The organism is Nitritalea sp., assembly GCF_054166705.1.
Map to the genome: position 1 here is coordinate 57,099 of NZ_JBSZCV010000009.1, position 114,070 is coordinate 171,168.

Consider the following 114,070-nt stretch of genomic DNA (forward strand, 5'->3'; position numbering starts at 1 on the left):
CTTTAGACCAAAAGCTGCAAGCTAATGGCGAAGTGATTACTTTTGAGGGCTTTTTAAAGGTGTATTTAGAGAGTACCGATGATGAGCCAGAAGACGATGAGCAGGGCCAGAAAGGATTACTGCCCCCGCTGAGTATCGGGCAAGCGCTGCTGCCCATTCAGCTAAAGGGGCGACAGACCTTCAGCAGACCACCAGCACGTTACACGGAAGCCTCTCTGGTGAAAAAATTAGAGGAAATGGGCATCGGCCGACCTTCTACCTACGCTCCTACGATATCTACGATCCAAAAGCGGAACTACGTGGTAAAAGAAGCGCGTGAAGGAACGGTGCGGGAATACGTGGAAATGCTGGTTCAGGACGATACTTTTGTAGAGCAGAAGAAAACTGAAATTACAGGCGCAGATAAAAATAAACTCTTCCCTACGAATATCGCCATGGTCGTGAATGATTTCTTAGTGGCACACTTCCCGACGGTGATCGACTATTCTTTCACGGCTAAAGTAGAGAAGGAGTTTGATGACATCGCCCACGGCGGTCAGCAGTGGGAGGATATGCTAGAAAAGTTCTACGGGGCATTTCACTCTAAAGTAGAGGATGCCGCGCATGTGGAGCGTGCAGATGTAAATTCCGCTCGGGAACTTGGCGTGGATCCGAAATCGGGGAAAGTCGTGATTGTTCGTTTAGGTAAATTTGGGCCGCTGGCCCAAATAGGAGACCAAGAGGATGAAAACAAGCAGTTCGCGAGTCTGCAGAAAGGCCAGTTTATCGAAAGTATTACCCTGGAAGAGGCATTAGAGCTATTTAAACTACCACGCGACGTGGGCATGTTTGAAGACAAAAAGATCGTGGCGGCTATCGGGCGTTTTGGGCCATATATACGCCATGACGGGAAATTCGTTTCTTTAGGTCGGGAGTATGATCCGCTGAGTATTACGGAAGCAGAGGCGATAGGTCTGATTCAAGCCAAGCGCGAGGCAGATGCGAAAAAATACATCAAAACCTTCGAGGAGAACCCTGAAATCCAACTGTTAAACGGTAGATGGGGGCCTTATATCAAATTTGGGAAAAACAATTTCAAAATCCCTAAAGATGTAGAAGCAGAAAACCTGACCTATGCTGAGGTAATCGAAATCATAGAAACGCAGCCTGAGAAAAAAGGAGGTAAACGATCTACGGCAGTGAAAAAGACTGCTGAAGGAGATGCTTCCGGGACAGCGGCGAAAAAAGCCCCCGCAAAAAAACGTGCAGCACCCAGAAAGAAGAAGTAAGAATATTTCCGAATAAAAGGGGGAGTTACACCATGGTGTTCTCCCCCTTTTTTTTCTCTTAACCTTTCTAAAGCGGCTTACTTCAGATGAAACAGGTCGTCTACACCGATCATCCTTTCTACGGTGAATCCCTCTCCGTAGGTCACCTGAATTTTATGGCCCATTTCACGAGCTCGAGCTTCGATAAAGTGGAAGAAGTTTTCGGAAGAAATAAAGCTTTCGGGCTCTGTGGACGCAGGATCATAAAACTGAGATTTGAAGGCCTTAATGCTGGCTAGTTTCGTCTTCCAGAAGGGTGTAATGTCAAAGACAAAATCGGGCTGAATAAAGTTGTTCTGGATATAGTGATAGAGGAATTTAGGTCTCCAAGGCTGCTGAGGATCCCCAGCCGCGTCCAAGGTCTCGATTTTCCTCAGGCCACTCATAAAAGCGGCTTGGGAAGCGAGAGCTCCTCCTTTTCCATGATCCGGATGGCGATCCGTTATGGCGTTAGCCAATACGATTTCTGGTTGGTATTTACGTATAACGTGTATGAGCGCATGCTGGTGCGCGGCGTCATTTTGGAAGAAAACATCCTGAAACCCTAAGTTTTCCCGAGCACTGAGTTGAAGCAGCTCACCTGCCTTATTCGCTTCTACTAAGCGAAGTTCCGGTGTTCCCCGTGTGCCCATTTCTCCAGCCGTAAAATCTACTATACCTACACGGTATCCTTTTGCTACGTGCGCGGCGATCGTTCCAGAGCAAGACAATTCTGCATCATCGGGATGTGCGGCGAGCACGAGTATATCTAATTTCATCATGTAACTTATCGAATGCGCAGGCGCTGACCTACGCGTAAAACTGAATTGGTACTTATTCCATTTAGACGGGTAATGGTACTCACCCGTACGCCGTAGCGTCTAGCGATAACGCTGAGGTTCTCTCCACTTCGCACACGGTGATAGACTGCTTCTTGCGCCTGTACGACATGCTGAAAGCTAGAGGCTGTGAGTGGATAGACATCCATTTTAATTCTTCGAAAACCGAAATCGAAAATCTCGGTCGGGTTGATAGACAAACCTTGATAGCGGATTTCATAGTGTAAATGCGGCCCTGTAGACCTTCCTGTACTTCCTCCCCTGCCTAAAATATCCCCTGCTTTAACTTCCTGACCCACTTCCACTTCTATTTTAGAAAGGTGGCCATATAGTGTTTCAAGTCCATTTTTATGGCGAACAAGGACAAAATATCCATAGCCGTTTCTATCGTAAGAGCGCATGCGTACGATCCCATCGAAGGTGCTGTATACTGGATCTCCTGTGCGAAGTCTTAGATCTGTCCCATGGTGCCAGCGATACCTTCGAAAACCGAATTCAGAGGTTATCTGTGTTTCATCGAGAGGCATGGCCCAGTTACTTCCGAAAAAAGGATCAAAGAGCTTGACGTACAGCGTGTCTGTGAAATTTTTCGGATCGAAGTCGTAAATATTGATTTTTCGCGAGTCCCATGAAGAAAAATACTCGTAAGCCGTCACCCAAATGCTATCGATAAGCACCTGCTCAGACACCTGTACAAGTTGATTTGTGGGTGCCCAGATAAGAGAAAGAGTATCTTCAGCGACGATAGAAAGTCGCTTTTTTAATCCCTCATGTCCTCTGAATAAAATACTATCTGTTACGCGTGTTACCTCTTCCAGGTATTTTTCCGGATCATATAAGCGCATGTCTTTAAGCAAAGGGTTCGCGGGAGTCGCTCCTTTTATACTATCGGGAGACGTATTTTTGGTGGCCCTACGCGAAGTTTGAGCCTGCGCATCGAAGATACACAGGCTCAAAATAAGGATACTCCATAAGACAATGAACCTCAACTGCATGCAGATAACTTAAACGAGTTCTTTTTCTGCCAGATGACGTTCTGCGTCCAGTGCGGCCATACATCCCGTGCCCGCTGCTGTAACTGCCTGTCTATAAATATGATCTTGTGCATCCCCGCAAGCAAAAACACCTTCTACATTAGTCCGCGTGCTTCCAGGAACTGTTTTGATATAGCCATTTTCGTCCATATCGATAATATCTTTAAAAATACCTGTGTTGGGCTCATGGCCGATGGCCACGAAAAATCCCTTCACATCGATCGTTTGCTTTTCTCCTGTAAGTCTGTTTAGGACACGAACACCTTCAACCTCCTCTTCACCGAGGATTTCTTCGGTCTCTGTATTCCAAAGAATTTCGATTTTTGGGTTATTCATGACACGTTTCTGCATGATCTGGGAAGCGCGCATTTCATCTCTTCTCACCAACATGTACACCTTGCTGCAGATATTGGCTAGATAACTTGCTTCCTCGCAGGCAGTATCGCCTGCACCTACGATCGCCACTTCTTGGCCTCGGAAAAAGAAGCCATCACAAACTGCACAGGCACTGACCCCTTTCCCATTTAGTCGCTCTTCGCTTTCAAGTCCAAGCCATTTAGCAGAGGCTCCTGTAGAAATTATAACCGTTTCGGCTTCTACTACATGTTGCTCATCTACCGTCACTCTATGGGGATGACCAGAAAAATCCACCCCTGTAATTTGACCATAGCGCACCTGCGTGCCAAAACGCTCCGCTTGCTTTCTGAAGTCTTCCATCATGGCTGGCCCCTGCACACCTTCCGGATAGCCCGGATAGTTTTCTACGTCAGTGGTGATGGTTAGTTGACCTCCTGGCTGTGCTCCAGTATAAAGAACGGGTTCTAAACCTGCACGGGATGCATAAATAGCCGCCGTATAACCGGCAGGACCTGAACCTATAATGAGCACTTTTACTTTTTCAGTAGCCATAACTTTATAATTTAATTCGCAAAATTGATTAATCCTTCTATCAGAACAAAGCTTCCTACTGTTAAAATTCCCTAAAGTAACAGCGCGTTCTCCTATGTATATACATGCGAATATACGGGTTTCCTGATAGGGATTACGCAATTTTTATCACAAAAGCACCTAGCTGCTAAATCCGAGGGTTTCTACTACCTATAGAATAGCCAAAAAGGAGCGCTTCGTTTACTACGTACAACCGGGTGATGTTAAAATTTAAAAATTCTGCGCAAAACATAGGCCAAAAAGGCATAATTCGCTCTTATCAAGCAGAAAATGATTGCTTTCCGGACACGAAATTATTTCAAAAAAAAAGCCATCCTCATGGATGGCTTTTTTAGAAGGAATTTTTAAGACTTCTTATCCAAGATAAGGCTTTAACGTCTTGCTTCTTGAGTTATGACGTAAACGACGAATCGCTTTTTCCTTGATTTGGCGGACACGCTCTCGGGTAAGATTGTATTTCTCACCGATTTCCTCTAAGGTCATCGATTGTTCACCATTCAGGCCGAAATAGTAGACGATAACATCCGCTTCCCGCTGAGTAAGCGTCGCTAGAGCGCGCTGTACTTCTTTTCGAAGCGAGTCATTCATCAAGCCATCATCAGGCGTATTTTCTCCGTCATTCTCCAGTACATCGAGTAAGCTATTTTCCTCGCCTTGTACGAAAGGAGCGTCCATAGAAACGTGACGACCTGAAATTTTCATGGTATCTACCACCTCACCAGCCGAAACTTCGAGCACCTCAGCCAGCTCCTCGGGAGAGGGCTCACGCTCAAATTTCTGTTCCAATTCAGAGAATGTTTTAGAAATTTTATTCAATGAACCCACTCGGTTAAGGGGAAGCCGTACAATACGAGACTGCTCTGCTAAGGCTTGTAAGATAGACTGCCGAATCCACCATACCGCATAAGAGATAAACTTAAAGCCTCTCGTCTCATCAAAGCGCTGTGCAGCTTTGATCAAGCCTAAATTGCCTTCATTAATTAAATCTCCCAGGGATAGTCCTTGATTCTGATATTGTTTGGCCACAGATACCACGAAGCGCAAATTCGCTTTCGTTAATTTCTCGAGAGCCAACTGATCCCCTTCGCGAATACGCTTCGCCAACAACACCTCTTCATCGGCGGTAAGTAGATCCACTTTACCGATTTCTTGTAGGTATTTGTCTAGGGATTGACTCTCCCGATTGGTAATCTGTTTGCTAATTTTTAGCTGCCTCATTCACAATAGGTTTAATAGTACGACGCTTTATAAACGGGTTACAAGGGGAATAAAGTTCAATTACCGAAAATTGTTTAATTTTTATGATTTTTTTCCTTGCCCTTCCGGCTTTGGAAGTAAAACCTTACGGGACAACTTGAACTTTCCAGTTTTCTTATCTACATCGATAAGTTTCACCACAATTTCCTCGCCAGCTTCTAGCACACCATCCATGGTTTCTAGTCTCTCCCATTTAATCTCCGAAATATGAAGAAGACCATCTTTACCTGGCATAAATTCTACGAAGGCACCGAAAGGCATGATGTTTTTCACCTTACCTGTGTACGTTTCACCTATTTCCGGCTGCGCTACAATCGCCTTAATGCGTGCAATAGCGCCATCCATCGAAACCTGATTGTTGGAGAAGATGTTAATCTTGCCCTGATTATCTACCTCTTCGATGACGATCGTCGCTCCAGTATCTTTTTGAATCTCCTGAATAACTTTACCACCAGGACCGATAACGGCTCCGATAAGCTCTTTCGGAATATGCATGTTGAAGCTTCGCGGTGCATGCGGCTTCAATTCTGGTCTAGGTGCATCCAAGGTCTTATTGATTTCATCTAAGATGTGTAGTCTACCAGCACGCGCTTGATAAAGCGCTTCTTTTAATACGCTATAGTCTAAACCTTCTACTTTTAAATCCATCTGACAGGCAGTAATTCCTTTAGAAGTTCCAGTCACCTTAAAATCCATATCGCCTAAGTGATCCTCATCTCCTAAAATATCAGAAAGAATAGAATAATTACCTGTTTTAGCATCTGAAATCATTCCCATGGCAATACCCGTAACAGGAGCCTTAATCGGCACACCCGCATCCATTAAGGCCAAAGAACCCGCACAGACTGTGGCCATAGAAGAAGAGCCATTCGACTCTAAGATATCGGATACTACGCGAATCGTATAGGGGTTTTCCGCATCGGGAGGCAATACCTTTTTCAAGGCACGCATGGCTAAATTACCATGTCCCACCTCTCTCCTTCCGGGACCTCTGTTGGGCTTTACCTCTCCGGTAGAAAATCCTGGGAAGTTATAATGCAAGAAAAACTTATTGTAACCCGAGATCATGGCGCCATCTACCATTTGCTCATCCAGCTTAGTGCCTAAGGTAGCGGTAGTAACCGACTGTGTCTCCCCTCTTGTGAAGACAGCAGAACCATGTGCAGAAGGCAGATAATCCACCACCGACCAGATCGGACGCACCTCATCCAGCTTACGTCCGTCAAGTCGTTTCTTTTCGTTCAGAGTCAAATTACGCGCAGCTTCTTTATGGATCTTTCCAAAATACTGGTTGATCAAAAAGCTATCGTATTCATGCTCTTCCCCTAAGGAAGCAACAAATGCCTCTTTAATTTCTTTAATCAGTCGCGAACGCTCACTTTTATTCGCGATCTGTTGGGCTACGACAGCATAACACTGGTCATAAAGCGCGGCATGCATTTTTTCAAACAAAGCCTCATCGTGCGTCTCATGCTCGTAAGCTCTTTTTTGTTCCGCACCTACTGCCTTGGCTAGTTCCAACTGTACCTCACAGTGACGGATAATTTCTTGATGTGCAAACTCCAGCGCTTCCACCATTTCATCTTCAGAAATCTCATCTGCCTCTCCTTCTACCATCAGGATATACTCCTTAGATCCAGCGACGATGAACTCCATATTGGCTTCCGCTAACTGCGTAGGCGTAGGGTTGATCACCAGCTCGCCCGCTACTTTCGCCACCCGAACTTCGGAGATAGGCCCATTAAACGGTATGTCTGAAACAGCTAGAGCTGCGGAGGCTGCTAAACCTGCTAAGGCATCTGGTAAAACGTCTGCATCTGCAGACATTAAAGTAATAGCGATCTGAGTATCAGCATGATAATCATCTGGGAAAATCGGACGTATAGCTCGGTCTACCAAACGGCTGATCAAAATCTCATAATCAGATAATCTTCCTTCACGCTTTAAAAATCCCCCAGGAATTTTACCGGAGGCAGCGAACTTCTCTTGGTAATCGACAGAAAGAGGAAGAAAATCCACTCCGTCTTGGGCTTCTTTTTTAGAAACAACAGTGGCAAGTAACATCGCATTGCCCATGCGTACCACCACCGAGCCATCAGCTTGCTTCGCTAAGGCTCCAGTTTCAATGGTAATTTTTCTACCATCCGCTAGGGTGATAGCTTTCGAAATGACATTTGGTAACATAAATGACTTTTAGTAAGAAATAACAAGAAAAGTAAGGTTTAACAAATAAGTAGACGAAAAAATAGGGTTCTTCTTGGTGTAGAAGAACCCTACGATAGTACTATTACTTACGCAATCCTAGGTCAGCTAAAACAGCTCTGTAACGCTCAATATCGTTTTTGTATAAGTAATCTAGTAAGCTTCTTCGCTTACCCACAAGTTTTAGGAGGCCTAAACGTGAGCCGTGATCCTTCTTGTTCTGTTTTAAATGCTCGGTCAGGTGCTTGATTCTGTACGTGAATAAAGCGATCTGAGACTCCGGTGAACCCGTATCCGTTTCAGACTTTAACCTGCCATGATTTTTAAACAACTCTTCTTTTTTCTCTGATGTTAAATACATGTTAAGCTAAATTTTAAAATAATAAATGCAAATGTAGTGTTTATCTAGCGGATTAACAAATACAGTGTTTCACGATGAGGTCTTTTCTTTCTTAAATCTTTTCTTCTGCCTCTCAAACCAGCTTACATATACATCCGCCTCGAAAAGACGTGCATCTTTTCGCGCCTGGCGCAAAAAGAAAATCCCAAAGGGCAGCAGCGCCAAATTCGAAAACCAAGTACCAAATAAGGGGGAAACGATGCCTTCCTTCGCCCATTTCTCTCCTGTGATGGTCAGCATATAGAATAAAATAAAAAAGATCATCGACAGTAAGACCGGCATCCCTAATCCTCCCTTTTTGATGATAGCACCAAGGGGGGCTCCTATTAAAAACATGACCACACAAGCGAAGGCTGTCGTATATTTTTGATAAATAGCAATCTGGAAACGTCGATATTCCCGCTCAAAATTATCTATTTTCGTTAGCCTAGTGCTAAAGTTATTTTTCAACGAACGAGCATTATTCATAGCAGCAGTGGCCGCTCGTGCTTCATAATTCCCCTTCTCTATGATACTATCCATCCTACTGCGCTGCGCATCAGTGAATTCGTATCGCTGCGAAGCCAGCTGCGCACTATAGGCCTCTACACGGCGCTTCCCTTCCGCAGCCGCTTCTGATAGCGGTGCCGAGCCCTGCTGCAGCGAAGCCACATTTCGCTGCTGCTGCACAGCCTTTAGACTACTAGACTCCTGGCTTTGCACCTGCCGCGCCCCCTCCAGTGGCGCAGCATCAGGCTCCAATACCCGAGTTACCTCTTCCCTGCCTGTTTCCACAGGAGGTACTTGTAGCAGATCGTCAGAAACCTCTGCTAACGTTCTATCTGCATTCGGATTCACCGCCACCGATACCTGCTGAAGCGCTGAGTCCCGGGCAGCACGCTGTGCTAGACGCATTTCACGACGTACCTCGCTGATGGAGTCTGCACGCTCCTTCATGGCAGCGACATGCTCAGGAGGCGTAAATTCCCTGTTACGCCCATAATAAGGAAAGGAACTTTTACTGGCCGAGAAGTTGAAAAAAACTTCTTTATTCATCTCCAGAGCCATGGAGTCTAGTCCCTCCTTCAGGCCTACTATCGTTTTAATGGAACGGTTCGTGGACCAAAGCTCATCGGGCGTTCGATTCATCTGGAAAGACTCCAGGTTAAAAATCATCTCATTTTCTGTAAAACGAGAACGGGTAAACTCTACCGGCTTCTCCCGAATACCACGTGGAGCACGTGCCTCCTTGTAACTCACCCCTTGATAAAGTGTCATCATCAGGTAGCGCTCATCCTCAAAAGGCTCCATCCGACCACTATCCGCTAAAATCACATTAATATTTCCCTGCCCCTCAGTATGATCATAGATAATGATGTCCTTTAAGCGTACATCGTCCACTTTTTTATTCACCTTTATATTATAGCCCGGAATACCACTATAAAAAACGCCCTCCTTAATATCCAGCGCCGGCGATTTCGTCCGTATATCATACAGCAGACTGAAGGTCTTTAAATTAATCTTGGGGACTAAGTAATTATTCGATAAATAAGCTAAAAAAGTCAATACCACTACGAAAACCGCTATGGGCCGGAGAGCCCGTAGCAGCGATATCCCGCTCCCTTTTATGGCCGTAAGCTCAAAATGCTCCCCTAAATTACCAAAAGTCATGAGCGAGGAAAGCAGCACCGCCAGCGGTAGGGCCATGGGTGAAATGCTGATCATAAAATAGGAAATCAGCTCCAAATAAATCGTAAACTCCAGGCCTTTACCGAATATCTCATCGAAATATTTCAGCATGTTTACTGTTAACAGGATAAAGTCCACCACTAAAAAAGTGAGGATAAAAGGGCCTATAAAAGATCCTAAAATTAATTTATCGAGTTTTTTCATGCTGCTCTATTCACCAATCGCTTAAGAAAGGCAAATTTCCGCATTTTTCAGCACATTCACCCCTTAAGCTCCTAAGATTTCTTTTAAATTCCCGACTAAACCCTCCCAAATGGAACGCAACTCCTCGTCAGAATAGTGTTCGTTCTGATCGACAATCTTTAAAAAGAGGGTTTGGGTCAACTCATTCTCCTCTAATTTAAACTCTATGTTAGCTGAATCCGTCACCTCACCGCCCTCGGGATGAAAAAACTCAAACTTTACATGAGCCAGCTGCCGGAGTGCGACGATCCGCGCATAATGCTCCTCCTTATCATAGGTAAAAATAAAGGTCTTATCGGGACTCAACTTAACCTCGTCTGCAAACCATGAAGCTAAACCACTCGCCGTACTTAAATAAGGGAACAAAACTTTCTTAGAAGTATTCACCTGGTAATCAGCAATAAATTTGTTTTTACCCATCCTGTGCTGCTTTTTCGTGCTTAAAATTTTATTTTTTTTCTGGTGACAGCTTGTTTTTTATACAGCAAGCCACCATATTTGCATTCCCATACGGAACGCGAAAGGGTTAAAACAAAGGGCTGTCTGAAAGCTTATTTGTTTTTTGGTAAGATATAGAGAATATTTCTTATCTCAAATAGGGGAAAGATTTATTTTCATCATGGCGAGGTAGCTCAGTTGGTTAGAGCGCAGGATTCATAACCCTGAGGTCACGGGTTCAACTCCCGTCCTCGCTACTTCTTAAGGAATGGTGTTTAGCCATTCCTTTTTTTTGGCCTCAGTCCACCTGAAAAGCTCACGCGCACCCACTCCTAGCAGCTCGAAAACTAAAAAAGACCCTCCCCCTTAGAGAGCGCCTTTTCTTTTTCATGCCACGAATTACATGCGTTTTTTTCCCTTTGGCGCGCGCGCCAAAGGCCATGCTTAAGCCTTTTTTCCATGTCGGGCTATCAGCACCTCCATCACCTCATCGAGGGTATACTCCTTCGCCTCCAGCAGCACCAGGTAATGAAAGAGAAGATCGGCCGCCTCCCCTAAAAAGAGGTCTTTATTATCGTCCTTCGCCTCGATCACAATCTCCACAGCCTCCTCCCCTACCTTCTGGGCGATTTTATTGATGCCCTTATGGAAAAGTGAGCTGGTGTAGCTGCTCTCCGGCGAAGCCATTTTTCGCTCGGCGATCACCGTACGCAAGGTGTCAATAAAAAAGGTTTTGCTCGTATTCTCCTGCGCGAAGCAGGTGTCGTCCCCCTTATGACAGACCGGCCCCACCGGATTTACTTGTATCAAAAGCGTATCTTGATCACAATCTAGACGCATATTGTCTACCAATAGAAAGTTGCCCGAGGTCTCTCCCTTGGTCCACAGCCTATTCTTGGTGCGGCTAAAAAAGGTCACTTGGCCCGTGGCCAAAGTCTTCTCCAAGGCCTCGGCATTCATGTAGCCTAGCATCAGTACCTTGGCCGTCTGCACATCCTGAATGATGACCGGTAAAAGGCCATTCACTTTTTCAAAATTAATTTCCTCTATCTTCATGCTTCTTGGATTCGTATCGAGATACCGCTGTCCTTCAGATAACGTTTTAGGCCCGGTATCGGAATTTCTTTAAAATGGAAAATACTTGCCGCTAGGGCAGCGTCAGCCTTGCCAAAAGTAAAGGCATCTCGGAAATGCTCCATAGTGCCTGCACCTCCACTAGCGATCACAGGAATGGCGAGCAGCTCGGCCAGCTCAGCATTCAGCCGATTCGCAAAGCCCGCTTTCGTGCCATCGTGATCCATAGAGGTAAGTAAAATTTCTCCTGCACCACGTGCTGCCACCTCTGCGGCCCACTGCTGGGTAATTAATTCGGTAGGACGCCGCCCCCCATGGGTATGCACGATGTCCTGACCGTCTACCGACCTGCTGTCGATGGCCACTACGACACACTGAGACCCGAATGCGGCTGCCATTTCATCGATTACCTCTGGGCGCTTCACTGCTGCCGAATTAATGGATATCTTGTCCGCACCAGCCTGCAAAAGCACGCGCACATCCTCCACCGAGCTGATGCCCCCTCCTACCGTAAAGGGAATATTGATCGCCTTCGCGATCCGTGTTACTAGCTCAGCTAGCGTCTTGCGCTTATCTACCGTGGCCGTGATATCTAAAAACACCAGCTCATCCGCACCCTCATCCGAGTACAGCTTGGCCAGCTCCACCGGGTCGCCCGCATCGCGCAGCTGCACGAAGTTGACCCCCTTCACCGTGCGGCCATCCTTTATATCTAAACAGGGAATGATTCTTTTTGTCAACATACGCTTTTCTACTCCACGAAAGAGGCTAATGTAGCTAAATCTATTCTGCCCTCATAGAAGGCCTTACCCACGATCACACCGTAAACGCCGATGCGCTGCAGGGCCTCCAGGTCTTCTACACCCGAAACTCCGCCACTAGCGATCAGTTGTATCCCTGGAATTTCAGCTAAAATCTCCTCGTATAGCGCTATGGAGGGACCTTGTAACAGTCCGTCTTTAGCTACATCCGTACAGATCACATACTGCGCACCTGCAGCCTGATAGCCGCGAATAAAATCGATCACATCGAGCTGAGTGGTTTCTTCCCAGCCGCCCACGGCTATTTTTCGGTCTTTAGCATCCGCTCCGAGGATAATTTTCTCCCCACCTTGTGTCGCTAACCAGCTTTTCATTAGGCTTGGATTTTTTACTGCGATGCTTCCCCCCGTAATTTGCTTTGCGCCCAGCGCAAAGGCCTCCTCTAAGCTCTCCTGCGCCTGAATGCCGCCTCCGAAGTCCACGTGCAAACTCGTCTCGGCACAAATCGCCCGAAGGACAGCACCGTTAACGATCTTTTTCGCTTTCGCACCATCTAAATCCACTAGGTGAAGGCGACGGATGCCAGCCTCCTCGAAGCGTTTGGCCACCTCCACCGGTTGATCAAAGTAGGCTTTTTTACTTGCATAATCGCCTTGCGTCAAGCGCACACACTTGCCGCCGATAAGGTCGATCGCTGGAATGATTTCCATGAATTTCTATTTATAAACGAAGAAAGTTTTCTAAAATTTGCTGGCCTACCAAGCCTGACTTCTCAGGGTGTGCCTGCATGGCATAAAAATTATCCCGGTGCATCAAGGCTGAGAAAGGCAGCGTGTAGGTGCTCTCCGCGATGGTATAAGGACTCAGTTCTGCATAAAAACTGTGCACATAATAGACATAGGCAGCCGCAGGAAGACCCTCTAAAAGTGGACTATTGGGTTTTTCTAATTCGTTCCAGCCCACCTGAGGCACCTTATCCATTTTGGGATTATCAGGACGAAATCGCTTGACCTGTACAGGAAATATACCTAAGCAGGGCGTATCTTTTTCCTCAGAATGGGCACAGAGCAGTTGAAGACCAAGACAGATACCGAAAAAAGGTTGTTTCAACTCCGGGATGACTTTATCGATACCTGATTGTTTTAATACTCGCATGGCGGAACTAGCCTCCCCTTGTCCGGGAAAAATGACCCGATCCGCAGCTCGGATTTTTTCGCTATCCGCGGTGAGCTCTGCTTCGGCTCCTAACCGCTCCAGCGCATACAAAACCGAGGTAACATTTCCGGCTTTGTAATCGATGACTGCTACTTTCATGCACAAATATAACCAAAAAATCCCGCCAGAAGTAGCGGGATTTATGTTTTGCTTACTGATTAGCCGTTTCAGCGAGCATCTCTTCCAGCACACGCTCGATTTCAGGAATCGAGTGGTACAGCTGCTCATAACTTTCGATGATAAAATACTTATCTTGGAACTTATCCTTCCAGTAAGGGGTATTAAAAATTTTCTTCACCTCATACGGATGATGCGCCGGCTCATCAGAAAGACAGAACTTGGTCTCACCCGCAGAGCTCAAGATACCTGCGCCATAAATGCGCAGCTCTCCATTTTCGCGGATAAGGCCGAACTCAATCGTAAACCAATAAATACGCGAAAGCAATTCGATCGCCCATGGATCATCGATATGTTTCAGCGCGATCCCCGCCAGCTGCTCGAGAAAATCTACATAATGCTGATTCGTCAGCATGGGCATATGTGCAAAAGCATCATGGAACATATCGGGCTCCTCGAGGTAATCTAACTGCTCCATTTTGCGCAGCCAGGTAGATGAGCAAAAGCGCTTGTTGTGCATGAGCCCAAAAAACAAGTCGTCATCTATGAGTCCTGGTACCACTTGGATTTCCCAACCGGTCGTTTCTGCGAGTTTTTTATTCACCTCCCGAAAATCTGCAATACGGTCAGCGGTAAAATTCACCTGCTTGATGCCATCTAAATAGGCCTGAGATGCAGCCTTCGGTAAGTTCACGATCTGACGCTCGAAAAGAATTTTCCACACCTGAAAGTCCTCTTCTGTGTAGGCCTCGTAATCCTGTTGTAAATCTTTTAGTCGGGGGTCGCTAAACACCCATTCTTTCGGTCTCTCTGTCATGCGTACGCTTTGGGTTTATATCTTATAGAACGAAATCTAGCGCAAGACGTTCCGTCCGGCCTTAAAACAGTCTGCAGACTAGTGCGCTTGGCTAAATTTCTTAAAATCTACTGCAGTTCCCGCTATTTTCCAACGCTTTTTTTACAAAAGGGGAAATGTCTTTCTTAGCGCGAATGTCTGCCGGATCTGTCCGATGAGCAGGGCACTTTGTGCAAAATCCAAGGTCTGCTGCCCATCTGAATAGGCCTTTTCTGGGATTCTGTGTGTTTCAAAAATAATGCCATCGGCACCCGACATAACCCCCGCCAGCGCCATCTGCGGCACATAGGCACGAATCCCGATACCATGGCTCGGATCCACCACTACAGGCAGGTGCGACTTGGCCTTTAAAATCGGTACAGCATTTAAATCTAGCGTGTTACGAGAGGCCTTTTCATAGGTTCGAATTCCACGTTCGCACAGAATCAGCTTTTCATTACCGCCAGAAAAAACATACTCCGCCGACTGCAGAAGCTCCTCGATCGTGCCGGAAATCCCACGCTTAATCATCACCGCCTTATCGACTTTACCCAGCTCATCGAGCAAGTTGAAATTCTGGGTGTTCCGCGCCCCCACCTGGTATACATCCACATACGGATACATCTCCTCGATCTGCGAGACCTGCATCACCTCCGTAACGATTTTGATTCCAGCCTCACGCGCCAGCTGATGCCATAACTTGAGCCCCTCGATGCCTAAGCCCCGGAAAGCATAGGGACTGGTCCTGGGTTTAAACACGCCCCCGCGCATCATGGTCACCCCACTATCCACCAGGTGGTCGATTACTTCTTTTATCTGCTCCTCCGATTCGATCGAACAGGGGCCGGCGATGATGGCCATCTCCCCGTCAGCGATATGGACGCCATCGCCTATTTGAATTTTTGTTGGCTTGGCTTTCCATTTTTTAGAGACCAGCTTATACTCATCCGAGACGATATGGATATCCTTTATTCCCGGCATGTGGCCTAAAAGTCGGATATCGAAAGGCTTTTTACCGATACCGATCAGGTAGTGTCCGAGCTGTGTCTTCACCTCGGTAATCTTGTATCCGAGATTTTGCGCCGTGGCGCAAATGGCCTCCAGCTGCTGCGTAGAAATCCCGGTTTCAACTTGTATAATCATGCTTCTTGAATTACGTTTTGTATGTACTGGTATATGTCCGCTTCCAGGTTTTGGCTCCCCGCTAGCACTTTTATAAAAGCACTACCGATGATGGCTCCATGACTATAGCGGGAGGCCGTGGAAAAGGTGTGCGCATCGGAAATACCAAAACCGATGAGCCGTGGATTTTTAAGCTGCATGGCTGCCACACGCTCGAAATAGGCGATCTGCTCCTCCGAAATAGAAGCCTTTGCCCCCGTAATCGCATGGGAGCTGACCATGTAAATAAAGCCATCGGAATGCTGATCTATCTCCCGAATTCGGGCCTCGGAGGTCTGCGGAGAAATTAGAAAGGTATTGCTCAAGCCATATCGCGTAAACAAGGCCTGATACTGCTCCAAATACAGCGCAATCGGCAGATCCGGGATGATCAAGCCGTCAATACCTAAGGCCTGACAGCGCGCACAGAAGCGCTCCTCTCCGTACTGCATGATCGGATTCAGGTAGCCCATCAGCACGACAGGAAGGGAAACCGTTTTCCGCATCTCTTCCAGCTGCTCGAAGAGGGTTTCCATGTCCATGCCATTCGCTAAAGCCTGTAAGTTGCTTTCCTGGATGGTGGGACCATCCGCAATGGGGTCCGAATATGGCATACCGATTTCGATGATGTCCGCTCCGGCCTGTTCCAGAGCCCGCATCACCGTCAAAGTATCGTCTTTGGCCGGGAAACCGGCCGTAAAGTAGATCGAAAGCACCCGCTCCTGCTTGTGCTCAAATAAACGTTTCAGTCGATTCATTTTTTTCTGCTTAGTACTTGCCCCATTTGATGTAGGTATCCAGATCTTTATCTCCGCGGCCGGAAAGATTGATAACGAGCACGTCGCTAGGTTTGTATGCCATCAGCGACAGCGCATGCAGCGCGTGAGAAGTCTCGATCGCAGGGATGATGCCTTCCGTACGGCTCAGCGCAATTCCTGCCCGCATGGCGTCGTCATCTTCCACAGCGATAAATTCCCCTCTGCCACTCTCGAAGAGGTGCGCGTGCACCGGCCCGATGCCCGGATAATCCAAGCCCGCAGAAATGGAGTGAGGCTCGACCACCTGCCCGTCTTTGGTCTGCATGAGCAGGGTCTTGCTGCCATGTAAAACGCCCGGCGTCCCTAATGCTGTGGTAGCCGCTGACTTGCCAGAGCTGATGCCCAGCCCCGCAGCCTCCACGGCGATCAAGCGCACACGCGGATCATTATAGTAGTGGTAAAATGCACCTGCCGCATTCGATCCACCCCCCACACAGGCGATGACAGCATCCGGATAATCGCGCCCCTCTTTTTCCAACAGCTGAGCCTTCATTTCTTCACTGATCACCGACTGGAAGCGTGCCACCATCTCCGGGTACGGGTGCGGCCCTACCACTGACCCGATGATATAATGCGTATCTACGGGATTATTAATCCACTGACGCATCGCCTCATTCGTGGCGTCCTTTAAGGTTTTACTTCCAGAGGTAGCCGGCACCACCTTAGCGCCTAAAATTTTCATGCGCTCCACATTCGGCCGCTGCCTTTCGATATCCAGAGCCCCCATGTAAACGGTGCACTCCATGCCCATCAAAGCACAAACCGTAGCCGTAGCTACACCATGCTGGCCAGCGCCGGTTTCCGCGATGATGCGCTTTTTCCCAAGTTTTTTTGCTAGGATTATCTGTCCGATAGTATTATTTACCTTGTGCGCTCCTGTATGACAGAGGTCCTCCCGCTTCAGGTAAATGGTAGCACCGAACTTCTCCGACAGTCTTTCTGCCAGATAAAGCGGCGTCGGCCGGCCGACAAAATCCTTTAGCAGGCCATGAAAGGTTTTCTGAAAGTCAGGCTCGGCGATGATGGCCTCATAATTTAGGCGCAGCTCCTCAATGTTAGGGTGCAGCATTTCAGGGATATAGGCACCGCCGAAGTTACCGTAAAATCCTTTTTCGTCAACTTTTATTTCGATCATGATACTCCTTATTTAATGCCTTCGAAAACCGCTCCAGAGCGGCAATGTTTTTTAGGCCAGGTACTAACTCAAACTTCGAATTGATGTCCACCCCGACAAGCTGGGGTAGGCCTTCGGCCAAATCTAATAGTTTAGCCGCACTGTTTTCGGTGATGCCTCCACTTACGATAAAGGGTAGGTCGAAAGGATAGTCGTATAACAGCTCCCAATTAAACTGCTTCCCGGACCCCCCATAGCCTTTCACCTGCGTATCGAAAAGCAGATGACTACAGAAGGGCACGTAGGCCGCTAGCTGTTGCCAGTCCACCGCATTTCCTACTGAAGCTACCTTCCAGATCTCTACGTCCTTCGGTAAGTTTTGGCGCAAAGCCTCCACCTGCTGCGCTGACTCCTTACCGTGCAGCTGCACCGCCTGTAGCGCTAGAGCATGGACCTTTCGCTCTACGACCTCATTTGGCTCATTGACGAATACGCCTACCTTCGGAAGCGTCAGCCGGGCATAATAATCTGTCAGCTCATCACGGAGATAGCGCGGCGAAGGGGGATACAAGATAAGCCCCATGTAGGCCGGGCGGATCCGCTCGAGCAGCACCTTGATGTTCGCAGGCTCGCGCATACCACATACTTTAATCCAAGGTTTACGCGACATCGTCAGGCAGGATTTTTATATAATTTACGATAGGCCTGCATAAAATTATAGGCAGCCTGATGCGGGCGGCTGCTCTGCATAAAACGCTCACCGATCAAGAAGCCCTGATAACCCACTTCACGGAGTTCGACGAGGTCTTCCGGGCGGTGCAAGCCGCTCTCGGAAATTTTTACGAAGCTGTCCGGAATCTGGCTAATTAAGGCATGGCTGGTCTGCAGGCTTACCTCAAAGGTCTTCAGCGAGCGATTATTCACGCCGACTACATCCAACTCAGGACATAACGAGCGCTCTAGCTCCTCAGCATCATGCACTTCCATGAGCACCTCTAGCCCGAGGGACTTGGCAAAGCGCGCCAGCTCCCGCAGGGTCTTCGGATCTAAAGCGGCCGCGATCAGCAGGATCACGTCGGCCCCCATACTTTTCGCTTCGATAATCTGATAGGGATCGATGATAAAATCTTTCCGTAAAATCGGACAAAAGTTAAATCTTCTGGCTTCCTTCAAGTCGTCAGCATGTCCACCAAAATACTTTTCATCTGTCAGTATCGAAAGCGCTGAGGCCCCCGCCTGCATGTACCCAATGCTGGTTTTTTCCACGCTGGCACTCCCGTTTATCAGCCCTTTAGAGGGGGACTGCCGCTTAAACTCGGCGATGATGCCGGTCTTTTCGGGGTCTTGGAGGTATTTTTTTAAAGAAACTACCTGATTGTCGAAAAAGACACTCTTTTCGAGCAGCTTCTCTGGAATCAAAGACTGCCGCTCCGCTACTTCTTCCCGCTTATGGGCTATTATTTGATCTAAAATCGTCATACGTTTTTTTATTTGCTTACCGCAAAGGAAACGGTAGGATTCACTAATTTTTTAAACACTTCATAGGCGCGTCCGCTCTTCAGGGCTTCGCGTGCTTGCTCCACAGCAGTCGGAAAATCGATGTCCGGACGTGCTACCTTTAACGCGGTGCCTGCATTGGCCAGCACCACCGCTTCCTGTGCCGCAGTCCCCTCTCCTTTTAGCACAGAAAGGAAAATTTTGGCGGAAGCCTCCACCGTATCCCCCCCTTTTATGGCAGCAGCCTCCAGTCGCGGCAGGCCTAAGTCGGCAGGGTAATAAATGCCTTCCCCGGAATTCTCCACGAGCTTAAAAGCTCCTGTGAGAGAAACCTCATCGTACCCATCTAATGCGTGCAAGATGCCGAAGCGGGCGTCTTGCTGCTGATAAAGATAACCGTAAAGACGGGCAAGTTCCAGGCTGAAAACGCCGACCAGCTGAATCTTCGGGCTGCTGGGATTCACCATAGGACCGAGCATGTTAAAAAAGGTTTTTACTCCTAGTTCGCGGCGGATAGGCGCTACCTGCTTCATGGCAGGGTGGAACAGGGGCGCGTGTAAAAAGCAAATATTCGCCTGCTCCATATTGCGCTGAATTTCACCTGCATCTGCTGTAAAGGCGTAGCCGAAGGAGGCCAGTAAATTGGAAGAGCCGCAGATGGAACTTACGCCTGTATTGCCGTGCTTGGCCACAGGCTGACCTGCCGCCGCCACCACGAAAGAGGAAAGCGTCGAGATGTTAAAGGTATCCTTCCCATCCCCTCCCGTGCCACAGAGGTCCATGGCAGTATAGGCACTTAAGTCTACTGGTACACAAAGCGCTAACATGGCTTCTCGAAACCCGCCTAGCTCCTCCACCGTAATACTGCGCATGAGATAGACAGTTAGAAATGCAGCGATCTGCGCCTGGTTCACCTCCCCGTTTGCGATGCGTACAAGCACCTCTCGAGCTTGTTCACGGCTGAGTGTTTTATGGGCAGTTAAGTGGTTTAGGATGTCTTTCATGTATACACTAATAACAGATTGATTCTAAATTTATTAAAATGACTGGGTTCATTAAGATGCTAACCAGTTTTTTACCATCTGGGCACCATTAGGAGTTAGGATGCTTTCCGGGTGAAACTGCAAGCCTGCCACACGGTATTCTCTGTGGCGCAGGCCCATAATTTGCCCATCAGGCGTCTTTGCGATGACCTGCAGCGCTTCAGGAAGGGCCTCTGCCTGCACCACCCAAGAGTGGTAGCGACCCACCGTTTGAACAGGGTCCAAACCAGCAAATAAGGGATCTTGCCCACACCGGATGTCTGTTCCTAGTCCGTGGACAACTTCTTTTAAATTATGAAGCTTGGCGCCGAACGCCTCACCGATAGCCTGATGGCCCAGGCAGATACCGAGGATATTTTTACTTGGCGCATAGCGCAAAATCAATTCCGGCATGATGCCTGCCTCCTGTGGAATTCCTGGCCCAGGAGAGAGCAGTATTTTGTCATAGTCCGCTACCTCCTCTACGGAAATGGCATCATTTCTCCGAATGGTCAGTGCCGCTCCATAGCCAAGGGTCCGGACGAGATACACCAAATTATAGGTGAAGGAATCGTAATTATCGACAACTAAAATCTTCTCCATTTCTTATAATTGTTCTGCAGCCTGAAGCGCTACGCGCAAAGCTTCTAATTTATTACTAACCTCCTGCAGTTCAGAAGGGATATGGCTTTTGGCCACCACTCCAGCGCCGGCTTGAAAGCGCAGCGCATTACCCTGCGAAATAAAGGAGCGAATCAGGATAGCATGGTTAAAGTCGCCATTAAAACCTAAAAAGCCAATGGCGCCGCCATAGAAGTTTCTGGAGGTATTTTCCAGTCCATCGATAAGCTCCATGGCTCGATACTTAGGCGCTCCGGAGAGGGTCCCAGCGGGAAAGGTATCTGCCACTAGCTGAAGCGGATTTGCCCCTTTAGGCAGCTGCCCGGTTACCTTAGACACCAAGTGGATCACGTGGGAGTAATATTGAATTTCCTTAAACACTTCCACTTCTACTTTTTCTGAGCTACGGCTGAGGTCATTTCGAGCCAGATCTACCAGCATGACATGCTCGGAGTTTTCCTTAGGATCATCGTAAAGTTTGCGCGCCAGCGCAGCGTCTGCCTCATCGCTACCCGTTCGTTTAAAGGTACCGGCTATAGGAAAAATGGTAGCTTGACCGCTCTTTACCACGATTTGTGCCTCTGGAGAACTGCCAAAAATTTTATACTGACCGTAATCAAAATAAAAGAGGTAGGGCGAAGGATTCACGGAGCGAAGTGCACGGTAAACATTAAATTCATCTCCTTCAAAGGCAGTCGTAAAAGTCCGCGAAAGCACGATTTGGAATACATCCCCACGAAAGCAGTGCTCTTGTCCTTTCTTTAGGATTTCTAAAAATTCCGTGTCGGTATAGTTACTCTTCTCCTGCCCTGTTCGGGCAAAGCGGTAGGCGGGGACATTTCGACTGCGGATAAGGGTTTTTAGCTCGGGGAGCAGGCTCTCCTGCGCTTGATCCTGGAGGTCGTGTTCGAGCAGGTGGAGTTCATTTTTAAAATGGTCGATGACGATAATGTGTCGATAGACCGCATAATGCATCAGGGGGTGTAGCGGGTCGGCAGCATGTCGCAGCTGGAGGGTCTCGAAATGCTGGACAGCATCGTACTTGGTAAATCCAAAAAGCCCATTCGTGATAAACTTATCTGAAATACTGCTGACCTGGCTGAAGCGTGCGCTAAACTGCTGGAGGGCGTCGACAAGGGACTGTCCCGCCTCGAGAGGCCTCCGTTCGGGTTGAGTTTCTCCGGGAAGCTGCTGGCTAACGTGCTGCCCATCGAAGGAAAAGTGAGCGATCGGGTTGAAACAGATATAAGAATAACTATTTTCCTGACCATGATAATCCGAGCTTTCGAGCAGGATAGGGTTCGTAAATCGGTCCCTGACTTGCAGGTAGATGCCCACAGGAGTTACGATATCTGCAAGCAGCTTTTCGTGTCGTGTGGTGAGATGAATCTGTTGGGGCATAGGGTTACATGCTTTCTTGAGGTAATAAAAAAAGGCCTATTGGGATGACCAATAAGCCTGTTCTATACGGTATACGATACGAAATAGACAATAGCAGATCAGTTTTCCCAGTGAGAAAATTTATGCTGCCACCACCAATATGTATTCGCGAGATTTTTCATAGATTTAACGCAAATATAAGCGTTCACATAAAACAACAAAAATAAAATGGGACAAAAATTAGCGCGATATTTTAAACGTAGCTTTGAAGACTATGAAGTGTGGGTAAAGGTAGAAGAAGCGCAGTGGGCAGGCACCGAGCTGATCGTGCATCCGGACGGCCTAGTGGAACGTACGGTCCTGACTTTTGACGAAGAAATCTACGAAGACTTGGCGGAAGATGCCTTTGAGGAGGCTTCAGCATTGGCTTTCCAGCTATTAGAAGCGAAAAGTATTCCTGCACGGGAAGAATAGAAGGCCCAGGGGTATACCGAAGACCTTCTTTCTATCGATACGTTTTGTGATTTTGCCCTTCGGGCAAAGGTTAATTTTCGCGAGGTGCTCCCCAAATGGGTACGATTTCCCTTTCTTCTACCCGGATGAGTACGCCCTCCTCGAAAGTGGCTAAAACGTAGAAGCGCTCATCCCGATTCACGCGATAGGTGATTTTACCGTTTTCCATGCTACTGATGAGAGCAGTACGATTTTGGCGTAAAAAGCGATTTTCCGTCATGCCCTGCTCAAACTGTGGCCTAGGGGTAAAAACGGCACAGGCGCTAAAGGCGAAAAATAGAAGTAAGTAAAGTGCTATTTTTTTCATGGAATGTTTTTCCAAAACCCATGCTCAAAAACTTTGCCACAAAATTTCTCTCTCATGTCTAGCGACTTAGTGTCAGCGGAGGTCTTTTTTTCTGGCTGGCTTTTGCCAATATCAAGAATTCACCTACCTTTGTATTCAAGCGGCACGACCAGCTCCTGTTGAATCCCCCAGGTCCGGAAGGAAGCAAGGGTAGATAGTTGTAGCGGTGCGATGCCGCTTACTTTTTTTTAGCCTTTTATCACATTTTTTCAGCTAATGTTTGCTAAATCCGGCATAGGTCCAGAAAAAGAGTAACTTTGTTTCACATAAAACTCTCAAACATGAAATTCTTTATTGACACCGCGAATTTAGCGGAAATCAAGGAAGCCTATGACTTAGGCATCCTGGATGGTGTGACCACCAATCCTTCCTTAATGGCCAAAGAAGGCATCTCAGGAGATGCTGCTGTCCGTGCACATTATAAGGCTATCTGCGACATTGTAGACGACAAAGTTTCAGCGGAAGTAATCGCTACCGATTACGAAGGCATGATCAAAGAAGGCATGGAGCTGGCCAAAATTGATGATAAAATCGTAGTCAAAATCCCGATGATAAAAGAGGGTGTGAAAGCGATCAAGTATTTCCATAATCAAGGCATCCGTACAAACTGCACCTTGGTTTTTTCGGCCGGTCAAGCGCTATTAGCAGCTAAGGCAGGGGCTACCTATGTATCTCCTTTCGTCGGTCGCCTCGATGACATTTCCTTCGATGGGCTGGAACTTATCGAGCAGATCGTACACATCTATCAGGCCTATGGCTTTGCTACTGAGGTATTAGCTGCCTCCGTACGCCATACGATGCATTTAGTGAAGTGTGCTGAGCTGGGGGCAGATGTAGTGACCTGCCCGCTGAAGGTAATTACGCAACTTTTAAACCATCCGCTGACGGATGCAGGCTTGGCCCAGTTTTTAGCAGACCATGCGAAAGCAGCCAAACAATAAGTAACTGAAAACGTTAAAGACCTTGTACAAAAAGACAAGGTCTTTCGTTTTATTTCGTAAATTCGCCCATACATGTATATTATAAAAGTTAAAGGCAAGGCTAAAATTCCCGATTATATCCAGATTCGAGATGAGAATTTCGTTCTAGTCGCCTACTTCCGAGCGGATAGACCCTTGAAAAATGTTGAGAAATTCGGTCTGGAAGGTAAGGAAGAAGCTTTAGAGACCCTAATTCGCTCACTCCCCTTCGGAAAACTACAAAAATTAGAGTTGGAATAAGCCCCAAATACCTATGGATTTCGAATCTAAAATTGTTTTACAGCTTCAAAATGCATGTATTCAGCAGGGCTTAAATGTCGTGCTCAAGCAGGTGGATTTTTCACTAGAAGCGAATGAGTTTGTCTTTTTAATCGGCAGAACAGGGAGTGGAAAAAGCTCCCTACTCAAGACACTCTATGCCGACCTGCCCTTAGAAATCGGAGAGGGAAAGCTAGCAGGATTCGAACTTCATAAACTAAAGCAAAAAGATGTTCCCTATCTGCGCCGAAAGTTAGGGATTGTTTTCCAAGATTTTCAACTGTTTCAGGACCGTTCCGTGGCGGAAAATCTTTTCTTCGTCATGCGCGCCACAGGCTGGAAAGACACCCAAAAAATGAAAGGGCGTATGGCTGAGGTGCTGCTGAAGGTAGGGCTGGCAGATGCTGCCACGAAGATGCCACACCAGCTCTCCGGAGGAGAACAGCAGCGGGTGGTGATCGCTCGCGCCCTGCTCAATAACCCGGAAATTCTACTCGCCGATGAACCCACCGGGAACCTAGACCCCGACGTAGCTGATGGCATCTTTAAATTATTCCAAGAAATAAATAAACAAGGCACAGCCATCTTGATGGCTACCCATAATTTTGATTTGCTGCGCAAGTATCCCTATCGCGTTCTGAAATGCGAAAATGGGACACTGATGGACAGTAAACACCATGACATCACGCTAAACACCTCCTATTAAATATTTTTTTAATCCAAAAAGAACATTTGGCCGCATAATTCATTATATTTAAAGCCTAATAAAATGGATTATGGATTATCTGAAACTTAAAATCAAATGGGTATTTTGCTTCCTACTCGTCAGCAGCGTATTTTTCGCTTGTAACGATGAGGTAGAAGAAGGCCCTTTACAAGAAGAGACTGAAGAAAATACCGACAATTTAAATCGTACGGTCAATAACTGGACCTTCGCGGTCATGAACGAAGTGTATTACTGGCTCGATGAAATGGGTGCTGGCGGCAGTAGAACAAGCGAGCCCCCGCTTTTTTTACGATCATTAATGGTACCCCAAGACCGATACACCCTCATGCGCCCCAGCGCTTCCGAACTGGAGGCTAGTTTGGAAGGAAGAAATCTAGAGGCTGGCTATGAATTTAACCTCATTTTAGGCGCTAACGGAAGGGATGTCCTCGGCGCGGTTACCTATATTAAATCCAACAGCCCCGCAGCGAGCACAGCCTTACGAAGGGGGGATTTTATTACAGCCATAAACGGTGTGGCTATGGATACGAGTAACTTTAGAGCTGCACTCGCCAATATACGACAGCCGCACACCATCACCTATGCGCAGCTTACCCCAGGAGCAGGCCTATCCACCATAGGGGATATCGAAATGCAAGTGACAGAAGTTGCCGAAAACCCTAACTTCTTAGACACCGTCCTCGTCGCTGAAAATGAAAAAATCGGTTATTTTGTCTATAACTTTTTTGCGCCAGGGCCTGACGGTAGCTTTGATACTGAATTAGCCGAAATTTTCGGTAAATTTAAACAGGAGGGTGTGCAGCACCTGGTAGTAGACCTGCGGTATAATGGAGGGGGCTTCACCTCCAGTGCAGTCGAATTAGCAAGCCATATCGGGAGTAATGTAAATAGTAACACCGTATTCTTCAGAAATAGATACAACAGCTTCTTAGAACGATTCGATCAGTTTCAAAACGTGGTCGCTAATTTCACAGATGCTGCTAACAATATCGGCAATCAGCTTGCTAACAACCGAGTCTATATCATTACCTCTAACCGAACGGCTTCTTCCAGTGAACTCGTCATTAATGGTCTTAAGCCCTTTATGGATGTGTATTTAGTGGGGGATGTTACAGAGGGTAAAAATGTAGGTTCTGCTCTACTGCGAGATAATCAAAACGAAGACAATGACTGGGGCCTGCTACCCATTATCTTCAAAAGTTTTAATGCAGATGACCGCTCCGATTACGGTGAAGGATTTATTCCCAATCGTGGACCTATAAATGAATTTATGGAACTCCCCTTCCAGGCTTTAGGCGATCCGGAGGAGTTTTTACTGCGAAACACCATCGATGTTATCCTCGGCCGTAACTCCGTGACTGGCAGAAGAAATGTCCAAGAAGGGCGTGCACTCCCCTACTCCTCACTCGAACGCCACCTTCGACATGGGCAAGCAGTAGATAATAGCAAAAACGAGGACCTACTGCAAGTAATCCCTTTCTAAGTAAGCAGCTGCAAGACTTTTCTCTCGGGCGGTATTTTCGGTAAAATATCGCCCGAAAACTTAACATAAGAAATGTGCCCTTCTCCTTAATTTAATAAATAAAAATGGCGACCTTTGGGCTAAACCACTAGTTGTCTTCTATGGAGTTAGGATTTAGCATCGCGATACTCTTATTAATCTATTTTTTGACTTCCTTATCTGTACTGTCAAAAGACAGTGATAGGTACCGCTTCTTTGATCGTGATCTCTACCGTAGAAAAGCGCTCCTGAAAAGTTATTTCCGCCTCATTCTTTTGAGCCTTATCGCCAGTGGCATCGTCACCGCTTTTATGGTATTCAAATTCATGTAAAAAGTGCAGGTGCCGAGCAGATACTTTGGCCCTAGGGCCAAAAAAAAAGCTGATAGCAGGTCTTCCCCACCATCAGCTCTCCCTAAGTTACTGCGCACGAGACCCTCTTAAGAGTTTTCCTTTAAATTTTCTTGTGCGAGACGAAATTCAGGCTCCAGCGCTAAAGCCTCCTGAAAAGCAGCTAAAGCTTCGGATTTACTTCCCTGCGCTACATAGACTAAACCTTTCAAATTTAATGCGGCGGCACGAAGCACAATCTCTTGTGACTGATTATCGCCCAAGTTAAACCCTATTTTTTCTTCCGCAGACTTTCTATCCCGAACGATCATCGCGATAGAGTTCAAAGCCTCCTCATGCTTTTCGAGCTGTAGCTGTAGCGTAGCCGTGCGGTAAAGGGTAAAAATGTCATTGCTGAGCAGGTACAGTCGCTCGAACTGAGGAAGGGCGCGGTCTAAAGCTCCCAGCTGCTCTAAAGAGTAAGCTGCTACCTCTAAAGCCACTAAATTCCGGTCATCGCGCTCTAATAAATCCAGTGCCGACACTGCTGCTGCGCCAAATTGATTGTTTTCAAAATAAAGCGATACCAAAAGCTCTGCGTAACGTGTGTTGTTCGGATTCCGCTCGATCAGCTCTAGGAGCTTCACACGTGCCGCAGACACATCATTATAGCGTAGCGCCAACTGGTACACCCTTTGGTCTGCTTCATTTCTTCTACGTAAGGTTTCGGAAATCTCCTGTCCCTCTGCCTGTTGTGCCTGCTGTTCCTGTGCCTCAGCGATACCGAATGTACCTAAAACCAGAAAAGCGATCAAGCTTACTTGTTTACAATTCATTTTTTTTCGTTTGTGTAATTCCTTTTGATACAGCTAATTTAGATAAAAAGGTGAGAGCCTCTTCTCTATTGTTTTGAATTTCGCCCTCAAGTATAGCTTCTTTTATTTCGTTTTTCAACTCCCCCACGATTTTTGAAGGTTTTAATTGAAAAAGATCCATGATTTCCTCCCCGCTAACAGGCGGCTGGAAGTTGCGCACTTGATCCTTCTCCTCGACCTCAAGCATCTTCTGCTCCACCTTGTCGAAGTTGGTCAAGTAACGCTTCACACGGGCATTATTTTTCGAGGTAACATCTGCTCGGCACAGTGTCATCAAATCTTCGATCTCATCGCCTGCATCAAAGAGCAAGCGCCGTACGGCAGAGTCAGTCACCTTATCGGATACCAGCGCGATCGGGCGTAAATGTAGGCGAACGAGTTTTTGGACGTATTTCATTCGCTCATCCATCGGCAGTTTAAGGCGCTTAAAGATCCCCGGCGTCATGCGTGCACCTTTGTCCTCATGCCCATGAAAGGTCCAGCCTACCTTTGGCGAATACCGCTTCGTAGCCGGCTTGGCGATGTCATGCATGATGGCCGCCCAGCGCAACCACAGATTATCTGTATGCTTCGAAATGTTATCGAGCACCTGCAAGGTGTGATAGAAATTGTCCTTGTGCGAGCGATCTCCCACGGAGTCTACCCCCTGCAGCTCCACCATCTCAGGGAAAAACTCCTTAAGCAAACCACTTACAAACAGCAGCTTAAAGCCATAAGAGGGCTGTGGACACAGGATAATTTTATTCAGCTCATCGATGATACGTTCCTGCGAGATGATCGAAAGGCGGCCCGCATTTCTACAGATACCATCAAAGGTTTCCGCTTCGATATCAAATTGCAGCTGCGCTGCAAAGCGGATCGCACGCATCATCCGTAAAGGATCATCCGAAAAAGTGGTGTCCGGAGCTGCGGGCGTACGTATGATCTTGCGCTTTAAATCTTTTAACCCATCAAATGGGTCAACCAACTCCCCGAAACGTGTGGCATTCACACAAATCGCCAGCGCATTAATGGTGAAATCTCGTCGCTGCTGGTCCTCCTCTAGGGTGCCATCCTCTACGATCGGCTTTCTACTATCCCGGTGGTAGGACTCCCTCCGCGCACCTACGAACTCAATGTCATAGTCTGCCAGTTTGAGCATGGCAGTGCCGAAATTCTTAAACACACTGAGGGGAACATGCGTGTCGTAGCTTTTGGCCACAGCTGTCGCCAACTCGATGCCACTGCCGACACAGACGAAGTCAATGTCCTTTTTCACCCCCCTGCCTAGCAGATAGTCACGTACAAAGCCCCCTACGACATAGGCTTCCACGCCCATACTATCGGCGATACGTCCTACTCGCGTAAAAATCTCATGTCCTGCTAAGGCCTCCAGATGCTTCATGCTTTTAAAATCTTTATACCACCCTCTGGATCTAAATAGAGCGCTTTATGTCCTTTGGCTTGCAGTAAAAAAGGGGCATCAACCACGAAAACCTCCGCTCCCTCCGGCACCTGCACCGGATACTTGGCAAACACCAGCTGGCTGATCGAAAAGAGCAAGCCATTCCAAGCAGGATGCTTAAGCACAGAAAAACGAATGATGCCCTCCCGAATGGGGCCGGCCTTAAGCACTGCATTCACCGGGCTGTGATACACCGTAGGCTTGGATGCAAACTGCACGATATCCAGCGACACTTCCGAAAATGGCGGACAGATGCTGCGAATTTGAAACAAATCAAACAGCAGCGCGGTGCCTTCCTGCCCGTCTTCTGCCGACCAGCTAGACGCCAAGACCCACTCCATGGGCTGCCCTAAGGCATCTTTTATCCAGACGCGCCCCTGCTGACGGATAGCCTCCAAAAGGCCTGCCGTACCTTGAATTTCTTTACTCATCCTGCAAATTTACTATTCTTTATGATTCAGTCCCTCATCTTGCCCCTAAATTAGCGCGGATACCTTCAGGAGCCGCCCTTAAAAGCGATGTGCGATCGGTCTGCCGCTAACAGTTTGGAAAAAGACGTGTTGTACTTAGGTATGCAGCATGTAAATTTCCTCCCCCTGATGACCCTGGCGCACCCTCAGCAGATTTTATATTCGCTACTAGTCAGCTTCCTACTGCTTTTGGGCTCCGCCCAAAGGTCCTTTACGCAGCAGACCTACTCCTTAGCTACTGATAAAAGTACTTTTCAAGTTGCGGGCACCTCTACCATACACGACTGGTCCCTGACAGGGAAAAAAGGAAGCGGAACCCTCGAACTAGAAGTTGAAAAGGGAGACCTGAAAAAAATCGCCCCCTTTACCTTGCGCTTAGAAACGAAATCCCTAAAAAGCGATCAAGAGAAAAATGCTATGACTGAAAAGGCGCATAAAAGCCTACAAGCAGAAAAGCATCGTTACATCCAATTTGAAGCAAAAAAGGTAGAAATCCTCTCTTCTGAGCGTCTCCGCGTGGAAGGTACCTGGACCATCGCCGGAGCTAAAAGCAACCAAGCGCATGAATTAGACTACACACTTGACGAAAGTTTCCAGGTATCAGGGACAGCCAAGCTGAAGTTCTCCGACTTCAACTTAGACCCGCCTACCGCGCTGCTCGGAAGCATTCGGGTACGGGATGAAACAGAAATCAAGCTCGAGCTTACCTTTAATAAAAAAGACTAGAGCACGCCAAGTTGCAGAAATTTTGCCTACCTTTGAATCCCATAAGAACACCAATTAAATCCCATCCATTCTTATGGCTTCTTCCAGCACTAAGTACATCTTCATCACCGGAGGTGTGACCTCTTCTTTAGGTAAAGGAATCATCGCCGCATCCTTAGCGAAACTTTTACAGGCACGCGGCCTGACGGTCACCATCCAAAAATTCGACCCCTATCTAAACATAGATCCTGGCACATTAAATCCCTACGAGCACGGAGAATGTTACGTGACCGAGGATGGTGCTGAAACGGACCTGGACCTGGGCCACTATGAGCGTTTCCTGGACACTCCGACCTCCCAGTCGAATAACGTTACCACAGGTAGGATCTACAATAATGTCATCACGAAGGAGCGAAAGGGTGAGTACCTGGGCAAAACCGTGCAGGTAATCCCTCATATCACAGATGAGATAAAAAGAAATTTCCTCAAATTAGGCGAAGACGGTAAGTTCGATATCGTCATCACCGAGATCGGTGGCTGCGTGGGAGACATCGAATCTCTTCCCTTTATAGAGGCCGTGCGCCAGGTGAAATGGGATATCGGCGTCAATAATTTTTTAGTGATCCACCTCACGCTGATTCCGTATCTGGCTGCCGCCAAAGAACTAAAAACCAAGCCGACACAGCATTCTGTGAAGCAACTTTTAGAGGCGGGTATTCAGCCGGACATACTCGTCTGCCGCACGGAGCATCACCTGCCTACTGAGGTAAAGAAAAAACTGGCGCTCTTCTGTAATGTGCAGCTCAACTGTGTGATCGAGGCCATGGATGCGGAGACGATCTACGACGTTCCCCTGCTCATGAAGAAAGAGAAGCTGGACGAGCGTGTGATGACCAAGCTGAAACTCAGCTCACGGGTAAACACGGACCTAGAACAGTGGAAGGAGTTTTTAGGGCGCCTAAAAAACCCTACCCAAGAGGTCACGATCGGCCTTATCGGCAAATATGTATCCCTTCCGGATGCGTACAAATCCATCATCGAGGCGTTCATACATGCTGGTGCCGCTACGGAATGTAAGGTCAATTTGCGTTTAATTTCCTCCGAGGAGCTGAATGCAGACAATATCGCGAAAAAGTTAGAAGAGTTAGATGGTATTTTGGTCGCGCCCGGTTTCGGCGAAAGAGGTTTCGAAGGAAAAATCCAGACGGTAAAATACGCGCGGGAGCAGCAGATACCCTTTTTCGGCATTTGTCTCGGCATGCAGGTGGCCGTAATCGAAGTGGCACGCCATTTAGCTCACCTAGAGGGAGCCAGCAGCACAGAAATGCATCCAGACACTCCCCACCCGGTTATCGGCCTGATGGAAGACCAGAAGCAGGTAGTTAATTTAGGCGGCACCATGCGTCTAGGGTCCTACATTTGTGAATTGAAAAAAGGCTCTAAAGCCTATACTGCCTACGGCAAAGGGAAGGTGAGCGAGCGCCATCGCCATCGGTACGAGTTGAACAATGCCTACCTAGACGCCTTAGAACAGGCAGGACTGCATGCCAGTGGCGTAAATCCAGACACTGGCCTGGTAGAAGTCATTGAATTAAAGGAGCACCCTTGGTTTGTAGGTACCCAGTTCCACCCAGAATATAAATCTACCGTCTTAACACCCCATCCTTTGTTCATTCGCTTTATTCGGGCAGCCATAGAGTACAAGGTAGCTCATTAAATGTGCTTTGCCCCGGCAGGGGCTTAGCTAATCCGTAGGAAATAGCCAAAAATCCGCTATTATTCCTTACTTTTGCATTTCAGAATACCAAGAACATATTTATGGATAAGAATCAAGCGACAGGATTAATCCTTTTCGCAGCCGTTTTGCTCGGCTATTCCATCTTTTTCGCGAAAACACCTGAGCCTATCGACGTAGAGGAGAGCAAGGGGGCGACCGAAAAAGTAGAGGCGGCGAAAGAAGCGGATGTAGCCGAAGACATTACGACGTTCCAACTTCCAGACTCTTTACTTGACCTGCAGGCACAACAGAAATTTGGTGCCTTCGCAGCATTCACGAAGGGAGAAGCGAGTACGCATACGATAGAAAACGAACTCCTCGAAGTAGAATTTTCCTCTCAAGGGGGAGAAATTCAGCGAGTTCGATTAAAAGAGTTTACCACCTGGAACAAGCAGCCGCTCTACTTATTGGATGAAACTTCTTCTACCATTTCCTATACGATTCCGACGCGCCAGGGAGATTTTAATTTGAATGACTTCTTCTTTCAGGTGAAAACCAGCACAGAGGAGCGCGAGGGAGAAACACTTCAGGTGCTCACCTTTACGGCGCAGGCAGAGCAGGGAAGTATAACCCGTACCTACCGTTTAGCGCCCAACAGCTATGTTTTAGAAAAAAACATCGCTGTAGACGGTTTCCGGCAGCAGCTTATGGACGGTCCGATCGCCATCAGTTGGGAAGACCGACTGAAAAAGCTGGAGGCCGACATCGAGGAGTCCCGCAGAAAAACGAATGCCAACTGGTTTTTTGCCAGTGACAGCTACGACTACTTCGGTGTGAACGCGAATAAGTCCGAGACCCTGTCTGAGCCGGTTCGCTGGGCTAGCTTCAGCCAGCGATTCTTCACCTCGGCCATTTTAGCGGATGGAACACCTTTTACGAATGGGCGCATCGCGCAGGACACGCCTGCTGACACCCTTTCGGTGAAAAACATGAGTTTGGCCTTGGCTCTTCCTTTGGCCGAAGGCCAAAATGAACTGCGTTATTATTTCGGGCCGAACAACTATAAAATCCTGAAGACCATCGCCCCGAGCTTCGAAAAGAATGTGGACATGGGCTACTTCTTTGTGAGCTGGGTGAACAAGTATATTATCGTTAATCTTTTCCAGTTCTTAGAGCGCTACGTAAGTAATTACGGGGTAATCATTATCTTGATCGTACTGATCATCAAGCTCTTCCTATTCCCACTGACGTATAAATCCTACATGGGAATGGCTAAAATGCGGGTGATTAAGCCGGAGATAGATGAGCTGAAGGAAAAATACGGCGATGATCCCACTAAGATGCAGACAGAGCAGATGAAGCTGTTCAGCCAGCTGGGCGTAAGTCCTATAAGTGGTTGTCTTCCGCTGCTGCTGCAGATGCCTTTCCTATTTGCGATGTTCTTTTTCTTCCCGAATAGTATCGAGCTGAGAGGAGAATCTTTTTTATGGGCACATGATTTGTCGACGTATGACTCGATTATCAACTTGCCTTTCACGATACCTTTCTATGGGTCGCATGTGAGTTTATTTACTTTGCTGATGACGGTTTCACAGATCGCCTACACCAAGTTCAACAACCAGCTTTCTACGCAGACCGGCCCACTGAAAAACTTAGGTTATATCATGCCGATCGGCTTCATGTTTATCTTAAATTCTTTCCCTGCGGCACTTTCTTTCTATTATTTTGTGTCCAACATGGTGACATTCGGTCAGCAGGCATTGATTAAGCTGTTTGTTGATGATGCGAAGGTCCGTCAGAAGGTAGAGGAAAACAAGAAGAAAAACGTGAACAAGAAGAAGTCTAAATTTCAGCAGCGTTTAGAAGATGCGATGCGTGCTGCCGAAGAGCAAAAGCAAGCCAATAAGAAGAAGAAGTAAGTTTTTCTCCTTCTTAAGCACATAAAAGCGAGTCCTTCGGCTCGCTTTTTTATTGCTTCTTTCTGGGGCTGAAATTCAGGAATCTGGAGCGGTGCAGGAGAGCTTTCGGTAAAGTCCCTTTCATTAGCGTTTAGAAATAGCCATATAAATGGTATATTTGTCCTTGTGCTAAAAACTAATCCAAACCGCGATGATAACAATCACCTTCTTAGGTCATTCCAGCTTCCAGATGGAGGTAGGGGGCAAGCATTTGCTTTTTGATCCTTTTATCAGCCCAAATGAAAAAGCGGCAGCTATCGATGTAGACAGCCTGGCTGCGGATTACCTCTTACTTTCACATGGCCATCAAGATCATGTAGCCGATGTGGAGCGGATTGGAAAGAGAACGCAAGCGACGCTTGTGGCGAATTTTGAAATCGCGAGCTACTACGGCGGTAAAGGAATCGAAAATTACCATCCATTAAACCATGGCGGCAGTAAGGTTTTTGATTTTGGGCGTGTAAAATATGTGAATGCGGTTCACTCCAGTGTGCTTCCAGATGGGACCTATGGCGGTAATCCAGGAGGCTTCGTGATTCAGCATGAGCGTGGAGCCTTTTACTATGCTGGAGATACGGCGCTTACCTATGACATGAAATTAATCGGCGAGGAATTCAAGATTGACTTTGCATTCCTTCCGATAGGAGATAATTTTACGATGGGCATTGACGATGCGCTTAAGGCAGCAGATTTTGTCGGTACAGACAAGATCATCGCGATGCATTTTGATACATTCCCCTATATTGAAATTGATCTAGAGGAAGCCAAACGAAAGGCCGCAGCAGCGCAGAAAGAATTGATTGTTTTAGAAATAGGACAGTCCATTACCTTATAAATGACTATGGGAAAAGTGATAGCGATAGCCAATCAGAAAGGCGGCGTGGGCAAGACCACGACGGCGATGAATTTGGCTGCGAGTTTAGCGGTCTTGGAATACAAGACCCTGGTGATCGACGCCGACCCTCAGGCGAACACGACTTCCGGCTTGGGTATCGATCCGAAGGCGATTGACAAAAGTATCTACGAGTGTATGGTAGACGGTGTGGAGGTAGCACAAATCGCCATTCCTACGGAAATCACGCACCTCACCCTGATCCCCTCGCATATCGACCTGGTCGGTGCTGAGGTGGAGATGATCAACTTGGAAAATAGAGAGGAAAAGATGCGTGAGGTCATCGCCCCGATCAAAGGGGACTACGACTTTATCATCATCGACTGCTCCCCTTCCCTCGGGTTGATCACGATCAATGCGCTCACGGCTGCGGACAGTGTCATCATCCCGGTGCAGTGCGAGTACTTTGCCCTAGAAGGGCTGGGTAAGCTCTTGAATACCATTAAAATTATTCAAACCCGCTTAAATCCGGCCTTAGAAATCGAGGGTATCTTACTGACGATGTATGATGTACGTCTGCGTCTATCCAATCAAGTGGTGGAAGAAGTCAAAATGCATTTTGCAGATTTAGTTTTCGAAACGATAATCCCGCGAAATGTCAAATTAAGCGAGTCGCCTAGCTTCGGGCTTCCTGCCATCGCTTTCGATGCCGATGGAAAAGGGGCGGTAGCATACCTCAACTTGGCGAATGAAATCGCAGCGAAAAATGGAATCGCAAATCTAAATGCTTAAACGAATCAACGACGATGGCGGATAAAAAACAATTTCAGAAAAAGGCGGCGCTAGGCCGGGGACTGGGTGCATTACTACAAGACTCTCCTGCTAAACAGCAGGAGGAAAGGCCCCTTACCCCTGCTCCACCAGCAGCCGGGATTCATGAAGTCCGTCTGAGTGATATTCAGGTCAACCCTTATCAGCCGCGGACGCATTTCGATAAAATCGCGCTGGAAGAGCTGGCAGAGTCCATCAAAGTGCAAGGCATCATCCAGCCCATTACGGTGCGGCGCCTGGAAGAAAACACGTATCAGTTGATTTCTGGTGAACGTCGTTTTCAGGCCTCCAAACTAGCAGGCTTAGAGCGTGTCCCCGCCTATGTGCGTACTGCGAACGATCAGCAGATGTTAGAAATGGCGCTGATCGAAAACATACAGCGGGAAAATTTAAATGCGCTGGAGATCGCCCACTCCTATCAGCGCCTGCTTTCCGAATGCGCGCTTAAGCAGGAAGAACTGGGAGACCGTGTAGGCAAAAAGCGGACGACGGTCAACAATTACTTGCGTCTATTGCGCCTGCCGCCCGACATTCAGGCAGGGCTGCGCGACAACCAAATTTCGATGGGGCATGCCCGTGCGCTGGTCAATATCGAGGATATCGACGTGCAGCTTTCGCTGTATAAGAAGATTTTAGCCGAAGATTTAAGTGTACGTAAGGTGGAGGCGCTCGTAAAGGCCCTTCACGAACCGAAGGAGCCGGAAGAGGGGCTAAAAAAAGAGCCCATCGACCCGTACAAGCAGTATGAGTTGAATAAGCTACAGCAGCGCCTGGCCAGCCACTTTGGCACGAAGGTACACGTGAAGGCGGATGCTAAGGACAAGGGGGAGATCAAAATCCCTTTTACTTCTACGGACGATTTAAACCGCATTTTAGAACTTTTAGCTGTTATTTAGTGCGCCCGAATAGGTCTATTGCCTGCGGCAAAGCTGCCCGTATGAATCGATTCATGCCATTTACGCGACACTTTCTGGGGATGCTGCTGCTACTTGTAGGGGCAGCTTTTCCTGTTTATGGACAGGACACCCTGCAGCGTTTAGATCCACGTTTGGAGCAACAAGCCGTAAAGGCTTTAAACGAGGCTTTCCGTACGCCGAAAAATCCGCGTCTAGCGACTATCCTCTCTGCTGTGTTACCTGGCGCTGGCCAAGTCTATAACGAGAAGCCCTGGAAAGTACCCATCCTGTATGGTGGTATCCTGACGAACACCTACTTTGTAGACTTTAATGGAAGACGCTTTGCGCTCTTTCGAGATGCACTTATCGCTTTCGATGCAGAAGAGCCGAATCAGTTTCCCAATTTAAACCGCGATGGGCTCGTGCGCAACGTTAATTTTTGGCGGAGGAATCGGGACACCACCTTTTTGATCTATCTAGTCATATACGTATTAAACATTGCTGATGCTAACGTGGATGCGCATCTATCGGGCTTCGATGTGTCGGAGGACCTCAGTTTTCGCTGGGAGCCCTACCAAGAAATCAGCCCGCTGGGATTGCCTCATGTTGGCTTACGCTTTAAAATAAACATCAATTAACATGCATATTCTTTTACTTGGCTACGGCAAAATGGGGAAAATAATCGAGGAAATCGCCCTTTCCCGTGGCCATCAGATTATTGCCCGCATTTCAGAGGAAAATAGAGCAGATCGGGACACCCTAACGGCAGCCGATATCGATGTGGCGATCGAGTTTAGCGCCCCGGAAGCGGCAGTAGATAATATCACCTGGGCTTTAGAGCGTGGCATCCGCGTAGTATCGGGCACCACCGGCTGGCTATCCGAAAAACCACGCTTAGATGCATTGGCTTTAGCCCAAAATAGTGCCTTCTTTTATGCCTCTAACTTCAGTATTGGCGTCAATATATTCTTTAAGGTAAATGCTTTCCTGGCCAAGCTCATGCAGGAGCAGTCCGCTTACCAGGTCGCCATAGAAGAAATCCATCATACGGAAAAAAAAGACGCCCCCTCAGGCACGGCTCTAACCTTAGCCGAAGGCGTTATGGCCGCACTCCCTGCCTATAGCGGATGGACACTAGCAGAAAACATGTCCGAAAACGATACACGTTTACCGATAACCGCCAAACGCATCGATCCGGCACCTGGCACGCATACAGTCACCTATTCCTCTGAAATAGACACACTTAGCATAAATCATACGGCACACAGCCGCCAAGGATTTGCGCTTGGCGCGGTATTAGTGGCAGAATGGATAAAAGATAAAAAAGGTATCTTATCCATGGATGATTTCTTATCTTTCTAAAAATTTTTCCTTCATGAGTGAACCTAAAAAGAAAAAGTCCGCCCTGAGAGAGTGGCTGGACGCACTGCTCTTTGCGGTGGTAGCCGCCAGCATCATACGTTGGCTTCTATTAGAACCCTTTACGATCCCTACGGGCTCCATGGAGAAATCCCTGTTGGTGGGAGACTTCCTTTTTGTCAGTAAAATGCATTATGGCGCTCGATTCCCCATGACGCCACTCCAGGTGCCTCTTACACATCAGAAAATTTGGGGAACCGAAACAGATTCGTATGTGGAGTGGATAAAACTCCCCTACTGGAGGCTACCAGGATTTAGCAGCATTAAGCGAAACGATGTGGTCGTCTTTAACTATCCTGAAGAGCTCGAGCATCCGGCAGACCTGCGGACGAATTACATCAAGCGGGCGGTAGGAGTGCCTGGGGACATCCTCGAAATTGAGCGCACCCAAGTGCAGATAAATGGTAAGCCGGCAGACGACCCGGAGCTGATGCAGTTTTCGTACGATGTGATGACGAATAAAAGTCTCTCCGCGGCCTTTTTTGACCAGTTTGGTATCGCCCCTGACGCTTTCTTTGGGTTTCGGGACAACAGTGGCTACATGGTGTCGGCGACTCCAGAAGTGGCCCGCCGCTTGCAAGAAAGCCCCGAGGTGGATCGGGTAAATCTCCGCTTAGACCGGCAGGGATATGGGGACCCGCGCATTTTTCCGGACGGGGATTATTTCGGCTGGAATAAAGATTATATGGGACCCATCGAAATCCCTGCTAAAGGCTGGACGATCACCATCAACGAGGAGACGATGGCCAAGTATGCCCGCACCATCCAGCATTATGAGCGCTTAAAAGATGTGCGCGTGGAGGGCAACAAGCTCTTTATCGATGGGCAGGAAGTGCAAACCTACACCTTCCGCCAAAATTACTATTTCATGATGGGCGATAACCGCCATGACAGCCTCGATTCGCGTTACTGGGGCTTCGTACCGGAAGACCATGTCGTCGGCAAAGCTTGGTTTTTATGGCTTTCCCTAGACAAGCACAAGAGCATGTTTTCGAAGATCCGTTGGAATCGAATCTTTAAGGGCATCGAATAAACTGAATGAAAAACCCATTAGCAGCATGACCTGCCTGTGCTTTTGTTGGCACAAAGTAAATGGCCCCATTCTATCTAAAAAAGAGACTGCTAATTCGGTCTCTTTTTTTTTACGACGAAAACCGAAAGCCTACCATCATTGACGAGTAAGCATTCAGCCTTCTCGTATCGTGCTCTCCTGCCAAAAGGCATGTCCGCACCTAGCTATTCCTTAGGCTCAAGCCAGCCTTTCCCCTTTTTCTCCGCTTGGCAGGAGAAAGTGCCTTGGCACGCGTGAGCGCTTTTACGCCTTTCACCACTGAATCGGCGATAAGCCCTGCTCCTGCAGGAAGGCATTTGCCTGAGAGAAATGGCCGCAGCCATGAAAGCCTCGGTGTGCCGAGAGAGGGCTCGGATGTGGGGCGTGCAGCTTGAGATGTTCGGGACGGTGCAGGATCGTCGCTTTTTTTTGGGCGAAAGCCCCCCATAACAGGAAGACCATCGGAGCCTCCCGCTCGGCAAGTACTCGGATAACTGCGTCGGTAAACTGCTCCCAACCTTTTTTTTGGTGCGAGCCGGCCTGATGGGCCTGCACCGTAAGTGTGGCATTCAGGAGCAGCACCCCCTGTTCCGCCCATCGGGTCAAGTCGCCATGCTCGGGGAAAGGGATCCCCAGGTCGCGGCGGATTTCCTTAAAAATATTTTGTAAACTAGGTGGGAAGGAGACGCCCTGCGGCACAGAAAAAGAGAGGCCATGGGCTTGCTGGGGACCATGGTAAGGATCCTGCCCTAAAATGACCACCTTCACCTGATGGAGCGGGCAAGCCTCAAAGGCCTTGAAAATAGCATTCCCCTTCGGAAATACCTGCGTCTGCTGATAGGCCTCCCGGACGAAGGCAGACAGCGCCTGGAAGTAAGGCTGGCTAAACTCTTTCGCTAGTGCGGCCTTCCAGGAGGCTTCAATTTTTACATCCATTTTGTGGACTTTTCGTTAAATAGTGAAACGCTTTACGTAATTTTGATCGATCTTCACACAAAATTAAAGGTTTCATGGTAAGTGCCATTACAGAGGGAATAAAAGTTAGCGTGCACGTGCAGTATCAGCGGGCCCATTCGAGCCCTTGGCAGCAGCACTATGTCTTCACCTATCACATCGAAATCGAAAATAATTCACCCCACACCGTGCAGCTGCTGCGCCGCAAATGGGAAATATTCGATGCAGCGGATAGTAAAAAAATCGTGGAAGGCGAAGGTGTCGTTGGGCAGCAGCCCATACTGGAACCGGGAGAAAAACACGCATATGTTTCTGGCTGCAACTTAAAATCGGGACTTGGCAAGATGCTAGGTACCTATACCATGGAACGTATCGTAGACGGTCAGCACTTCGATGTGAGCATCCCTGAGTTCCAGCTTTTGGCCGAAGACCTTCAAAACTAAGCGTAAATGCCCCCCATAGGTTTCGGTTTCCGCATGCACTGGCGGCGCTGGTGGCGAGCAGAGGGCCGTCATTCCTTGCAGTCTCCTTTGTTGCTGCAGCTCTACGATGCATTAGAGCAGGCGCCTCAGCTCTCGCTAGAGCAGGTATGTGAAACTTTGCTTCCCGCCTATCCGCTCCACATCCTTTCCGAACAGAAGGACATCCCCCCCCAGCTACCCCCATCGGTCACCGGCAGCCTCTGGCTTGTCAAGGGCTTATACCGGCAGCCCAGGCGTTTTCAGCAGTGGCAACACCTAAGCAAGCAGCCCCTGCTGGCACTCGAGATTCGTGGGGAAGGCTTGCTCCTCGTCGGCAGCGCCTTTAGTGCGGGGCATTACATTTTTGACTTATAAGCGCGGAAAAACAGTTCATTTCCGGCCCGTGGGCCAATGGAATTGTGGCAAGGCTCCTGCACGAAACGCTCAAAATGCGGTGCAAATAGCCCTTCATATGCTTGCGCCTCTCCTCCGAAAGGCGGTCCTTCCTTTTCGAAGTATCGGTTAAAGAGTACGCCAACTAATTTGCCCCCCGGGGCTAACAACGTTGCCATCTGCCGCACATATGCTGGCCGCAATGCTGGCTGCAAGGCACAGAAAAAGGTCTGTTCTAATATCAAGTCATACTGGCCCTGATGGGCAAAAAAATCCTGCTGATGCAGCTGCTCACTAGGAAAGTGTGGATTGCGCGCCTGAAAATCAGCAAGAGGCGCATCGGAAAGATCTAAGACGTGGATGTTTTGGAAGCCCACCTGAAAGGCATATGCTGCTTCATAGGCATTACCAGCACCAGGAATTAAGATTTTTAGCGACCTGTCTGTTATTTGGTCTAAATATTGCTTAAGCGGTGGAGAGACTTGACCCAGGTCCCAGCCCGTATTTTTAGTCAAATAGCGGGAAGTCCAGTAATTTTCATTTAATTTTGTTTCCATAGAAAAACGAGCGATTAACGTAACAGTACAGAGCTTATGCAGACAAATCCTACACCGCCGCCGGCCCGATCCGATCGGAATAAGAACATCTTGATCATCGCCTTGGCTATCTTAGTGCTGATTAGTGGTATAAAACTTTTTCTCGACCACCAAGACAAAAATAAGAAAACACAGGAGATCCTCGTGCTTTCGGAAGAAAATAACGAGATCAATCAGCGCTTGGACTCTGTCACCTATCAGCTCGATCTCCGGATCCAGGAAATCGAGCGACTGGGGGGTGATGTGGCTGCCCTAGAGGAGATTCGTACGCAGCTAATTAATGAGCGTAATTCAGAGAAACGTCGTTCGGCACAGGAAATAGAGCGCTTAAATCAGCGTCTGAAGTCCTATATAGCTCTTTTAGATGAAAAAGATGATGAGATCATCGCTTTGCGCAATGAAAACCAGCAACTCTTCGCAGAAAACCAAGACCTGAAAACCAACCAAGCGCGCATCGAGGAGCGCGTCGTGGAGCTGGATCAGCGGCGAGAAGAGTTGGAAAAGAAAGTAGACATGGCAGCACGTCTGAAAGCAGAGAATATCGAGATCGCTGCTGTTAATAGAAGAGGGCGTGAACGCACGGATGGCTTCCGCAATCGGCAGCTGGAAACCCTAAAAATTAGCTTTAATCTGGCCGATAATCCTGTGGCGCCCCATGGACCACGTGATATTTTTATCCAGATTTTAGCCCCGAATAGCCAGCCCATCTTTGATATCGCGAAAGGGTCTGGCACTTTTATGATCGATGGCCGTGAGGAATTTTATACCATGAGTCAGGCGATTATGTTCGATAACACACAGCAGGCCTTGGAAAACTTTTACGATAAGGAGACCAAATACGATACAGGAGAGCATACGGTACGCATTTATGCAAATGGTTACTTGATCGGAACAGGAAAATTTGAAGTCAAATAAACATTTCCATTCGAAATGAAGGCATAGGAAAGCGTCAGGTCTTGGACTTGACGCTTTTTTTAACTACTTTTGCGGACTGTTTAAAAAACAATTTATTATTATGTTCCAAAGAAACTACGAGACGGTATTCATTTTAACTCCCGTTTTGTCTGATGTTCAGATGAAGGATACCGTAGACAAGTTCGTGAACTTGTTAAAAGAAGAGGGGGCAGAAATTGTCAATGTGGAGAACTGGGGGCTGAAGAAATTAGCCTATCCGATTCAGAAGAAAACCACAGGATTCTATGTAATGGTAGAATTTAAGGCACTTCCTGATTTAATCAAGAGGTTCGAAGTTGAGCTGAGACGTGATGAAACGGTGATGCGCTTCCTAACAACTGTTCTCGACAAGCATGCATTAGCGTATGCGGAGAGAAGAAGAAAAGGCGAATTTAACAAAAAAGAAGCTAAGGAGGAGCAAGCATCATGACATTAAGAAACGAACCAATCAACCGTGTAGAGAATAGAAAAAAATACTGCCGCTTCAAGCGTCACGGTATTAAGTATATCGATTATAAAGATCCTAACTTCTTATTGAAGTTTGTTAACGAGCAGGGTAAAATTCTTCCGAGAAGATTAACCGGAAACTCAGCTAAATATCAGAGAAAAGTAGCTAATGCGATCAAGAAGGCTAGAATTTTAGCGCTCCTACCGTTCGTAACCGATGGTTTAAAATAGGCCAAGGATTCTCTTTAATAGTTAAAAATTAACACAACAATGGAAGTAATCTTAAGAACAGATATTAAGGGGTTGGGTTACAAAAATGACTTGGTAAACGTTAAACCAGGTTATGGAAGAAACTACCTGATTCCTCAGGGCTTCGCGGTATTAGCGACGGCATCTAACAAGAAGGCGCTTGCTGAAAACATCAAGCAGGCAGCGCATAAAGCAGAGAAAATCAAAACAGAAGCTGCTAACCTAGCTGAGAAATTACAGGGCATCACCCTAGAAATCAAAGCGAAAATCGGTGATTCTGGTAAAATTTTCGGTAAAGTAACGACACTTCAGATTTCTGATGCTTTAGCCGCTCAGGGAATCGAGATCGACAGAAAGAAAATCGAAATCACCACTCCAGTAGGCACTGCAGGTGAGTTCGAAGCGGATGTAGATCTTCACAGAGAAGTGAAAACGAAAGTGAAATTCGTTGTAGTAGCTGAATAAGCATCACTACCACACACATAAAAAGGGGCTTTCGCCCCTTTTTTTGCTTTTACCTTATGGCATGCTGCTTTACCTACTAGCTGCTTAAGCTCCTCTCCTTCTTTGCTAGTCATTGTGCTATTAGCACACTTATCCGCGTGCAGAGCAGTTGCTTAGCCACATCTCCATTTCTAGAAAGCTTGCGTTACCTTCTCTAAATCATCGAGTAATTTCTGTGACACCGTCCGCGGCTGTGCAGCCTTCTTTTCGCAAAGCAAGGCATAGGCCTGCTGACTCTTTTCCAGTAGACCCACAGGATTTTTATCCGCTATAAAACTGTTCCAGCACCAAGCTAGCTCTGCCGGTAAGGTTTCACCTAAACCAAGCTTTTCCAGCTTTTCTAACGTTTGCAAGACCGTTTTTTCCATTTTTTCTTCTTTCATAGCTTTCATGATTTTAATCAAAACATCAATTTTTTAAACAAACCCATGACTAATGTGCGCTATTTTTTCATAAATCGCAAATAAATCACCTATTTTTTAAACCCTAAATAACAACGAACCAGTTCACCTACGCCCTTTCTGCCCTTAGCATAAGCCCCAGATCAGAAAAAAAGGAATCATCCTTATAGCTATACCTGATAGCTAGCGCTAATGCGCTGACGCCTGTTGAAATCAAAAAATGAACCCTTCCTCCTACATCCGTTTTTTTTTAACTGAATATAAAGCGCTTAAGCAAAAACACTCTTTTTTTTAGACCCCACTCTTGGATATTTAAAGCCATAACCCTACTTTTGTACCACAATTACGGAAAGTAAAAGCGCTTTCTATCCTATATTGACCCATGGTGTAACTGGCAACACGTCTGATTTTGGTTCAGAAGAGTCTAGGTTCGAGCCCTAGTGGGTCAACATTTTCGGTTTTATCATGACCCATGGTGTAACTGGCAACACGTCTGATTTTGGTTCAGAAGAGTCTAGGTTCGAGCCCTAGTGGGTCAACAGTCAACCTCCCTTCGGAGGTTTTTTTTATATCTAAATTTCTGCCGCTATTTTTTCGTTCAGAATTCTACTACATTCGTAAAATTTCTTCTCCATGCTGCTGCATCTTTTGCTTTTACTTGTTGGCTTCGCTCTCCTGCTTTTTGGCGCAGATAAATTAGTAGCCTCCGCCTCCTCTATAGCAGGTAAACTAGGTGTCTCCCCCTTAATCATCGGCCTAACCATCGTCGCTTTCGGAACTTCCGCTCCTGAGCTGGTCATCAATATCCTTTCTTCCTATCAAGGTTCCTCCGAGATGGTGATGGGAAATGTTCTGGGAAGTAACATTTTCAACATACTCGTTATCGGCGGCACCTGCGCACTCATTTACCCCTTAAGCGTGCAGCGCACCACCACTTGGATCGAAGTGCCTCTCGGGCTGCTCGCCGCCCTTGCCATCTTCTTTGCGAGCCATGATCGGTTTTTCGATCAGGCGAACACTGATACCATTCAGGCCAGTGAAGGCTGGATGCTACTCCTTTTTTTCCTTGTCTTTTTCGCTTATAGCATCGCTGTAGCGCTGAAAAGTAAGGACAGCGCTACAGACCCTAGCGCAGCACTCCTCCCTTATGCCTGGCTATGGCTTCCTGCCGGACTGACCTTGCTCCTGTATGGAGGACATCTGTTGGTTGAAAATGCCACCGCCATCGCCAGCCTTTTAGGCATGTCCGAGCGCCTAATTGGCCTAACCATCGTCTCGGTAGGCACCTCCCTGCCTGAACTTGTCACCGGCATCGTGGCTGTACGTAAAAAACAAGCCGATATCGCCATCGGAAATATCGTGGGCTCGAATATTTTTAATGGCTTTCTCGTCCTCGGCGTTTCCGCCACCATCCGCCCTATCCCTGTCACCGCGCTTACCGACATCTATGTGCACCTGTCGGCTGCAGCCCTCCTTTTTGTCCTGATTTTCCGCGGCGCTGGGCGCCAAATCGATCGCGTAGAAGGAGGCTTTCTCCTGTTCCTATACCTCCTGTATATGGCCAGTCTTCTGCTCGGAATCGGATAGACAAAATAACCCTTTCGGCGACTCGAACGTTAGTACCTGCATACACACTTTCCACTATGCTTAAAACGCTTGTATTCGACGTAAACGAAACGCTGATTGACCTCAGCCCTGTACGCCTTTCCCTGAATTTGGCCTTCGGCCGGGAGGGAGCCTACAGCCAGTGGTTCACCTCTCTGCTGCACCAGAGCCTGGTCCAAAGCGCCCTAGGGCACGGCCATGACTTTTCTTCTCTGGGCTTAGCCGCCCTGCGCGCCATGAACACACAGGAAGACCGCGGACTGGGGGAACTGGAGCTGCTGGAAATTATGGACAGCTTCCGCATCTGCCGCGCCCACGCTGACGTCACAGACAGCCTGGAAAGCTTAAAAGCGGCCAACTACACCTTAATAGCACTCAGTAATAGCGAAGAGACAGGACTAGTGAAACTGCTCCAACAGGCAGATATCGCCTCTTTTTTCGACCATATCATCAGTGCTGAACGCTTTAGACGCTATAAACCGCATGCAGAGGTGTATACAGGGGCGCTGCGAGCAGCAAAAAAATTGCCCGAAGAGAGTGTCCTCATCTCTACCCATAGCTGGGACCTGGAAGGCGCTCGCTCCGTCGGTTGGAAAACCGCCTACCTTCTCCGCGAAGGAGTCGCCTTCTTTCCCCTACACCACAGTCCTGACTTCCTACTGGAAAACCTCGGGGAGCTCGCTGCCGCCTTGGAAGCAGAAAAAGCGCCCTAAACAAGACGCTTTTTCTGAAGACCAACCTACAAAGAAAGGACTACATGCTATTCTACCAATTGTGGCCGCGCCATTCGAAAAGGTGGCGCTGATATACTCTTTAAGAAGGCTTCTAGCGCCTGTTTCTCGGCTGCCGTTAAAGATAGCTTGACCAGCAGCTCGGATGTTTCCGGGAACAAAGGATCCTCTGCAAACTCAGGCCGAGGCTTTGGCCGCGCCATCCCAGCATCATACATGTTAATCACCCCCTCCAAGTGTGGAAACAAGCCATTATGCATGTAGGGTGCCGTAAAAGCCACATCTCGCAGCGAAGGGGTCTTGAAAGCCCCCACATCGGCAGGATTTCCTGTAATCTCGTAGCGTCCTAAATCCTGATGCGTTCGCCCATAAAAATGCAATCCCAAGTTATGAAATTTTTGATCCGTGAAAAAAGGACCATTATGGCAGTTGATGCAGTGAGCCTTGGTTCGAAAAAGATGTAAGCCCCACAGCGCCTCATCCGACATGCGCTCCTGCCTGCCGGCCATAAAATAATCAAAATCACTACGGCGCCCTGTGATGCTGCGCTGAAACATGGCCAGCGCCTCCCCGATACGCTCGGGAGTTATCCTATCCGAACCGAAAGCAGCCGAAAACAAAGGCGCATAGCCTGCGATGTTTCCTAATTTTTCCGGAAGTAGCTCCAACTCTTGGTTCATCTCCGTGTGATCCGCTATCGGCATGAGACTTTGGGCCTCCAGGCCCTCCACCCGACCATCCCAAAAGAAAATCTCCTGCTCCCATATGTTTTGAATACTCGGGGTGTTTCGCTGCCCCTGCTGATGATCATGTCCAATCCCTAAAGAACGCCCATTACTCCAACTGAGCTCCGGATCATGACAGGAGGCACAGGAAATCTGATTCGAAGCCGACAATCGAGGATCAAAAAAAAGATGCTTGCCCAGCGTAATCAGTGCCTCATTCCCAGCATCCTGCCGAAAGGGATTTTCGGGCAGTGCCTCTAACTCCCGAAAAGTACCCCCCTCTAAAAGGTGGGGGGCAGGCCAAGCACTACTCGGCTGGCTGTACCAAGCCCGTAATTGGGCAAAATCCACAGGGTCTTGTTGAAGACTAAAACCTAACAGCAGCAGCGTCCCCCATAGGGCCACATAACGTAAAATGGACTGTTGCATAGTACTTAATGAATGAAATGAATACCTAGTTGAGCCTGAACGATCCGCAGCGAAGCCGCTTCTTGAAAACCACTCACCGCACCGAGTCTAGCCCCCTCCCGCTCCAGCGATAGGAAGGGCGCTAGTGCGAACTTCTCGTATGCCTTTTTCGCCTGAAGGCGCAAAGACACCCGTGTAAACGTACGACTTTCCCAAGCTAACATCGGAGCGACGACCTCTCGGGTCACGATATTACGCTGAAACTCGGGAACTGCCAAATTTCCACGCGCATGGAACACCCGGTGGACAGCAGCATCCGGAAGAAGTACCCAGCCTCCGACAATGGGCACGCGGTAGGCCATGGAAATGCCGGCTACTACTTGCTGAAATTCCTGCGCATGGCTGGCATTAAAATCCTCCCGCTCCTGCCGGCGTGCCGACATATGCAAGCCCATCAGCCAAGCACCACGCCGGTGGAAAAGTTGAAAATCAAGCAGCTCCTCGGAAAATAGGTAGTTGAAGCCCGCAAATAAATGATTAAAATCTCTCCCATCCTCCTGTCGAAGAACCAGAAGCCCGGACCAGGAGGTCTGTTCCGCACCCTGATAGGTGAAGGCCAGCCGATTTTCCTTACTGATCAAATTAAAATCGCCTATAACTTGTTCATCTACCTGCCCCGAAGCAGAACCCCTACGCAGAAAACGCTCGTCAGAAATGCGATAGGTAAATTCGTTTTGGAATGACCAGCGGGCTCCCCGATGGTAGAGCGCTCCACCATACTGATGACCAGCACCGCTCAACTCATACCTCGGACGACGCAGCAGGTTAAACGAACCCAGCCCCATCATGGTGTACAAATTATAGTCGAGACGCCCGAAACTATCGTTCGAAGCATTATAGTTCGTCACCTGCCCTATTTCAGTGGAAGAAAAGCTGCCACCATGAGCGGCCAACAACCAATTTTCATGCAGCTGCCAGCCGAGCTGGGCTTTTAGCTGCAGGTAATAGTGAGAAATCCGTGGGCGAGGGTCGTTGCTTCTGTTATGCTGCGCCAAAGCATAGTCTGCCCCCACCCCCAGACGGATTTTGTCCTTCCAGAGCGATCGGTTCACATTTAAATCTGCGGAGAAACGATCATTGTTCCAGTTGCCCCGACGAATATTCGCGAAATAATAGGGGTTAGGGCCGAGCTCCCGTACCTGCTGCCAGCCTAAGGAATCAAATTGCTGCTTTTCATAACGAAACTGACCTTCCATACGCAGCCCTCCCACCTGGCGGTTGCCATAAGAAAAGAAGCCATACCCATGACTGCGCTCAGGTACCTGTGAAGGACTAAGGGGGGCGCGCTTTTCACCCGCCCAGGCACCGGAAAAGCCTATCTCTTGCTCCATAGCCTGTGCCCGTAAGGGCTGCTTGATGGCCTCGAACCAGCGTAATCGCTGCTCCTCGTCTAAAAAATCCAAAACAGGTGTGGTCTGCGCGAAAAGGACAGAATGCTCCATTTGGGAAATTAAGACGATGCTAAAGAGTAAGGTAAGGATGCGAAAAGACATAGGCGGTGCGCTTAATTTCCAGCAAATGTTCGCGGTGAAGCGATCGGGAAAAAGGTGAAATCCTCTTCGGAATTATTGGTATCCTGAAGGATCACCCGATCTCCGAAGGTTCTGGCCGTCTTGCGTACTACAGACTGGGAGGAGAAGCTTCCCGCCGGAACGAAGGTGTAGCCTGCATCCAAAAGGTTCGGTAGTTTCATCGGCACCTGATTCGTCGGGCTGGGCTGACATTCTACGGCATCCACAATCAAGGAAACCGGGATCTGGTAATATAGATTGGTGTTATCACGAATTTCAGAAACATTCGGCGTAGGATACTGCGGGAAATCACGCACGGGCGTATCACTTTTAAAAATCGCCACAGCCTCTCTGCCGGGGTTATCTAAAATAAAATCACGCCCGAAAATAAAGATATTTTTCATGTTCGGCACAGCAGGGTTATCGATGTCCGAAGCCAAAGGATTGGGAAACTCTTCCCCTAAAAACACCTCAAAATCGGCTCCGCTCAGATCTACCGTCAGCTCAGGACGAATGACCGTAACCGCCTCGCCATCATTGCCGACGAAAGGAGACTGATGGTTGATGGCCGTTTGTGCGAGCACGATGGACTTCCCCGGTGCTACAGGGTACTGCTGGCCCGTGCCTGGAAACTGATAAATCCACTTGCCATACAGAAAGTCTTCATTCGCACGCACATTACCGGGCATACCGATGGACTGCTGCCAGTCCCACTGCCCATCCGGCTGCGTAAAAGACTGCACTGTCGTCGCTGCCCTTCCTAATGCCCCCATGATGTACCAGCCATCCATAAAAATGGTGTCGTTCGAATTATTATACAGCTCCACGAACTGATCACGGAAAAGAGCACCCTCTACACGATCAGAACCAGCAAAATAAATTTGCTTGATTAGAAGATCGCCCACTGGCCCGGAGCGCAGCATCAGCTCCACCTGCGCATTTAGGGAACTGATCGCCACTGCCGAACGGGAGGCATTAAAGGCCACTTCCTCTTCATTTACTTGGAGGCCACTGAACGTGGCAAAACTCTCACGCGTAAACACCCGACGAGCGGCTATGTCGTATGTCCCACTCGGAATATTTTCCAAGACAAGCGCTCCACTTGCATCAGTGGTGCCCTCGAAAGTCTGCTGAGAGGTTACATTGCGTAGAGTAACCTCGGTGTTCGCTGCCCCTGCTCGATCAAACTGATCATCAAAAATCACCTGGACCGAAACATCCACCGGTGCTACCCGAGGTCCATCTTCTCTATTTTCGCACGCCACCATGGCGAGCACTACGACCATAAAAAAGGCCCACTTTCTAAACATCTGCATCGTATTAATATTTAAAATTTAACTCTAGACCGAAATAGGGCTCCTCATTTAGAACACCCACGACGTCGCCTTGAGGGTTCACATCCTCGGGACGTATATTCAAGAAATTATTCGCAAAGAAGCTGAAGCGTACATGCTTCCCGAGGTTCTTCGACAGGTTCAAATGAAAATTCATATACACAAAATCAGGCCGACGGACGAAGTTGCCTTCCACAGCAGTCTGATCCAGGATTCGGAAACGCGGATCATTTAAAAACTCCTCCTCGGTCAGCGAAAAGCGCTCTAAATTGTTATCCAAAAAGCCGATAGGCCTATTCGAACGATCAAAGGAGCGTGTGTAATTGGTAATAAAAAGCTGATGGCGAAGCGTCAGTACCAGTCCGAGTCGCGGCACATGATGCGACGCCGTCAGCAAGGCCAGCGAGCGCCCTGCCTCCGAAGCCTGGCTCCCATAGATGCCATACCAAATCTCCTGAGCAGGCTGAAAGTTACGCACCTGCTGCACCCGCTCGCGCGTATCTAAAAAGCTGGAGCGGTAATACGACAGGTTCAGGCTAAAGCTGGTATTGATCGCTGGAATGCGTTTCGTACTTAGCGTAGCCTCTAACCCTGTATTCGTATTCGAGGAGGTATTTAGAATAGAACGCTCCGTCACCACCACGGGCATTGTCTCCCCCGTCTGTCGGAAAATCGGCTGCTGCCCCTCCGGACGTGCGATCACCTCAAAGCGGGGCAGATCCAGCCGAACAGGGTCACTGTTGATGCTAAATCCATTACGCGTACTGTTGTAAAAGCCCGTTAGCCCTACCGTCACCCAGTCTCCCTTTATATGGAGGCCAAGCTCCCGGGTGCTGGTGCGCATGCTGCGCAAACCAGACGGATCATTCGGAATTACATGGGTAAAAGCTAAAAATAAACTCTCAGTCTCCCTGCCGGTAAAGAAGTTGAGCAAGGTAAAATCTTCAAACTGCGGCCCTGGAAACAGATGAATCAAACCCGGTGCCTTGACCGCCTCCCCAAAAGCCCCCGTCACGCGAACCTTATCGCTAAGTGCGTAGGAGGCATTGATGCGAGGAGAAAAACTCGTGAGCCCGAATTGTCTGTCCGCGCGCAAACCTGTCGATAAATTCGCCGCCTTCCCAAAGAGTGTTCCCCTCATACGGTTTTCCACATAAGCACCCCACTGATGCACCACGGGATTAATCTCCCGGAAACTGAGCGGTCGCTCATTCGTAGCAGCTCCCGCAAAACGAATCGGGCGCAGTGGATCAAATTGTCTGCCCTCTCCAAAATTACCGTTAAACCGATAACTGGCACCGTAGGCCAACTCATGACTGATCTTACCCGTACTAAAGTTCTTGTAAAAGTTGGCCTGCATACCACTAGATACAGGTAAACCATGGATTTCACGCCGTGCACGGTAGGAGCTGGGATGGAAAGTGCCGACATGAATGCCCGGCTCCATCGCCACCGTTACCGGTAACACACCGGGATTCACAAATTGATCCAGCACCGACAGGCTGCGCGATCGGTTATAAGAAACGACGAACTTAAACGAGTCAAAAACAGCCGTGGCCTTATTTACCTGCAGACGATTGCTTAAAGAAAGACCTTGGTTCTGATAAAAAACGATACGCTCAGTACCAAAATCCGGATCAATCCGAAAATCATCCAAATTGGTATGCATACTGAGACTGAGGTTATTTTTAATCGACTTAGATGCCCCAAAGAAGCTAGTCAAAATAGCATTTCCTGTAAGTCGATTAAAGGACTTGACATTATCGCGCAAGTCCGGATTCGAGTTCAGGTAATCAAAAGATACGTGTAAGGCATGCCGCTCCTGAAGTTGAAACCCTTTGTCCAACTGAAAATTACGATCTCCCCCCGCCTGCCGATAGGTGAAGCGCAGGGGCGACTGTCCCGCAGAGGTTTCGATGATGATGGCACCCGCTCCGATATCCCCATACTCAGCAGAGGCCACCCCTTGAATAATTTCTACCTTTTCGATGTTGCCCACCGGAATTTGACGCAAGTCAAACCCTCCTGCCGGCGCATCTCCCGATGCAAAACTTCGTCCACCAAAATTGGTCGCTCCCATGGAACGAAAAGTCCCCGCCGTCCTCGGGTTAAGGCCCTGCATGTTACTGTTGTTATCAAGCTGATTATCATTAATAAAAATCCCGATTCCAAACGCATTATTTAAGGACTGCTGACCCGCTAAAGCCGAGCGGAAATTAATCGCCTGCGCCCCCTGCAGCTGTGGATTCCGGATCTCCTGACCAGGGATCAGTTGCAAAAGCTCATTTAAACTGTTCGCCTGCGACTGCTCGATAGTGGAGCGATCGATTTTAAAAGCCGAAACGGACACATTTTCATCATCCCTTTCGGCCGCTACGACCACTTCCTGCATAAAAAGATCATTGTCCTCCATCCGGATGAGCACCTCCAGCACCTCTTGATCAGCTTGTAAGACATAGCGCTCCTCCACGGGCTTTTTACCTACCAGGCGCGCCACTAGGCGCAATTCTGCCGGGCGCTGCTGCAGGCGTATGCGAAACCTTCCTTCTTCATCCGCTAGTGTGTAAGCACCCGATCCCACCGAAAGGGTGACATAGGGCAAAGGGCTCCCGCTATGCTTATCCACTACCCTTCCCCTCACTTCCCATGAAAAAGCAGCGAGATCCAGCGTAAACCCGAAAAAAAGACAGCAAAAACACGTAAATAATAGACGCATACGGTAAGATTTACGACAAATATATGCGTATTTAGATTAATTCTAATTAATGAGAAGATTGATTTTTTAAATAGAATCTATATTATTAATAGATTTTAAAAATAACTACCTCATAATTATCTATAATGTAATATTAACGAAAAAATGCAACCTTCTAAAAGCAAGACAAAACGGCAATATCCGTCGAATAGCGGTCCATAGTAGTCCAATTCCCCTGAAATACATCATTTAAATAAGAATCCTTTTGATTTGAAAAAAAATGAGGAATATTCGCCTTTTCAACACCCCTTTCTGTGAATCGTTTCATCGCCCTACTCGTCTTTTCTCAGTTCGCATGCACCTCGGTGTGGTTTGCGGCCAATGCAGTTCTGCCCACCTTAATCGCCTCGGGCCTTTTGCCTGAAAATGCCTTGCCCCACCTCACTGGCGCCGTGCAGCTGGGCTTTATCCTCGGTACATTTACCTTTGCACTTTTCAATGTCGCTGACCGTTTCAGTCCCCGCTATGTCTTCCTCTCCGCTGCCCTGGTAGCCGCCGGCAGCACGGCCGCGCTCTTACTTCCTCCTATACAGTATGGGGGCATGCTGGGGCTACGGCTGCTCACAGGCTTTGCGCTAGCAGGCATCTACCCTGTAGGCATGAAAATCGCTGCTGACCATCATCCCGAAGGACTGGGTAAAGCCCTGGGCTTCCTCGTAGGGGCCTTAGTCCTAGGCACCGCCTTTCCCCATTTCAGCCAAGCCTTCCTCGGCCAAACGGACTGGCGCCTGGTCATCCTAAGCACCTCACTCCTTGCACTGGTCGGGGGCATTACTCTGGGCCTAGGCACACAAGATGGCCCCCACCGAAAAGCCGGACAAAAAATCGCTCCCTGGGCCTTCTTGCACGTCTTTCGTGTCCCTAAATTTCGAAGCGCCGCCATCGGTTATTTCGGCCACATGTGGGAGCTGTATACCTTCTGGGCTTTTGTGCCCTTTCTGCTCAGCGCCTATAGCCTGCAGCATCAACTCACCACACTACCCCTCTCCCTTCTGGCCTTCAGCTGCATCGCCATCGGCATGGCAGGCTGCATCCTTTTCGGACTCATCAGCCTAAAAAAAGGCCCCGCAGCACCTGCCGCCTGGGCCCTAAGTCTCTCACTGCTTTGCTGCCTCAGCAGCCCTTTCTTCTTTCTACAAGGAAACAGCTGGCTTTTCATCGCCTTTTTACACTGCTGGGGCTTCTTTGTCATCGCCGACTCCCCGCTTTTTTCCACCCTCGTGGCTGGCACCGCGCCCGCAGCACAAAAAGCCACCGCCCTGACCATCGTCAACTGCCTCGGCTTCGCGCTCACCATCGGCAGCATACAGGTCATGGAATTCTTGATCTCACGCATCGGCATGCCCTATGCCTTCACCTGGCTGAGCATAGGCCCACTCCTCGGCCTCGCCGTATTTTTGCGCGGACAGTTTCCTTTCCTTTGGCCAGGGGCCAAAAAACACGACTAAAGCAATTTCTTAATCAAACCAAAAAAGCGATAGGGAGGATATTTAGCTGGCAAATCAAAGCCCGCCGGGGTGCTGACCACTGCCCGCTGATGCGAAAAGGCATCGAAGGAGCTTTTGCCATGATAATGGCCCATCCCGCTCGCGCCCACCCCACCGAAAGGCAAGTGATGATTGCCTACATGCATGATCGTGTCGTTTATACAGGCCCCTCCAGAAATACACTGGTTTAAAAGCTGCTCGCCTGCCTCCGCCTTGCCAAAATAATAGAGCGCCAGCGGCCGCGGACGGGAATTTATCAACTCCCGAGCTTCCTCGATAGCATCAAACGTCAGCACAGGCAAAAGCGGGCCGAAAAGTTCTGCCTCCATCAATTTTCCCTCCACAGGCACCTGATCGATGATCGTGGGGGCGATGTACCGATCCTCCCGATCCACTTGGCCCCCATAGTAAATGTGGCCTTCGTCCAGCAGCGCATGTAGGCGGTCAAAGGCCGCTTCACTCACCAGACGGCCATAATAGGGGCTCTGCTGAGGGTCTTTTCCGTAAAATTTCTTAAACGCAGCCGCTAACTTGGCTAAAAAAGCTTCTTTTACCTGGCTTTGTACCAGTAGATAATCCGGCGCTATGCAGGTTTGACCTGCGTTCAGGCTTTTGCCCCAGGCGATCCGCTTGGCGGCAATGTCCAGGTTCGCCTCCGCATCCACGATGCAGGGACTTTTCCCGCCGAGCTCTAAAATAACGGGCGTCAAATGCTCAGCGGCCGCACGCATCACTATTTTTCCCACCTTCGTACTTCCCGTAAAGAAAATGAGGTCGAATTTATGTTGCAAAACATGTGCGCCTACCTCCTGATCTCCTGTGACCACAGCCACATGGGCAGAAATAAAATATTCTTTTACCAGGCGCTGCAGAAGAGCGGCGGTGTTTGGGGTGAACTCAGAGGGCTTCAGTAGCGCACAGTTGCCTGCTGAAATAGCCCCCACGAGCGGGTTTAGCGTCAGCTGAAAGGGGTAGTTCCAAGGTGCAATAATCAGGGTGCAGCCCAGGGGCTCCTTGCGGATTTTCGAGCTGGAGGGCTTCATGTACAGCGGGGTAGCCACTTTTTCGGGCGCTGCCCAGCTGCGGATATGCTTCAAGTGATAATCGATTTCCTGAAGGACGATGGCGATTTCGGTGAGGTAGGCCTCTTCATGGGACTTGCCCAGGTCAGCCTTCAGCGCCCCCACGATGTCGGCCTCATGGCTGGTGATGGCGTCTTTTAAGCGCGTCAGTGCCTCGATGCGGAAATCCAAGGGCCGCGTAGCACCGGAGTTAAAAAAGGTACGTTGTTTCTCGATCAGCCCATCGATCGCCTCGAGCGGGGTTTGCCGTATTTCAGTTTGCATGTTGTTCTGGTTTTTTTGATTCCGCTCTACCGACAAAATGGTCCATAGAGCTATAGATTCCGAGCACGCTATCCATCAGCCAGTCGTAAAGGGCCAGCGGCAAAAGCCCCTGACTGATTCGAATGAGCCGCATGGGGAGCGGCATGCTGAGGTAGCGCTTGCGCCCCGCCACTGCTTTAAGGATACGCTCTGCCACACGTTCCGGTTTCAAAATCGGCAAGATCGGGGAGCGAACGCCTGCGAACATGCCCGTGCTGATGTAGTAGGGCATGACCGTGGTGACGGAGATGGAGCTTCCGGTACGCTTCAGCTCGAGGTGCAAGCTATCCGCCCAGCCCACAGCGGCCCACTTGCTGGCGGCATAGACGGCCATACCGGGATTGGCCACCAGACCGGCCGCGCTGGCGATGATGGCGATGGCTCCCTCCTGGCGGGCCTGCAGCACAGGGAGTAGATGGCGTGTCAGCAGGATGGGCGCCAGGGCATTCACCTGCAAGACCTTTTCCATACCTGCCGCCTCCTGCTCATGAAACTGGCCTTTCGCCACGATGCCCGCATTATGCAGGAGGATCGTGGGGGCATGCCCTTCCGCACGCAGGGTGTCCGCATAGCTACGGATCGCTTCGGCATCGCTGAGGTCTACGACAGCTTTATGCACGGGAGTGCCTGGGGGTAGCCTGCGGCAAAGCGCCTGTAGCCCTTCTCCATCCCGGTCGAGTAAGAAGAGATGTGCGCCGCGTAGGGCTACTTTTTCTGCCATCAGCGCCCCGATACCAGAGGCGGCACCGGTGATGAGGACGGATTTACCGCTGTAGAAGTCTTTTTTCATGGGCCTAGGGGCTTTATGGGTTCTGGTCAGTCTAAGATACAGGAAAATTTATGGGCAAGCTGTCTTTTTCCGAAAAACTATAGTCACAAATACTGCACCTAAATCGCTTTCGCAGCTACGCTGCCTGTCCCTTAAACTTCTTTTTATGCCGCTAATAATCCCCAAATTCCGCAGCCCACGGGCTGGCCTTCTCCCCTGCCTCTTCCCTCAGAAAGGCCGCCACGGGAGCCCAAACCTGCCCTTTGCGCAGCAAATCCAATGACTGCTCCAAAAAGCCGTGCAAGACCTGATCCGACTGAATCCCGGGCACCTGCTCGCGGAAGGCTTGATGCGCCAAACCGATGGGCATACCGGCCCGAAGCGGCTGATGAAAATCCAGGGCCTGCGCTGCACAAAACAGCTCGATCGCCAATACTTTTTCCACATTTTCAATAACCTGCAGGGCCTTTCGCGCACTGATGCTGCCCATGCTTACATGGTCTTCCTGCCCTAAAGAGGTCGGAATGCTGTCCGCCGATGCAGGAAAACAAAGCCCCTTATTTTCGCTCACCAGCGCGGCGCTCGTGTACTGCACGATCATAAAGCCGGAATTCAAGCCGGTTTCTTTCAGGAGCAATTTGGGAACACCGGGCGTGTCCCCACTAAGCGCCAAATAAATCCTGCGGTCGGAAATACTCCCCAGCTCGGCCGCAGCCAGACAGGCATAGTCCAGGGCCATGGCTAGCGGCTGCCCGTGAAAATTGCCTCCACTAAGCGCTTCTTCAGCGGATAGCACGATGGGATTATCCGTCACCCCATTCAGCTCCACCGCTACAAGCTCCTTTAGATGCAACCACGCATTTCGCGAGGCTCCATGCACCTGCGGCATGCAGCGCAGCGAATAGGGATCTTGCACCCTGGCGCAGTCCCGATGCGAAGCCACGATTTCAGAGTCGGCCAGAAACTGGGAAAGCTGATGCGCCACATGCTGGCACCCCTTAAAAGGCCGGAGGGCATGCAGCTCGGGTCGGAAGGGCGTCACCGCCCCCATGAGTCCCTCCAACATCATGGCTCCTATTAGGTCGGCATAGTCCAACAGCTTTTGCATGCGCTCCAGGACCTGAACGGCGTAGGCAGCGATAAACTGGGTGCCATTAATCAGCGCCAGCCCCTCCTTGGGTCCGAGCACCAGCGGCGCCACTCCCCTTTCCTGCAGCACCTCGGCAGCTGGCCGAATTCGCCCGTTCACCAACAGCTGCCCTTCCCCGATGAGGGGCAAAAAAAGGTGCGCTAGCGGCGCCAGATCCCCGGAGGCCCCCACAGACCCCTGCTGCGGTACCACCGGAATAAGCCCTTGCTCCAGGTGCCAAAGCATCCGGTCCAGCGTGCTTTCCTGAATACCCGAGTAGCCCTTTGCCAGTGCTTGAAGCTTTAAAATCAACATCAGGCGGGCCGTTTCCTCTGCGATGGCGGGCCCCATCCCCACCGCGTGGCTCTTCAAGAGGTTTTCTTGCAACTTGCGCGCTTGGTCGGCGGAAATATGCTGGGTACAGAGCGGGCCAAAGCCTGTATTGATACCGTATACAGGTGCGGCGCGATCCACGATTTTGGCAACCTCCTGCGCGCTGGCACGGATTTTTTCCCTGCTTTGGGCAGAAATTTCTCCGCGGATGGTTTTGCGGCTCAGCCGCAAAGCCAAAGAGGCGGTCAAGGGCGTCTCGCCATAATAAAAAGTAGGCATATCGGACATGATATTTTGGGTTTAGCGTTAGGTCTTACTGGAGAAAAGAAGTAACTTATAGTTTCATGTAAGCTACAAGGAATAATGGATATTAACGAATTGAAAACGAAAGACGGGTACGTCTTGATGCGCTCGGAAGTTTTTGGTTTTCCACTTTTGTGGTTAAAACCACACGTAGAGGAGCTGACTAGGGATGAATTTATTCATTTTATAGCTGACATCAAGTTAAATGGCTTGAGCGATGCATTAAAAGCTTCTTTACATAAGCGCAGAAAAGAGTTTCCGAATATGGTTCCTCTTGATTTCGGAATGCTTTTGAATACAACTTTCGACACCATAATCTCCAACTATTATGCCGATTTCAAGCGTTTAGGATACGCGCATCTCACGCATGATGAAGTAAAAATCGATTAAAGGCAAGGGGTCGCCTGTTTCAGCTGGGCTCAGCGGACCCTTTTCCGGAGGAGGAGGTGCAGGCAGGAAGTGGTAGTAGTTGAGCGATTTCCAAAGAAAATTTCTCTGCCCCCTGCCGGTTCAAGTGGCCCCGATCGTAAAAATACTCTTGCCGCGCTAAAAACTCCTCGCTCGCTAACAAGTCCAGGATGGGCACCTGCCTGCGCTCAGCGAGGGCATAAACAGGAGCGAACACCTCCTCGGGGAAGGTGGCATAAAACGGAGAAATCACCAAAAACAGCGGCACATCCCGCTGCTGACAGAGCGTAACGATCGCTTCCAGCTTGGCCATTTTCTTGGCATCCAGCGTTTCCGGAACCTTATAAGGAGCTAAAGTGAGCGGCCTGCTCCCTTCCAGGGGTCGAAAACCATGCAGCTCCTCCCGAACCGAGGTCACATTTCCCGAGAGAATGCGGATAAACTTTTTATTGAAGCGAAAGGCGCGACTTTGCAGCAGGAACTTGTCGTACCAGTTATAGGCGATCTGCCGATCGAAGTTGGCAGACACCTTATTATAAAAGGGCCGCAATTCATGCAGATCCTGCTCATTAAACCTTACCTTACTGACATATATGTCGCTATAATTTACCTCTAAGACAACTGCCTGTGGCTGATGCCGCTCCAGGACACTGCCCAGCACCGCATGATGATAGTGGATCCCTGTCCCCTCTCTTCCGGCGTTATAGGTCGTCAGCCCCGTCACTTCTTCGATCAGTTGGGGATGGTAATGGTTCGCGGCTCTGGACGAGCCAAAGATCAGGAGCTCCTCCCTGGACTTCATCACCGTATAGTATTCGGTGGCACTGACGCCAAAAGTGGCCTGTTGGTAAAGTGCATAGAGCCCTTCTCCGATACTGAAATCGAGTGCCAGGAGTGTAAGCAGAAAGAAAGCGCCGGGGCGCAAAAGGGTTTTGAGCTTGGAACGAAAAGAATGCATAAATGGAAGAAGTATTAAAACTGGAAATAAATAAATTGGCTATTGTCGAAGGTGCCTATAAGTAAAAGCAGCAGAAAGACGAGGGCCAGGCTCGTATAGCGCACCAGCACATGCGGGCTTTCGAAGAGCGCAAACTTTTCTGGAAAAAACTCCTCCCCGATTTCTTTTATCAGCAGCACGGTGAGAGCGATAAAGCCGATCACAAAGAGCTCTGCTTGGATAAAGAGGCTGTAGTCGCGCTCGGTAAAGAGTTTTTTATAGATAATGAGCGCGTCTGTTAGGCTTGCGGCGCGAAAAAATATCCAGGCGAAGGTTACCAGAAAGAAAGTTGCGATTACCTGGAGCAGGTACTGCAGGGAAAAGGCATGCTTCCCCTCTTTGGGCGCACGCCCTATTTTTTCCATTACCACGAAGAGGCCATGTAGGGCACCCCAGACGATGAAGGTGAAATTCGCACCATGCCAGATACCACTCACAAAGAAGGTGAGGAACAAGTTCCTATAAGTGCGCCAGTGCCCATTTCGATTCCCTCCTAGCGGGATATACAGATAATCCTTAAACCAAGTGCTGAGGGAGATGTGCCAGCGACTCCAGAAGGCCGTCACAGAGGAGGCGAAATAAGGGCGGCGGAAATTCATCATCAGCTCAAACCCGAGGCATCTCGCGACGCCAATGGCGATGAGGGAGTAGCCGGCAAAGTCGCCATAGATCTGAAAGGAAAAAAATACCGAAGCCAGGGCGAGGGTGCCACTGGAATGGCTCTCTACATGCGCAAAAACTGCATCCACATACTCGGAGAGGTTATCGGCCATGGCCAGCTTGAGAAAAAAACCCCAGAGCATCATGCGCAGCCCCTCACCCACCCTTTGGCTGGAAAAAGTCATGCGCTGCCGAAACTGTGGGAGCAAGTTACTGGCCCGCTCGATAGGTCCTGCCACTAACTGGGGAAAAAAAGAGACGAAGAGCGCATAGCGCCCGAAGTGCTTTTCATGGGCCACCTGCCCCCTGTACACATCCACCGTGTAGCCGATGGCTTGGAACGTATAGAAAGAGATGCCCACAGGAAGCAGCAGGTCTAAGTTGGGCACCTCCCAGCGCAGCCCGAGCAGCTCAAAAAATGTGGAAACGGTGCTGTTTATAAAATTATAATACTTATATAACCATAAGATCAGGAGGTTGGCAGTGATAGACGCAACCAGGATGGTCTTTTTTCTGCCGGGCTTACGTTCTCGGTTGATAAAAGAGGCCGCTGTCCACGTCACTGCTGTAGAAAAAAATAAAAGCAAGGCATAGATCGGCTTCCAGTTCATGTAAAAGTAGTAGCTGGCACCTAAGAGAAAGGCCCAGCGGTATTTATGCGGCAGCAGGTAAAATCCAGCTACAACGAGCGGAAAGAAAACTAGAAACAGGAGTGAATTGAAAAGCATAAATCCGTTACACACGTGAAAGAGTGAAAAAAGAGGGGCTAAAACGAATAAAAACTCGTGAAAGCCTTGACAAAAACCTTTGTGTGTATCAAAATTTCGGCTGGAGCGCCATGCAAAACAAAAATATAGGTTTTTTACGATGTAGCGATAAATTCTAAAAAATATTTTTGCTGTTTTTTTTCATGAGATACGTTTTATAAGATATGAAATACGTTTTCATGTATCCAAATACATCCGCCACAGACCTACCCCCCGAAGGAAAAGTGAACCAGGAGTGAGGTGCGAAAGCAAGAGAGATGGAGTGTAGCCCGTTGCGACAGACCTATGGTCCTGTGGCGCAAGCTCCTGAAGCCTACATGGAGCGCTCACTTTTGGCATTTACTTCCGGGCATTAAAGCCCTATACTTTTTATACAGGGCTTGAATGACAGTCCGATACAGATGCGTTCTTGGCCGATTTTTGAAGCGCGCATGCGTTCTTGCGCGGATTGCGCGGCGGTGCAGTTCATGATTTTGCCCGGATTGGGCCACATCGCGCTTTTCGAAAGCAGTACAGCCCGAGCCGCCTTTAACGCCTTTCTGCGGTAAGGACCAGGGGAAAAGGAAGCGGATCAAGAAAACTAAAAAAATGGGTTCAGGATGCTTGTAAATGGGAAAGAACATTCAGCACATCTTGAATGGGATTTTCCAACTAAACACTTATCTTGGCCTTAAGAATATCTAAAATTAGAAGCAAAACGCAACCTATTAAAAGAGGGACAGGCCTAAAAATATTCAACATATAATTTTATGTCAGAAGACCAAAAACAACTGCTGGAAACCCAGCTCTGGAATATAGCCAATGTCCTTAGGGGCAAAATCAGTGCAGACGATTACCGCGACTACATCCTGGGCTTTATTTTCTACAAATACCTGTCGGAGAGGCAGCAGATTTATGCCAACACACTTCTGGAAACAGAAGAAGAAAAGGACTATCTCAAGCTCACTGACCCCGAACTGCTGGAAGCCATCAAAGAAGAATCCCTGCAGCACTTGGGGTACTTTCTCAAACCTGAGGAACTCTTCGAATCCATGACCGCAAAAGGCAATGCCTCCACCGAGACAGACAGCAATTACATCCTCGAAGACCTCAAAGCCGTGCTCAACCACATCGAGCAGAGCACCATGGGCACGGATTCCGAAGAAGACTTCAACGACCTGTTCTCCGACATTGATCTCAGTTCCAACAAAATCGGTCGTACCCCAAAAGCCCGAAACGAGGTGGTGGTGCAAATCCTAAATTACCTCAGTAAAATCGATTTCCGCTTGGAAGACGTAGAATCGGACGTTCTGGGAGATGCCTACGAGTACCTGATCGGCAAGTTTGCGGCTGGGGCAGGAAAGACAGCAGGGGAATTTTACACCCCGCAACAAGTATCCAAAATCCTCGCCAAGATCGTGACCACAGGCAAGGACAAATTGAAGTCCGTCTATGACCCGACCTGTGGCTCTGGCTCCCTCCTTCTACGGGTAGCCAAGGAAGCCGATGTCAGTGAGTACTTCGGGCAGGAAATGACACGTACCACCTACAATCTCGCCCGTATGAACATGATCCTGCACGGTGTCCACTACCGCAGGTTCAACATCGCTTAGGAAGATACGCTCATGCATCCCCAACACCTGGGCTATCGCTTCGAAGCAGTGGTAGCCAATCCACCTTTTTCCGCTCACTGGAAAGGAGATGGACACCCTTTGTTCCATACTGATGAGCGCTTTTCACAGTACGGCAGACTGGCACCCAAGACGAAGGCAGACTTTGCCTTTATGCAGCACATGCTATATCAACTGGCGGACAATGGCGTCATGGCCAGTGTATTCCCCCATGGCGTACTTTTCCGTAGCGCAGCAGAAGGGCAGATCCGTAAGTACCTGATTAAAGAAATGAACGTGCTCGATGCCGTGATCGGACTTCCTGCCAATATCTTCTACGGCACCAGCATCCCAACCTGTATCGTGGTACTGAAGAAATGCCGTGAGCAGGATGACAATGTGGTCTTTATCGACGCCAGTGGAGAAGGAAACTTCATCAAAGTCGGCAATCAAAACGAGCTACGGGAAGAAGATGTGGAAAAGATCGTTCAGACCTACCGTGAGCGCAAGACCATAGACAAGTACAGTTATGTGGCCACCCTAGAGGAGATTGCTGAAAACGACTACAACCTCAACATTCCACGCTATGTGGACACCTTTGAGGAAGAAGAGCCAGTGGACCTGAATGCCACAGCGGAAGAAATACAGCAGCTCGATGCAGCACTAAAAAATAATGAAGCGGTACTGAAAGGCTTTTGTGAGGAGTTGGGAATTAAAACGCCGTTTTAGCCTTGGCAAGTTCTGAAAACCTGCCAAGGCTTTCATTCACTTGCTGCAAATATAAAAAATCATATTCGCAGGAAATTGATTATCTGCAAATATAAAATCATATATTTGCAGAAAAATGAGTAAATGCAATTATAGAAACTCATAATTGCAGCAAAGCGTGAACAAAACTTTTCATCGATGAGGGACATCAGAGATTTCAGGGCAGGTACTTGGCTGAAGCAGCTGGAATATAAGAGTTTCAGCCCCAATCCTATTCATGAATCATGGATAGTGCATGATCCTGTTATTCTGTCCTTGCTAAGTCAGGCGGACCGAAACTTAGGTAAACTCGATGCTTTTTCTGACTTGGTACCTGATATCGATTTCTTTATCAAGATGCACGTCACCAAAGAAGCCACGGTCTCCAGTAAAATTGAAGGTACGCAGACTTCCTTTCAAGAGGCTTTGGCAAAAGAAGAAGACTTGGACCCGGTGCGTAGAGATGACTGGCAGGAGGTACATGCTTATATAGAGGCCATGAATCAGGCAATTGCGGCCATGGAAAAACTTCCGATTTCTACCCGACTGATACGAAAAACCCATGCGACTTTACTCCAAGGTGTAAGGGGACAGGAAAAACTCCCAGGAGAATTCCGCAGCAGTCAAAACTGGATCGGGCCAAGCCTACGGCATGCCATATTTGTTCCTCCTGTGCATACAGAAGTTCATGGACTGATGAGTGATCTGGAGGAATTTATCCATGACGATGCCCTATTGGTTCCTCACTTGATCAAGATAGCCTTGGTACACTATCAATTTGAAACCATACATCCCTTTCTCGATGGTAATGGCAGGATTGGGCGGTTGCTGATTACCTTGTATCTATTGGACAAAGGTTTATTAAAATATCCCACTCTCTATCTTTCCGATTTCTTTGAGCGCAACAGGAGGGATTATTATGACAACCTGATGCGGGTAAGGGAAAAGGACGCTTTGGGGGAATGGATTGCTTTTTTCCTGAAAGGAGTGATCGAGACCACCGAATCCGGCATCCGGACCTTTCAGGAAATCATCCGATTACGGGAAAAATATGAGTTTCAGGAACTGATCAAGCTGGGTAAAAAACAAGCAGATGCCAAGCGACTGATTACAGAACTGTACAAACAGCCGATTGTAGATGTAGCCCAAGTGGAAAAGATGCTAGGCGTCCACAATTCCACCGCCAACCGGATGATCCGTGATTTTCAGGAATTGGGTATCTTGGAGGAACTTACCGGCTTCAAGCGCAATCGGATATTTGCATTTCGGGAGTATATCGATTTATTTTAGACTAAGGATGAAATCGAGCATGACACAAGCGAAACACTATGGAATGACTATCCTCCACGCGAGATTCCATGTGACCTTTGAAAAATCAATTATTGACACATGAAAAATAAAACTAAGAATAGTATAGGCATCAGTCCTGTCAGGTTTTTAAAACCTGACAGGACTTTCGTGCTGAAAGGATTTTGTGAGGAATTGGTGATTAAAGCGCCGTTTTGAAAATGGAAACAAAAACACCAAATATGAGATTCAAGGATTTTTCTGAGCCTTGGGTACCAAAAAAACTTGGCAACATCTGCTCAAAAATTGGGAGCGGAAAAACACCTAGGGGTGGTGATACTGTCTACGCAGATGAAGGTGTACCTTTTATTCGAAGTCAAAATGTATTGGACTCAACTCTTCATTTAGACGGTGTATGCATCACCGTTGAAACGCATGAGGAAATGTCAGGAAGCAAAGTTTGTCCAGGCGATGTGCTGCTAAATATAACGGGGGGTTCTATAGGCAGAAGTTGCGTCGTACCTGCTGACTTCGTGGTCGGAAATGTCAATCAACACGTTTGTATCATAAGACCCGAAAAAGATAACTCAAATTTCTTACAAGCACACCTTGCTTCTCATAGAGGCCAAAAACTGATTTTTCAAGGTCAAACAGGTAGCGGGAGAGAGGGGCTAAATTTTGAAACAATCAGAGGATTCAAAATCAGTTTCCCCTCCCTCCCCGAACAACAAAAAATCGCCTCCTTCCTTTCATCGGTGGACGAGCGTATCGAGTTGATGGAGCGAAAGAAGGAAAAGCTGGAAGCCTACAAAAAGGGGGTGATGCAGCAGATCTTCCCTTCGTCGGGCTCAGGACAGGCTCCACAGATCCGCTTCAAGCAGGATGATGGCAGTGCGTTTCCTGATTGGGAGGAGAAGCGGCTGGGGGAGGTGGCTATTTTTTCAAAAGGAAAAGGGATATCCAAAAACGATATTGATCCAAACGGAAATGTGGAATGCGTACGCTATGGCGAACTTTACACCGATTACAAAGAAGTGATTGATTTCGTAAAGTCCAGAACTTCTCTTAATCCAGTAGGTCTAGTTTTAAGCAAGTCAAACGATGTACTCATTCCATCCTCTGGTGAAACCCAGATTGACATCGCAAGGGTGACTTGTATTATCAAGTCTGGAGTGGCATTAGGCGGAGACTTAAATATCATTCGGTCAAAATTAAATGGGGTTTTCCTTTCCTTTTATCTTAATCACCGACGAAAGCATTAAATCGCAAAAATGGCACAAGGTATTCCTGTTGTCCACCTTTACAACAGTCAGTTGAAAAATCTTGAAATTGAAATTCCTTGCAAAGAGGAGCAAGAAAAAGTCGTCACTTTCCTTCGCACCTTGGACCAAAACCTTGAAACACTCAACAACCAGATCCAGAGTTTACGTACCTAGAAGAAGGGGTTATTGCAGCAGATGTTTGTATGAACCGGTTAAAAAATTGATCAATTCATTTAGGTGATTCCCTACCCCTAAAACCCCTTCAGGGGTTCAATCCCACAGGGCATTAGCCCCGAGTCGCCACTCGGGAAAAAACCATTCCATATACCTCACAACCCCTTCAGAAGTTCAATCCCACAGGTTATTAGCCCCGAGTCACCACTCGGGGTAAAAAAGACCCTATATTCCCCCAGTCGGCCAACTCCGATAGGAGTTGAATTAAAGGGCCCGCATCTCCTCCGTGAAAAATTCAACTCCTCCGGAGTTGGGATAACCAACGGACAACCCATTCCAATCCCCGAGTTCCCACTCGGGGCTAATAACCTGCGGTAGTCAACTCCTATCGGAGTTTTTTACAGATAATCCTCAAACCCAAAAGGAATTCAAACTTTATTAAGGTTAAAGTCTAACCTATTATTTCTTGTAATCCACAAACCCAGAAGGAGTCCAAATCCGACAGGTATTAACCCCAAGTCGCCTTTCGGGAAAAAACCATTCCATATACCTCACAACCCCTTCAGGGGTTCAATCCCACAGGGCATTAGCCCCGAGTCGCCACTCGGGGAAATGACGAATCCGCATTCCCCATCCCCACAACCCCAGCAGGGGTTGAATTACAAAAGGTAACGAGGATCAAATTTTACCCCAAATTCATTCAAAACCATCAAATATTCTTCCAAAAAACTGATCTTCTTGTGATGCTCTTCCTGATTTTTGATGTAACCTACAATATAACCAAGAGAGGAATACTCAAAGGTAAAAGCCCCATATCCTTCCTGCCATCCTTCAAAGCCATCAAAAAGATCTTGGGCCTTTATCATTTGATTGGATGCCAATTTCATGTCTTTTATGAGATTGGCTAAGGAAATAGATGGGTGCAGGGAAATGGCCATATGTAAATGGTCTTCCACTCCATTGATGCGGTGAACGTGACAATTTTTATTTTTTAAAATTCCGTACAGGTAGTTGAAAAAGTCTTTTCGGCCTTCCTTTTTTAAAACAGGTTTTCTCTGGTAAGTAGTCCAGATGATGTGATAATGGATAGAAGTGTATGTACTGGCCATATGAATAAATTTTACAGCCAAATCTAAAAAACATCAACCATTCTGACTGATAATTAAACGGTTATAATCGGATAAATCATACCATGAAAAATTCAACTCCTCCGGAGTTGGGATAACCAACGGACAACCCATTCCAACCCCCGAGTTTTCACTCGGGGCTAATAACCTACGGTAGTCAACTCCTATCGGAGTTTTTTACAGGTAATCCCCAAACCCAGAAGGAATTCAAACTTTGTTAAGGTTAAAGTCTAACCTATTATTTCTTGTAATCCCCAAACCCAGAAGGAGTGCAAACCCGACAGGTATTAACCCCAAGTCACCTTTCGGGAAAGAACCATTCCATATGCCTCATAACCCAAGCAGGGATTTAATCCCATCAGCGCATTAACCCAGAGAGACCATTTGGGGAACAAAACGATTCCGCACACCGCAAAACCCCTTCAGGGGTTCAATCCCTTTAGGGCATTAGCCCCGAGTTGCCACTCGGGGAAATGACGAATCCGCATTCCCCATCCCCACAACCCCAGCAGGGGTTGAATTACAGAAACACAGGTCCCCTACGTGAAAAATTCAACTCCTCCGGAGTTAGGATAACCAACGGACATCATATTCATTTCCCCGAGTTTTCACTCGGGGCTAATAACCTGCGGTAGTCAACTCCTATCGGAGTTTTTAATAATCCTTTATCAAAACCAGAGTGTTTGATTAGGGAGTTATTGGTGTAAAAAGCAGAAAAAAACAAAAAATCAAAGCCTTTGCATTTTCCGATTTCCTTCCTCCGAACGGTAGGATGAACTCAAGTAAGAAATAAACCCCGATCCTAGCTAATTACACACCTGCACAGCACGCAGGCCTTCGCTAGGATCAAAGTGTTTTACAAAAATGTAAAAATATATTTACTTTTTCGCAACTATTTACGTACCTTTACAATAACAGTACACGCCACGCTACCCACTTGAACAGCGTCCCAGGGCGTGTCTTTTGCTTTTTAAGGGTTTGTGTTATATTTTGCAAAGTATGTTTGAAAAGAAACCCACTACAATAAAAGAGCAAATTTCGCTGCTGAAGTCCAGGGGGCTTGAAATTTCTTCAGAAACAGAAGCGGAACATTTTCTGTCACATATCAGCTACTATAGGCTTGGCGAATACTGGCACGCCATGCATTCTGACAAGGTCAACCATATTTTCAAACCAAACAGTAAATTCGAAGATGTCATCGCTCTTTATTGCTTCGACAGAGAACTGAGGATTTTGATCTTTGATTGCATTGAAAAAATTGAAATCAGCCTGAGAACAAAACTGGTTTACCACCTTTCTCATGAATTTGGACCGTGGTGGTTCCAAAACTTTGACATTTTCTCCGATAGCAGAGCATTGGTCAAAACCCTGGCAAGCATTGAAGATGAATTGAGTCGAAGCAAAGATCCAATTATAAAAAATCATTTTTCCAAGCATAAAGACGACAATAGATTTCCTCCAGCATGGAAAACCCTTGAGCATACGAGTTTCGGATCACTTTCGAAACTTTATGGCAATCTCAAGCATACTGTGAAATCCAAAGATAACATCGCAGAAGAATATGGTACAATAAACCACACATACCTCCCAAGTTGGCTCCAATCAGTCGCACAAATAAGAAATTACTGCGCCCATCATGTAAGACTTTGGAACAGAAATCTACCTGGAACATTCAAAAGCATCACAAAAGCCCCTACGCCTTATAAATGGATTTCAGAGGCACCCAAGCAACATGAATTCCAAAAACTTTACGTTCACCTATGTGTTATCAAATATTTGCTCAACATTGTTGCACCAGAAAATCACATGACCCAAAAGCTTGTCGGGTTATTTGAAAAATATCCAAATGTGGATCCAAATGCACTTGGGATGCGAGTATCCTGGGAACTAGAGGAATTATGGACTTTCAACCAAACATAGAATTCATTTTCAAAAAGCAAAAGTAGCTTTGCAATGTTCATTAGTTTTCCACATCTTGCTTCAACATCAATTTTGAAACTGGCAAAAGCTTACATTTTTCCTACATGACCACACAACCCGAACAGGCGTTAGAAAACAATCTGGTGCAGCAGTTGCGGCAGCTGGGCTACCAAAAGGTACTGATCCCAGATGAAGCAGCTTTGCTCAAAAACTTGAAATCCCAGCTGGAAAAACACAACAAAACCCAGCTGAGCGAAAAGGAGTTTGCTCAGATTCTAAACGCCCTCAATAAGTGATCGGTCTTCGAGCGGGCCAAAATCTTGCGGGACCGTGTGGCTTATACCGACGACAAAGGAGAATCCCGCACCATCGAGCTGATCAACCTGATCCATTGGTGCCAGAACGAATTCCAAGTGGCCCAGCAGGTGACCATGGAAGGCAAATACAAAAACCGCTACGACGTCACCATCCTGATCAATGGACTTCCACTGGCACAGATCGAACTCAAAAGACGCGGCCTGGAACTTAAAGAAGCTTTCAAACAAACCAAACGATACGGCATACACTCGTATGATGCCGGGCAAGGGCTGTACCAATACATACAACTTTTCGTTATAAGCAATGGGGTCAACACGAAGTACTACGCCAACAGCTCTTTCAACCAGCGCGCATTCAAGCAGACCTTTTACTGGACTGACATCAAAAACAAGCTGATTACCCAGCTTTCAGAGTTTGCCGACGTCTTCCTGGAGAAATGCCACCTCTCCAAGATGATTACCAAATACATTGTCCTGAACGAGACCGCCAAATCGCTGATGGTGCTACGACCCTACCAATACTACGCCACAGAAGCCATCGTGGAGCGTGTGAAGAGTTCACCCAAATACGGCTATATCTGGCACACCACTGGTTCAGGCAAAACACTGACCTCATTCAAGACCGCCCAGATACTTACCAATCTGCCACAGGTGTACAAGGTGGTCTTTGTAGTAGACAGAAAAGACCTGGACACCCAGACTTCACAGGAATTCAACAGCTTTTCGAAGGGAAGTATTGACGCCACCAGCAACACGAAAAAGCTGGTGGATCAGCTCACTGGTGATGACAAGCTGATCGTGACCACCATTCAAAAGCTGGCCAAGGCAGTGAATAAAAACGTCTTCAAGAGCAAAATGGGACAGCTGCAGGATAAACGCATCGTATTCATCTTTGACGAATGCCACCGCAGCCAATTTGGAAAAACTCATGCCGATATCAAAGACTTTTTCGGGAATTGCCAAATGTTTGGTTTTACAGGAACACCCATCTTTGAGGAAAATGCAGGATCCAACAAATTTGGGAGGCGTACCACCACCATGCTCTTTGGTGACTGACTCCACAAATATGTGATCACCGATGCCATCCGGGACGAAAACGTTTTGAAGTTCTCCGTCGAGTACATCAGCACTTTCAAAAAGAAAGACCACATCTTCGACATCAATGTGGAGGCCATTGACGAGGAAGAAGTCATGAATGCCCCTATTCGGTTGAACAATGTGGTGGACTACATCATCACCAACCATTCGCGAAAAACCCACAGCAGAACCTTTACCTCCATTTTCTGTGTATCCAGCGTCCCTACATTGATCGAGTACTACAAGTTGTTCCAATCCAAAAAACTGTCTGGAGAACATAATCTGCGTGTGGCCACCATCTTCTCCTATGGAGCAAACGTCGATCTGGTAGATGACGACATAGATGAACTCGGAGCAGTGGGCGATGATGAACAGTCTCTGCCCCTGGCCGCAGACGAAAAATATCTTGCCGCTTACGGCAGCAACGAGAAGAAGCATCCCAGAGAGTTTCTCGACGATTTCATCAAAGACTACAACAAGGAATTTGGTACCAACTTCTCCACTAAGGACAGCCAGACTTTTTACAACTACTACAACGATGTAGCCAAGAAGGTGAAAAACAAACAGGTTGACGTTCTCTTGGTAGTGAACATGTTTCTGACTGGCTTTGACAGCAAGACACTGAACACCCTGTATGTGGACAAAAACCTGAAATACCATGGACTGATACAGGCTTATTCCCGTACCAACCGTATTCTGGATGAACTCAAGTCACAGGGCAATATCGTTTGTTTCCGAAACCTGAAATCTGCCACAGACCAGGCCATTGCCCTTTTCTCCAATCTGGAAGCCAAGGACGAGATTATCATGGCGCCTTATGAAGAGTATGTGCAGAAATTCAACGAAGCGTACATCGAACTTCTCAGTATCGCTCCCACCGTAAATGCAGTGAACGATCTACCAGACGAGGAAGCACAGCTGACATTTATTAAGGCGTTTCGTGAGTTGATGCGGGTGAAGAATGTTCTGGGAACTTTCACAGAGTTTACTTTCGAAGATCTGTCCATGCAGGAACAAGCTTTTGAAGATTACAAAAGCAAGTACCTTGACATGTACGACCGCAGCAAGGGTTCACAGCAGAAAGAAAAAGTTTCGATACTCAACGACATTGATTTCGAACTGGAATTGATTCATAGGGACGAGATCAATGTGACGTATATCCTCAAGCTTTTGGCAAACTTGAAAGATGCCAAACCAGAAGACCAGGAAAAACAGAAGAAAGCCATCATAGACCTGATGGTGGGAGAAGCGCAGCTAAGAAGCAAGCGGGAATTGATCGAGAAGTTTATCCGCGAACAGTTGCCATAGATTGCAGATGCCGAAAACATCCCCGAGAAATTTGCTGTTTATTGGACTAAGGAGCGCATGGATGCACTAAAAAACCTTGCCGAGAGCGAAGGTCTGAAATCCGATGGATTGGAAAAGGTAATCGGAGACTTTATTTACACAGAGAAGGAGCCTCTAAGAGACGAAATTATAGCGCTTTTAAAAGAAAAACCTCCTCTAAGAGAGCGCAAGAGCATCGCAGAACGAATCAAAGAGAAGATCATGGATTTTGTAGAGACCTTTATCAACGGAATAGCGGAAGCGGCGTAAGGTCAAGAAGTCCTGATCGCCAGAATAGAGTGTAAACTCCCCCTATAATCGGGCCATATAGAAAGTTTTCAAAGCACCTTAGACCGAACGCTGAAGAATCAGCTATTCTGGTCTTTGGATGAGTTAGAGGACAGACTTAACAGCTTCGACGGAACTTACAACAATAGGCGCATAGACGCTTCTATCTCTTATTTTTGGCCCACGAAGTTTGAGGAGCTTTGGGAAAAAAGAAAAATCGAAATGATAGAAAAAGGGAAAAATAAGATTTAATTTAAACTCAAAATCCCATACCAAAGTATATCGGGTGATGGGAGCCTGAGGAAAGTCTCCTACTGATATCAAACATCGTATAGGGTGAATCTATAAAGCAATATCATAAATAAAAAAGTCCGATTATAGGGGGCTAGACCAATAGAAGAAAAAAAACTAAGCCCAGATCACAAGCCAACTGGAGGCAATATCTTCCAAAATACCAGCATTACTTTGGTTGTATAGTGTTTGCTTTCGTCTACTTTCCTTCCCTTCCCCTTTTGCTTTCGTTTACTTTCGTCTACTTTCCTTCCCCTCCCCTTTTGCTTTCGTTTACTTTCGTTTACTTTCCTTCCCCTCCCCTTTTGCTTTCGTTTACTTTCGTTTACTTTCTTTTCCTTTCCTTTTAGGTTTCTTTTGCTTTCGCTTTAGGTTTCGTTTCCTTTCTTTTCCTTTCGTTTTCTTTCTTTTGCTTTCGTTTTCTTTCTTTTTCTAAAAATTCCCGGAAACTGTGGGAGACTATTTAGGGATAGTTCGGGTAAATGCTCGGTAAGTATCAAGGATAATTTTTACCCTCGTCACTTGAACGAGGGTAAAAAATTGATAAATTTACCCTCGTTGATTTCTCAAGTGTAATCTTTACCCTCGTTCCTGAACATGTTCAATAGAAAAATTCCATATAATAATCTCCCCGCCTTACCACCAAAAATTGAATTGGAGACCAAAAGCATACTTTTGAAAACAATTTCCGCAAGTAGGGCTTTGGCTCAACTGAATGGAGCTATTGGAAATTTACCTAATCCTACCTTGTTTTTGGACACTATCCATCTACAGGAAGCAAAGGCAAGTTCTGCCATAGAAAATATCATTACAACCAATGATGACCTTTACCAATCACTAATTGCAGATAAAAAATTTGAAAATCCTGAGACTAAAGAGGTACTTAGGTATAAGCAAGCACTTTGGCTAGGTTTGGAGCGCTTGGAATCACGACCATTTATTACGACCAATCTTTGCATAGAATTGGTTCAAACCATAAAAGGGAATACAGCTGGTATCAGAAACACTCCTGGTACTACACTATCAAATGCAAATGGTGAAGTAATATATACTCCGCCAGATGGGGAAGATATTATCAGGCAAAAATTAGCGGATTGGGAAAAATTCATCAATGATAATGAATCAATTGATCCCTTGATCAAAATGGCGCTGATGCATTATCAGTTTGAAGCGATTCACCCTTTTGCTGATGGTAATGGTCGAACAGGAAGAATTTTATTGCTCTTATTCCTTAAACAATCAGGGCTTCTTGATATTCCTGCTATTTATTTGAGTGAATATATCATACAACATAAAAATGATTACTATAGACTTTTGATGGAAGTAACTGAAGAACAAAATTGGGAAAAGTTTATCCTCTACATGCTTGAAATGGTTGAGAAAACTGCCAATCATGGGTTAAAAAGATTGGAGAATGTAACCCAACTGATGGAATCTACCGCTGAAAGTATTCGAGTAAAATTGCCCAAAATATATTCTAAAGATCTTGTAGAAATTATTTTTCGATTGCCTTACACTAAAAGACAATCTTTGATAGATGCAGGATTGGGAACTCCCAAAACTGTAGGGAATTATCTCAGCATCTTAGAAGAAAAAGGGTTTTTGGTTTCAAAAAAAGTAGGGAAAGAAAAACTTTATCTCAACACGCCTTTAATGAATATACTCGAAAACAGTAATCTTGAATAGTTTAGCAATAAGCTACTAGCTTCGAGCTACAAGCTTGAAGCTAGTAGCTCGAAGCTCGGAGACCGTTCATTCAAGTGTGTCTGCTCACTTTACAAGTATGAAAACGATAAACCTAGACAGCCCTTAATCAACTATCCCGAACTATCCCTCCCGCCCTTAATAAACTATCCCGACTGTTCGAGACTGTTCACTTAACTATGTCTGCTAACTTGGGACTTTTCACCCATATTACCCCTTGTTAACTTACCACTACGGTTCGCACCCACCCCTAGTTGCCGATCCCCCCGAGCATACTGCCCCCACAGCCACGAACACTAAAAAACCCGCCCCAGCCTACTACGGCCAGGGCGGGTCTAACAAACCCTTTCGGGTACCTAATAAAGCATGACCGCCTACTGAATGTCCTTCAGCAACTCCTCCACCGCTTTTTCCAACTGCTGATCCACACCGCGATCAATCTTGCCCGGCATATTCTTCACCTCGAACATCGGAGCCGTCTCATTATTCTCCATCCACTCCCCTGCCTTATTCTTGGCAGATATCGGCACGATACCCCAGCGGGTGCCATCCGACAGCCCTTCCCAGCCCGCAAAGGAACAGGTGCCCGGCGTCGGCATCCCCACCGTCTTACCAATCTTCAAATCCGTATACCCACAAGCAAAACAATGCCCATCCGAATAATTCGCCTCATTAAACAGCGCTAAAGTAGGCTTCGTCCAGCGGAACGTCGGCTCATAACCCACCACACGATCCTCCGTCGCATACGTAATGAACTTCTCACCCGTAAAGAACATGGCCAAATCCGCCACCAAGTCACCACCACCATTAAAACGCGTATCCACGATGACGCCCTCCTTGTCATGGTACTTGCCCATCATCTCCTCGTAAATCGTCCGGTAAGGACCATCTGACATGCCCGGAATATGGACGTAGCCCAACTTACCCGCACTCAAACGCTCCACCTCTTCCTGGTTTTTCTTCACCCAGCGGCGGTATAAAAGCGCATTCTCCTGACCTAAAGTGATCGGCTTCACCGTATGCTGGCTCCGCTTGCCCGTCGCCGGATCGAGCACGTCGATCAACACAAACTTGCCCGCCTTACGGTTTAAAAACTTGGCCCAGTCCGCATCTGCAGCTAACAGCTCCCCATCGATACGCTCCAGCACATGGCCCGCCGCGATGTTCAGCCCCGCACGATCCAGCGGACCCCGTGGCAGCACCTCCGTAATCTTCACACCGTCACCCTGATGCGCATAATCGATTAAAATCCCCAAGGCTGCAGTCGCATCGGCATTAGGAATCGAACGACTGTAGCGCGCTCCCGCATGGGAAACATTTAACTCCCCGATCAACTCGGACAGCATCTCCGCAAACTCGTAACTGTTGCCAATATGCGGTAAGTACTTCTCGTAACTTTGCGCCAGCGCCTCCCAGTCCACGCCATGCATGTCCGAGGTATAAAAAGCCCCCTTCGTGCGGTTGACCACATGCTCGTACAGGTAGGCCCGCTCCGCATCGGCATCCACCGACATCTCGCCCGCTATCCGGATCGACTCCTTCTTAGAAGCATCCGCCGACAGCTTCGAAATACTGCCCCCACTGAGCAAATACAGGTTTTTCATGTCCTTATCCCACACCAAAGAGCCCGAGCCGGCATCCAGCTTCTGCACCATCTTCGTCTCCTTCGTCTTCAGGTCCGTGGACCACAGGTTCAGCCCCTTCTCGAATCGCGCCAGGTAAAACAGCATCGTCCCCTCTTTGTTCAGCACCGCATCACCCAAGCTTGAAGAGTGAATGGTCAGACGGGCTTTGCGCTCGCGCAAATCATCAAAGTCGATCTGCAGCTCCTTCGTGCCCTTTTTATCCTCGTCCTTCTTGTCGTCCTTCTTCTCGTCTTTCTTGTCCTTCTTCTGCGCCTCCTCGATGGCCTTCAGCAGGTCCTCCTCCTCTTTCGTGCGGTTAAACTTCTCAAATGCCTCCTGCGTGAAGAAAAGCGTATACACATCGCGCTGACTGCCGCCACTCGTCGCAAAGCCTTTCAAGCCATCGCGATTCGTAAACCAAAGCATCTGCTCGCCGCCATTCACCCACTTGGGGCGGCCATCGCTGTAGCCACTCTCGGTGATGTTAATGGGCGCCTTCTCGCCAGCCACATCCACCAACACGATCTCCCCATTCGCCAGCGTGGTGTTGTACTCCGCCAGCAGCCACTTGCTGTCCGGACTCCAGGTAAAATACTGGTCGCCATCGCGCATGTGCAGTAAAAACTCAGGGCCTAGGAGCTCCTTCGAAGCACCACCGCTCATTGGCCTAACGCGCAGGCTGCGGCGCCCACTCACATACGCCAGCCACTTGCCATCCGGAGAAGGAAGCGGCTGATAGACATCTTGCTCCTCTTCTACCACTACAGATTCTTTTAACAGCGTGCTGGCATAGAAGAAAGGCTCCTCCGCCGCACGTACCTTCTCAGTCTTGTAAATGCGCCACTTGCCCTCACGCTCGCTGGCATACAGCACCGACTTGCCATCCTCACTGAAGGTCACAAAGCGCTCCTGCTCAGGCGTCTGTGTCAGCCGCTTGGTCATACTGCCGTCCACCGCCGTGACGAAAACCTCCCCACGGGCGATAAAAGCGATCTCTTTGCCGTCAGGCGAAACAGCCATCTCACTCACCCCACCCGACACATTTATGAAACTGTCCGCATTTTTCGTGGCCTGATGGCGAATGCTCACCTCCACACGCTTCGGCTCCTCTCCCTCGCGGAGGGTGTACAGCTCTCCATCATAGCTAAAGCAAAGCAAGCCATCTGCAGAGCTACTCAAAAAGCGCACAGGAAAATCGGTAAAGCGGGTCAGCGGCCGCGCCTCTTGCTCCTGGGCGATCGGCGCCTTAAACACATTAAAACTGCCCGAGCGCTCACTTAGGAAATAGTAAAAATCAGGGTTCTTAGGATCGAAAACAGGATTGCGATCCTCACCAGCAAAGCGGGTCAGCTGCTGATGCTGGCCACTGCTCTTCTCATACATCCAAATGTCCCGCGTGATGGCCGAGGTATGCTTCTTGCGCCACTCATTCTCACCGCCTTTTTTATCCTGATACAGCATGCGCTGCCCGTCCGCACTGAACACCACCGCCTCAGCGGGGAGCGTCCACACCTGATCCACACGGCCACCCCCAGCAGCTACCTGATACAGTTCAGGCTGCGATCCGGTCGGGTACTGCCGATGGGCAGCATCATCCAGGCGGCTGGTACTGAAAAGCACCTGCTTGCCATCCGGGGTAAAGGTGTACGGGAATTCGTCATTTGAGTGAAAGGTTAGCCGGCGCTCATCCCCTGCCTCCAGGTTGAGGACGAAGACGTCAAAATTACCATAGCGATCCGAGGCGAAAGCCAGCTGCTTGCCATCGGGAGACCACACCGGCATAAAGTCATGCCCTTCATGGCTGGTCCACTGCTGGGCAGCCCCTCCGGCACTGGGGACGATAAAAATATCTCCTTTATAGGTAAAGGCGATATGTTGGCCATCGGGAGAGATCGCTGGGTAGCGGAGCCACTGGGGACTCGCCGCCATACTCAGGCCTCCGGCCAAAAAAAGCGTGGCGGCCAAGCCACACCGCTTAAATAGTCGTATGATGCGCTGCATAAAGTTAAAATTGTTGCGGCCGAAAATACATAAAAAATCACAGCATAACAGGGATTATTTGATTACCTGCGGAAGGGACGCTGGTAACGGACGCGGAGATCGAGGTTTTGGGCCACCTGCGCATGGGCTTTCAGGGAGGCGCCCACCGCAAAGCCCGGAAAGAGCTCGTAGAACAAGAGGTAGCGCTGATAGAAGGCCTCCGGCTGATAGCCCTCCGGCTTAAGGGCATACCAGGCGAGCCGCTGCTCAAACTGCACCCGCCCCACCCATAAGGTATGGGACAGGAAAGGAGCGATGATACTGCCGCTTTGCGCCTCAGGGCGCGCCCGAAACGCCTCATCCTGAATAAATTCTACCCCTACGCCCAGGGACTGCAAGTTGTTTACCCGCCGCTTGGCACCCAGAGCCAGCCCCGCAGTGAGGCCCCGTCGGTCCTGATCGGGCACGCTACGGTTGGTCAGGCCACTCTCCACCTCCCAGAGCCAGCTCCGCGGAGCTGCTGCCGCTTGATGCCGCTCCCACTGGGGATGGCCGGAAGGAAAGTAGCGCAGCCCCAAGCCCCACATCGGATAGTTCATGCCCCGATTCGGCTGCCGCTGCCCGCCATTCGAAATATGATGGTAGTTAAATGCCGCAGAAAGCCCCCAGTGGGTACTGAACTGATAGCTGAGTGTCGGGCTGGTGTACAACAAAAAACTGATAGGCGCCGAAAAAAAGGTATTGTCCGGATTCGTTTCCGGGTCGAACAGGCGGTTCAGGTAGGCGGGGCCGATGCCACTGCGCAAGCTAAACTGCCAGCGACGGTCTGGGCTTTGCCAAAGGATGGGCTCGAAGTCTGCCGTCAAGCTAAGTGCCGCGCCCAAAACCTGCGGATTGTTAAAATTATGATAGTGCAGGCGAAGCCCTAGGTAATGGTGACACTGGCAGCGCTCCCACTGCCGCAGGCTCGTCTGCGCCCAGTCCAGGGAAATCGCCCCACCGAAAGGCTGGGTCTGGGAGACCTCCACCAGATCGCGTGCATGAGCGATAATAAAGCCCGTACTGCCCTCCGCACTGATGCGCTTCGGGTGACGTACCTGCGCCTGTAGCGGGCTGTGAACGCTGTATAGGCTGAGAGCAAAAAAGAAAACAAGCAGCTGTTTCATCCTCTTAATAGACTAATTTTTTTAGGGAAAGTTACAGGCCCGAGGGCCAAAAAAGAGGGTTTGAAAAAAAAATTAGAGAAAACCTTGGATAAATCGGCGCGATGCGAGACCTTTGAAGCATCCTAACGCATTTTTTATGTGGTGGGATTTATATAGAAGAGGCGAGAGACAGGCTCTATGACCCTCTGGCAACCTGGAAAATCCAAGGTGCCAATTCCTGCCATCGGTTGATACAGCCGAAGGAACTATAAATTCTTCGACCATGAGATTTATACCTGACGTTTTCTTTACCTCTATTTCCCAAGCGAAAGCTTCTTGTACCCTACCAGCTTTGCAGGAAGGTTTGTCACGCCTCCTTTCCCCTGTTTTTGCGCTCCGCGCAAAGCAGCCTTTTCTCCTGAGCCCATTACTTCCTTCAGCTAACCGGCCATCGCATGGTCCGCAGGGAAGCCCCATCGGCTCTTTTCGAATTTCTTTCCTTTTACCTATTGGTAGCAGCCAAGGCTGTTGCTGTATGCGTATGCTTTAAGCGATTTGGCTAAGGCAAAGCTTTCTTTTGTCTTTATCCTTCTGGCGATTTCGTTTAAAGCACCTCCGCTCCTACGGGCCCTTTCTGTGGCCCCTCACCTTTCTTTACATTCCTAATCCTATAAACCACTACTTATGTCAACGTACAGATTCGAAACCCTTCAGTTACATGCCGGCCAGCAGCCGGACCCGAGCACGAATAGCCGTGCGGTACCCTTGTATCAAACGACCTCTTACACCTTTAATTCGGCCGCGCATGGCGCGAATTTATTTGCGCTGAAAGAGTTTGGAAATATTTACACACGCATCATGAATCCCACTACAGCCGTGTTCGAAGAGCGCGTCGCGGCGCTGGAAGGGGGCGTCGCGGCGGTGGCTACGGCCTCCGGGCAGGCAGCTCAGTTTCTGGCGCTGCACACGCTTCTAGAAAGTGGGCAAAACTTCGTGGCAGCGCCGCACCTTTACGGAGGCACCTACAATCAGTTTAAAGTGTCCTTCAAGCGGCTGGGAATCGAGGCGCGCTTCGCTTCCAGCCTGAATGCTGCCGACTTTGAAGTCCATATCGATGCGAACACACGTGCGATTTACTTGGAAACGATCGGTAACCCCTCTTTCAGTGTGCCCGATTTCGACGCGATCCGAGAGGTAGCCGAGCGCCATGGCTTGCCCATCGTCGTGGATAATACCTTCGGGGCGGGGGGCTACCTCGCACAGCCGCTCAAGCTGGGCGCCCACATCGTGACCGCTTCTGCCACCAAGTGGATCGGCGGCCATGGCACTTCCATCGGCGGTATCATCGTAGATGGGGGGAATTTCAACTGGGCGAATGGCAAGTTCCCGCAGTTTACCGAGCCCTCTGAGGGCTATCATGGCCTGAAATTTTGGGATACTTTCGGAGAGGGTAATCCGCTGGGGCTTCCCAATGTGGCCTTTTCCATCAAAACACGCGTGGAAGGGCTGCGCGACATGGGGCCGGCACTCAGCCCATTTAACTCCTTCCTTTTATTACAAGGACTCGAGACCTTATCTTTGCGCGTGCAGCGCACCGTGGACAATGCCCTCGAGCTGGCGCAATGGCTGGAGGCACATCCGCTGGTCCGGAAGGTTCACTACCCGGGGCTGGCCAGCTCCCCCTACCATGAAAATGCCAAGAAATATTTGCGGCACGGCTTTGGAGGAGTGTTGAGTTTCGAGCTAGAGGCAGATGCCTCCGCTACTTCGGCCTGCATCGATGCCCTTCAGCTGGTTTCACATGTGGCGAATGTCGGGGACGCGAAAACCCTAATTATTCAGCCCGCCGCCACGACGCATCAGCAGCTCAGCGCAGAGGCCCGTGCAGCGGCAGGTGTGAGCGACAGTTTGCTGCGCGTGTCCCTGGGCATCGAGCATATAGAAGATATAAAAGCAGATTTCGAGCAGGCCTTTCAGGTGGTGGCACAGCGCCAGGTACCTGAGCAAGCCTAAGTGAAGAACTATGAATCTACAAGCGCCTTATCTCATCGTGGATATGACTGAAGACTATTTTCACCACACGGCCCCTTTTCCGCTGGAATCGGGGGAAGTGCTGGCTGGGTTTACCCTGAAATATACCTGTAGTGGACACCTAAAACCGGAGAAGGATAATGTCATCTGGGTGGTGCATGCACTCACGGGGGATGCGAAACCGCATGAATGGTGGAATGGCCTAATCGGAGAGGATAAGTTTTATGATCCGGATAGGCATTACATCGTATGCGCAAACCTGCTGGGCTCCTGCTATGGCTCCAGCCATCCCCTCAGCGTGGATCCTGACAGTGGGCAGCCCTATTACTATGATTTTCCTCAACTTACCACACGGGATATGGCGCGTGCCTTAGATTTACTGCGTGAGCATCTGGGCATACGGCGGATTCATACGCTTATCGGGGGCTCCCTCGGAGGTCAGGTAGGACTGGAGTGGGCACATCACCTGGGGGAATCCCTGGAACATGCCATCATCCTGGCATCAAATGCCAAGTCCCGGCCTTGGTTGATCGCCTTTAATGAGGCGCAGCGCATGGCTATAGCTGCCGACCAAAGCTGGGGAACGCGTAGCCCGGAGGCGGGCAAAAAGGGCTTGGAAGCCGCCCGTGCTATGGCTATGATTTCCTACCGACATCCCGATAATCTGGCCGCGAAGCAAAACGACGCGGAGGAGAAGCTAGACCACTTTCGGGTGAGTGCCTACCTGCGCTATCAGGGTCAAAAGCTCAGCGAGCGCTTCGATGCGCTCAGCTACTGGACGTTAACTAAAGCCATGGACAGCCATGACCTGGGCCGCGGACGTGGCGGGCTGCAGCAGGCACTCGCCGAGATTCGCGCCAAGGTGCTGGCCGTGGGTGTGGACCGCGACCTCTTGTTTAGCGCGGAGGAGTCTCGGGAGATCGCCTCCGGAGTGCCCTACGGCAGCTATGGAGAGCTGCACTCCCACTATGGACACGATGCGTTTTTAATTGAATACGAACAGCTTAGCTACCTCCTGCGCTCTTTCTATTTGAGCAGTGGAGTTCCTGTTTAGGCATGGCCTTAGGCCAAATTCCTATTGCCTCGATGCGGCCTTTTGGCTGTTATCGGGGCTTTTTTTGCTTTTAGCCTGTTTGTCCGCGAAAAAATACCATCTATCTATGTGATTACGCTGTTTAAACGATTTTTTGGCTACACATCACTTTACCCATAAAAAAAATAGGCATTTCGCGTACTTTACAATATGAAATACGCACAAATAAAAGAAACCTGTCTTTATGTTTCGGATATCGAACTCGCGGTTCAGTTTTATCATGAGATTCTGGATTTTCCGTTGATTCACGTTAGCCCAAACAGACACGCGTTTTTTCGCTGCGGAAGCTCTGTATTATTGTGTTTTTTACCCGAAGCCACGAAAAATGAGGAAGAACTACCGCCTCACTTTGCCTTCGGCAAGCAGCACGTCGCCTTCGAAGTCTCTAAACGTGACTATCTGAAGACGAAAATGGATTTTATGAAAAAAGGAATCCAGCTCACGCATGAGCAGCACTGGCACAGCGGACTGGAAAGTTTTTACTTTGAAGATCCCTTTGGGAATGTGTTGGAGGTAGTCCCTCCGGGTATTTGGGAGTATAGCCCCAAGTGATTTTTGCGCCCTGGCGCATCGCGTACCAGCGTAGCGTACCTGTTAGATTAGCGTACTGGTTTGGGCCGGGGAAGGTGGATCCCCGGCTCATTTTTTTTACTCTCTCCCGGAGGCAAGATTAAGGAATACGCTCAGTGGCTTTCCGATGCGCGTGTCCAGGTCACCGAGCGCCCGACGAAAGAGACGCCCACATAGCCGCGTAGCTCGAGGGTCTGCTGGTTTTTCAGCGTCATATGACTGGAATATTTCTTGCCATTCGTCGGATCATAAATTGTTCCTCCCTCATAGCGCTCCCCGTTGAAGTGAAAATCCTCCAGCAGGCGAATACCCAGCAGGGGGCGACTTCTCTGGCTTTTATCTGGATTATTTTCATCTAAAACAGGCTCCTTCACCTCTGGATCGGGCTTGATCCAGACGAGCTTGCCATAGAATTTACCCTTTTCCTGAAAAAGCTCCACCTTAGCATCCTTATCTTGTGTCCACCAGACGCCCAGGATATCCCCCGCGCTTTGGGCCTCGGCCCGCTGTCCAGCGAGTAGCTGGAGACCCACCACAGATAGAAATAGGATAAAAATTTTTAATTGCTTCATTTTTGCAGTAATCTTGTTGTTAGAAAGAGTACCCGATTTCCAAGGCTTTTGTTTCACGTGTCCCCATCCACCACTTCATATTCTTTACATCTCTTCGGTGAAGCGCTTTCGCTGTTGCCGGAAAAGGCCATTTGGTCTGCTACCCACCGTGCGCTGTTCCTGGCAGACACCCACTTCGGTAAGGCCACGCATTTTCGCAAGGCCGGCATTCCCATTCCCGAGCAGGTGCATGCCGGCGATTTTCAGCGGCTGGCGGCGCTGCTGGCGCGCTACCCGGTGGAGCACGTGTATTTTCTGGGAGACCTCTTTCATAGTGATTGGAACAGCGCTTGGGAGGATTTTATGGACTTTATCGCCCATTTTCCGGCCCTAAACTGGCACCTTATCAGAGGCAATCACGATATTTTACCGCCGCAGCTGTATGCAGGCAGCCCCCTGAAGGTTCATGCGGAAGGTTTGGCCCTGGGCCAACTGATACTGCGGCATACACCCCTAGAAAAGGGGGAGGCTACAGCAGCTGCTGGAGAGCGTCTCATCCTCTGCGGGCATGTGCATCCCGGCTTCCGGGTACAGGGGCGCGGGCGGCAGCAGCTGCGAATGGCTTGCTTTTTGCGCCAGGGGAATCAGCTGATCGTGCCGGCCTTTGGGAGCTTCACGGGCCTGCATGTACCGGAAATATCCTTAGCGGATAGCGTGTACGTGATCTCTGGAAGTGCAGTACTGCCCTGGCCGCTGGAAAAGACCCTCCGCCGCTAAGGTTCTTTAACAGAAAGGAATTGGCAATATTCAAGAAAGAAACGTACTTTTGGAATTCTAATGGATCGGTAACGCATGCGCACAAAAGCCAGAAAAAAGACCCGCTTAGGGCGCTTTAAATTTTTATCCGTGCTTTTCAGTACGACCCTTTCCCTGTTTATCGTGGGACTTTTCGGCCTGATTATCATCCAGGCCAAAGTGCTCAGCTCGCTCATCCGCGAAAATGTGGAGGTGCAGGTTTTCCTGAAAAAGGGCCTAAGTGAGCAGCAGTATGCCCAAGTGCAGCAGCGCATCGCTAGCCAGCCTTACGTTTTAAAAAGGGAAGGAGAAGCGCTCATCCACTTTACTACTGAAGAAGAGGCGGCAGAAAAATTTCTGGCTGATACCGGAGAAGACTTCATGCAGTTTCTCGACGATAATCCCCTGCGTGCCAGCATCTCCTTTAGTGTGGCGGAAGAGTTTCAAACGGCCGATCAGCTGGCAGAAATCAGCGCCAGCCTCGAAAAGATGGAAGAAGTTTTCGAAACGAGCTATATGAATGATTTATTGGAAGCCATCAACCAAAACATGGTCAAGGTTTCCTTAGTGATGGCTGGCTTTGTACTGATTTTAGTGCTTACCGTGATCATGCTCATCCATAACACGATTAAACTCGCCTTATTTTCTCAGCGTTTCTTGATCCGCAGCATGCAGCTGGTGGGCGCCACCCGGGGCTTTATCCGGAAACCCTTCTTGGCCCGTTCTTTCGTGTATGGTGCCATCGCGGGCGGGATCTCTTCCCTGCTGCTGTATGGCCTGATTCTGTACACCCAGCAGCAGATCGATGGCTTTAGCCTGCTGAGTGAGCTCAACTTGCTTCTCGGGCTTTTTGGTGGCTTGGTGCTGGCCGGGGCCCTACTGTCCTTTTTCAGCACCCTTTCGGCCGTAAATAAATATTTAAATATGTCCTTAGACGAACTGTATTAAACCATGGATAAAAAACACTTTGCGTTTACGCGTGACAACTACCGCCTGATGCTCATCGGCCTAGCGATCATCCTTTTAGGCTTCACCTTGACGGCACTGGATGGAGAGCCGCATGGATTTGGCTTTTTAGGACTGACCTTAGGGCCTGTGCTGACGCTTGGGGGCTTTTTATTTCAGTTTTACGCTATTTTTTACACCAAGAAAACGGATGCCTAAGGCGTTCTGAATACATTTATGGATCTTATAGATGCTGTCATCCTGGGAATCATCCAGGGCTTGACCGAGTTTTTGCCTGTTTCCTCCAGCGGGCATCTGGAAATCGCGACTTACTTGCTTGGCGATGAGGCTGTACCTGAAGAAAGCATGCTTTTCACGGTGGTGCTGCATTTTGCCACGGCGCTGGCCACGCTGCTTGTCTTCCGAAAAGATTTGGCTGAGGTAGCGGGCGGGCTGTTTCAGTTTAAGTGGAATGATGAGTTCAAGTTTTCTTTAAAAATCGTGCTTTCCATGATTCCCGCCGTGATCGTGGGTTTGTTCTTCGATGAGCAGCTGGAGCAGTTTTTCGGGGGCAAAATCGCCTTTGTAGGTGGCATGCTCTTGGTGACGGCCACCTTACTGCTGCTGGCCGATCGGGCGAAGCACACGGAAAAGGAAGTCTCCTTCGGCGCTGCAGCGATCATCGGGCTGGCACAGGCAGTGGCCATGTTACCGGGGATTTCCCGTTCAGGTGCCACGATTTCCACCTCTGTACTGCTGGGCATCGATAAAAATCGGGCGGCGCGCTTTTCCTTTTTGATGGTGGTGCCGCTGATATTCGGAAAAATCGCCAAAGATATTTTGGATGGTGCACTCAGCTACACCACGGAAGGCTTTCCCCCTTTGGCCGTAGGCTTCCTTTTTGCCTTTATTTCCGGCTACTTCGCCTGCACGTGGATGATTGCGCTGGTGCGCAAAAGTAAACTCACCTATTTTGCGATCTACTGCGCGATCGTCGGAACCATCGCCCTAGTGGTCGGGTTAAATGCCTAATGATGTCAGAAACCAGTCCTACACCCACTCCATATGGAGAGGTGTTTTTAGTCAATAAACCGCATACCTGGACCTCATTCGATGTGGTCAAGAAAATTCGCCATGCCTTACAGGTAAAAAAAGTGGGGCATGCGGGCACACTAGATCCTTTGGCCACCGGCCTGCTGATCATCTGTGCCGGTAAAATGACCAAGCAGATCGATTCCTATATGGCGCAGGAGAAGGCCTATGAGGCTACCTTCGTGCTGGGGGCCACCACCGAAAGCTTCGACCTGGAGAAAGAAGTAGTGCCCGTCGCTGATCCTAGTGGCATCACTGCCGCCCAAGTGGAAGAGGTGCTCAGTCGCTTTCGGGGTGCGATCGAGCAAGTTCCTCCGCAGCATTCGGCGATAAAGGTGGATGGCAAACGGGTCTATGCCTCCGCGCGGAAAGGGGTGGAAGTGGAGCTGCAGCCGCGGCCGGTGGAGATTTTTGAGCTGGAACTGCTCGCCTGCGCCCTGCCTGAAATTACGCTCCGCATTCGCTGCTCGAAAGGCACCTATATCCGGTCTTTAGCGCGCGACATCGGGGAAGCCCTCGGCGTGGGTGCGTACATGTCTCGCCTGGTGCGGACAGCCATCGGTGCCTATACGCTGGCGGATGCGGAGGAACTACCTGCCCTGATTACGCGACTTAAAGCAAGAAGAGCACATGCAGATTTATGAGGGAATAAGTAGTTTCCGCCCACTACAAAAACCCATCGTCACCTCGGGAACCTTCGATGGCGTGCATAAAGGGCATCAAAAAATTTTACGTAGCATCCGCGAGCAGGCCGATGCAGTGGGGGGAGAAACGGTGCTGATCACGTACTGGCCACACCCTAGGCTCGTGCTCTATCCGGATGACCACCAGCTGCGCCTGCTGAGTACCTTTGAGGAGAAAGCGGCCCTGCTGGCCAAAAATGGGATAGATCACCTGCTGACCATCCCCTTTACCCGGGAATTTGCGCAGCTCAGCCCAGAAGACTATGTGCAGCGTATTTTAATCGACACCATCGGCACGCACAAGTTAGTCATCGGCTACGACCATCGATTTGGTAAGGATCGGGCAGGTTCTTTTGCGTACTTGCGGGAGAATGAAGCTCGTTTTGGCTTCGCGCTGGAAGAGATCACGCGCGAGGACATCGAGGACATCGGGATCTCGAGCACCAAAATCCGGCAGGCACTTTTACGCGGCGATGTGCAGACGGCCCATGATTATCTGGGCGCTCCCTATGAGTTAAACGGCATTATTATTAAAGGCCAGCAGGTCGGGCGCTCCATCGGTTTTCCGACAGCGAATGTACATCTCCCCCATGATTATAAGTTGGTCCCTGGAGAAGGTGCCTACGCGGTTCGCATCCAAGTAGAAGGGGATGCTTACGACGGCATGCTAAACATCGGCAGGAGACCCACCGTTAATGGAATTAATCGCAGCATAGAGGTAAATCTTTTTAACTTTACAGGTGACTTATACGATCGTCGTGTGCGGGTGCACCTGGTGGCTTTTTTGCGCGAGGAGCGCAAATTTGATGGTCTCGAAGCCCTAAAAGAGCAGCTCGAAAAAGACCGCATGCAGGCGAAACGATTACTTGAACGCAAATAACCTAATACACGCTACTATGATTACGAAAACCGTTAAAAATGCAGAGGAGGCGGTGGCGGATGTCCACAGCGGCGCCGTGCTGATGCTGGGAGGCTTCGGGCTTTCAGGCATTCCTGAAAACAGCATTCAGGCCCTCCTGGCCAGGGATATCACGAACCTAACGTGCATTTCAAATAATGCGGGGGTAGATGATTTCGGCATCGGCTTGATGTTAAAAAAGCGCATGGTGCGCAAAATGATCTCCAGCTACGTGGGCGAGAATGCGGAATTTGAGCGGCAGCTCCTGAGCGGAGAGCTGGAGGTAGAGCTTATTCCTCAGGGGACATTAGCCGAGCGCGTTCGTGCAGGGGGTGCCGGCATACCGGCTTTTTTTACTCCCGCCGGTGTGGGCACGGAGGTAGCCGAGGGCAAGGAGGTGCGCGAATTTGATGGTAAGTTATACCTGATGGAGCGCTGGCTGAAGGCGGACTTTTCCTTTGTAAAAGCGTGGAAAGGAGATACGGCGGGCAACTTAATCTTTAAAGGTACCGCACGGAATTTTAACCCCATGATGGCGGCTGCGGGAGCGATCACCATCGCAGAGGTAGAAGAATTAGTGCCAGCAGGTACGCTCGATCCCAATGCCATCCATACGCCGGGCATTTACGTGCAGCGTATATTCGAAGGCGTAAATTATGAGAAGCGCATCGAGCAGAGAACTACGCGTAAGTAATGTAGCCACCTAAAAACCCGAACCAAGCATGTTAACAAAAGATCAAATCGCGCAGCGTATCGCCAGAGAGGTACAAAACGGTCAGTATATCAACCTGGGCATCGGCATTCCGACCTTGGTGGCCAATTATATTCCAGATGAGCTGGAGGTAGTGCTCCAGTCCGAGAATGGACTTTTAGGCATCGGCCCCTTCCCTACTGAAGAGCATGTAGATCCGGATTTAATAAATGCGGGCAAGCAAACGATTACCATGACAAAAGGATCTGCGCTGTTTAGCTCTGCAGAGTCCTTCGCCATGATTCGCGGGGGCCATGTGCACCTGACCATCTTGGGGGCGATGGAGGTATCCGAAAATGGAGATATCGCGAACTGGAAGATCCCGGGCAAGATGGTGAAAGGCATGGGAGGAGCGATGGATTTAGTGGCCTCTGCAGAAAATATTATCGTGGCCATGCAGCACTGCAGCCGCAGCGGTGAGTCCAAACTCCTCAAGCAGTGTTCCCTACCGATTACCGGCATTCGCTGTGTCAAAAAGATCGTGACCGACCTGGCCGTATTGGAAGTGATGCCCGAAGGTGGGTTTCGACTGCTGGAGCGCGCCCCAGGCGTGTCGGTAGAGGAAATACAGGCAAAAACCGAGGGCAAACTGCTCGTGGACGGCGACATTCCTGAGATGACATTTTAAAGACTACGCTGAACTTATTTACTACACCCACCGTTTTTTCGGTTGACCAAGAATTTATTTACTACCGATGAAAAAGTCTACGATTAATTTCGAAGTTGAATTAGATGAAAAAAACATGCCCAAGCAGATCCTTTGGGATGCCTCTGATAAAGAGGGTGCTGGCATGGAGAGCACACGCAGCGTAAGCTTAAATGTATGGGACAACTTAAATCACTCAACCCTGCGTATCGACTTGTGGACAGATGACATGTCGGTAGCCGAGATGAAGCGTTTTTATATCGATGTGATCGGGGGCATGGCCCAAACCATCCTGAATGCTACCGGTGACGAGTACATGTCAGAAGAGATGAAAGACCTCTGCGATCGTTTGGTGAAACATGTGAACGAAGAAAATAAGCGTAACAGTCAGCAGTAAAACCAAAGATTTCGCTAACGAAAAGCCGAACTACAGAGTATGTAGTTCGGCTTTTTTTTTGCACCCGCAAATTAGTATGCATGCATAATGTATTGAAAAACAAGGATTTAATTTGAATAATCAAGTAGCGTAAAAAAATATTACTCTTTCTACGCTGAATTTAACAAAAGAGCATTGCAGATATCAGGTATTTTAACAAAATTGTAATGGGATAAGTGGGCTTTTTCCTAAGGAAATAAGGAAAGCACTGACTCCCGACCAACGTTAAACCCAAAATACCTATGCAAACATTTACCAATTACATGGGGAGATGGAGCTTGCTTGTTAGCGTATTTATGCTGATGAGTTTTCAAGTAGCCACTGCTCAAACCACCACAATTTCTGGAACGGTTCTGGAAACAGGTACAAATGAAACCTTGATCGGGGTAAATATCTTGGTGAAGGGTAAAGTGATCGGTACGGTGACCGATGCGCGGGGGAATTTCAACTTGCGGGTCAATCAGGCACCTCCGCTTACACTTGTCGTGAGCATGGTGGGCTACACCTCGAAGGAAATCGAAATTACCCAGCCTGAGGTGAGTGGTCTACGAATAGACCTGGCCGAACAGACGCTACTTGGCCAAGAAGTGGTGGTTTCTGCCTCCCGTGTGGAGGAGAGCATCCTACAGTCTCCAGTTTCCATCGAGAAAATGGATATTCTCGCCATCCGCGATACGCCTTCGGACAACTACTACAAGGCCATCGCGAATTTAAAGGGCGTGGATGTGACCTCTTCTTCTATCAATTTTCAAATCGTAAACGCTCGAGGTTTCAATTCGACCGGAAATACGCGCTTCGTGCAGTTAACGGATGGCATGGACACTCAGGCACCGGCGCTGAATTTCCCCATCGGCAACCTAAACGGTCCTTCTGAGCTGGATGTGGAGTCTTTAGAATTTATTCCTGGAGCAGCTTCGGCCCTATACGGGCCTAATGCCTTCAATGGTATTTTATTAGTGAACTCAAAAAACCCTTTCGAATATCAGGGCTTCAGTGCTTTCTACAAGCAGGGAGTCAACCACCTCAATGGACGTCCAGGCGAACCTACTAGTCCGCAGCCCATGTTCGAGGGCTCTATTCGTTACGCGAAAGCCTTTAATAACAAGTTCGCTTTTAAGGTAAATGCTTCCTTTATGCGTGCAGAAGACTGGTACGGTACCGACCAGACAGACCTGAACTTTCGCGCGCAGGGAGACCTGCCGTTTAACCCAGGTGCTGACCGCGTGCACGTTTTCGGTGATGAAGTGGCGAACAACATAGGCTTATTACGTAATGTAGGCGCCATCCAGCAGCAGGCTCAGCAGCTCGGTTTGGGCGGCTTTATCGGCAGTATCCCTGATCAAGTGGTGTCACGAACAGGCTATGACGAACGCTTTTTAGTGGACTACGGGGCGTCAAACTATAAGGTAAATACCGCCTTACATTATCGCTTGAATGATCGCAATGAGCTTTCGTATACCTTTAACTATGGGGCAGGGACAACAGTCTACACCGGCGCACAGCGCTATTCTTTAGCGAATTTTGACATTCAGCAGCATAAACTAGAGCTGAAAGGCGCCAATTACTTCGTGCGTGCCTATACCACCATCGAAAATTCGGGTGATTCCTTTATTGCCGACTTGGTAGGTGTGAATGTCAATCAGCTTTGGAAGGATAACAGTGCTTGGTTCGGAGAGTACACCATCGGCTATATGGCGGCACTCGCACAGCAAGGGGTAGCGCCAGGTACTTTCGGTAGCCCTCAGCAGCAGGCGGCAGCCCATCAGTTTGCCCGTGGCGTGGCCGATACAGGACGTCTTTTGCCAGGTACTCCGGAATTTGATGCGGCTGTAGCGCAGGTGCGAGGCGATGTGATTCCACAAGGAGCACTCTTTAACGATCAGTCTCGCATGAATATGCTCGAGGGGATGTACGATTTCAGTGAAGAAATAAGCTGGATCGACTTGCAGGTAGGTGCACAGTATCGCGTTTTCGACTTGCGCTCGAACGGAACCATCTTCGCAGATGTGGAGGGAAATGACATTACGATTTCTGAGTGGGGCGGCTTTGCGCAAGCGTCCAAACGTTTGTTTGCTGATAAATTTAAAGTGACCGGTTCGATTCGCTACGATAAAAATGAGAACTTCGCCGGCCAATTTAGCCCACGGATTTCAGGAGTACTCACGGAAGGCAATCATAACATCCGCCTTTCTTATCAGACTGGTTTCCGTATGCCGACTACTCAGGCACAGCATATTGACCTGAATGTCGTTTCGGCACGTCTTATCGGAGGACTTCCTTTCTACCGCGAGAAGTACGATATCTTCACGAATTCCTTTACACAGGCTTCTGTGAACCAGTATATCGCGGCTGTGGGTGCTGGTGCCAGTCCTGTTTCTCCAGCTGCTACTAGTCTTCTTGTGCCGGCTACGGAGGAGTTGATTCCTGAACTACGTCCAGAGCAAGTGCGCTCGATAGAGGTGGGCTATAAGAGTCTTTTAGCGAACAATCGCCTGTTAATCGACGCCGCCTATTACTATAATATCTTTAATGATTTTATTACGCTTTCTTCTGTACGGCGTGCTCCGGGACCTGTATTTCCAGTTCCTGCTAACGCGGAGCAGCTCGCGATCAATGCGCTCAATGCGCCGACGCTTCTGACGCCGATCACGACTCCAGGGCAGGAAAACACTTTCCAGACCTATACCAATATCACGGGAAGAAATATCCTGGCACATGGAGCCGCTATCGGTCTACAGTATAACCTGCCGCAGAACTACACGATTTCTGGAAATTATAACTTCAACAGGCTCATCACAGATGTGGGAGAAGATTTCCTAGCTGAGTTTAACACGCCGGAGCATAAGTTCAACATTATTTTCGGTAATCGTAAACTGACCCGTAACCTCGGCTTTAACGTCGCCTACAGGTATCAGTCTGCCTTCCGCTGGGAGTCCAGTTTTGCCATCGGCGATGTGCCGGAGGTGCATACGGTAGATGCTCAGATGAGCTATCGCCTCCCTTCCATGAAGTCTATTTTAAAGGTAGGCGGTTCGAATATCTTTAACGAGCGTTACTTCCTGAATTTCGGAGGACCTACTATTGGTGCGATTTATTATGTATCCATCACTTTCGATGAGCTATTTAACTAATTCCGACTATGAAATTTAATCTAAACTATACACTTCTCGGTGCGGCCCTATTAGCAGCTGTGTCGTGTACTTATGAGTTTCCTGATACCACAGTAGCGCCACCGGATTCCGGAGACGTAGACCTTTCCCGCATTATCAATGTTGGAAATTCACTTACAGCGGGATTTATGGATGGCGCACTCTACACGCGTGGCCAGCAAAACTCCTTTTCGGTCATTTTAGCAGAGCAATCCATTGCTGTGGGTGGACGTTCGGCACGCCTGCCGGACATCAATTCGGAAAATGGGTTTTTTGGCTTAGGGCCAGGGGGGCAGCCTTTGGGCCGATTGGTTTTGCAAACGAATCCACAGACAGGAGCGCCCGCCCCAGCCCCCATCGGACCGGGAGATATTCCAGCGCCTTTTACAGGTGATCGCGCGGATCTGGATAACTTTGGGGTTCCGGGCATTACACTTGGAACAGCGCTCACCCCACTTTTAGGGGGGCCTGCTTCCCCGGAAAACCCAGCCTTTAACCCTCTTTATGCCCGTTTTGCCAGTGCTCCTGGCCAAAGCACCGTTATCGGGGATGCCGCTGCGGCACTTGCATCGGGAGGCACTTTCTTCACCTTTTGGTTAGGCAATAACGATGTACTTGGATATGCGACAGGGGGTGCGGCAAACCCTGCCATCCTGACTTCAGATGCTGACTTTCAGATGCGTCTAAATGCCGCCCTAGGTGCACTTCTTCAGGCAAACCCAGCCGCAAAGGGCGCGGTGGCGAACATCCCGAATTTGGACGTGCTGCCATTCTTTAACTTGGTACCTTGGAATGCACTTCCTTTAGATGGTCCTACGGCAGCTTTCGTGACGAGCCAGTTTTCGGATTATAACAATGCGCTGCTGGCCTTTCAGGCCCAAGGGGTCATCACTGCCGCCGAAAGAGAGCTCCGGACAATTCGCTTCGTGGCGGGCCAAAATGGATTTCTCATGGAAGATCGCTTCCTTACGGATCTGAGTAGCTTCGGGCTTCCTTCTATTCGCCAAAGTAATGCCACGGATAAACCTGTACTTCAGCTTTCGACAGCTTTAGGGCAGCCTGTCAACAATAATCCGCAGCTTGTTCGAGGAGTGAGTTTCCCGGTAGAAGATAGCTTTGTACTGACGCGTATCGAGCAAGAAGAGGTGCAGACCAAAATCAATACCTTCAATGGTCTTTTGGCAGCAGCCGTAACAGCGCAAAACGACCGCTTAGTGCTCGTGGATGTGAACAATCTTCTGACGCGCACCTTAAACGGTCAGGTTAGTGCAGGCAATATCCCGCTCACAGCTTCGATCACTCCTCCCAATGGAGGTTTCAGCTTGGACGGTGTGCACCCGAACGCGCGCGCGCATGCATTCGTAGCGAATGAGTTCATTCGGGCCATCAACCAGAAGTGGGGGGCGACCATTCCACTGGCCAATCCCAATGAGTTTATGGGGAACGACCTTCCTCAATAATCCCCTTACCGCAGACTAATTTCTGGGCTGTTCCTTTTTGATTTGTTTCTTTTCTCTAGGTCTTGTACTTTCAGGAGATAAAGAGAATCAAAACGAGAACAGCCCTTTTTTATGTCCCCAAATAAGACCTCCTTCCCTTTTCATACCCCTACCCTCCTACTGGATGGCGAGCGCTGCCAAAGAAATCTGCGACGTATGCAAGCGAAAGCCGATCAACGGGGAGTGGAATTAGTCCCTCATTTTAAGACCGCGCAGTCCCGTCAGGTGGGGGCATGGCACAAAGCCCTTGGTGGTAAAAAGATCACCGTTTCTTCGTTAAGGTTGGCCGCTTATATGGGGCAGGACACTTGGGAATCGATCCATATCGCATTCCCCCTTTCCCCAGCCCTGCTTCCTGAAATCCAGCAACTTGCCTCCCGATGTCCGTTAAGTGTACAAGTTGTCAATGAGGCTTTTGTCCAGGCATGTGTCGAGAACTTGCGGGTTCCTTTGGGCTTTTGGATCGAAATCGATGCCGGCTATGGGCGTGCGGGTGTTTTTCACCATGATGTGCAACGGATAGAACGGATATTGGCGCTTAGCGCCACCTGCCCCCAGCTCCATTTCGAAGGATTTTACATACATCCTGGCCATACCTACACGGGAGATGTGGAGGCTATTTATCAGGAGACCCTTCAAGCCTTAGAAGGGCTGAAAAATCAGTTTAGGGGCAGCTACCCCGGGCTAAAAACCCGCATTGGGGACACGCCAGGTGCCTCTATCCGCAGCGATTTCGGCACAGTTGACAGCATTGGGCCCGGCAATTATCAATTTTATGACTTGACTCAGGTCGCCATCGGCAGCTGCGTGCGGGAGGACATCGCCATCGCCCTGGCCTGCCCTATCGTAGATATACGGGCGGATCGCGGAGAAGTCTTGGTGCACGGCGGAGGAGTTCACCTTTCAAAAGATGTTTTGCAGGTGGCCACTGGTCGCTCCTTTGGTGAAGTGGTGCGTCTAGAATCGGATGGCCATTGGACATTTTTTGCCGAAGGCCAGACCCCCTATGTTAAATCCATCAGCCAGGAGCATGGGCTTATACAGGGCAGCCCAGCCTGGTGCCGCAGCTTGAAAATAGGCGGGCACCTAGGCATACTCCCGGTGCACTCCTGTATGACCGCAGACTGTATGAAGAGCTACCGCCTGGCAGGCAGTTTAGCACCTATCGATCATGCTGAAGGACAGGAAGTGCTCTCTCCCTCTGCTTGAGGGAGTTCACTTAAGCAGGAACAGAAAGAGAAACTGGCTCAGGCTTTTTGGTTCCAGACGAAAGGGGCTGTTGACGCGTCAACCAACCTCCCCTTCGAACGGTGAGAAGTGCGTAAGAGCTTATCCAGGCAAGTGTAAAGGCATACAGGAGGCTATATGGCAGCAGCCAAAGCCCATTCCAGTCCCGTTCTATCCACACACAAAAGGCTATCGGCACAAGGGTCAGCAAACTGGCGCTGAGAAGGGTCAGGGCGAGCATATAGAGCGGTGACCAGAAAAAAAACAAGACATAAAGCCCGAACATAGGCAGTGCCAAAAGCATTTTCAGCCATTGGTTGAGACAGAGCCAGCGCGCGCCTGCCTTTTGGGCACGAAATGGGCCGAAAACAAAGCGTGCCAGATGGATGTTTTCGCGTACGTTACTTCGCTCCCAGCGTGTGTACATGCGTGAGAGCCCTTTCAGGTCGGTCGGCACCATGGTTTCTACCACCGCATTCGCCTGAAATTTCACGGTATAGCCCTGCTTGAGAATCAAGTTGGTCATCGCTCTATCCTCTCCTATGGTGGTTACGCGGCCTAAAAATGTTTGATGATACCAAGCTTCCAGGCAAGCATCGACGGCGTCTTTTCTATATGCAGACAGGGCACCAGGGGTGCAAAGCACTGTATCTACTTCACTTTGCGCGGCGCGGATGAAGCCAAAGCTAAAGCTGAAGCTTGCTGCCAGCATTTTGGGCAGCACGCCAGCCTTTTTATTGAGCACCTCCACTTTGCCGGCCACGGCACCACACTGTGCATCTAGCACGATGGGGGCTACGAGATGGCGCAGTGTGTCTTTACGCACAAGAGAATCGCTATCAATCGTCACGATGATACTTCCTTTCGCTTGACGGATAGCGCGGTAGAGTGCTGCACGTTTGCCTTTGTTTTTTGGCTGCGCCAAAACGGTGAGCTGTGGAAAGCGCTGTCCTGCATGTCGAATCCACATTAAGGTATCATCCTCACTTCCGTCATCTACGGCAATTACTTGTAGACGCTGTACGGGGTAGTCGCTAGCGAAAATACTCTCCAGTGTAGCCAAGACTTGTTGGCCTTCATTATAAGCAGGGACAATGACGGTGAGACTTGGAAGCTGGTCTTTGTGTGCTACTTGCTGGGGGCGATAGCGTCGGAAAAGAAGAAAAAACCAGGCAAACAATCCCACTTTTAGGGTGAGTAGTGTCCAGGCCCAAGCTGCTTTTCCCTGCTGAAACTGCAAGCTCCAGCGCGAATTTTCAGCTAAAAGCTCAGGGGAAACCCAGAAAAGGTAATAAATGGACCAAGAAATACTCCCTACTAGCAGGGCGGCTACGAGGATGGTCTTTGCGTGCTCGATTTCACTGCGGGAAGGCAATGTGGAAGAGCTTAATAGACGCTGAATCATAATGTTCGAAGTGATAGTTAGGAATGCTTAGTCAAAACACATACCACTTCCACGGGCTGGGGATAAAAAAGCACAAATGTCCCTAAAATGTAAATAAGAGCGCTATTTGATAACTTATACACTTTTAATGACAATTTAATTAAATTTTATTAATGGACAATATGTAGTAAAAATACCTCAATGTGGGGTGAAAAAACCTCAATCACCACCCAATTAATTCATATTTTATTATAGTCTTTGTAGTCCGATTAATGATAAATTTCACCCCATCATTTTCGTCGTATTTTCTTCCTTCTTCATCATTTTTATCATAAGATCTAGCCCCTGTAGTACCTGGTAACTTATTACCAAATCTTTCATAAATCCAAATATCAGTATTTCCCTCTCTATCTATTCTATCAGGATCTCCCCACTTCTCAAGTAACTCATTCTCATTGGCTCCAGCCCATTGCTGAAGCACTTTTTGATTGGATACGCAAGAAAAAAATATTACTATTAATAGTATTGAATATGATTTAACTGATGGGTTCAAGTTTATCGACATGTTCACAATAAGATGGTTTTATTTTAAGTATATTTTGTTGGCATGAATGAATTATTTATCTACCTTTGAAGCCAAAGTTAAGACATTAGTGAGACTATATATGAAAAGTTTTATTTATTTTTTTTTATTGGTTTTCCTGCCTCTCATTGGGGTGAGTCAACAGGTAAGTACTGTACGGGACACTTTGTTGATACCTGAATCGAACACCCGATTTTATATTACCTATGGGCTTACTAATCGAGGGGGGAGTCAACAAAAGAACGGGCCTTATGCATTGCGTGGAATAAATAGAACAGGAGTAGACTCGGTAGAAAAGGTGGAAGTGGTAGGGAACTTCAGCAGTGATAAGAAGACAGGGAATTGGAGTTATTTCACAGGAGTATATGCGTTAGATTTAAAAGACATATCGCGAAGGCTGACGATAGACTATACGATAGCGGGTGAAGGGAAAGAGCTTAAAGGGACATTTAAAGACGGCCTAGCGGAGGGGAAATGGAGCTACTCCCGTTTTCAGCAGCAATCACAAGCTAACCCAAAAGTTTTAGAGCTAGTAGAGTCCAGCGTCCAGGAGGGGATGTTTGTCTCCGATTTTAAATACTCGGATAGCGATCAGCAGACATCGATACGAGGAAAATTTAACCGCGATCATTTTTTTGACGGGAAGTGGGAGCTGATCTTTCGCTCAGATAGCACCTTGTTTTTTGAAGAGCGCTGGTACAAGAATGGTTTTTTACTTCGAATCCGTACGACGGATAAAGAGGCTGACATCGTCCTTTTAGATACGGAATACAAGGGGATACAGGAAAAAATGGAAACCTTAAAAGATGGCACCTTAGACTTGCAGATAGCCGAAGAAGGCTTTGGGATACCCTTTGACGATGGATTTAATAATTTAGGACCTAGGGGAATAGCGCAGCAAAAGGGGAATAGATTTCTCTTGGAGGTGTTTGCAAAATTAGAATTAAGTCAATTTCTCGAAGAAAGCGTAATCGATCAAGAAAATTTTAGCAGCCCTTCCTTTCGGGGGACGCGTAGGTTCATCTACACCCTTTCGACCGCAGATCAGGAGTTGTTAGAAGATACTTATAAGTTGAATCAGCAAGTCATTTCGGATATAGAGAAATTTTACAACAATACCACACTTGCTTTAAACAAGCAGAGATCTGATACACTGGCGACAGCCTACGCCTTTTTGGAAAATAGCTTAGAGCGCCTTACGGGCATCGATGCGGAATTACAGGGTATTTTAGAGGGTAATTTCAGAAACAGAAGTATCAACACCTTTTATGAAAAGGGTCTGGAGGGATTCGAGCGCATGGACACCCTACAGATTACTTGGAAGGAAAAGGAGATTATTTGGTTATTTGATAATCGCACGTCCTTAAAAAACGCACCCTCTATTTTACATGAGTTCAATACATTTGTCCGTGCTAGAGTAGAAAAAATGACTGCTTTAGATCCTTTTTTCAAGGATAGAATTATCGAAATAGAACAGGAGATTGTTTCCCAGCAGTTAGAAGAAGACATCATCACAAGCACGGCAGAGGTACAACGCTTATACGATCGAGAGGCAGAGGATAGGCCCGATTCGCTTCCGCACAACAGTGTACACCATCGCTTGTATGACCGCTATACGGTGATGCTAAATTCCGCTATGGAAGCGTATAGTTTAGCGGAAGGTATAGAAGCTAAGCAGGAAAAGGGTCTCGAAATAGTAGCGCTTAATTCGGTCTATACCACAATTTTTAACCCTGTAGCTGAACTTCAAGAAAAGCTGGTGAAACTGGATGAGGCCTACACCAAGTATGCCTACAACCCCTATATGGACCGTCACGACATCAAAACTCGAGTCAAACGCACCATTTACAATGCGGCCGTAGAAACACTTATTCCTAATCTACTAGAGGAACTTTTAACTACAGATTCATTTCGAGAACTGGCGACCATAAATGAAGAGTTGGAGAAGACTTTTGATCGACTATATGAGCTAGCAGCCGCAGATGATGCAGATACCCGGACGATAGAAAGGCGTTTACGAAGAGAAAATAACCCAAACAGAATAAAACGCATATTAGATATTGGATGAGAAAGTTAGTTAGTAATTACAGTTTTGCAGGTTGGATGCTCTTGGTTTTTGTACTGCTCTCTTCTGGCTGTCATAATATATTTTCCTATGAAGAAATCAGCCCCTGTACGAATCGACCTGCTGGCAACTTTGTGCGCGAACACACAAGCAGAATCGGTTTGGTACGCTTTATAGCCGAAACTGGACAGTTCGTCATACAGGCCAGACTTGGAGATGCTGATAGTCCTTTTGTTTTATTAGACGCATGTAATCTACCTCCTAGATTTCAACAATCGGACGTAGAGATCCGGTTTTTCGGCCGCGAATTTTCAGGGGTAGATGCAAATGGACTAATTCCTTTTGAAATCACTTGGATCGAAAATGTTAGAAGAAGATAATGAGAAGTTTTTATACAATAGTACTTACCGTATGTCTAACCTTACACGCAAAGCACGCGGTATTTGCCCAGTTTGAGTTCGATGAGCCTGTTTTTGGAGAAGAGCCAAGTCGAAGGATTTTAGACCAATCGATATTTTACTCGAAGTGGATCGTAACTGACTTCCTTACAGAAGATAAAACTTGGTTTTGGTATACCGACATTGTGTACAGGACGCAGAGCAGTGTAGGGAATGATAACATTTTCGAAAACCCCTTACGGTTTAGCATCCGTCCTTTCGTTGCCTACCAGTTTGGGCGCTTCACTCGTGTTCATTTTAATCCTGTAGGACTTTATGTGAGTGACTTTCGACAGGGACAGCCCACCGATAATTTTGGACGTGATGAAATTGAACTTCGAAGCATGCTGGAAATCACTCAAGATGCCTACATCAAAAAGGCAGGAAAGGAGTGGGTTAACTTGACCCATCGCTGGAGGTTTGAGAGTCGCTGGAGGGGTGTTGATGATCCCATAGGACCACTTTGGAACTTTCGGTTTCGGTACCGAACTCGCTTTCGTGTACCTTTAAATGGCAAGCACTTTTATGACAACAACGTTCTTTATACCATTAATTACCACGAATTACACTTGGAGCTTGGTCCCTACATGGGATTGAATCAGTTTGCTCAAAATCGGAATTTCGTGGGAATAGGCTACCGCTTTTGGGACTGGGTGCGGATCGATGTAGGTTATCTTCACCAATATAACTTCAGAGGAGACGGAGTTACCATCGACATGTCACGAGGCCCTATGTTTTACCTTTTTGTCGACTACCTGTCAAAAGTACGATGGGGAGGGAAGGACAATAAAACACGTTTAAAACAATTAATCGATTAAGCTTCATAGCATGCATAGACTCTATTTTATCTCCCTAGTTACCCTCATAGGCTTGTTTATCTCCAGTACCCATGGCCACGGGCAGTCGCTCAACTTTAGGGGACTTGTTGGTTTTAAAGTCGGAGGGAATGTCATTTCAGAGAATGGAACGATGGCGCCAAGAGAAAGTATAAATTACCAAGGCGTACTTGCATACGAAAGAGAAGATGGTTGGCACTATGATGTATCTTATCTTTTTAGCCCTACTTTTTCGCGCTATAAAGAAAATCTTAGAGCTCCTTGGCAGTGTTTTGGTAGTATGAACGTCAGCCATATCATGGCAGGTATTGGTTATACTAATGTGCGTGAAAGAAAAGGCTGGAAACCCTTTTTTTCCTTTCGTGTAGGCCCATCTTTTTTTGAATCTACCGATGGCGAATTCGCTTCTTTCACTAAACTTACCACGGCATTAGAAGGAGGGATGAAAATTGCGTTCACAGAAAATTTTGGTCTCGTAACCTCTGTGACATTACTCATGCCGATAAACTGGTCGCAGCAAGAACTTTTTGTTTCACAAACCCGTGAAATCGAGATCATTGCTGATCCTGGCATCACCCTGGTTCAATTTGCCTTAAATACGGGCGTCTACTATCGGATACCTTGTAAACCTCTATTTCCTAAAAAAAATGGAAAGTGAAAAATCACCTTCCTCCCCAAAATCAATCACTCGATAGAAAAGAATTAATTAATGAAATAAACCACCCCTAATCGGAAAATAGAGGTGTTAATTTGCCCTGCTTGGAACTTGTATTCGGCCTCCAGCCCAATTTCATCTATAAATTTATACAAAAACCCAGCACCTACGTTGATAGCATGCTTATGCAGATGTCCGATTTCATTAAACTCGAAGTTACGGTAATAATACCCCCAACCGAGTAAGCCGTACACCTGAAATTTATCTTGTGTAAAATAATAACGCCCATCGACATCCAAACTATTCGCTATCCCTGACGCCGGTAATAAAAAGGTGGTCTGTGCACTTATCGAAACATCATCCATAGGAAAATACTCTCCAGCAAAACCAAAACCGAAAAACCAAGTATCTGCACGCCACTCGTGCATGTACTTGAGACGTACTTGTCCTTCATTTTGAGCATAGGCTCCTTCTTGAACGAACGACACAGCAGCAAAGACAAGCAAAATCACAATTAACTTCGAGGTACGCATATTAGAATTTAAGGTCTTGGTCACGAATAATAGGTCTTCGAGAATTTCGGAAATCCAAGTTGAACATCACGTTCAATCGGATAATATGTCGATTTCGATAGGTCCCAGGTACAGCTGTCGGTCCATAGGTCCACATGTGACCACCAAAGAACATCACAGAATTATAGGTATAGCCGATGGCAGTGTAGACACGATTCTCTTCATGGATATTCACGATATTTTTACCTGTTTGGAAAAACACTTCATTAGAAGGAGCTAAGAAAAGTGTCTTGTTTTCCATTTTTGGCTTATTAAGCGGTATATAGCCCGTAATCTTATAGCGGTATCGATCCGTGTATTCAAACTCAGAGCCGATGGCAGGATCCCTTCTGAAACGGTGTTCGAATCGAAACTGATGCAGCACTTTTACAGGTCCGACAGATTGGGTAAATAGCCACTGATGCCAAAATCGGGGTTCTAACACGGTATTATTAAATTCTGGATTCCCCCTATCCGGTGTATAGTTCCATACTAAAGTTGGCCCAAACGTCACCTCGAAATAATCATTAAAAAGATAGGTCATTCCAAATCGATTATAGATTTGGCTCATACGACCTATGAAGTCTGTACGATCGTCCACAGAGCTTCTTCTTCGATAGTGATTTTCCTGATACCAAAACCATCTATCTGAAAGCCGCAGCTTTAAATACAAACCATTCCAGTTTTCAGTGGTAGGTGCCAAACTTCTCCTTTCCGTGGGAATGGTTACTTCTCCCTGAGCCTGCACTTCTGAACGAAATAAAAGGATTCCCACGAAAAAGAGGCAGCCTATACAGGCACGCTTTAATGAAAGCATAGTTTACGTTTACTTTAATTCTAATAGTTCTTCGATCTCTTTAGGATCTTTCGTCCGTCCGATTCTGCGCTCTAATCTCCTCGTATCTTCTTCGCGAAGTTCGTTTAGGCGCTGTGCAAGGTTTTCCATTTTCTGAATCCAGACCCTTAGCTCCACATACACCTCCTCTGAGCGTAAAGCATCGATATAATGCATATAGAGCAGCTCACCAGCCTCCCACAAGCGCTCCTTTTCGCGCTGCATATAACGTGAGAAAGTGAAAGCATTCCACACCTCAACCATATACCCTTCGTCTACAGTCTCTAGAATTTCATACACCCGAAGTAGTTTCGGATGCACCGTTTCGAGCTCATTAAGCAAGTCTAACTTGATGTTAGCAAGTTCTACTTTCCTCTCTTGATTATCCGTACGCGCATAATCATCGTTCAAGGCAGCGTAACTCCTCTCGAGAACGGTTTCATAAACATCCTGTACCAAACGGCGCACTCTGGGCTCTTGCTCCCCACGCTCCTCTACATACAAGCGATCGATAACCCGCTGCTGGCTTTCTATCTCTGCCTCCAGCTGACGTAAAGACTGATTTTGTTCGATAAAGAAAAGGACACGATCCACCAGAGCCGCCTGGCGCTGCACTTCCTCTTCCACAGCTGCGATGTACGCTAACAAACTGAGGTAGAGACCTTCTTCTAATGGATTTACCGTGTAGGAAAGCGAAAATGTTTTATCTTCCTCATCATAGACATAAGGGATGTTAACCTCCTCTCTTAAAAAAGAAATCCCATTCTCCTTCATATAGCGGAGATCGAAGTATTGGATACTTTTATCTCGTATGACGTTTATTAAGGGATCAAAACGCTCTAACTCTCGATTGTAAAATTGAAAAAACGCATAGGCACGCGCCACGGAGTCCGATCGATTTTTATTTAGATTGAGGGAATTTTTACCAGCATACTCACGAATAACACTTTTCAAGCGATCGTAATTTTCAGGAATTTCATTTAAACGCGGTACATCATCCCGAGGAATTTGATACACAAACTTCCTTGTAGCCAAAGGATAGCGTTTAATCTGCCCACCAGCACTAATATAGCGGTCGTCGTAGCGCAAGGTATTTAATAAAAAAGCCTCGATTAGGCTGTTCGCATCTTGTTGCTCCTGATACTCTTCGTACTCCTCTAAAAATCCATCATTAAAAGTTAAGCCAAACAGATCATCTGCGATGCGAAAACCTTCGTTTCTCCCTTCTTCTATTTCTCTTAGCTTTTCGATCGTCTTAAAAAAGACTTGTTCATATACGACCTCATCGGTCTCTAAATTGCGCTTCACAAGACCGAGAAGAAAGCCTTTATCGTAATTGCGCACCTCACTAATAAGCACATCATCTACCGCATAAACAAAGGTCCACTCACCATTCATAATTCCTCCTGGAAGGAGTCCTCCACGAACAAAATAAGTGCGTCTGCCGGCAAATTCCTTGTACTGAAAGCTACCCTCTATCATCCCTTTGGTAAAGGAGAGCTCTTCGACAGAAGCCTTGGGACTCAGCTTCCCATCGCTGTAAGTGTTTCGAATGAAGTTCCATTTGCCGCTAGGCAAACCCCGCTCATAGGAAGCGCGCAAGCGAATTTCTTCACTCGATAATTCCGTGTCGACAGTAAACTCTTCAATATCTTTTATGGTCACCTGATGCCGAAGGTCGCGGTAGGACCAGTCTCCCGCTTTTTCATTGTCGCGGTAAACCCCTCGAATAGTCGTTTTAAAAAATCGTGTTTTGTCTAAGGAATCTGCTAAATTTCTGTTGAACTGAAAAGCACCCTCCTTAAGGATTTCACCTTCTTTTCCCTCGACAAAATTAAACTTGGCCGTTCCTTTTACGCCATTAAACACATATTCCCCTTCAAACTGCTGTTGACTGTATACCGCAAAATGAAAAAAAAATCCACAAAGCAGAAGTACGTATTTTATCCCTTTCATTTATCACCGATTTCGAAACCACTACTCATCAAGAATGATGCAAATATTCCCCGTTTCGTGGATCAAAAGTATGTTTTTGAAAAGAGAAAACCAAAAAGTGAAGCTATTAAGTAACAAAATGCTTCGTAAAATACACAAGAAAAATACACAGTACAAGTTAGGAAATCAAATAATACAGGCGCACCTGACTTTTTCTACCGAACTCACCCTCGGAAGGAAAACGCCCATTTTGCTCTGCTTCCACAAAAATAGAAACCACCTCCATACCCCGGTTTTTCGCGATACGGACCAACTGCTTCTCAAAATTCTTAATTAGATAGCTACTGGTATCCAAAAAATTTTCAGCTACCAAAAGTATCTCTTCGTACTCGGGTAGGTTTTTTGGTTCTTCCTTGTGATAAACCACCTGCACCTTCCACACGGCATCAGATGCGCTCACAGCCTCAGAAGAGCGTACAGGAAGCCATGCGGTAAACAGGAAGATGACTAGAAAACAAACAAATGAACGCGTATGCATAAGTACATAAAGAAAGGGTAATCAATCGATTACCCTTTTTAACGCACTTAATAGCCTAAAGTTTTCAGCATGTTTTCGCTCGTTTGCTCCGGAGCAAAAAGGCGATGTGTGATACTACCATCCTCAGCACGATCTACCAGCACATGCTTAGGAGCTGGAATCAAGCAATGCTGGATGCCCCCATAGCCTCCCAGTGATTCCTGATAGGCGCCAGTATGGAAAAAGCCTAAATACTGCTTTTTCCCCGGTTCCTGCTTGGGCAAGTAAATATTATACTGATGTGCCTCTGAATTGTAATAGTCCATGCTATCACAAGTCAGCCCACCCAAGTTGATATTATGATACTCCTTATCCCAATGGTTCACCGCGAGCATAATGTACTTTTGATTGAGACCCCAGCTATCCGGCAGCTGCGTGATAAAAGAACCATCGATCATATACCAAAGCTCTTTGTCGTTTTGCAGTTTTTCTTCCAGGACGGAATATAAAACCGCGCCACTTTCACCCACCGTGTAGGAGCCAAACTCAGTAAAGATATCCGGTTCCACTGTGTTGTTTTTGGCACACATCCACTTGATGTTTTTAATGATTTGATCTGCCATGTACTGGTAGTCATAATCAAAAAATACATTCGTCTTTATCGGCCAACCGCCACCGATATCCATCGTATCTAAGCTCGGTGCTATTTTTTTCAAGTCTACATACTTCTGAATGAAGCGCGTAAGCTCCGACCAATAATATGCCGTATCCCGAATACCAGAGTTGATAAAGAAATGCAGCATCTTCAGGGACACGTGTGGGTTATTCTTTATCTTTTCTTCATAAAGCTTCAGGATGTCATTATAGCGTACGCCTAAACGTGAGGTATAAAAGCCAAACTTCGGCTCCTCATCTGCTGCGATGCGGATACCCACTTGAAAAGGTACCTTTACGTGCTCGAGGTAATAATCGATTTCTGTCAAGTTATCCAGAATCGGAACGCAATTATGGAAGCCGTCATTAAGTAAGCCCGTTATAAGTTCCTTATAACGCTCTCGCTTAAAGCCATTACATACAATAAAGGTATCCTTCCTGATTTTTCCTTCTTCGTATAGCTTGCGCACAAGCGGAATATCGAAGGTAGACGATGTTTCGATGTGGATATCATTCTTAAGCGCCTCATTTAAAACAAAGCTGAAATGGGAAGATTTCGTGCAGTAACAATAGGTATAGGACCCCTTATAATCATGGGTCTGCATCGCATTAGCGAAGTAAGTCTTCGCATTCTGAATGCTCTCCGAAATCTTAGGCAAATAGGTGAGTTTTAAAGGCGTACCGTATGTGTCGATGATTTCCATCAGATTCACCCCGTTAAAGGTGAGTTGATTATCCGATACCTCGAACTCCTTTGTAGGAAAATCGAAAGTCTGCTGGATTAAATCAATGTATTTGTTCATTTCAGCTGCTTTGGTTTGACCAACAAAAATCCAAAATATTTTCCACATCACCTTATGTTTCGACACAAATCTGGTCGAAACGTAAAAAGTCGCCCTCAAAGAAAGCGACTTTTTAAAACCTAAACCCTCTCACTTAGGAACCTCACTGTGGATTTAGGCTTGTGGATAAATTTAACTAGAATTTTACTCTTTGAAATACACTATAGCTGCTTAGCGCTGAATTACAGCATCACGTAAGCCTGGACTATTTAACAAGCCACCGAACTCACCGATCACAGACTCAGGAACCTCTAAACCTACCGCAGCTTCTACAATAGCCGCTACGAATAAATCGTAATCCGCCGAATTTACTAGACCGGTCATACGTGGATTTTGCGCCGGATCATGCGCAGCTACCATATCTAAACCTGTGTATTGAATGTTTACGGATCCGATTGCCTCAGCTAGGAATTCAGAGAAATCCTGTACTAAGGTGGCGAAACCTGAAGTATCACCCGCGCCTACTTCTGCTAATAGAACAGAGAAGTAAGGCAATAAATCCTCATATCTTCCTTCTGGATTAGAAGCAATCAGTAACACCGTCTCCGTTACTACGGCACGTAAAGGCACAAAACCCGCCTCGATAAGTTGACCTGGATTCTCAGGATCATCGATAAGGCCAGAACCTCCTAAACGGGTGTAAAGATCTAACATCTCATCATCTGCACGCTGCACGATAGGCTCGCGAACGGACTCTAGGAGAGCCCCTACAGGTCCGATGACGTCATTACTTGTAATTCCCGCTTGTGCAGCACCTTCCACCACAGCTTGGATGAAAAGATCATAATCAGCGTTATTAATTAGACCATCCATTCGCGGATTGCGTGTCGGATCATGTGCCGCTTCCATGTCTAAACCTGTGTAGGTGAAAGGTCCACCTGTAGCTTCTGCTAAGAAAATCGTGAAATCGTTTACAAGCGTAGCGAATCCCGAGAAATCTTCACGCCCAACCTCATTTAGTAATACGCTAAAGTAAGGAAGTAAATCTGTGTACACGCCGCCCTCGTTCGTCGCAATGGTTAGAACCGTATTCGTAACCACTGTTCTTAAGTTGAGGAAACCCTGCTGTATCTGTTGGCCAGGATTATCTGGATCGTCCACAAGTGTGGTACCTCCTAACATCGTGGCATAGAAGGAATCATCCTCCATCATCGGCGGATCCATCGGATCATCATCACTACAGGATGAAAATACCAGTAAAGATCCCACCACGAAACTGGCTAGCCAATAATTAATTCGTCTCATAGTAGTTTAATTTAATTAATTGTTTAATTCTCGAAAGCTTTCTGAAAAAAGGCTCCTAATCGATATGTAAGTGAGTTCTTGTTGATGGCTGGACAGCTCTGGGCCAGCATTTCATCGGAAGGCTTGAAAACGGTAGCTCCCGCGTTAAAATCTGCATTAATAAGCTGCGCTATATCGGCAGGAGCGGTCTTACGCTGATCATAAATCAGCACCACGTGGCCTGCATCCGCATTCATGCGCGCTGTGCGTACACCCTCTACCTGGGAAACAAATGCATGGATATCTTTTCCTTTTAGCGAGTCTAATGCCTCCGGAAATTCAATCCGTATCATCGCCTGATGATTCAGCTTCCCCGGAACCTCTTGCTTGGGCTTGGTCACCAAATAAATATGTACTGCTAGTGTCGCCACCAGTAAAAACACGATGGCCACCGCACCTAGAATAATTTTTTTTAGCATAATAGAAGTCCTTTAATGCCAGTAAATACGATACTGTAGAACCGACTGGATTAAAAAGTTCCACAATTGAAAATAACTTTTCTATGAAATCAGAATTTCTTATTTTTAGGAACTGATTAAAATCATGAAAAAAATACTATTCCTACTTCTTATACTGACACTTAGCGCCTGTGATCGGGAGTTTGCACGTGGGGAGCGCTACTTCCTGCAAGAAGAATATGCTGCAGCCATAAAAGAGTTCAATAAAGTGCTGTTCCTAAAGGTGACCGACACCCAAAGTCTTTTTCTTCGAGCAAGGGCCTTCGAAGAGCTAGAACAATTTAAAGAGGCCTTCGAAGATTATAACCGTATCCTGAGCTTACGCCCCGACCACGCGCATGCTTACGCCGGGAAGGGTAAAATCTACTGGAAGCTTAAAAAATACAAGGAGGCGGAAGTGGAACTCCTCAAGGCCGCCCAGTATGCTCCCGAAGATGCGGACATCCTACTGCTCCTAGGTCGAAGTATGCTGAAAAATGGCCGCTTTAAATCCGCAGATGAGTTTCTCGACCAAGCAAAAAAAATCCGCCCCGAGGCTGCCGATATTTACTATTATCAAGGGATGGCGCGCTCCCAGATAGGGGATATTAACGGGGCCGCTGCCTCCTTTAACATGGCGCTACGCTATGATCCAGATAACCTCGCAGCGCGCTATAACCGAGGTCTCACCCTCCTTATGATTGGCTACCTCCCCTGGGCGGAAGATGACTTCGATGATGTGCTTCGCTATAAACCCGATCATGTAGAAGCACTGGCACATAGGGGCGTGGCGCGCGTGCGCCAAAATAAACGCAGCGGATGCGCAGACATCGAGGCAGCCATCGCCAAAGGCAGTCAGTATGCCGCTCGAAACCGACACCTTTGCCCTTAAAAAAATACAGCTACTGCCCTTCCCCCCTTTTTTTTGTCTTTAAGCCTGAAAATTAAAAAAGCCACCTAACTTTGTGAGGTGTTTTTTTAATTTTTCACCCGAACACGTATGCCCGATAGAAAGCTCGTCATCATCCCCACCTATAATGAAATCGAAAATATACACGATATGGTGCATGCTGTCCTCAGCCTGCCTGAACTTTTCGACCTGCTTATCATAGACGATGGCTCACCCGACGGCACCGCAGAAGCAGTGCAGCAGCTCCAAAACCCCTACCCCAACAGGCTGCATCTCCTCCAGCGTAGTGGCAAACTAGGACTCGGAACCGCTTACCTAGAAGGCTTCCACTTCGCCCTACAGCAGGACTACAGCTATATTTTTGAAATGGATGCCGACTTCTCGCATAACCCCCTCGACCTGCCTAAACTACTCGCGGCCTGCCAAAAAGAAGGTTTTGACATGGCCATCGGCTCTCGCTACATCACGGGCGTTAATGTGGTCAACTGGCCCATGTCGCGTGTACTGATGTCTTTTTTCGCCTCCAAATATGTCCAATTCATCACAGGCATGCCCATCAAAGACGCCACTGCTGGCTTTAAATGCTACAAACGCGAGGTACTCGAAACCATCCCCCTGGACAAGATAAAATTTGTGGGCTATGCCTTCCAAATCGAAATGAAATTCTCAGCCTGGATTCGAGGCTTCTCCATAAAAGAAGTTCCAATTATCTTCACCGACCGCACACGAGGGCAGTCTAAAATGAACATCGGCATTTTTAAAGAAGCCGTGTTCGGTGTCTTTCACATGAAACTACGTAGTCTGATCCGCCGCCCCAAGCACCGTAAACCTAGCTCTACCTCTTGATCTTGATGGGTCAGAATACAGCATCTGCCTTCACTTTGCGCCACTGGCGCAAAGCCAAAACATAGCCAAAGATCTAATCGAAACGAATGGCCTTAATAGGCTGCACTCCTGCAATCAAGCGTGCTGGAATCAGTAATACGAGGGCCGTCAAGACGAAAACAAAAACGTTTAAGCCGATCAGCAGCGGCCAGTTCCAGGCAATCGGCACGGCCTCCATGTAGTAGGCCTCCGGATCCAGCCGGATAAAACGAAATCGATCCTGCAGCGCGCCCAGCCCAAGGCCGATCGTGTTCCCGATAAGCATCCCCTTCCCAATAATCCGAATTCCATTCCAAAAAAAGATGCGACGAATCAACTGAAAAGAAGCCCCTATTGCTTTTAGGAGGCCAATCATCGGCGTGCGCTCCATGATCAAAATAAAGAGCACGGAAACCATGTTAAAGGCCGCCACGAAAAGAATCAGGCCTAAAAACACATAGACATTATTATTCAGGAGTGCGAGCCAGTCGAAGATATCTGCAAAGCGGTCTTTTACGCGCTGTAGGCGCAGGTCGTAATCCATCAGATCTTCTAGCTCCAGGTAAGCAGCGTCCAGAGCAGAAGGATCCTGCAGAAAAAGGGAAAGCCCACCCACCTGATCTGCGTTCCAGCCATTCAGGTTACGCACCGTCTGAATATCTCCGATGATGATTTTTTCATCAAAAGCCTCCATGTACGTCTCGTAGATGCCTACGATTTCTACATTGCGAAAACGTGGCGGGTCCTGAACGAAATACAGCACAAATTTATCGCCGAGCGAAAGCAGGAGCTTATCGGCGATTTTTTGAGAAATCAAAACCTCATTTACCGCTTGCTCGGCATCGTGGCGGATAAACCTGCCCGCCTTCAGGGAGGGACGAAAATCTACCGTATCGAAGTCGACGGCTATTCCTTTAAAAAGCACCCCTTCCACCTCCTCCTCACCCTTGATCAGCCCGGGCTTGTGGGCATAGGACTGAACATGCCGTAAAACTGGATGCTCCCGATGATCGCGATAAAAAAAGCTCTCCGTGCTCATGGGGCTCTCCTCGTAGGCATTGCCCGACATAAACTTGGTCACCTGCAGATGGCCGGTAAAGCGGTAGATCTTCTCCCCTACCTCACGCTGAAAACCCCCTAGAATCATAAATGCCAACATGGATACGGCGATCCCTATAGCCACACTTCCAACCGCGATCCGATGGATCGTCCCTGTAAAACCGCCACTGCCTTTAAAACTGATTCTTTTCGCTATGAAATAGGAGAGGTTCAAAGATTTTATCTAATTTAGTTCTAAAATACACCCAAAGATACTATGAAGCCCTCACAAATTACGCTCCTACTTCTTTTTTTCAGCCTGATTTCCCTTCGATGTCATGCGGACCGGGGCAGCAGTTCCGAGGATAAAAACCCAAGTGAGCAAGAAAGTGTAAGCGCTGGTGCTTTAGACATCCTCGCTGGAGCAGACCAGCCAGAGCGCTACCTCCCCCTGATGGCAGGAAAACGGCTTGGCTTAATCGTGAATCAAAGCTCCCTGCTGCAGCAAGCGGGCAAAAGCACGCATCTGGTGGATTTTTTGCTGGCTGAAGGACAGCAAATCCAAAAAATATTCGTCCCCGAGCATGGCTTTCGCGGTAACGCAGACGCAGGCGAGCGTATCGGAAATGAAACAGACCCCGCCACGGGCCTCCCTCTGCTCTCCCTGTATGGTGATCAGAAAAAACCGCAAAAACAAACGCTGGAGGATGTAGATCTGCTGGTTTTTGACTTGCAGGATGTGGGCGTGCGCTTTTACACCTATATTTCTACGTTACATTATGTGCTAGAGGCCGCCGCAGAAGCGGGAAAACCTGTGCTCATCCTAGATAGACCGAATCCGAATGGGGACTATGTCGCAGGACCTATCCTAAAAAAAGGGTTTGAAAGCTTCGTCGGTATCCACCCCATCCCTGTCGTGCATGGGCTTACCGTAGCCGAACTGGCCCGGATGATTAACGGAGAGGCATGGCTTTCAGGGGGGCTGCAAGCAGAAATAGAAGTGGTGACCGTGGCCAACTGGAACCACCAGACCCCTTATGAGCTTCCTGTCCGTCCTTCGCCTAATCTTCCGAATTATCAGTCGATACGGCTGTACCCATCGCTTTGTTTTTTCGAGGGCACGGAGGTGTCTGTAGGACGTGGCACCCCCTTTCCCTTTCAGGTATACGGCTATCCACAGGCGGGTTTTGGTCCCTTTTCTTTCACTCCAGCACCTACAGAAGGGGCGAAAAACCCTCCACATAAAGGAAAACAGTGCTACGGACAAGACCTAAGAGCAGCGGAAGATAAGGCTGCAGCAGGATTTACCCTTGAATTTGTGCTGGACGCCTACCAGAAATCGGGGAAAGGTGCCGGCTTTTTCACGAGCTTCTTCGATAAATTAGCAGGTACGGATGCGCTGCGCAAAGGTATTTTAGCAGGTATGACCGCCGAAGAATTAGAAGAGAGTTGGGCAGAGGAGCTCCATACCTACAAAAAGATGCGCGAAAAGTATCTTTTATACGAATAATAAATGGTCTAGGGTGCTCTTTAATCGGAAAATCAAAATTTGTCGTAAATTACAACCAAATGCTTCCTTGCATGTTGTAAGAGAGCATGAAAAAAGGTTTTTTTCTATCGCTTATTATCGCACCCCTACTCATGATCGCAGTTTATACCCCAGGGAAGGTGCAGGAAGCTGGTACTTTTGTTTCTAATGAAGAGTTAGAAACAGTGGCCGGCATTGAAAATTGGCAAGGCACGCCTCTCGACAGTAAGGGGCGTTATGTTAACCTGTACCAGCCCTTCGAATCGAGTTTCAAAGATTTACTTAAATGGCAGCTTAGTAAAAACCCACAAAAGACAGAAAAAGAAAATGATTATCGGGAACCTCCCGTTACGAATCAAAAATTAGATTTTAACACCAAAGAGGATTTTCTTATCTGGTTGGGCCATGCGAGCTTCCTCATGCGCTTAGATGGGGTAACCCTGCTCACTGATCCCGTACTGATCGATAACACCTTTTTAAAACTGCGCCATGCGCTGCCCTACGACCTCTTAGAAATACCCCAGCTGGATTATATTCTCCTTTCACACGCCCACCGTGACCACTGCGATAAGGCGACGCTAAGCTTTTTATTCGAACAGCATCCCAATGTGCGCATCCTAACAGGCTTAGGTATCGGTGAGGTCATTGGAGATTGGCGTAGTCATAGCAAGCAGACCATCACGGAAGCAGGCTGGTTTCAGCGCTTCCCCCTTAAAAACAAAGACTTAGAAATTACCTACCTCCCCGCTCGCCACTGGTCGAGGAGAGGCCTGTTAGATGAAAATAAAACACTATGGGGCGGATTTTACATTAAAAGTACATCTAAAAGCATCTTTTTCATGGGCGATAGTGGCTACGACGCTCATTTTAAATTAATCGCTGATGCTCTGGGAGCTCCCGACTACGCCATCATGGGAGTGGGCGCTTACAAGCCCGAATGGTTTATGGCACAAGCCCATATAAGTCCCTTGGATGCGATCAAAGCCTTTAATGAAATGGGTGCTAAGACTTTTATTCCCATGCATTATGGCACCTTCGACCTTAGTGATGAACCTTCCCTGGAACCTTGGGATGTACTCTGGGAACACAAAAAAACGATTCAGGGCAAGTTAGAAGAGGGCATACTGGGCCGAAATTACTTTCACTACGATAAAACAGAACGCTTTTTTTAATGGTAAAGCCAAAAAATCGCTCCCTCCCTAAAGCAAAGCAGGCGACACTGTTCCAGCCAGAGGAGCAGCGCCGCCATACCCATCTACCTTATAACTTAAATACAACACCCAAATTTAACCACCCATAGGTGTTACCAATTTCTCCATAGGCACCAAAGCGCTCTGAAAAGTAATACCGTGCCCCAGCATGAAATGCCGGCACAATGCCCC

106 protein-coding genes, 3 tRNA genes, 1 other RNA gene, 2 pseudogenes and 1 riboswitch (2 of these 113 only partly in view) are annotated in these 114,070 nt (G+C 48.1%); of the genes and pseudogenes, 60 read left to right on the forward strand and 52 right to left on the reverse strand.

What is annotated here, in order from left to right; genetic code table 11:
- Positions 1–1,268, forward strand: partial view of a type I DNA topoisomerase gene (gene topA / locus ACXIT9_RS07925; RefSeq protein WP_458055700.1) — the 3' portion only. Its footprint begins 1,135 nt before the window's first position; only the last 1,268 of its 2,403 coding nucleotides appear in the window; its start codon lies off the left edge, out of view; its stop codon occupies positions 1,266–1,268.
- 77 nt (positions 1,269–1,345) lie between these two features.
- On the opposite strand, the gene bshB1 is transcribed toward topA, so the two are convergent.
- From bshB1 to ACXIT9_RS07965, 8 genes are all read right to left on the reverse strand, one after another.
- On the reverse strand, positions 1,346–2,065 hold the full coding sequence (gene bshB1, locus ACXIT9_RS07930; protein ID WP_458055816.1) for a bacillithiol biosynthesis deacetylase BshB1: 720 nt from the start codon (positions 2,063–2,065) through the stop codon (positions 1,346–1,348).
- An 8-nt stretch (positions 2,066–2,073) separates the two neighbouring features.
- Positions 2,074–3,120 (reverse strand): peptidoglycan DD-metalloendopeptidase family protein, encoded by a 1,047-nt coding sequence (locus tag ACXIT9_RS07935; protein WP_458055701.1) that lies wholly within the window; start codon positions 3,118–3,120, stop codon positions 2,074–2,076.
- A 9-nt stretch (positions 3,121–3,129) separates the two neighbouring features.
- Positions 3,130–4,068: a thioredoxin-disulfide reductase gene (gene trxB, locus ACXIT9_RS07940; protein WP_458055702.1), complete on the reverse strand. Its 939-nt coding sequence runs from the start codon at positions 4,066–4,068 to the stop codon at positions 3,130–3,132.
- A gap of 393 nt (positions 4,069–4,461) precedes the next feature.
- Positions 4,462–5,325 carry a sigma-70 family RNA polymerase sigma factor gene (locus tag ACXIT9_RS07945; protein WP_458055703.1) on the reverse strand — a complete coding sequence of 288 codons (864 nt, stop codon included), beginning with the start codon at positions 5,323–5,325 and terminating at the stop codon, positions 4,462–4,464.
- 81 nt (positions 5,326–5,406) lie between these two features.
- Complete coding sequence (gene pnp, locus ACXIT9_RS07950) at positions 5,407–7,548, reverse strand: polyribonucleotide nucleotidyltransferase (protein ID WP_458055704.1); 2,142 nt, start codon at positions 7,546–7,548, stop codon at positions 5,407–5,409.
- A 103-nt stretch (positions 7,549–7,651) separates the two neighbouring features.
- Positions 7,652–7,927: a 30S ribosomal protein S15 gene (rpsO, locus tag ACXIT9_RS07955; RefSeq protein ID WP_458055705.1), complete on the reverse strand. Its 276-nt coding sequence runs from the start codon at positions 7,925–7,927 to the stop codon at positions 7,652–7,654.
- A gap of 69 nt (positions 7,928–7,996) precedes the next feature.
- Positions 7,997–9,838, reverse strand: coding sequence for an LptF/LptG family permease (locus tag ACXIT9_RS07960; protein ID WP_458055706.1), 1,842 nt, complete (start codon positions 9,836–9,838; stop codon positions 7,997–7,999).
- A 63-nt stretch (positions 9,839–9,901) separates the two neighbouring features.
- The gene (locus tag ACXIT9_RS07965) at positions 9,902–10,297 is read right to left on the reverse strand and encodes an START-like domain-containing protein (protein WP_458055707.1); all 396 of its coding nucleotides are present in this window, start codon (positions 10,295–10,297) and stop codon (positions 9,902–9,904) included.
- Between the two features lie 201 nt (positions 10,298–10,498).
- Between ACXIT9_RS07965 and ACXIT9_RS07970 the strand changes: the two genes are divergently transcribed.
- A tRNA-Met gene (locus ACXIT9_RS07970) sits at positions 10,499–10,572 on the forward strand.
- Between the two features lie 187 nt (positions 10,573–10,759).
- Here ACXIT9_RS07970 and hisIE read toward each other — a convergent pair.
- The 13 genes from hisIE to ACXIT9_RS08035 all read right to left on the reverse strand — a co-directional run bounded on the left by hisIE (position 10,760) and on the right by ACXIT9_RS08035 (position 21,951).
- The gene (gene hisIE / locus ACXIT9_RS07975; RefSeq protein ID WP_458055708.1) at positions 10,760–11,371 is read right to left on the reverse strand and encodes a bifunctional phosphoribosyl-AMP cyclohydrolase/phosphoribosyl-ATP diphosphatase HisIE; all 612 of its coding nucleotides are present in this window, start codon (positions 11,369–11,371) and stop codon (positions 10,760–10,762) included.
- Positions 11,368–12,132: an imidazole glycerol phosphate synthase subunit HisF gene (gene hisF, locus ACXIT9_RS07980; RefSeq protein ID WP_458055709.1), complete on the reverse strand. Its 765-nt coding sequence runs from the start codon at positions 12,130–12,132 to the stop codon at positions 11,368–11,370. Before hisF ends, hisIE begins: the two co-directional genes overlap by 4 nt.
- Before the next feature lie 8 nt (positions 12,133–12,140).
- Entirely contained in the window at positions 12,141–12,860 is a 720-nt protein-coding gene (gene hisA / locus ACXIT9_RS07985; protein ID WP_458055710.1) for a 1-(5-phosphoribosyl)-5-[(5-phosphoribosylamino)methylideneamino]imidazole-4-carboxamide isomerase, read from the reverse strand.
- Positions 12,861–12,870: 10 nt separating this feature from the next.
- Positions 12,871–13,464, reverse strand: coding sequence for an imidazole glycerol phosphate synthase subunit HisH (gene hisH / locus ACXIT9_RS07990; RefSeq protein WP_458055711.1), 594 nt, complete (start codon positions 13,462–13,464; stop codon positions 12,871–12,873).
- Between the two features lie 52 nt (positions 13,465–13,516).
- Positions 13,517–14,299 (reverse strand): phenylalanine 4-monooxygenase, encoded by a 783-nt coding sequence (locus ACXIT9_RS07995; RefSeq protein WP_458055712.1) that lies wholly within the window; start codon positions 14,297–14,299, stop codon positions 13,517–13,519.
- Positions 14,300–14,440: 141 nt separating this feature from the next.
- A complete protein-coding gene (gene aroF, locus ACXIT9_RS08000; RefSeq protein ID WP_458055713.1) occupies positions 14,441–15,460 on the reverse strand; it encodes a 3-deoxy-7-phosphoheptulonate synthase in 1,020 nt (339 codons plus the stop codon).
- Positions 15,457–16,236 carry a tryptophan synthase subunit alpha gene (trpA, locus tag ACXIT9_RS08005; RefSeq protein WP_458055714.1) on the reverse strand — a complete coding sequence of 260 codons (780 nt, stop codon included), beginning with the start codon at positions 16,234–16,236 and terminating at the stop codon, positions 15,457–15,459. Before trpA ends, aroF begins: the two co-directional genes overlap by 4 nt.
- A gap of 10 nt (positions 16,237–16,246) precedes the next feature.
- Positions 16,247–17,431, reverse strand: coding sequence for a tryptophan synthase subunit beta (gene trpB, locus ACXIT9_RS08010; protein WP_458055715.1), 1,185 nt, complete (start codon positions 17,429–17,431; stop codon positions 16,247–16,249).
- Positions 17,412–18,080 carry a phosphoribosylanthranilate isomerase gene (locus ACXIT9_RS08015; protein WP_458055716.1) on the reverse strand — a complete coding sequence of 223 codons (669 nt, stop codon included), beginning with the start codon at positions 18,078–18,080 and terminating at the stop codon, positions 17,412–17,414. Before ACXIT9_RS08015 ends, trpB begins: the two co-directional genes overlap by 20 nt.
- 2 nt (positions 18,081–18,082) lie before the next feature.
- Complete coding sequence (trpC, locus tag ACXIT9_RS08020; protein ID WP_458055717.1) at positions 18,083–18,889, reverse strand: indole-3-glycerol phosphate synthase TrpC; 807 nt, start codon at positions 18,887–18,889, stop codon at positions 18,083–18,085.
- Between the two features lie 8 nt (positions 18,890–18,897).
- On the reverse strand, positions 18,898–19,911 hold the full coding sequence (gene trpD / locus ACXIT9_RS08025; protein WP_458055718.1) for an anthranilate phosphoribosyltransferase: 1,014 nt from the start codon (positions 19,909–19,911) through the stop codon (positions 18,898–18,900).
- 51 nt (positions 19,912–19,962) lie between these two features.
- Entirely contained in the window at positions 19,963–20,532 is a 570-nt protein-coding gene (locus tag ACXIT9_RS08030) for an anthranilate synthase component II (RefSeq protein ID WP_458055719.1), read from the reverse strand.
- A 3-nt stretch (positions 20,533–20,535) separates the two neighbouring features.
- Entirely contained in the window at positions 20,536–21,951 is a 1,416-nt protein-coding gene (locus tag ACXIT9_RS08035) for an anthranilate synthase component I family protein (RefSeq protein ID WP_458055720.1), read from the reverse strand.
- A 207-nt stretch (positions 21,952–22,158) separates the two neighbouring features.
- On the opposite strand from ACXIT9_RS08035, the gene ACXIT9_RS08040 reads away from it, so the two are divergent.
- Positions 22,159–22,404: a hypothetical protein gene (locus ACXIT9_RS08040; RefSeq protein WP_458055721.1), complete on the forward strand. Its 246-nt coding sequence runs from the start codon at positions 22,159–22,161 to the stop codon at positions 22,402–22,404.
- Positions 22,405–22,474: 70 nt separating this feature from the next.
- Here the strand turns inward: ACXIT9_RS08040 and ACXIT9_RS08045 are convergent, their stop codons facing one another.
- Entirely contained in the window at positions 22,475–22,750 is a 276-nt protein-coding gene (locus ACXIT9_RS08045) for a hypothetical protein (protein ID WP_458055722.1), read from the reverse strand.
- A gap of 134 nt (positions 22,751–22,884) precedes the next feature.
- On the opposite strand from ACXIT9_RS08045, the gene ffs reads away from it, so the two are divergent.
- The 6 genes from ffs to ACXIT9_RS08075 all read left to right on the forward strand — a co-directional run bounded on the left by ffs (position 22,885) and on the right by ACXIT9_RS08075 (position 26,587).
- Positions 22,885–22,975: signal recognition particle sRNA small type (gene ffs / locus ACXIT9_RS08050), an RNA gene on the forward strand.
- A 95-nt stretch (positions 22,976–23,070) separates the two neighbouring features.
- Positions 23,071–23,730: a fructose-6-phosphate aldolase gene (gene fsa, locus ACXIT9_RS08055; RefSeq protein WP_458055723.1), complete on the forward strand. Its 660-nt coding sequence runs from the start codon at positions 23,071–23,073 to the stop codon at positions 23,728–23,730.
- A gap of 72 nt (positions 23,731–23,802) precedes the next feature.
- A complete protein-coding gene (locus ACXIT9_RS08060) occupies positions 23,803–24,009 on the forward strand; it encodes a hypothetical protein (RefSeq protein ID WP_009057086.1) in 207 nt (68 codons plus the stop codon).
- A gap of 13 nt (positions 24,010–24,022) precedes the next feature.
- Positions 24,023–24,733, forward strand: a complete 711-nt coding sequence (locus tag ACXIT9_RS08065) for a cell division ATP-binding protein FtsE (RefSeq protein WP_458055724.1) — start codon at positions 24,023–24,025, stop codon at positions 24,731–24,733.
- Between the two features lie 70 nt (positions 24,734–24,803).
- Positions 24,804–26,237: a S41 family peptidase gene (locus ACXIT9_RS08070; RefSeq protein ID WP_458055725.1), complete on the forward strand. Its 1,434-nt coding sequence runs from the start codon at positions 24,804–24,806 to the stop codon at positions 26,235–26,237.
- 140 nt (positions 26,238–26,377) lie between these two features.
- On the forward strand, positions 26,378–26,587 hold the full coding sequence (locus ACXIT9_RS08075; protein WP_458055726.1) for a hypothetical protein: 210 nt from the start codon (positions 26,378–26,380) through the stop codon (positions 26,585–26,587).
- 107 nt (positions 26,588–26,694) lie between these two features.
- Here the strand turns inward: ACXIT9_RS08075 and ACXIT9_RS08080 are convergent, their stop codons facing one another.
- The 3 genes from ACXIT9_RS08080 to ACXIT9_RS08090 are packed head-to-tail and all read right to left on the reverse strand — an operon-like array spanning position 26,695 to position 29,334.
- Complete coding sequence (locus tag ACXIT9_RS08080) at positions 26,695–27,420, reverse strand: tetratricopeptide repeat protein (RefSeq protein ID WP_458055727.1); 726 nt, start codon at positions 27,418–27,420, stop codon at positions 26,695–26,697.
- Positions 27,410–28,843 carry a CCA tRNA nucleotidyltransferase gene (locus tag ACXIT9_RS08085; protein ID WP_458055728.1) on the reverse strand — a complete coding sequence of 478 codons (1,434 nt, stop codon included), beginning with the start codon at positions 28,841–28,843 and terminating at the stop codon, positions 27,410–27,412. Before ACXIT9_RS08085 ends, ACXIT9_RS08080 begins: the two co-directional genes overlap by 11 nt.
- Positions 28,840–29,334 carry a hypothetical protein gene (locus ACXIT9_RS08090; RefSeq protein ID WP_458055729.1) on the reverse strand — a complete coding sequence of 165 codons (495 nt, stop codon included), beginning with the start codon at positions 29,332–29,334 and terminating at the stop codon, positions 28,840–28,842. Before ACXIT9_RS08090 ends, ACXIT9_RS08085 begins: the two co-directional genes overlap by 4 nt.
- An 87-nt stretch (positions 29,335–29,421) precedes the next feature.
- Between ACXIT9_RS08090 and ACXIT9_RS08095 the strand changes: the two genes are divergently transcribed.
- From ACXIT9_RS08095 to lepB, 9 genes are all read left to right on the forward strand, one after another.
- Positions 29,422–30,099 carry a YceI family protein gene (locus tag ACXIT9_RS08095; protein WP_458055730.1) on the forward strand — a complete coding sequence of 226 codons (678 nt, stop codon included), beginning with the start codon at positions 29,422–29,424 and terminating at the stop codon, positions 30,097–30,099.
- Positions 30,100–30,172: 73 nt separating this feature from the next.
- Positions 30,173–31,795: a CTP synthase gene (locus tag ACXIT9_RS08100; protein WP_458055731.1), complete on the forward strand. Its 1,623-nt coding sequence runs from the start codon at positions 30,173–30,175 to the stop codon at positions 31,793–31,795.
- Between the two features lie 101 nt (positions 31,796–31,896).
- Positions 31,897–33,714 (forward strand): membrane protein insertase YidC, encoded by a 1,818-nt coding sequence (yidC, locus tag ACXIT9_RS08105; protein WP_458055732.1) that lies wholly within the window; start codon positions 31,897–31,899, stop codon positions 33,712–33,714.
- A gap of 190 nt (positions 33,715–33,904) precedes the next feature.
- Positions 33,905–34,588, forward strand: coding sequence for a metal-dependent hydrolase (locus ACXIT9_RS08110; protein WP_458055733.1), 684 nt, complete (start codon positions 33,905–33,907; stop codon positions 34,586–34,588).
- A gap of 6 nt (positions 34,589–34,594) precedes the next feature.
- Positions 34,595–35,377 carry a ParA family protein gene (locus tag ACXIT9_RS08115; protein ID WP_458055734.1) on the forward strand — a complete coding sequence of 261 codons (783 nt, stop codon included), beginning with the start codon at positions 34,595–34,597 and terminating at the stop codon, positions 35,375–35,377.
- Between the two features lie 14 nt (positions 35,378–35,391).
- Entirely contained in the window at positions 35,392–36,312 is a 921-nt protein-coding gene (locus ACXIT9_RS08120) for a ParB/RepB/Spo0J family partition protein (protein ID WP_458055735.1), read from the forward strand.
- 41 nt (positions 36,313–36,353) lie between these two features.
- Positions 36,354–36,950, forward strand: a complete 597-nt coding sequence (locus tag ACXIT9_RS08125) for a DUF5683 domain-containing protein (RefSeq protein WP_458055736.1) — start codon at positions 36,354–36,356, stop codon at positions 36,948–36,950.
- 1 nt (position 36,951) lies between these two features.
- Positions 36,952–37,674 carry a 4-hydroxy-tetrahydrodipicolinate reductase gene (gene dapB / locus ACXIT9_RS08130; protein WP_458055737.1) on the forward strand — a complete coding sequence of 241 codons (723 nt, stop codon included), beginning with the start codon at positions 36,952–36,954 and terminating at the stop codon, positions 37,672–37,674.
- 13 nt (positions 37,675–37,687) lie between these two features.
- Positions 37,688–38,764 carry a signal peptidase I gene (gene lepB, locus ACXIT9_RS08135; RefSeq protein ID WP_458055738.1) on the forward strand — a complete coding sequence of 359 codons (1,077 nt, stop codon included), beginning with the start codon at positions 37,688–37,690 and terminating at the stop codon, positions 38,762–38,764.
- Between the two features lie 291 nt (positions 38,765–39,055).
- Here the strand turns inward: lepB and ung are convergent, their stop codons facing one another.
- The gene (ung, locus tag ACXIT9_RS08140) at positions 39,056–39,718 is read right to left on the reverse strand and encodes a uracil-DNA glycosylase (RefSeq protein WP_458055739.1); all 663 of its coding nucleotides are present in this window, start codon (positions 39,716–39,718) and stop codon (positions 39,056–39,058) included.
- Between the two features lie 74 nt (positions 39,719–39,792).
- Between ung and apaG the strand changes: the two genes are divergently transcribed.
- Both apaG and ACXIT9_RS08150 read left to right on the forward strand, forming a co-directional pair.
- Positions 39,793–40,179 (forward strand): Co2+/Mg2+ efflux protein ApaG, encoded by a 387-nt coding sequence (gene apaG / locus ACXIT9_RS08145; RefSeq protein ID WP_458055740.1) that lies wholly within the window; start codon positions 39,793–39,795, stop codon positions 40,177–40,179.
- Positions 40,180–40,185: 6 nt separating this feature from the next.
- Positions 40,186–40,572 carry a hypothetical protein gene (locus ACXIT9_RS08150; RefSeq protein ID WP_458055741.1) on the forward strand — a complete coding sequence of 129 codons (387 nt, stop codon included), beginning with the start codon at positions 40,186–40,188 and terminating at the stop codon, positions 40,570–40,572.
- On the opposite strand, the gene ACXIT9_RS08155 is transcribed toward ACXIT9_RS08150, so the two are convergent.
- Positions 40,554–41,147 (reverse strand): methyltransferase domain-containing protein, encoded by a 594-nt coding sequence (locus ACXIT9_RS08155; RefSeq protein WP_458055742.1) that lies wholly within the window; start codon positions 41,145–41,147, stop codon positions 40,554–40,556. The two genes, ACXIT9_RS08150 and ACXIT9_RS08155, sit on opposite strands and share 19 nt — an antisense overlap.
- Positions 41,148–41,183: 36 nt before the next feature.
- On the opposite strand from ACXIT9_RS08155, the gene ACXIT9_RS08160 reads away from it, so the two are divergent.
- The 4 genes from ACXIT9_RS08160 to rplI all read left to right on the forward strand — a co-directional run bounded on the left by ACXIT9_RS08160 (position 41,184) and on the right by rplI (position 43,301).
- Complete coding sequence (locus ACXIT9_RS08160; protein WP_458055743.1) at positions 41,184–42,101, forward strand: hypothetical protein; 918 nt, start codon at positions 41,184–41,186, stop codon at positions 42,099–42,101.
- A 100-nt stretch (positions 42,102–42,201) separates the two neighbouring features.
- Entirely contained in the window at positions 42,202–42,570 is a 369-nt protein-coding gene (rpsF, locus tag ACXIT9_RS08165) for a 30S ribosomal protein S6 (protein ID WP_040671124.1), read from the forward strand.
- A complete protein-coding gene (gene rpsR, locus ACXIT9_RS08170) occupies positions 42,567–42,818 on the forward strand; it encodes a 30S ribosomal protein S18 (protein ID WP_009057281.1) in 252 nt (83 codons plus the stop codon). The genes rpsF and rpsR overlap by 4 nt, the downstream gene beginning before the upstream one ends.
- 39 nt (positions 42,819–42,857) lie before the next feature.
- On the forward strand, positions 42,858–43,301 hold the full coding sequence (gene rplI / locus ACXIT9_RS08175; protein ID WP_458055744.1) for a 50S ribosomal protein L9: 444 nt from the start codon (positions 42,858–42,860) through the stop codon (positions 43,299–43,301).
- A 170-nt stretch (positions 43,302–43,471) separates the two neighbouring features.
- Here rplI and ACXIT9_RS08180 read toward each other — a convergent pair whose 3' ends face one another.
- A complete protein-coding gene (locus ACXIT9_RS08180; protein ID WP_458055745.1) occupies positions 43,472–43,723 on the reverse strand; it encodes a hypothetical protein in 252 nt (83 codons plus the stop codon).
- Positions 43,724–44,117: 394 nt separating this feature from the next.
- Between ACXIT9_RS08180 and ACXIT9_RS08185 the strand changes: the two genes are divergently transcribed.
- From ACXIT9_RS08185 to ACXIT9_RS08200, 4 genes are all read left to right on the forward strand, one after another.
- Positions 44,118–44,190: transfer RNA gene (locus tag ACXIT9_RS08185), tRNA-Gln, on the forward strand.
- Positions 44,191–44,207: 17 nt separating this feature from the next.
- Positions 44,208–44,280, forward strand: a tRNA-Gln gene (locus ACXIT9_RS08190).
- A 94-nt stretch (positions 44,281–44,374) separates the two neighbouring features.
- A complete protein-coding gene (locus tag ACXIT9_RS08195; RefSeq protein ID WP_458055746.1) occupies positions 44,375–45,328 on the forward strand; it encodes a calcium/sodium antiporter in 954 nt (317 codons plus the stop codon).
- 56 nt (positions 45,329–45,384) lie between these two features.
- Positions 45,385–46,059 carry a haloacid dehalogenase type II gene (locus tag ACXIT9_RS08200; protein ID WP_458055747.1) on the forward strand — a complete coding sequence of 225 codons (675 nt, stop codon included), beginning with the start codon at positions 45,385–45,387 and terminating at the stop codon, positions 46,057–46,059.
- Positions 46,060–46,106: 47 nt separating this feature from the next.
- Here the strand turns inward: ACXIT9_RS08200 and ACXIT9_RS08205 are convergent, their stop codons facing one another.
- The 4 genes from ACXIT9_RS08205 to ACXIT9_RS08220 are packed head-to-tail and all read right to left on the reverse strand — an operon-like array spanning position 46,107 to position 52,831.
- Entirely contained in the window at positions 46,107–47,231 is a 1,125-nt protein-coding gene (locus tag ACXIT9_RS08205; protein WP_458055748.1) for a cytochrome-c peroxidase, read from the reverse strand.
- A 5-nt stretch (positions 47,232–47,236) separates the two neighbouring features.
- Positions 47,237–48,763, reverse strand: coding sequence for a DUF6850 family outer membrane beta-barrel protein (locus tag ACXIT9_RS08210; protein ID WP_458055749.1), 1,527 nt, complete (start codon positions 48,761–48,763; stop codon positions 47,237–47,239).
- A gap of 11 nt (positions 48,764–48,774) precedes the next feature.
- The gene (locus ACXIT9_RS08215) at positions 48,775–50,097 is read right to left on the reverse strand and encodes a DUF4876 domain-containing protein (protein ID WP_458055750.1); all 1,323 of its coding nucleotides are present in this window, start codon (positions 50,095–50,097) and stop codon (positions 48,775–48,777) included.
- 4 nt (positions 50,098–50,101) lie between these two features.
- Entirely contained in the window at positions 50,102–52,831 is a 2,730-nt protein-coding gene (locus ACXIT9_RS08220; protein WP_458055751.1) for a TonB-dependent receptor, read from the reverse strand.
- A 293-nt stretch (positions 52,832–53,124) separates the two neighbouring features.
- Here ACXIT9_RS08220 and ACXIT9_RS08225 point away from each other — a divergent pair, with 293 nt between their 5' ends.
- On the forward strand, positions 53,125–54,318 hold the full coding sequence (locus ACXIT9_RS08225; protein WP_458055752.1) for an MFS transporter: 1,194 nt from the start codon (positions 53,125–53,127) through the stop codon (positions 54,316–54,318).
- Here ACXIT9_RS08225 and ACXIT9_RS08230 read toward each other — a convergent pair.
- The 3 genes from ACXIT9_RS08230 to hutH form a co-directional block, all read right to left on the reverse strand.
- Positions 54,315–55,703: an aldehyde dehydrogenase gene (locus tag ACXIT9_RS08230; RefSeq protein WP_458055753.1), complete on the reverse strand. Its 1,389-nt coding sequence runs from the start codon at positions 55,701–55,703 to the stop codon at positions 54,315–54,317. The two genes, ACXIT9_RS08225 and ACXIT9_RS08230, sit on opposite strands and share 4 nt — an antisense overlap.
- Complete coding sequence (locus tag ACXIT9_RS08235) at positions 55,693–56,532, reverse strand: SDR family NAD(P)-dependent oxidoreductase (protein WP_458055754.1); 840 nt, start codon at positions 56,530–56,532, stop codon at positions 55,693–55,695. Before ACXIT9_RS08235 ends, ACXIT9_RS08230 begins: the two co-directional genes overlap by 11 nt.
- Before the next feature lie 151 nt (positions 56,533–56,683).
- On the reverse strand, positions 56,684–58,261 hold the full coding sequence (hutH, locus tag ACXIT9_RS08240; RefSeq protein ID WP_458055755.1) for a histidine ammonia-lyase: 1,578 nt from the start codon (positions 58,259–58,261) through the stop codon (positions 56,684–56,686).
- Positions 58,262–58,336: 75 nt separating this feature from the next.
- Here hutH and ACXIT9_RS08245 point away from each other — a divergent pair, with 75 nt between their 5' ends.
- Entirely contained in the window at positions 58,337–58,666 is a 330-nt protein-coding gene (locus ACXIT9_RS08245; protein ID WP_458055756.1) for a hypothetical protein, read from the forward strand.
- 19 nt (positions 58,667–58,685) lie between these two features.
- Here the strand turns inward: ACXIT9_RS08245 and ACXIT9_RS08250 are convergent, their stop codons facing one another.
- Complete coding sequence (locus ACXIT9_RS08250) at positions 58,686–59,642, reverse strand: hypothetical protein (RefSeq protein ID WP_458055757.1); 957 nt, start codon at positions 59,640–59,642, stop codon at positions 58,686–58,688.
- Positions 59,643–59,656: 14 nt separating this feature from the next.
- Positions 59,657–61,069, reverse strand: a complete 1,413-nt coding sequence (locus ACXIT9_RS08255) for an MBOAT family O-acyltransferase (protein WP_458055758.1) — start codon at positions 61,067–61,069, stop codon at positions 59,657–59,659.
- Between the two features lie 788 nt (positions 61,070–61,857).
- On the opposite strand from ACXIT9_RS08255, the pseudogene ACXIT9_RS08260 reads away from it, so the two are divergent.
- The 4 genes and pseudogenes from ACXIT9_RS08260 (at position 61,858) to ACXIT9_RS08275 (ending at position 66,167) form a co-directional block, all read left to right on the forward strand.
- Positions 61,858–63,426: pseudogene (locus ACXIT9_RS08260) on the forward strand (type I restriction-modification system subunit M).
- Between the two features lie 177 nt (positions 63,427–63,603).
- Positions 63,604–64,734, forward strand: a complete 1,131-nt coding sequence (locus ACXIT9_RS08265; protein WP_458055759.1) for a Fic family protein — start codon at positions 63,604–63,606, stop codon at positions 64,732–64,734.
- A 218-nt stretch (positions 64,735–64,952) separates the two neighbouring features.
- The gene (locus ACXIT9_RS08270; protein WP_458055760.1) at positions 64,953–65,993 is read left to right on the forward strand and encodes a restriction endonuclease subunit S; all 1,041 of its coding nucleotides are present in this window, start codon (positions 64,953–64,955) and stop codon (positions 65,991–65,993) included.
- Positions 65,994–66,002: 9 nt separating this feature from the next.
- Positions 66,003–66,167, forward strand: coding sequence for a restriction endonuclease subunit S (locus tag ACXIT9_RS08275; protein ID WP_458055761.1), 165 nt, complete (start codon positions 66,003–66,005; stop codon positions 66,165–66,167).
- 659 nt (positions 66,168–66,826) lie between these two features.
- On the opposite strand, the gene tnpA is transcribed toward ACXIT9_RS08275, so the two are convergent.
- On the reverse strand, positions 66,827–67,276 hold the full coding sequence (gene tnpA, locus ACXIT9_RS08280; RefSeq protein ID WP_458055762.1) for an IS200/IS605 family transposase: 450 nt from the start codon (positions 67,274–67,276) through the stop codon (positions 66,827–66,829).
- A 1,017-nt stretch (positions 67,277–68,293) separates the two neighbouring features.
- On the opposite strand from tnpA, the gene ACXIT9_RS08285 reads away from it, so the two are divergent.
- From ACXIT9_RS08285 to ACXIT9_RS08295, 3 genes and pseudogenes are all read left to right on the forward strand, one after another.
- The gene (locus ACXIT9_RS08285) at positions 68,294–69,214 is read left to right on the forward strand and encodes an Abi family protein (RefSeq protein WP_458055763.1); all 921 of its coding nucleotides are present in this window, start codon (positions 68,294–68,296) and stop codon (positions 69,212–69,214) included.
- A gap of 104 nt (positions 69,215–69,318) precedes the next feature.
- Positions 69,319–72,204: pseudogene (locus ACXIT9_RS08290) on the forward strand (type I restriction endonuclease subunit R).
- A 906-nt stretch (positions 72,205–73,110) separates the two neighbouring features.
- Positions 73,111–74,199 (forward strand): Fic family protein, encoded by a 1,089-nt coding sequence (locus ACXIT9_RS08295; protein WP_458055764.1) that lies wholly within the window; start codon positions 73,111–73,113, stop codon positions 74,197–74,199.
- A gap of 392 nt (positions 74,200–74,591) precedes the next feature.
- Here the strand turns inward: ACXIT9_RS08295 and ACXIT9_RS08300 are convergent, their stop codons facing one another.
- Together ACXIT9_RS08300 and ACXIT9_RS08305 are read right to left on the reverse strand one after the other, a co-directional pair.
- On the reverse strand, positions 74,592–77,843 hold the full coding sequence (locus tag ACXIT9_RS08300) for a S41 family peptidase (RefSeq protein ID WP_458055765.1): 3,252 nt from the start codon (positions 77,841–77,843) through the stop codon (positions 74,592–74,594).
- A 62-nt stretch (positions 77,844–77,905) separates the two neighbouring features.
- Complete coding sequence (locus ACXIT9_RS08305) at positions 77,906–78,988, reverse strand: acyloxyacyl hydrolase (RefSeq protein WP_458055766.1); 1,083 nt, start codon at positions 78,986–78,988, stop codon at positions 77,906–77,908.
- Positions 78,989–79,133: 145 nt separating this feature from the next.
- Positions 79,134–79,242, forward strand: a riboswitch (SAM riboswitch).
- Positions 79,243–79,651: 409 nt separating this feature from the next.
- On the opposite strand from ACXIT9_RS08305, the gene ACXIT9_RS08310 reads away from it, so the two are divergent.
- From ACXIT9_RS08310 to ACXIT9_RS08320, 3 genes are all read left to right on the forward strand, one after another.
- On the forward strand, positions 79,652–80,980 hold the full coding sequence (locus ACXIT9_RS08310; RefSeq protein WP_458055767.1) for an O-acetylhomoserine aminocarboxypropyltransferase/cysteine synthase family protein: 1,329 nt from the start codon (positions 79,652–79,654) through the stop codon (positions 80,978–80,980).
- A 10-nt stretch (positions 80,981–80,990) separates the two neighbouring features.
- Complete coding sequence (locus ACXIT9_RS08315) at positions 80,991–82,052, forward strand: homoserine O-acetyltransferase family protein (RefSeq protein WP_458055768.1); 1,062 nt, start codon at positions 80,991–80,993, stop codon at positions 82,050–82,052.
- A gap of 189 nt (positions 82,053–82,241) precedes the next feature.
- Positions 82,242–82,643: a VOC family protein gene (locus ACXIT9_RS08320; RefSeq protein ID WP_458055769.1), complete on the forward strand. Its 402-nt coding sequence runs from the start codon at positions 82,242–82,244 to the stop codon at positions 82,641–82,643.
- A 131-nt stretch (positions 82,644–82,774) separates the two neighbouring features.
- On the opposite strand, the gene ACXIT9_RS08325 is transcribed toward ACXIT9_RS08320, so the two are convergent.
- A complete protein-coding gene (locus tag ACXIT9_RS08325) occupies positions 82,775–83,233 on the reverse strand; it encodes a DUF2147 domain-containing protein (RefSeq protein WP_458055770.1) in 459 nt (152 codons plus the stop codon).
- Positions 83,234–83,290: 57 nt separating this feature from the next.
- On the opposite strand from ACXIT9_RS08325, the gene pdeM reads away from it, so the two are divergent.
- The 12 genes from pdeM to ACXIT9_RS08385 all read left to right on the forward strand — a co-directional run bounded on the left by pdeM (position 83,291) and on the right by ACXIT9_RS08385 (position 95,315).
- Positions 83,291–83,989, forward strand: a complete 699-nt coding sequence (pdeM, locus tag ACXIT9_RS08330; RefSeq protein ID WP_458055771.1) for a ligase-associated DNA damage response endonuclease PdeM — start codon at positions 83,291–83,293, stop codon at positions 83,987–83,989.
- A gap of 75 nt (positions 83,990–84,064) precedes the next feature.
- Positions 84,065–84,955, forward strand: a complete 891-nt coding sequence (locus tag ACXIT9_RS08335; RefSeq protein WP_458055772.1) for a cell division protein FtsX — start codon at positions 84,065–84,067, stop codon at positions 84,953–84,955.
- Between the two features lie 3 nt (positions 84,956–84,958).
- Complete coding sequence (locus ACXIT9_RS08340) at positions 84,959–85,171, forward strand: DUF3098 domain-containing protein (RefSeq protein ID WP_458055773.1); 213 nt, start codon at positions 84,959–84,961, stop codon at positions 85,169–85,171.
- 18 nt (positions 85,172–85,189) lie between these two features.
- Complete coding sequence (locus ACXIT9_RS08345; RefSeq protein WP_458055774.1) at positions 85,190–85,984, forward strand: undecaprenyl-diphosphate phosphatase; 795 nt, start codon at positions 85,190–85,192, stop codon at positions 85,982–85,984.
- 2 nt (positions 85,985–85,986) lie between these two features.
- On the forward strand, positions 85,987–86,688 hold the full coding sequence (gene truB / locus ACXIT9_RS08350) for a tRNA pseudouridine(55) synthase TruB (protein WP_458055817.1): 702 nt from the start codon (positions 85,987–85,989) through the stop codon (positions 86,686–86,688).
- On the forward strand, positions 86,675–87,607 hold the full coding sequence (locus tag ACXIT9_RS08355; RefSeq protein WP_458055775.1) for a bifunctional riboflavin kinase/FAD synthetase: 933 nt from the start codon (positions 86,675–86,677) through the stop codon (positions 87,605–87,607). Before truB ends, ACXIT9_RS08355 begins: the two co-directional genes overlap by 14 nt.
- Positions 87,608–87,623: 16 nt before the next feature.
- Positions 87,624–88,319 (forward strand): CoA transferase subunit A, encoded by a 696-nt coding sequence (locus ACXIT9_RS08360; protein WP_458055776.1) that lies wholly within the window; start codon positions 87,624–87,626, stop codon positions 88,317–88,319.
- 28 nt (positions 88,320–88,347) lie between these two features.
- Entirely contained in the window at positions 88,348–89,004 is a 657-nt protein-coding gene (locus tag ACXIT9_RS08365) for a 3-oxoacid CoA-transferase subunit B (RefSeq protein WP_458055777.1), read from the forward strand.
- Between the two features lie 67 nt (positions 89,005–89,071).
- On the forward strand, positions 89,072–89,419 hold the full coding sequence (gene gldC / locus ACXIT9_RS08370) for a gliding motility protein GldC (protein WP_458055778.1): 348 nt from the start codon (positions 89,072–89,074) through the stop codon (positions 89,417–89,419).
- A gap of 281 nt (positions 89,420–89,700) precedes the next feature.
- Complete coding sequence (locus tag ACXIT9_RS08375; RefSeq protein ID WP_458055779.1) at positions 89,701–92,589, forward strand: TonB-dependent receptor; 2,889 nt, start codon at positions 89,701–89,703, stop codon at positions 92,587–92,589.
- 8 nt (positions 92,590–92,597) lie between these two features.
- Positions 92,598–94,067 carry a hypothetical protein gene (locus ACXIT9_RS08380; protein ID WP_458055780.1) on the forward strand — a complete coding sequence of 490 codons (1,470 nt, stop codon included), beginning with the start codon at positions 92,598–92,600 and terminating at the stop codon, positions 94,065–94,067.
- Positions 94,068–94,178: 111 nt separating this feature from the next.
- The gene (locus ACXIT9_RS08385; protein WP_458055781.1) at positions 94,179–95,315 is read left to right on the forward strand and encodes an alanine racemase; all 1,137 of its coding nucleotides are present in this window, start codon (positions 94,179–94,181) and stop codon (positions 95,313–95,315) included.
- Between the two features lie 10 nt (positions 95,316–95,325).
- Here ACXIT9_RS08385 and ACXIT9_RS08390 read toward each other — a convergent pair whose 3' ends face one another.
- Positions 95,326–96,738, reverse strand: a complete 1,413-nt coding sequence (locus ACXIT9_RS08390; protein ID WP_458055782.1) for a glycosyltransferase — start codon at positions 96,736–96,738, stop codon at positions 95,326–95,328.
- Positions 96,739–96,940: 202 nt separating this feature from the next.
- Complete coding sequence (locus ACXIT9_RS08395; protein ID WP_458055783.1) at positions 96,941–97,282, reverse strand: hypothetical protein; 342 nt, start codon at positions 97,280–97,282, stop codon at positions 96,941–96,943.
- A 100-nt stretch (positions 97,283–97,382) separates the two neighbouring features.
- Here ACXIT9_RS08395 and ACXIT9_RS08400 point away from each other — a divergent pair, with 100 nt between their 5' ends.
- From ACXIT9_RS08400 to ACXIT9_RS08415, 4 genes are read left to right on the forward strand one after another with little or no spacing between them, the layout of a single operon-like run.
- Positions 97,383–99,368, forward strand: a complete 1,986-nt coding sequence (locus ACXIT9_RS08400; protein WP_458055784.1) for a hypothetical protein — start codon at positions 97,383–97,385, stop codon at positions 99,366–99,368.
- Positions 99,365–99,745 carry a hypothetical protein gene (locus ACXIT9_RS08405; protein WP_458055785.1) on the forward strand — a complete coding sequence of 127 codons (381 nt, stop codon included), beginning with the start codon at positions 99,365–99,367 and terminating at the stop codon, positions 99,743–99,745. The genes ACXIT9_RS08400 and ACXIT9_RS08405 overlap by 4 nt, the downstream gene beginning before the upstream one ends.
- Positions 99,745–100,620 (forward strand): DUF2490 domain-containing protein, encoded by an 876-nt coding sequence (locus tag ACXIT9_RS08410; protein ID WP_458055786.1) that lies wholly within the window; start codon positions 99,745–99,747, stop codon positions 100,618–100,620. The genes ACXIT9_RS08405 and ACXIT9_RS08410 overlap by 1 nt, the downstream gene beginning before the upstream one ends.
- Positions 100,621–100,630: 10 nt before the next feature.
- Entirely contained in the window at positions 100,631–101,296 is a 666-nt protein-coding gene (locus ACXIT9_RS08415) for a hypothetical protein (RefSeq protein ID WP_458055787.1), read from the forward strand.
- Between the two features lie 44 nt (positions 101,297–101,340).
- Here the strand turns inward: ACXIT9_RS08415 and ACXIT9_RS08420 are convergent, their stop codons facing one another.
- The 7 genes from ACXIT9_RS08420 to ACXIT9_RS08450 form a co-directional block, all read right to left on the reverse strand.
- Positions 101,341–101,826, reverse strand: coding sequence for a hypothetical protein (locus ACXIT9_RS08420; RefSeq protein WP_458055788.1), 486 nt, complete (start codon positions 101,824–101,826; stop codon positions 101,341–101,343).
- Position 101,827: 1 nt separating this feature from the next.
- Entirely contained in the window at positions 101,828–102,661 is an 834-nt protein-coding gene (locus ACXIT9_RS08425; protein WP_458055789.1) for a DUF2490 domain-containing protein, read from the reverse strand.
- Positions 102,662–102,670: 9 nt separating this feature from the next.
- A complete protein-coding gene (locus ACXIT9_RS08430) occupies positions 102,671–104,635 on the reverse strand; it encodes a hypothetical protein (RefSeq protein ID WP_458055790.1) in 1,965 nt (654 codons plus the stop codon).
- A gap of 157 nt (positions 104,636–104,792) precedes the next feature.
- Positions 104,793–105,152: a hypothetical protein gene (locus ACXIT9_RS08435; RefSeq protein ID WP_458055791.1), complete on the reverse strand. Its 360-nt coding sequence runs from the start codon at positions 105,150–105,152 to the stop codon at positions 104,793–104,795.
- Between the two features lie 47 nt (positions 105,153–105,199).
- Entirely contained in the window at positions 105,200–106,588 is a 1,389-nt protein-coding gene (locus ACXIT9_RS08440) for an arginine decarboxylase (protein ID WP_458055792.1), read from the reverse strand.
- 210 nt (positions 106,589–106,798) lie between these two features.
- Positions 106,799–107,872, reverse strand: coding sequence for a hypothetical protein (locus ACXIT9_RS08445; RefSeq protein ID WP_458055793.1), 1,074 nt, complete (start codon positions 107,870–107,872; stop codon positions 106,799–106,801).
- Between the two features lie 23 nt (positions 107,873–107,895).
- A complete protein-coding gene (locus ACXIT9_RS08450; RefSeq protein WP_458055794.1) occupies positions 107,896–108,330 on the reverse strand; it encodes a heavy-metal-associated domain-containing protein in 435 nt (144 codons plus the stop codon).
- 124 nt (positions 108,331–108,454) lie between these two features.
- On the opposite strand from ACXIT9_RS08450, the gene ACXIT9_RS08455 reads away from it, so the two are divergent.
- Together ACXIT9_RS08455 and ACXIT9_RS08460 are read left to right on the forward strand one after the other, a co-directional pair.
- Positions 108,455–109,240 carry a tetratricopeptide repeat protein gene (locus ACXIT9_RS08455; protein WP_458055795.1) on the forward strand — a complete coding sequence of 262 codons (786 nt, stop codon included), beginning with the start codon at positions 108,455–108,457 and terminating at the stop codon, positions 109,238–109,240.
- A gap of 108 nt (positions 109,241–109,348) precedes the next feature.
- The gene (locus ACXIT9_RS08460) at positions 109,349–110,104 is read left to right on the forward strand and encodes a polyprenol monophosphomannose synthase (protein ID WP_458055796.1); all 756 of its coding nucleotides are present in this window, start codon (positions 109,349–109,351) and stop codon (positions 110,102–110,104) included.
- Positions 110,105–110,177: 73 nt separating this feature from the next.
- Here ACXIT9_RS08460 and ACXIT9_RS08465 read toward each other — a convergent pair whose 3' ends face one another.
- A complete protein-coding gene (locus ACXIT9_RS08465; RefSeq protein ID WP_458055797.1) occupies positions 110,178–111,395 on the reverse strand; it encodes an ABC transporter permease in 1,218 nt (405 codons plus the stop codon).
- A 42-nt stretch (positions 111,396–111,437) separates the two neighbouring features.
- Here ACXIT9_RS08465 and ACXIT9_RS08470 point away from each other — a divergent pair, with 42 nt between their 5' ends.
- The gene (locus tag ACXIT9_RS08470; RefSeq protein WP_458055798.1) at positions 111,438–112,670 is read left to right on the forward strand and encodes an exo-beta-N-acetylmuramidase NamZ family protein; all 1,233 of its coding nucleotides are present in this window, start codon (positions 111,438–111,440) and stop codon (positions 112,668–112,670) included.
- Between the two features lie 86 nt (positions 112,671–112,756).
- Positions 112,757–113,860, forward strand: coding sequence for an MBL fold metallo-hydrolase (locus ACXIT9_RS08475; protein WP_458055799.1), 1,104 nt, complete (start codon positions 112,757–112,759; stop codon positions 113,858–113,860).
- 88 nt (positions 113,861–113,948) lie between these two features.
- On the opposite strand, the gene ACXIT9_RS08480 is transcribed toward ACXIT9_RS08475, so the two are convergent.
- On the reverse strand, positions 113,949–114,070 hold the final stretch of the coding sequence (locus tag ACXIT9_RS08480) for a hypothetical protein (protein ID WP_458055800.1). Its footprint extends 394 nt past the window's final position; only the last 122 of its 516 coding nucleotides appear in the window; the start codon falls outside the window, past its right edge; it ends in the stop codon at positions 113,949–113,951.

Excerpts from the sequence above, each read along its gene's own strand:
- bshB1 (WP_458055816.1), bottom strand. The coding sequence starts at position 2,065 with ATGAAATTAGATATACTCGTGCTCGCCGCACATCCCGATGATGCAGAA.
- ACXIT9_RS08475 (WP_458055799.1), top strand. The coding sequence starts at position 112,757 with ATGAAAAAAGGTTTTTTTCTATCGCTTATTATCGCACCCCTACTCATG.
- rpsF (WP_040671124.1), top strand. The coding sequence starts at position 42,202 with ATGTTCCAAAGAAACTACGAGACGGTATTCATTTTAACTCCCGTTTTG.
- ACXIT9_RS08230 (WP_458055753.1), bottom strand. The coding sequence starts at position 55,703 with ATGCAAACTGAAATACGGCAAACCCCGCTCGAGGCGATCGATGGGCTG.
- ACXIT9_RS08335 (WP_458055772.1), top strand. The coding sequence starts at position 84,065 with ATGCGCACAAAAGCCAGAAAAAAGACCCGCTTAGGGCGCTTTAAATTT.
- ACXIT9_RS08255 (WP_458055758.1), bottom strand. The coding sequence starts at position 61,069 with ATGCTTTTCAATTCACTCCTGTTTCTAGTTTTCTTTCCGCTCGTTGTA.
- ACXIT9_RS08015 (WP_458055716.1), bottom strand. The coding sequence starts at position 18,080 with ATGTCGCGTAAACCTTGGATTAAAGTATGTGGTATGCGCGAGCCTGCG.
- ACXIT9_RS08100 (WP_458055731.1), top strand. The coding sequence starts at position 30,173 with ATGGCTTCTTCCAGCACTAAGTACATCTTCATCACCGGAGGTGTGACC.
- hutH (WP_458055755.1), bottom strand. The coding sequence starts at position 58,261 with ATGTCCGATATGCCTACTTTTTATTATGGCGAGACGCCCTTGACCGCC.
- rpsR (WP_009057281.1), top strand. The coding sequence starts at position 42,567 with ATGACATTAAGAAACGAACCAATCAACCGTGTAGAGAATAGAAAAAAA.
- hisIE (WP_458055708.1), bottom strand. The coding sequence starts at position 11,371 with ATGAAGATAGAGGAAATTAATTTTGAAAAAGTGAATGGCCTTTTACCG.
- trpC (WP_458055717.1), bottom strand. The coding sequence starts at position 18,889 with ATGACGATTTTAGATCAAATAATAGCCCATAAGCGGGAAGAAGTAGCG.
- ACXIT9_RS08405 (WP_458055785.1), top strand. The coding sequence starts at position 99,365 with ATGAGAAAGTTAGTTAGTAATTACAGTTTTGCAGGTTGGATGCTCTTG.
- rplI (WP_458055744.1), top strand. The coding sequence starts at position 42,858 with ATGGAAGTAATCTTAAGAACAGATATTAAGGGGTTGGGTTACAAAAAT.
- ACXIT9_RS08220 (WP_458055751.1), bottom strand. The coding sequence starts at position 52,831 with ATGCGTCTATTATTTACGTGTTTTTGCTGTCTTTTTTTCGGGTTTACG.
- ACXIT9_RS08435 (WP_458055791.1), bottom strand. The coding sequence starts at position 105,152 with ATGCATACGCGTTCATTTGTTTGTTTTCTAGTCATCTTCCTGTTTACC.
- ACXIT9_RS08160 (WP_458055743.1), top strand. The coding sequence starts at position 41,184 with ATGCAGACAAATCCTACACCGCCGCCGGCCCGATCCGATCGGAATAAG.
- ACXIT9_RS08060 (WP_009057086.1), top strand. The coding sequence starts at position 23,803 with ATGTATATTATAAAAGTTAAAGGCAAGGCTAAAATTCCCGATTATATC.
- pnp (WP_458055704.1), bottom strand. The coding sequence starts at position 7,548 with ATGTTACCAAATGTCATTTCGAAAGCTATCACCCTAGCGGATGGTAGA.
- ACXIT9_RS08355 (WP_458055775.1), top strand. The coding sequence starts at position 86,675 with ATGCAGATTTATGAGGGAATAAGTAGTTTCCGCCCACTACAAAAACCC.
- ACXIT9_RS08420 (WP_458055788.1), bottom strand. The coding sequence starts at position 101,826 with ATGCGTACCTCGAAGTTAATTGTGATTTTGCTTGTCTTTGCTGCTGTG.
- ACXIT9_RS08205 (WP_458055748.1), bottom strand. The coding sequence starts at position 47,231 with ATGCAACAGTCCATTTTACGTTATGTGGCCCTATGGGGGACGCTGCTG.
- ACXIT9_RS08285 (WP_458055763.1), top strand. The coding sequence starts at position 68,294 with ATGTTTGAAAAGAAACCCACTACAATAAAAGAGCAAATTTCGCTGCTG.
- ACXIT9_RS08115 (WP_458055734.1), top strand. The coding sequence starts at position 34,595 with ATGGGAAAAGTGATAGCGATAGCCAATCAGAAAGGCGGCGTGGGCAAG.
- ACXIT9_RS08365 (WP_458055777.1), top strand. The coding sequence starts at position 88,348 with ATGTTAACAAAAGATCAAATCGCGCAGCGTATCGCCAGAGAGGTACAA.
- ACXIT9_RS08035 (WP_458055720.1), bottom strand. The coding sequence starts at position 21,951 with ATGCCCCAACAGATTCATCTCACCACACGACACGAAAAGCTGCTTGCA.
- ung (WP_458055739.1), bottom strand. The coding sequence starts at position 39,718 with ATGGATGTAAAAATTGAAGCCTCCTGGAAGGCCGCACTAGCGAAAGAG.
- rpsO (WP_458055705.1), bottom strand. The coding sequence starts at position 7,927 with ATGTATTTAACATCAGAGAAAAAAGAAGAGTTGTTTAAAAATCATGGC.
- ACXIT9_RS08070 (WP_458055725.1), top strand. The coding sequence starts at position 24,804 with ATGGATTATCTGAAACTTAAAATCAAATGGGTATTTTGCTTCCTACTC.
- ACXIT9_RS08325 (WP_458055770.1), bottom strand. The coding sequence starts at position 83,233 with ATGAAGCAATTAAAAATTTTTATCCTATTTCTATCTGTGGTGGGTCTC.
- ACXIT9_RS08300 (WP_458055765.1), bottom strand. The coding sequence starts at position 77,843 with ATGCAGCGCATCATACGACTATTTAAGCGGTGTGGCTTGGCCGCCACG.
- ACXIT9_RS08305 (WP_458055766.1), bottom strand. The coding sequence starts at position 78,988 with ATGAAACAGCTGCTTGTTTTCTTTTTTGCTCTCAGCCTATACAGCGTT.
- dapB (WP_458055737.1), top strand. The coding sequence starts at position 36,952 with ATGCATATTCTTTTACTTGGCTACGGCAAAATGGGGAAAATAATCGAG.
- hisH (WP_458055711.1), bottom strand. The coding sequence starts at position 13,464 with ATGAAAGTAGCAGTCATCGATTACAAAGCCGGAAATGTTACCTCGGTT.
- ACXIT9_RS08440 (WP_458055792.1), bottom strand. The coding sequence starts at position 106,588 with ATGAACAAATACATTGATTTAATCCAGCAGACTTTCGATTTTCCTACA.
- ACXIT9_RS08125 (WP_458055736.1), top strand. The coding sequence starts at position 36,354 with ATGAATCGATTCATGCCATTTACGCGACACTTTCTGGGGATGCTGCTG.
- ACXIT9_RS08315 (WP_458055768.1), top strand. The coding sequence starts at position 80,991 with ATGAATCTACAAGCGCCTTATCTCATCGTGGATATGACTGAAGACTAT.
- lepB (WP_458055738.1), top strand. The coding sequence starts at position 37,688 with ATGAGTGAACCTAAAAAGAAAAAGTCCGCCCTGAGAGAGTGGCTGGAC.
- gldC (WP_458055778.1), top strand. The coding sequence starts at position 89,072 with ATGAAAAAGTCTACGATTAATTTCGAAGTTGAATTAGATGAAAAAAAC.
- ACXIT9_RS08445 (WP_458055793.1), bottom strand. The coding sequence starts at position 107,872 with ATGAGACGAATTAATTATTGGCTAGCCAGTTTCGTGGTGGGATCTTTA.
- ACXIT9_RS07965 (WP_458055707.1), bottom strand. The coding sequence starts at position 10,297 with ATGGGTAAAAACAAATTTATTGCTGATTACCAGGTGAATACTTCTAAG.
- trxB (WP_458055702.1), bottom strand. The coding sequence starts at position 4,068 with ATGGCTACTGAAAAAGTAAAAGTGCTCATTATAGGTTCAGGTCCTGCC.
- ACXIT9_RS08430 (WP_458055790.1), bottom strand. The coding sequence starts at position 104,635 with ATGAAAGGGATAAAATACGTACTTCTGCTTTGTGGATTTTTTTTTCAT.
- ACXIT9_RS08390 (WP_458055782.1), bottom strand. The coding sequence starts at position 96,738 with ATGATTCAGCGTCTATTAAGCTCTTCCACATTGCCTTCCCGCAGTGAA.
- ACXIT9_RS08345 (WP_458055774.1), top strand. The coding sequence starts at position 85,190 with ATGGATCTTATAGATGCTGTCATCCTGGGAATCATCCAGGGCTTGACC.
- ACXIT9_RS07995 (WP_458055712.1), bottom strand. The coding sequence starts at position 14,299 with ATGACAGAGAGACCGAAAGAATGGGTGTTTAGCGACCCCCGACTAAAA.
- ACXIT9_RS08410 (WP_458055786.1), top strand. The coding sequence starts at position 99,745 with ATGAGAAGTTTTTATACAATAGTACTTACCGTATGTCTAACCTTACAC.
- ACXIT9_RS08250 (WP_458055757.1), bottom strand. The coding sequence starts at position 59,642 with ATGCATTCTTTTCGTTCCAAGCTCAAAACCCTTTTGCGCCCCGGCGCT.
- tnpA (WP_458055762.1), bottom strand. The coding sequence starts at position 67,276 with ATGGCCAGTACATACACTTCTATCCATTATCACATCATCTGGACTACT.
- aroF (WP_458055713.1), bottom strand. The coding sequence starts at position 15,460 with ATGATTATACAAGTTGAAACCGGGATTTCTACGCAGCAGCTGGAGGCC.
- ACXIT9_RS08295 (WP_458055764.1), top strand. The coding sequence starts at position 73,111 with ATGTTCAATAGAAAAATTCCATATAATAATCTCCCCGCCTTACCACCA.
- trpB (WP_458055715.1), bottom strand. The coding sequence starts at position 17,431 with ATGATCGAAATAAAAGTTGACGAAAAAGGATTTTACGGTAACTTCGGC.
- ACXIT9_RS08085 (WP_458055728.1), bottom strand. The coding sequence starts at position 28,843 with ATGAAGCATCTGGAGGCCTTAGCAGGACATGAGATTTTTACGCGAGTA.
- ACXIT9_RS08195 (WP_458055746.1), top strand. The coding sequence starts at position 44,375 with ATGCTGCTGCATCTTTTGCTTTTACTTGTTGGCTTCGCTCTCCTGCTT.
- ACXIT9_RS08095 (WP_458055730.1), top strand. The coding sequence starts at position 29,422 with ATGTGCGATCGGTCTGCCGCTAACAGTTTGGAAAAAGACGTGTTGTAC.
- ACXIT9_RS08400 (WP_458055784.1), top strand. The coding sequence starts at position 97,383 with ATGAAAAGTTTTATTTATTTTTTTTTATTGGTTTTCCTGCCTCTCATT.
- ACXIT9_RS08415 (WP_458055787.1), top strand. The coding sequence starts at position 100,631 with ATGCATAGACTCTATTTTATCTCCCTAGTTACCCTCATAGGCTTGTTT.
- ACXIT9_RS07945 (WP_458055703.1), bottom strand. The coding sequence starts at position 5,325 with ATGAGGCAGCTAAAAATTAGCAAACAGATTACCAATCGGGAGAGTCAA.
- trpD (WP_458055718.1), bottom strand. The coding sequence starts at position 19,911 with ATGAAAGACATCCTAAACCACTTAACTGCCCATAAAACACTCAGCCGT.
- ACXIT9_RS08470 (WP_458055798.1), top strand. The coding sequence starts at position 111,438 with ATGAAGCCCTCACAAATTACGCTCCTACTTCTTTTTTTCAGCCTGATT.
- ACXIT9_RS08460 (WP_458055796.1), top strand. The coding sequence starts at position 109,349 with ATGCCCGATAGAAAGCTCGTCATCATCCCCACCTATAATGAAATCGAA.
- yidC (WP_458055732.1), top strand. The coding sequence starts at position 31,897 with ATGGATAAGAATCAAGCGACAGGATTAATCCTTTTCGCAGCCGTTTTG.
- hisA (WP_458055710.1), bottom strand. The coding sequence starts at position 12,860 with ATGGAAATCATTCCAGCGATCGACCTTATCGGCGGCAAGTGTGTGCGC.
- ACXIT9_RS08385 (WP_458055781.1), top strand. The coding sequence starts at position 94,179 with ATGTCCCCAAATAAGACCTCCTTCCCTTTTCATACCCCTACCCTCCTA.
- ACXIT9_RS08080 (WP_458055727.1), bottom strand. The coding sequence starts at position 27,420 with ATGAATTGTAAACAAGTAAGCTTGATCGCTTTTCTGGTTTTAGGTACA.
- apaG (WP_458055740.1), top strand. The coding sequence starts at position 39,793 with ATGGTAAGTGCCATTACAGAGGGAATAAAAGTTAGCGTGCACGTGCAG.
- ACXIT9_RS08200 (WP_458055747.1), top strand. The coding sequence starts at position 45,385 with ATGCTTAAAACGCTTGTATTCGACGTAAACGAAACGCTGATTGACCTC.
- ACXIT9_RS08310 (WP_458055767.1), top strand. The coding sequence starts at position 79,652 with ATGTCAACGTACAGATTCGAAACCCTTCAGTTACATGCCGGCCAGCAG.
- ACXIT9_RS08450 (WP_458055794.1), bottom strand. The coding sequence starts at position 108,330 with ATGCTAAAAAAAATTATTCTAGGTGCGGTGGCCATCGTGTTTTTACTG.
- hisF (WP_458055709.1), bottom strand. The coding sequence starts at position 12,132 with ATGTTGACAAAAAGAATCATTCCCTGTTTAGATATAAAGGATGGCCGC.
- ACXIT9_RS08425 (WP_458055789.1), bottom strand. The coding sequence starts at position 102,661 with ATGCTTTCATTAAAGCGTGCCTGTATAGGCTGCCTCTTTTTCGTGGGA.
- ACXIT9_RS08265 (WP_458055759.1), top strand. The coding sequence starts at position 63,604 with ATGAGGGACATCAGAGATTTCAGGGCAGGTACTTGGCTGAAGCAGCTG.
- ACXIT9_RS08110 (WP_458055733.1), top strand. The coding sequence starts at position 33,905 with ATGATAACAATCACCTTCTTAGGTCATTCCAGCTTCCAGATGGAGGTA.
- ACXIT9_RS08455 (WP_458055795.1), top strand. The coding sequence starts at position 108,455 with ATGAAAAAAATACTATTCCTACTTCTTATACTGACACTTAGCGCCTGT.
- ACXIT9_RS08360 (WP_458055776.1), top strand. The coding sequence starts at position 87,624 with ATGATTACGAAAACCGTTAAAAATGCAGAGGAGGCGGTGGCGGATGTC.
- ACXIT9_RS08245 (WP_458055756.1), top strand. The coding sequence starts at position 58,337 with ATGGATATTAACGAATTGAAAACGAAAGACGGGTACGTCTTGATGCGC.
- ACXIT9_RS08030 (WP_458055719.1), bottom strand. The coding sequence starts at position 20,532 with ATGGAGAAGATTTTAGTTGTCGATAATTACGATTCCTTCACCTATAAT.
- ACXIT9_RS08275 (WP_458055761.1), top strand. The coding sequence starts at position 66,003 with ATGGCACAAGGTATTCCTGTTGTCCACCTTTACAACAGTCAGTTGAAA.
- trpA (WP_458055714.1), bottom strand. The coding sequence starts at position 16,236 with ATGAATCGACTGAAACGTTTATTTGAGCACAAGCAGGAGCGGGTGCTT.
- ACXIT9_RS08270 (WP_458055760.1), top strand. The coding sequence starts at position 64,953 with ATGGAAACAAAAACACCAAATATGAGATTCAAGGATTTTTCTGAGCCT.
- ACXIT9_RS08320 (WP_458055769.1), top strand. The coding sequence starts at position 82,242 with ATGAAATACGCACAAATAAAAGAAACCTGTCTTTATGTTTCGGATATC.
- ACXIT9_RS08380 (WP_458055780.1), top strand. The coding sequence starts at position 92,598 with ATGAAATTTAATCTAAACTATACACTTCTCGGTGCGGCCCTATTAGCA.
- ACXIT9_RS08180 (WP_458055745.1), bottom strand. The coding sequence starts at position 43,723 with ATGAAAGAAGAAAAAATGGAAAAAACGGTCTTGCAAACGTTAGAAAAG.
- ACXIT9_RS08340 (WP_458055773.1), top strand. The coding sequence starts at position 84,959 with ATGGATAAAAAACACTTTGCGTTTACGCGTGACAACTACCGCCTGATG.
- ACXIT9_RS08215 (WP_458055750.1), bottom strand. The coding sequence starts at position 50,097 with ATGCAGATGTTTAGAAAGTGGGCCTTTTTTATGGTCGTAGTGCTCGCC.
- ACXIT9_RS08150 (WP_458055741.1), top strand. The coding sequence starts at position 40,186 with ATGCCCCCCATAGGTTTCGGTTTCCGCATGCACTGGCGGCGCTGGTGG.
- ACXIT9_RS08375 (WP_458055779.1), top strand. The coding sequence starts at position 89,701 with ATGCAAACATTTACCAATTACATGGGGAGATGGAGCTTGCTTGTTAGC.
- ACXIT9_RS08395 (WP_458055783.1), bottom strand. The coding sequence starts at position 97,282 with ATGTCGATAAACTTGAACCCATCAGTTAAATCATATTCAATACTATTA.
- ACXIT9_RS08090 (WP_458055729.1), bottom strand. The coding sequence starts at position 29,334 with ATGAGTAAAGAAATTCAAGGTACGGCAGGCCTTTTGGAGGCTATCCGT.
- ACXIT9_RS08065 (WP_458055724.1), top strand. The coding sequence starts at position 24,023 with ATGGATTTCGAATCTAAAATTGTTTTACAGCTTCAAAATGCATGTATT.
- truB (WP_458055817.1), top strand. The coding sequence starts at position 85,987 with ATGTCAGAAACCAGTCCTACACCCACTCCATATGGAGAGGTGTTTTTA.
- ACXIT9_RS08075 (WP_458055726.1), top strand. The coding sequence starts at position 26,378 with ATGGAGTTAGGATTTAGCATCGCGATACTCTTATTAATCTATTTTTTG.
- ACXIT9_RS08120 (WP_458055735.1), top strand. The coding sequence starts at position 35,392 with ATGGCGGATAAAAAACAATTTCAGAAAAAGGCGGCGCTAGGCCGGGGA.
- ACXIT9_RS07935 (WP_458055701.1), bottom strand. The coding sequence starts at position 3,120 with ATGCAGTTGAGGTTCATTGTCTTATGGAGTATCCTTATTTTGAGCCTG.
- ACXIT9_RS08155 (WP_458055742.1), bottom strand. The coding sequence starts at position 41,147 with ATGGAAACAAAATTAAATGAAAATTACTGGACTTCCCGCTATTTGACT.
- fsa (WP_458055723.1), top strand. The coding sequence starts at position 23,071 with ATGAAATTCTTTATTGACACCGCGAATTTAGCGGAAATCAAGGAAGCC.
- ACXIT9_RS08045 (WP_458055722.1), bottom strand. The coding sequence starts at position 22,750 with ATGAAAAAAATAGCACTTTACTTACTTCTATTTTTCGCCTTTAGCGCC.
- ACXIT9_RS07960 (WP_458055706.1), bottom strand. The coding sequence starts at position 9,838 with ATGAAAAAACTCGATAAATTAATTTTAGGATCTTTTATAGGCCCTTTT.
- ACXIT9_RS08210 (WP_458055749.1), bottom strand. The coding sequence starts at position 48,763 with ATGTCTTTTCGCATCCTTACCTTACTCTTTAGCATCGTCTTAATTTCC.
- ACXIT9_RS08040 (WP_458055721.1), top strand. The coding sequence starts at position 22,159 with ATGGGACAAAAATTAGCGCGATATTTTAAACGTAGCTTTGAAGACTAT.
- ACXIT9_RS08235 (WP_458055754.1), bottom strand. The coding sequence starts at position 56,532 with ATGAAAAAAGACTTCTACAGCGGTAAATCCGTCCTCATCACCGGTGCC.